This window comes from Streptomyces sp. NBC_01298, assembly GCF_035978755.1.
GTDB lineage: Bacteria > Actinomycetota > Actinomycetes > Streptomycetales > Streptomycetaceae > Streptomyces.
Window position 1 is genome coordinate 3,255,599 of sequence record NZ_CP108414.1, and the last position, 115,343, is coordinate 3,370,941.

General features: G+C 72.3%; 98 protein-coding genes, 2 tRNA genes, 1 pseudogene and 1 riboswitch (2 of these 102 running past the window's edge). Of the genes and pseudogenes, 44 read left to right on the top strand and 57 right to left on the bottom strand.

Annotation, left to right across the window (positions count from 1 at the left end; translation table 11 throughout):
- From OG730_RS14430 to OG730_RS14440, 3 genes are all read right to left on the bottom strand, one after another.
- A protein-coding gene (locus tag OG730_RS14430) for a carbohydrate ABC transporter permease (protein WP_327309264.1) crosses the window boundary here: on the bottom strand, positions 1–795 show its 5' portion. The gene continues 42 nt to the left of window position 1, outside the view; only the first 795 of its 837 coding nucleotides appear in the window; its start codon is at positions 793–795; the stop codon falls past the left edge of the window.
- Positions 796–851: 56 nt separating this feature from the next.
- Positions 852–1,883, bottom strand: a complete 1,032-nt coding sequence (locus OG730_RS14435; RefSeq protein ID WP_327304621.1) for a carbohydrate ABC transporter permease — start codon at positions 1,881–1,883, stop codon at positions 852–854.
- A 181-nt stretch (positions 1,884–2,064) separates the two neighbouring features.
- Positions 2,065–3,345, bottom strand: coding sequence for an extracellular solute-binding protein (locus tag OG730_RS14440; protein WP_327304622.1), 1,281 nt, complete (start codon positions 3,343–3,345; stop codon positions 2,065–2,067).
- A gap of 296 nt (positions 3,346–3,641) precedes the next feature.
- On the opposite strand from OG730_RS14440, the gene OG730_RS14445 reads away from it, so the two are divergent.
- The 6 genes from OG730_RS14445 to OG730_RS14470 all read left to right on the top strand — a co-directional run bounded on the left by OG730_RS14445 (position 3,642) and on the right by OG730_RS14470 (position 11,333).
- Positions 3,642–4,406, top strand: coding sequence for a GntR family transcriptional regulator (locus OG730_RS14445; protein ID WP_250750353.1), 765 nt, complete (start codon positions 3,642–3,644; stop codon positions 4,404–4,406).
- A gap of 198 nt (positions 4,407–4,604) precedes the next feature.
- Complete coding sequence (locus OG730_RS14450; protein ID WP_327304623.1) at positions 4,605–6,758, top strand: carbon starvation CstA family protein; 2,154 nt, start codon at positions 4,605–4,607, stop codon at positions 6,756–6,758.
- Entirely contained in the window at positions 6,755–6,952 is a 198-nt protein-coding gene (locus OG730_RS14455; protein ID WP_327304624.1) for a CstA-like transporter-associated (seleno)protein, read from the top strand. The genes OG730_RS14450 and OG730_RS14455 overlap by 4 nt, the downstream gene beginning before the upstream one ends.
- A 124-nt stretch (positions 6,953–7,076) precedes the next feature.
- A complete protein-coding gene (locus OG730_RS14460) occupies positions 7,077–7,574 on the top strand; it encodes a GNAT family N-acetyltransferase (protein WP_327304625.1) in 498 nt (165 codons plus the stop codon).
- Between the two features lie 66 nt (positions 7,575–7,640).
- Positions 7,641–7,769, top strand: a riboswitch (cobalamin riboswitch).
- A 160-nt stretch (positions 7,770–7,929) separates the two neighbouring features.
- Complete coding sequence (locus tag OG730_RS14465; protein ID WP_327304626.1) at positions 7,930–10,320, top strand: ribonucleoside-diphosphate reductase subunit alpha; 2,391 nt, start codon at positions 7,930–7,932, stop codon at positions 10,318–10,320.
- On the top strand, positions 10,320–11,333 hold the full coding sequence (locus tag OG730_RS14470) for a ribonucleotide-diphosphate reductase subunit beta (RefSeq protein ID WP_327304627.1): 1,014 nt from the start codon (positions 10,320–10,322) through the stop codon (positions 11,331–11,333). Before OG730_RS14465 ends, OG730_RS14470 begins: the two co-directional genes overlap by 1 nt.
- 15 nt (positions 11,334–11,348) lie before the next feature.
- On the opposite strand, the gene OG730_RS14475 is transcribed toward OG730_RS14470, so the two are convergent.
- Both OG730_RS14475 and OG730_RS14480 read right to left on the bottom strand, forming a co-directional pair.
- Positions 11,349–12,599: a hypothetical protein gene (locus OG730_RS14475; protein WP_327304628.1), complete on the bottom strand. Its 1,251-nt coding sequence runs from the start codon at positions 12,597–12,599 to the stop codon at positions 11,349–11,351.
- A gap of 893 nt (positions 12,600–13,492) precedes the next feature.
- On the bottom strand, positions 13,493–13,783 hold the full coding sequence (locus OG730_RS14480) for a hypothetical protein (RefSeq protein ID WP_327304629.1): 291 nt from the start codon (positions 13,781–13,783) through the stop codon (positions 13,493–13,495).
- A gap of 93 nt (positions 13,784–13,876) precedes the next feature.
- Here OG730_RS14480 and OG730_RS14485 point away from each other — a divergent pair, with 93 nt between their 5' ends.
- Positions 13,877–14,857 carry a helix-turn-helix domain-containing protein gene (locus OG730_RS14485; RefSeq protein WP_327304630.1) on the top strand — a complete coding sequence of 327 codons (981 nt, stop codon included), beginning with the start codon at positions 13,877–13,879 and terminating at the stop codon, positions 14,855–14,857.
- 179 nt (positions 14,858–15,036) lie between these two features.
- On the opposite strand, the gene def is transcribed toward OG730_RS14485, so the two are convergent.
- The 8 genes from def to OG730_RS14525 all read right to left on the bottom strand — a co-directional run bounded on the left by def (position 15,037) and on the right by OG730_RS14525 (position 22,852).
- Positions 15,037–15,672 carry a peptide deformylase gene (def, locus tag OG730_RS14490; protein WP_327304631.1) on the bottom strand — a complete coding sequence of 212 codons (636 nt, stop codon included), beginning with the start codon at positions 15,670–15,672 and terminating at the stop codon, positions 15,037–15,039.
- A 65-nt stretch (positions 15,673–15,737) separates the two neighbouring features.
- On the bottom strand, positions 15,738–16,748 hold the full coding sequence (locus OG730_RS14495) for a tetratricopeptide repeat protein (RefSeq protein ID WP_327304632.1): 1,011 nt from the start codon (positions 16,746–16,748) through the stop codon (positions 15,738–15,740).
- Between the two features lie 102 nt (positions 16,749–16,850).
- Positions 16,851–18,119 carry an HD-GYP domain-containing protein gene (locus OG730_RS14500; protein WP_327304633.1) on the bottom strand — a complete coding sequence of 423 codons (1,269 nt, stop codon included), beginning with the start codon at positions 18,117–18,119 and terminating at the stop codon, positions 16,851–16,853.
- A complete protein-coding gene (locus OG730_RS14505) occupies positions 18,116–19,786 on the bottom strand; it encodes an HD-GYP domain-containing protein (RefSeq protein ID WP_327304634.1) in 1,671 nt (556 codons plus the stop codon). The genes OG730_RS14500 and OG730_RS14505 overlap by 4 nt, the downstream gene beginning before the upstream one ends.
- Positions 19,787–20,013: 227 nt before the next feature.
- The gene (gene rsrA / locus OG730_RS14510) at positions 20,014–20,355 is read right to left on the bottom strand and encodes a mycothiol system anti-sigma-R factor (protein WP_266881056.1); all 342 of its coding nucleotides are present in this window, start codon (positions 20,353–20,355) and stop codon (positions 20,014–20,016) included.
- Positions 20,352–20,996 carry a sigma-70 family RNA polymerase sigma factor gene (locus OG730_RS14515; protein ID WP_008741505.1) on the bottom strand — a complete coding sequence of 215 codons (645 nt, stop codon included), beginning with the start codon at positions 20,994–20,996 and terminating at the stop codon, positions 20,352–20,354. Before OG730_RS14515 ends, rsrA begins: the two co-directional genes overlap by 4 nt.
- A 292-nt stretch (positions 20,997–21,288) precedes the next feature.
- Positions 21,289–21,951 (bottom strand): alpha/beta hydrolase family protein, encoded by a 663-nt coding sequence (locus OG730_RS14520; protein WP_327304635.1) that lies wholly within the window; start codon positions 21,949–21,951, stop codon positions 21,289–21,291.
- Positions 21,952–22,036: 85 nt separating this feature from the next.
- Complete coding sequence (locus tag OG730_RS14525) at positions 22,037–22,852, bottom strand: SOS response-associated peptidase (RefSeq protein WP_327304636.1); 816 nt, start codon at positions 22,850–22,852, stop codon at positions 22,037–22,039.
- 53 nt (positions 22,853–22,905) lie between these two features.
- On the opposite strand from OG730_RS14525, the gene OG730_RS14530 reads away from it, so the two are divergent.
- From OG730_RS14530 to OG730_RS14545, 4 genes are all read left to right on the top strand, one after another.
- Positions 22,906–23,619 carry a M50 family metallopeptidase gene (locus OG730_RS14530; RefSeq protein ID WP_327304637.1) on the top strand — a complete coding sequence of 238 codons (714 nt, stop codon included), beginning with the start codon at positions 22,906–22,908 and terminating at the stop codon, positions 23,617–23,619.
- 140 nt (positions 23,620–23,759) lie between these two features.
- On the top strand, positions 23,760–25,130 hold the full coding sequence (gene aroA / locus OG730_RS14535) for a 3-phosphoshikimate 1-carboxyvinyltransferase (protein ID WP_327304638.1): 1,371 nt from the start codon (positions 23,760–23,762) through the stop codon (positions 25,128–25,130).
- A gap of 8 nt (positions 25,131–25,138) precedes the next feature.
- The gene (gene rsgA, locus OG730_RS14540; protein ID WP_327304639.1) at positions 25,139–26,149 is read left to right on the top strand and encodes a ribosome small subunit-dependent GTPase A; all 1,011 of its coding nucleotides are present in this window, start codon (positions 25,139–25,141) and stop codon (positions 26,147–26,149) included.
- 152 nt (positions 26,150–26,301) lie between these two features.
- On the top strand, positions 26,302–26,625 hold the full coding sequence (locus tag OG730_RS14545; RefSeq protein ID WP_112447780.1) for a DMT family transporter: 324 nt from the start codon (positions 26,302–26,304) through the stop codon (positions 26,623–26,625).
- On the opposite strand, the gene OG730_RS14550 is transcribed toward OG730_RS14545, so the two are convergent.
- On the bottom strand, positions 26,591–27,196 hold the full coding sequence (locus OG730_RS14550; RefSeq protein WP_327304640.1) for a TetR/AcrR family transcriptional regulator: 606 nt from the start codon (positions 27,194–27,196) through the stop codon (positions 26,591–26,593). The genes OG730_RS14545 and OG730_RS14550 overlap by 35 nt on opposite strands.
- Positions 27,197–27,329: 133 nt before the next feature.
- Here OG730_RS14550 and hisN point away from each other — a divergent pair, with 133 nt between their 5' ends.
- Entirely contained in the window at positions 27,330–28,133 is an 804-nt protein-coding gene (gene hisN, locus OG730_RS14555; RefSeq protein WP_327304641.1) for a histidinol-phosphatase, read from the top strand.
- Between the two features lie 206 nt (positions 28,134–28,339).
- Entirely contained in the window at positions 28,340–28,741 is a 402-nt protein-coding gene (locus OG730_RS14560; RefSeq protein ID WP_327304642.1) for a CBS domain-containing protein, read from the top strand.
- 130 nt (positions 28,742–28,871) lie between these two features.
- On the opposite strand, the gene OG730_RS14565 is transcribed toward OG730_RS14560, so the two are convergent.
- Positions 28,872–30,326: a catalase gene (locus tag OG730_RS14565; protein ID WP_327304643.1), complete on the bottom strand. Its 1,455-nt coding sequence runs from the start codon at positions 30,324–30,326 to the stop codon at positions 28,872–28,874.
- 148 nt (positions 30,327–30,474) lie between these two features.
- Between OG730_RS14565 and OG730_RS14570 the strand changes: the two genes are divergently transcribed.
- Positions 30,475–30,891: a Fur family transcriptional regulator gene (locus OG730_RS14570; protein ID WP_327304644.1), complete on the top strand. Its 417-nt coding sequence runs from the start codon at positions 30,475–30,477 to the stop codon at positions 30,889–30,891.
- 130 nt (positions 30,892–31,021) lie between these two features.
- Here the strand turns inward: OG730_RS14570 and OG730_RS14575 are convergent.
- The 4 genes from OG730_RS14575 to OG730_RS14590 form a co-directional block, all read right to left on the bottom strand.
- Positions 31,022–31,095 (bottom strand) — tRNA-Met (locus tag OG730_RS14575).
- 59 nt (positions 31,096–31,154) lie between these two features.
- The gene (locus OG730_RS14580) at positions 31,155–33,083 is read right to left on the bottom strand and encodes a tetratricopeptide repeat protein (protein WP_327304645.1); all 1,929 of its coding nucleotides are present in this window, start codon (positions 33,081–33,083) and stop codon (positions 31,155–31,157) included.
- Between the two features lie 202 nt (positions 33,084–33,285).
- Positions 33,286–33,359: transfer RNA gene (locus OG730_RS14585), tRNA-Met, on the bottom strand.
- Between the two features lie 44 nt (positions 33,360–33,403).
- Complete coding sequence (locus tag OG730_RS14590) at positions 33,404–36,325, bottom strand: UPF0182 family membrane protein (RefSeq protein ID WP_327304646.1); 2,922 nt, start codon at positions 36,323–36,325, stop codon at positions 33,404–33,406.
- A 126-nt stretch (positions 36,326–36,451) separates the two neighbouring features.
- Here OG730_RS14590 and OG730_RS14595 point away from each other — a divergent pair, with 126 nt between their 5' ends.
- Positions 36,452–37,024 carry a PPA1309 family protein gene (locus tag OG730_RS14595; RefSeq protein WP_327304647.1) on the top strand — a complete coding sequence of 191 codons (573 nt, stop codon included), beginning with the start codon at positions 36,452–36,454 and terminating at the stop codon, positions 37,022–37,024.
- An 18-nt stretch (positions 37,025–37,042) separates the two neighbouring features.
- Here the strand turns inward: OG730_RS14595 and OG730_RS14600 are convergent, their stop codons facing one another.
- The 4 genes from OG730_RS14600 to OG730_RS14615 all read right to left on the bottom strand — a co-directional run bounded on the left by OG730_RS14600 (position 37,043) and on the right by OG730_RS14615 (position 40,334).
- Complete coding sequence (locus tag OG730_RS14600) at positions 37,043–38,134, bottom strand: YlbL family protein (RefSeq protein WP_327304648.1); 1,092 nt, start codon at positions 38,132–38,134, stop codon at positions 37,043–37,045.
- A gap of 70 nt (positions 38,135–38,204) precedes the next feature.
- Positions 38,205–38,417 carry a hypothetical protein gene (locus tag OG730_RS14605; protein WP_327304649.1) on the bottom strand — a complete coding sequence of 71 codons (213 nt, stop codon included), beginning with the start codon at positions 38,415–38,417 and terminating at the stop codon, positions 38,205–38,207.
- Between the two features lie 154 nt (positions 38,418–38,571).
- Positions 38,572–39,033: a molybdenum cofactor biosynthesis protein MoaE gene (locus OG730_RS14610; RefSeq protein ID WP_327304650.1), complete on the bottom strand. Its 462-nt coding sequence runs from the start codon at positions 39,031–39,033 to the stop codon at positions 38,572–38,574.
- A gap of 137 nt (positions 39,034–39,170) precedes the next feature.
- Entirely contained in the window at positions 39,171–40,334 is a 1,164-nt protein-coding gene (locus tag OG730_RS14615; protein WP_389435613.1) for an SDR family oxidoreductase, read from the bottom strand.
- 206 nt (positions 40,335–40,540) lie between these two features.
- On the opposite strand from OG730_RS14615, the gene OG730_RS14620 reads away from it, so the two are divergent.
- Together OG730_RS14620 and OG730_RS14625 are read left to right on the top strand one after the other, a co-directional pair.
- Positions 40,541–41,944, top strand: a complete 1,404-nt coding sequence (locus OG730_RS14620) for a zinc-dependent metalloprotease (protein WP_327304651.1) — start codon at positions 40,541–40,543, stop codon at positions 41,942–41,944.
- The gene (locus OG730_RS14625) at positions 41,941–42,465 is read left to right on the top strand and encodes an NUDIX hydrolase (RefSeq protein WP_327304652.1); all 525 of its coding nucleotides are present in this window, start codon (positions 41,941–41,943) and stop codon (positions 42,463–42,465) included. The genes OG730_RS14620 and OG730_RS14625 overlap by 4 nt, the downstream gene beginning before the upstream one ends.
- A gap of 88 nt (positions 42,466–42,553) precedes the next feature.
- Here the strand turns inward: OG730_RS14625 and OG730_RS14630 are convergent, their stop codons facing one another.
- The 4 genes from OG730_RS14630 to OG730_RS14645 all read right to left on the bottom strand — a co-directional run bounded on the left by OG730_RS14630 (position 42,554) and on the right by OG730_RS14645 (position 46,437).
- Positions 42,554–43,309, bottom strand: coding sequence for an AIM24 family protein (locus OG730_RS14630; RefSeq protein WP_327304653.1), 756 nt, complete (start codon positions 43,307–43,309; stop codon positions 42,554–42,556).
- A gap of 17 nt (positions 43,310–43,326) precedes the next feature.
- A complete protein-coding gene (locus OG730_RS14635) occupies positions 43,327–44,007 on the bottom strand; it encodes an AIM24 family protein (RefSeq protein ID WP_327309266.1) in 681 nt (226 codons plus the stop codon).
- 29 nt (positions 44,008–44,036) lie between these two features.
- On the bottom strand, positions 44,037–45,674 hold the full coding sequence (locus OG730_RS14640; protein WP_327304654.1) for a TerD family protein: 1,638 nt from the start codon (positions 45,672–45,674) through the stop codon (positions 44,037–44,039).
- 139 nt (positions 45,675–45,813) lie between these two features.
- The gene (locus OG730_RS14645; protein WP_442814919.1) at positions 45,814–46,437 is read right to left on the bottom strand and encodes a M48 metallopeptidase family protein; all 624 of its coding nucleotides are present in this window, start codon (positions 46,435–46,437) and stop codon (positions 45,814–45,816) included.
- Positions 46,438–46,576: 139 nt separating this feature from the next.
- Between OG730_RS14645 and OG730_RS14650 the strand changes: the two genes are divergently transcribed.
- Positions 46,577–47,683, top strand: a complete 1,107-nt coding sequence (locus OG730_RS14650) for a ThiF family adenylyltransferase (RefSeq protein WP_327304656.1) — start codon at positions 46,577–46,579, stop codon at positions 47,681–47,683.
- Positions 47,684–47,688: 5 nt separating this feature from the next.
- Here the strand turns inward: OG730_RS14650 and OG730_RS14655 are convergent, their stop codons facing one another.
- Entirely contained in the window at positions 47,689–47,841 is a 153-nt protein-coding gene (locus OG730_RS14655; RefSeq protein ID WP_327304657.1) for a hypothetical protein, read from the bottom strand.
- A gap of 119 nt (positions 47,842–47,960) precedes the next feature.
- On the opposite strand from OG730_RS14655, the gene OG730_RS14660 reads away from it, so the two are divergent.
- A complete protein-coding gene (locus OG730_RS14660; protein ID WP_327304658.1) occupies positions 47,961–49,292 on the top strand; it encodes an ABC1 kinase family protein in 1,332 nt (443 codons plus the stop codon).
- 39 nt (positions 49,293–49,331) lie between these two features.
- On the opposite strand, the gene OG730_RS14665 is transcribed toward OG730_RS14660, so the two are convergent.
- The 5 genes from OG730_RS14665 to OG730_RS14685 all read right to left on the bottom strand — a co-directional run bounded on the left by OG730_RS14665 (position 49,332) and on the right by OG730_RS14685 (position 53,206).
- A complete protein-coding gene (locus OG730_RS14665) occupies positions 49,332–49,538 on the bottom strand; it encodes an ADP-ribosylation factor GTPase-activating family protein (RefSeq protein WP_266881032.1) in 207 nt (68 codons plus the stop codon).
- Positions 49,539–49,651: 113 nt separating this feature from the next.
- Positions 49,652–49,984 (bottom strand): putative WhiB-interacting protein, encoded by a 333-nt coding sequence (locus OG730_RS14670; protein WP_327304659.1) that lies wholly within the window; start codon positions 49,982–49,984, stop codon positions 49,652–49,654.
- Positions 49,981–50,355: a WhiB family transcriptional regulator gene (locus OG730_RS14675; protein WP_266881030.1), complete on the bottom strand. Its 375-nt coding sequence runs from the start codon at positions 50,353–50,355 to the stop codon at positions 49,981–49,983. Before OG730_RS14675 ends, OG730_RS14670 begins: the two co-directional genes overlap by 4 nt.
- Positions 50,356–50,523: 168 nt before the next feature.
- Positions 50,524–50,871 (bottom strand): hypothetical protein, encoded by a 348-nt coding sequence (locus OG730_RS14680; protein ID WP_327304660.1) that lies wholly within the window; start codon positions 50,869–50,871, stop codon positions 50,524–50,526.
- Between the two features lie 169 nt (positions 50,872–51,040).
- Positions 51,041–53,206, bottom strand: a complete 2,166-nt coding sequence (locus OG730_RS14685; protein ID WP_327304661.1) for an ATP-dependent DNA helicase UvrD2 — start codon at positions 53,204–53,206, stop codon at positions 51,041–51,043.
- Between the two features lie 244 nt (positions 53,207–53,450).
- On the opposite strand from OG730_RS14685, the gene OG730_RS14690 reads away from it, so the two are divergent.
- Both OG730_RS14690 and OG730_RS14695 read left to right on the top strand, forming a co-directional pair.
- Entirely contained in the window at positions 53,451–53,711 is a 261-nt protein-coding gene (locus OG730_RS14690; RefSeq protein ID WP_327304662.1) for a mycoredoxin, read from the top strand.
- A gap of 81 nt (positions 53,712–53,792) precedes the next feature.
- Positions 53,793–54,092: pseudogene (locus tag OG730_RS14695) on the top strand (aldo/keto reductase); the annotation flags it as partial.
- 123 nt (positions 54,093–54,215) lie between these two features.
- On the opposite strand, the gene nudC reads toward OG730_RS14695, so the two are convergent.
- The 5 genes from nudC to OG730_RS14720 all read right to left on the bottom strand — a co-directional run bounded on the left by nudC (position 54,216) and on the right by OG730_RS14720 (position 65,196).
- The gene (nudC, locus tag OG730_RS14700; protein WP_389435626.1) at positions 54,216–55,172 is read right to left on the bottom strand and encodes an NAD(+) diphosphatase; all 957 of its coding nucleotides are present in this window, start codon (positions 55,170–55,172) and stop codon (positions 54,216–54,218) included.
- A 69-nt stretch (positions 55,173–55,241) separates the two neighbouring features.
- Complete coding sequence (locus OG730_RS14705; RefSeq protein ID WP_327304664.1) at positions 55,242–56,651, bottom strand: dipeptidase; 1,410 nt, start codon at positions 56,649–56,651, stop codon at positions 55,242–55,244.
- Positions 56,652–56,661: 10 nt separating this feature from the next.
- The gene (locus tag OG730_RS14710; RefSeq protein ID WP_327309267.1) at positions 56,662–60,414 is read right to left on the bottom strand and encodes an ATP-dependent helicase; all 3,753 of its coding nucleotides are present in this window, start codon (positions 60,412–60,414) and stop codon (positions 56,662–56,664) included.
- A gap of 234 nt (positions 60,415–60,648) precedes the next feature.
- The gene (locus OG730_RS14715) at positions 60,649–64,563 is read right to left on the bottom strand and encodes a UvrD-helicase domain-containing protein (RefSeq protein WP_327304665.1); all 3,915 of its coding nucleotides are present in this window, start codon (positions 64,561–64,563) and stop codon (positions 60,649–60,651) included.
- Positions 64,564–64,857: 294 nt separating this feature from the next.
- A complete protein-coding gene (locus OG730_RS14720) occupies positions 64,858–65,196 on the bottom strand; it encodes an MGMT family protein (protein WP_389435628.1) in 339 nt (112 codons plus the stop codon).
- A gap of 178 nt (positions 65,197–65,374) precedes the next feature.
- Between OG730_RS14720 and OG730_RS14725 the strand changes: the two genes are divergently transcribed.
- A complete protein-coding gene (locus OG730_RS14725) occupies positions 65,375–68,275 on the top strand; it encodes a lysylphosphatidylglycerol synthase transmembrane domain-containing protein (protein WP_327304667.1) in 2,901 nt (966 codons plus the stop codon).
- 76 nt (positions 68,276–68,351) lie between these two features.
- Positions 68,352–69,233, top strand: coding sequence for a GNAT family N-acetyltransferase (locus tag OG730_RS14730; RefSeq protein WP_327304668.1), 882 nt, complete (start codon positions 68,352–68,354; stop codon positions 69,231–69,233).
- A gap of 50 nt (positions 69,234–69,283) precedes the next feature.
- Here the strand turns inward: OG730_RS14730 and OG730_RS14735 are convergent, their stop codons facing one another.
- Positions 69,284–70,024, bottom strand: a complete 741-nt coding sequence (locus OG730_RS14735) for a YwiC-like family protein (protein ID WP_327304669.1) — start codon at positions 70,022–70,024, stop codon at positions 69,284–69,286.
- Between the two features lie 234 nt (positions 70,025–70,258).
- On the opposite strand from OG730_RS14735, the gene OG730_RS14740 reads away from it, so the two are divergent.
- The 11 genes from OG730_RS14740 (at position 70,259) to OG730_RS14790 (ending at position 87,098) form a co-directional block, all read left to right on the top strand.
- A complete protein-coding gene (locus tag OG730_RS14740) occupies positions 70,259–73,978 on the top strand; it encodes a nitrate reductase subunit alpha (RefSeq protein ID WP_327304670.1) in 3,720 nt (1,239 codons plus the stop codon).
- A gap of 4 nt (positions 73,979–73,982) precedes the next feature.
- On the top strand, positions 73,983–75,536 hold the full coding sequence (gene narH, locus OG730_RS14745; RefSeq protein ID WP_442814921.1) for a nitrate reductase subunit beta: 1,554 nt from the start codon (positions 73,983–73,985) through the stop codon (positions 75,534–75,536).
- A gap of 11 nt (positions 75,537–75,547) precedes the next feature.
- Positions 75,548–76,267, top strand: a complete 720-nt coding sequence (gene narJ, locus OG730_RS14750; protein ID WP_327304672.1) for a nitrate reductase molybdenum cofactor assembly chaperone — start codon at positions 75,548–75,550, stop codon at positions 76,265–76,267.
- Positions 76,267–76,992 (top strand): respiratory nitrate reductase subunit gamma, encoded by a 726-nt coding sequence (gene narI, locus OG730_RS14755; protein WP_327304673.1) that lies wholly within the window; start codon positions 76,267–76,269, stop codon positions 76,990–76,992. Before narJ ends, narI begins: the two co-directional genes overlap by 1 nt.
- Complete coding sequence (locus tag OG730_RS14760) at positions 76,989–78,227, top strand: TIGR04053 family radical SAM/SPASM domain-containing protein (protein ID WP_327304674.1); 1,239 nt, start codon at positions 76,989–76,991, stop codon at positions 78,225–78,227. Before narI ends, OG730_RS14760 begins: the two co-directional genes overlap by 4 nt.
- Before the next feature lie 69 nt (positions 78,228–78,296).
- Entirely contained in the window at positions 78,297–79,676 is a 1,380-nt protein-coding gene (gene hemG / locus OG730_RS14765) for a protoporphyrinogen oxidase (RefSeq protein ID WP_327304675.1), read from the top strand.
- A 209-nt stretch (positions 79,677–79,885) separates the two neighbouring features.
- Complete coding sequence (gene cseB / locus OG730_RS14770; protein WP_327304676.1) at positions 79,886–80,626, top strand: two-component system response regulator CseB; 741 nt, start codon at positions 79,886–79,888, stop codon at positions 80,624–80,626.
- Positions 80,627–80,631: 5 nt separating this feature from the next.
- Positions 80,632–81,879: an ATP-binding protein gene (locus OG730_RS14775; protein ID WP_327304677.1), complete on the top strand. Its 1,248-nt coding sequence runs from the start codon at positions 80,632–80,634 to the stop codon at positions 81,877–81,879.
- Between the two features lie 156 nt (positions 81,880–82,035).
- Positions 82,036–82,824 (top strand): ABC transporter ATP-binding protein, encoded by a 789-nt coding sequence (locus tag OG730_RS14780; RefSeq protein WP_327304678.1) that lies wholly within the window; start codon positions 82,036–82,038, stop codon positions 82,822–82,824.
- Between the two features lie 89 nt (positions 82,825–82,913).
- On the top strand, positions 82,914–85,442 hold the full coding sequence (locus OG730_RS14785; protein ID WP_327304679.1) for an ABC transporter permease: 2,529 nt from the start codon (positions 82,914–82,916) through the stop codon (positions 85,440–85,442).
- Positions 85,443–85,520: 78 nt separating this feature from the next.
- Positions 85,521–87,098 carry an alpha/beta hydrolase gene (locus OG730_RS14790; protein WP_327304680.1) on the top strand — a complete coding sequence of 526 codons (1,578 nt, stop codon included), beginning with the start codon at positions 85,521–85,523 and terminating at the stop codon, positions 87,096–87,098.
- Between the two features lie 90 nt (positions 87,099–87,188).
- On the opposite strand, the gene moeZ is transcribed toward OG730_RS14790, so the two are convergent.
- The 12 genes from moeZ to OG730_RS14850 all read right to left on the bottom strand — a co-directional run bounded on the left by moeZ (position 87,189) and on the right by OG730_RS14850 (position 101,866).
- Positions 87,189–88,367 (bottom strand): adenylyltransferase/sulfurtransferase MoeZ, encoded by a 1,179-nt coding sequence (gene moeZ / locus OG730_RS14795; protein ID WP_327304681.1) that lies wholly within the window; start codon positions 88,365–88,367, stop codon positions 87,189–87,191.
- Between the two features lie 63 nt (positions 88,368–88,430).
- Complete coding sequence (locus OG730_RS14800; RefSeq protein WP_327304682.1) at positions 88,431–89,183, bottom strand: spherulation-specific family 4 protein; 753 nt, start codon at positions 89,181–89,183, stop codon at positions 88,431–88,433.
- Complete coding sequence (locus OG730_RS14805; RefSeq protein WP_327304683.1) at positions 89,171–90,187, bottom strand: NAD-dependent epimerase/dehydratase; 1,017 nt, start codon at positions 90,185–90,187, stop codon at positions 89,171–89,173. The genes OG730_RS14800 and OG730_RS14805 overlap by 13 nt, the downstream gene beginning before the upstream one ends.
- A gap of 118 nt (positions 90,188–90,305) precedes the next feature.
- A complete protein-coding gene (locus OG730_RS14810) occupies positions 90,306–91,217 on the bottom strand; it encodes a hypothetical protein (RefSeq protein WP_327304684.1) in 912 nt (303 codons plus the stop codon).
- A complete protein-coding gene (locus OG730_RS14815) occupies positions 91,214–93,220 on the bottom strand; it encodes a DUF3492 domain-containing protein (protein ID WP_327309268.1) in 2,007 nt (668 codons plus the stop codon). The genes OG730_RS14810 and OG730_RS14815 overlap by 4 nt, the downstream gene beginning before the upstream one ends.
- A 196-nt stretch (positions 93,221–93,416) precedes the next feature.
- A complete protein-coding gene (locus tag OG730_RS14820; RefSeq protein ID WP_442814922.1) occupies positions 93,417–95,123 on the bottom strand; it encodes a dipeptide ABC transporter ATP-binding protein in 1,707 nt (568 codons plus the stop codon).
- Positions 95,120–96,136 (bottom strand): ABC transporter permease, encoded by a 1,017-nt coding sequence (locus tag OG730_RS14825; protein ID WP_327304685.1) that lies wholly within the window; start codon positions 96,134–96,136, stop codon positions 95,120–95,122. The genes OG730_RS14820 and OG730_RS14825 overlap by 4 nt, the downstream gene beginning before the upstream one ends.
- Positions 96,133–97,116: an ABC transporter permease gene (locus OG730_RS14830; protein ID WP_327304686.1), complete on the bottom strand. Its 984-nt coding sequence runs from the start codon at positions 97,114–97,116 to the stop codon at positions 96,133–96,135. Before OG730_RS14830 ends, OG730_RS14825 begins: the two co-directional genes overlap by 4 nt.
- Entirely contained in the window at positions 97,113–98,861 is a 1,749-nt protein-coding gene (locus OG730_RS14835; RefSeq protein ID WP_327304687.1) for an ABC transporter substrate-binding protein, read from the bottom strand. The genes OG730_RS14830 and OG730_RS14835 overlap by 4 nt, the downstream gene beginning before the upstream one ends.
- Before the next feature lie 201 nt (positions 98,862–99,062).
- Positions 99,063–99,158 carry an Ms4533A family Cys-rich leader peptide gene (locus OG730_RS14840; RefSeq protein WP_327304688.1) on the bottom strand — a complete coding sequence of 32 codons (96 nt, stop codon included), beginning with the start codon at positions 99,156–99,158 and terminating at the stop codon, positions 99,063–99,065.
- Positions 99,159–99,204: 46 nt separating this feature from the next.
- Positions 99,205–100,824, bottom strand: coding sequence for a DUF3152 domain-containing protein (locus OG730_RS14845; RefSeq protein WP_327304689.1), 1,620 nt, complete (start codon positions 100,822–100,824; stop codon positions 99,205–99,207).
- A 4-nt stretch (positions 100,825–100,828) separates the two neighbouring features.
- Positions 100,829–101,866: an alpha/beta fold hydrolase gene (locus OG730_RS14850; protein ID WP_327304690.1), complete on the bottom strand. Its 1,038-nt coding sequence runs from the start codon at positions 101,864–101,866 to the stop codon at positions 100,829–100,831.
- A gap of 126 nt (positions 101,867–101,992) precedes the next feature.
- Here OG730_RS14850 and OG730_RS14855 point away from each other — a divergent pair, with 126 nt between their 5' ends.
- The 4 genes from OG730_RS14855 to OG730_RS14870 all read left to right on the top strand — a co-directional run bounded on the left by OG730_RS14855 (position 101,993) and on the right by OG730_RS14870 (position 103,912).
- The gene (locus OG730_RS14855) at positions 101,993–102,208 is read left to right on the top strand and encodes an Rv3202a family protein (protein WP_327304691.1); all 216 of its coding nucleotides are present in this window, start codon (positions 101,993–101,995) and stop codon (positions 102,206–102,208) included.
- Positions 102,209–102,365: 157 nt separating this feature from the next.
- A complete protein-coding gene (locus tag OG730_RS14860; RefSeq protein ID WP_266880971.1) occupies positions 102,366–103,004 on the top strand; it encodes a TetR/AcrR family transcriptional regulator in 639 nt (212 codons plus the stop codon).
- A 206-nt stretch (positions 103,005–103,210) separates the two neighbouring features.
- Positions 103,211–103,438: a DUF3107 domain-containing protein gene (locus OG730_RS14865; protein WP_250741766.1), complete on the top strand. Its 228-nt coding sequence runs from the start codon at positions 103,211–103,213 to the stop codon at positions 103,436–103,438.
- A 171-nt stretch (positions 103,439–103,609) separates the two neighbouring features.
- Complete coding sequence (locus tag OG730_RS14870; RefSeq protein ID WP_327304692.1) at positions 103,610–103,912, top strand: hypothetical protein; 303 nt, start codon at positions 103,610–103,612, stop codon at positions 103,910–103,912.
- A 95-nt stretch (positions 103,913–104,007) separates the two neighbouring features.
- Here the strand turns inward: OG730_RS14870 and OG730_RS14875 are convergent, their stop codons facing one another.
- Positions 104,008–104,766 carry a ferritin-like fold-containing protein gene (locus tag OG730_RS14875; protein WP_327304693.1) on the bottom strand — a complete coding sequence of 253 codons (759 nt, stop codon included), beginning with the start codon at positions 104,764–104,766 and terminating at the stop codon, positions 104,008–104,010.
- A gap of 465 nt (positions 104,767–105,231) precedes the next feature.
- Here OG730_RS14875 and OG730_RS14880 point away from each other — a divergent pair, with 465 nt between their 5' ends.
- From OG730_RS14880 to OG730_RS14890, 3 genes are all read left to right on the top strand, one after another.
- Positions 105,232–107,361 (top strand): DEAD/DEAH box helicase, encoded by a 2,130-nt coding sequence (locus tag OG730_RS14880; protein ID WP_327304694.1) that lies wholly within the window; start codon positions 105,232–105,234, stop codon positions 107,359–107,361.
- A 105-nt stretch (positions 107,362–107,466) separates the two neighbouring features.
- Complete coding sequence (locus OG730_RS14885; RefSeq protein WP_327304695.1) at positions 107,467–108,360, top strand: alpha/beta fold hydrolase; 894 nt, start codon at positions 107,467–107,469, stop codon at positions 108,358–108,360.
- A 101-nt stretch (positions 108,361–108,461) separates the two neighbouring features.
- Entirely contained in the window at positions 108,462–108,614 is a 153-nt protein-coding gene (locus OG730_RS14890; protein WP_243335969.1) for a DUF8834 family protein, read from the top strand.
- Between the two features lie 73 nt (positions 108,615–108,687).
- On the opposite strand, the gene OG730_RS14895 is transcribed toward OG730_RS14890, so the two are convergent.
- The 4 genes from OG730_RS14895 to OG730_RS14910 form a co-directional block, all read right to left on the bottom strand.
- Positions 108,688–109,293 (bottom strand): MarC family protein, encoded by a 606-nt coding sequence (locus OG730_RS14895; protein WP_327304696.1) that lies wholly within the window; start codon positions 109,291–109,293, stop codon positions 108,688–108,690.
- 74 nt (positions 109,294–109,367) lie between these two features.
- Positions 109,368–110,234, bottom strand: coding sequence for a PHP domain-containing protein (locus tag OG730_RS14900; RefSeq protein ID WP_327304697.1), 867 nt, complete (start codon positions 110,232–110,234; stop codon positions 109,368–109,370).
- A 192-nt stretch (positions 110,235–110,426) separates the two neighbouring features.
- Complete coding sequence (locus tag OG730_RS14905; RefSeq protein ID WP_327304698.1) at positions 110,427–111,068, bottom strand: DUF6758 family protein; 642 nt, start codon at positions 111,066–111,068, stop codon at positions 110,427–110,429.
- 79 nt (positions 111,069–111,147) lie between these two features.
- Entirely contained in the window at positions 111,148–111,732 is a 585-nt protein-coding gene (locus OG730_RS14910; protein ID WP_327304699.1) for a suppressor of fused domain protein, read from the bottom strand.
- Between the two features lie 418 nt (positions 111,733–112,150).
- Between OG730_RS14910 and OG730_RS14915 the strand changes: the two genes are divergently transcribed.
- A complete protein-coding gene (locus tag OG730_RS14915; protein ID WP_327304700.1) occupies positions 112,151–113,275 on the top strand; it encodes a magnesium and cobalt transport protein CorA in 1,125 nt (374 codons plus the stop codon).
- Between the two features lie 91 nt (positions 113,276–113,366).
- A complete protein-coding gene (locus OG730_RS14920; RefSeq protein ID WP_327304701.1) occupies positions 113,367–113,882 on the top strand; it encodes a hypothetical protein in 516 nt (171 codons plus the stop codon).
- Positions 113,883–113,955: 73 nt separating this feature from the next.
- Here OG730_RS14920 and OG730_RS14925 read toward each other — a convergent pair whose 3' ends face one another.
- On the bottom strand, positions 113,956–114,738 hold the full coding sequence (locus OG730_RS14925; RefSeq protein ID WP_327304702.1) for a hypothetical protein: 783 nt from the start codon (positions 114,736–114,738) through the stop codon (positions 113,956–113,958).
- 289 nt (positions 114,739–115,027) lie between these two features.
- Between OG730_RS14925 and OG730_RS14930 the strand changes: the two genes are divergently transcribed.
- Positions 115,028–115,343, top strand: the beginning of a protein-coding gene (locus OG730_RS14930) for a magnesium transporter MgtE N-terminal domain-containing protein (RefSeq protein ID WP_266880959.1). 992 nt of this gene lie beyond the right edge of the window; 316 of the gene's 1,308 nt are visible here — the first part of the coding sequence; the start codon lies at positions 115,028–115,030; the stop codon falls past the right edge of the window.

Below are 115,343 nucleotides of genomic sequence, written 5' to 3' on the forward strand. Positions count from 1 at the left end.
GCGCTGGAGGAAGACGAAGATGAGCAGCACCGGGACCGCGAAGAGCGAGGAAGCGGCCATGGTGGCGCCCCAGTCGTTGCCGAAGGCCGTCTGGAACTGGGTGAGCCACAGCGGCAGGGTCTGCGCGGTCTTGTCCTTGTGCAGGATCAGGACCATCGCGAACTCGTTCCAGGCCGTGATGAAGCCGAAGAGCGAGGTGGACATCAGGCCGGGGGCCAGCAGCGGGAAGATCACCTTGCGGAAGGCCTGGCCGCGGGTGCAGCCGTCGATCTGGGCGGCTTCCTCCAGGGTCACCGGGACCGCGGCGATGAAGCCGCGCAGGGTCCAGATGGTGAAGGGGAGGACCATCACGAAGTAGATCGCGGTCAGCACGCCGAGGTTGTTCAGCATCTCGGCGTCGCGGACGATCATGTACATCGCGATGACCATGACCTCCCAGGGCGCCATCTGGGCCAGCATCACGGCGAGCACGAGGCCCTTGCGGCCCTTGAACTTCATCCGGGCGATGGCGAAGCTCGCGGCGAGGGCGACGAGCAGGGCCAGCGCGACGGCGCCGACGGTGACGATCAGGCTGTTCGTGACGTAGGTCCAGAACAGGTCGACGCCGGTGGCCTTGGTGAAGTTGTCCAGCGTCGGGGTGAAGACGAAGACGGGGTCCTTGGAGAGGATCTCGCTGGACGGCTTGAGCGCCGAGGAGAACATCCAGTAGACGGGGAAGATGAAGACGACGGCCAGGAGCAGGGCGCCGAGGTTCTTGGCGACGGCGCCGGGGCGGACCGGCCGGCGGTTGCGCACCTGGGCGGGCTTCGCGGACGGCGCGGTGGTCGCGGGCTTCGGGGCGGTGGTCGTGGTCACTGCTCCTCCTCCTGCTTCAGGATCAGACGGAAGTAGAAGGACATGACGATCACGAGCATCAGGATGGTCAGGACGGAGATCGCCGCGGCCAGGCCGTAGTGGAACTGGCTCTGGCCCTCCACGTAGGCGAAGACGGGCAGGATCTCGGAGCCGCGGTCGGGACCGCCGGCCTTCATCGCGTACACCTGGGTGAAGGCCTTGAAGACCCAGATCACCTCGAGGAACGTGGTGACGAGGAAGAACGACTTCAGGTTCGGGAAGACGACCTTCCAGAAGGTCTGCCAGCCGTTGGCGCCGTCCATGCGGGCGGCCTCGTACAGTTCGCCGCTGACCGTGGTCAGACCGGCGTACATGTTGAGGGCGACGAAGGGGATCGAGCCCCAGACCACCAGGACCGTCACGATCACGAGGGTGGAGAAGCCGGTGCCGAACCAGTTGTGCTGGTCGTACCCGGAGAAGCCGAGCGTGCGCATCAGCCAGTTCATGACGCCGAACTGCTCGTCGAACAGCCACTGGAAGACGGTCACGGAGGCGACGATCGGCATGGCCCAGGCCATCACCAGCGCCATCGACAGGACCAGGCGCATCCATTTGCCGAGCTTGTTCAGCAGGATGCCTATGAGGCTGCCGATGATCATGATCAGCGCGACGTTGGCCGCGGTGAAGGCGAAGCTTCGGACGACGACGGTCCAGAACTGCGAGTCGCCCAGCAGCTGGGTGTAGTTGTCCAGTCCGGCGAACGGCGCCTTCCGCTGGATGAACTCGATCTTGTCGACCGTCTGGAACGACAGGATGATGTTCTTGATCAGCGGATACAGCAGCAGGCCCGCCATGCTGAGCACGGCCGGCCCGACCAGGAGGTAGGGCCACCACCCCGCGGGGAGCGACTTTCTGCTCTTTCCGCTCCCGCGAGGAGACGTGGACGTTTCCTTGGCACCGGCGGGCGGCGGCGTCTCGGCCACCCCTGCGGACTTCTGTGGTGCGTCCTGTGGAGCGGAGGTCGCCGCTCCCTGGGAGTGCACGGTCATGTCTGGCTTCCTCGCGGTTGACTGTGGCGACCCGCACCCGCTTCCCCGCTCGGAGCAGGCGGCGCTTACTTCTGTCAATGCGCGACCGGGGGCGCGGCGGACGCTCGGGACGCCCGCCGCACCCCCCGGTGCGATCACTGCTGTTACTGCGTACTTCAGGTGATGCGGTACTTCGGCCGTGCTACTTGTTGATGCGGTTCGCGATCTCGGTGTCGGCGTCCGCGCCGGCCTTGGCCGGGTCGGTGCCGTTCAGGACCTTGGTCATGAAGTCCTTGATCGGGTTGGGCTCGGTCTCGACGTTCGCCCAGCCCGGGGTCACCGGGGTGATCTTGCCGTTGGCGCCGGCCTTGGCCATGGCCTCGGCGAAGGAGCCCGCCGGCGGAGCGAAGTTCGCGCCCACCTGGTTCGGGAGCAGCGCGCCCTTGGTCTCGGCGGCGTACTTGGTCATCTGGTCCTTGCCTGCGGCGAGGGCCAGCCACTCCTTGGCGAGGTCCTTGTTCTTGGAACGCTCGGCGATCGCCAGGTTCGAGCCACCGAGGAACACGGTGCCCGGCTTGTCGGCGGTCTTGCCCGGGATCGGGAAGTAACCGAAGTCGGCTTCCTTGCCCGCGTCCTTCAGCGCCTTCTCCGCGCCGCCGGCCTCCCAGCCGAGACCGATCCAGGACGAGACGCCGCCCTTGGGAACGATGTCGGTGGACTGCTGCGGGGTCGCCTCGTCCTTGTCCTTCGGGGCGGTGGAGAAGGACTGGAGCTTCTTGTAGAAGTCCATCGCGGAAGCGGCCTGGGGGGTGGCGAGGCCACCCTTCCACTTGGCGCCGTCCTTGGTGGCGAGGTCGCCGCCCTCGTCCCAGATGAAGCCCGCGAGGACGTACCAGCTCTGGCCGGGCAGGTAGATCGGCTGCGACTTCGGGTCGGCCGCCTTCAGCTTCTCCAGACCGGCGACCCACTCGTCGCGGGTGGTCGGCGGGGTGACGCCGGCCTTCGCGTAGGCCTTCTTGTCGTAGACCACGACGCGGTTGGCCGCGTACCACGGAGCGGAGTACAGCTTGCCGTCGATCTCCGCCGAGGCCAGCATGCCCTTCGCCCAGGCGTCCGCGCCGAGCTTCGCCTTGTCCTTCGTCAGCTCTGCGAGGCCACCGGTGACCGCGTAACCGGCGGTCTGGGTGTTGCCGAGCTCCAGGACGTCCGGCGGGGTGTCCTCGGAGAGGGCCGTCGTGACCTTCTCCTGGATGCCCTTCCACTGCTGCGTCTCGACCTTGACGGTGACGCCGGGGTGCTTGGCCGAGAACTCGGCGTTGACCGCGTCGATCCAGGCCTTCGGCGCAGAGCCGTCCATGACCCAGACGGTGATCTCCTTGGGGCCCGAGTCGGCCTTGGCCTTGTCGTCGCCGCCGTTACCGCACGCCGCGACTCCGGCCATCATGCCAACGACACTGACCGCCACGATGAGCTTGCGCTTCACGCCACCCTCCTCAGGGATGCTGCCTGCAACTTCCCTTGCCCGCCGCGGTGACTCAAAAAGCACCAAGTACTGCCCGTGGGGCCGGGATCCGATCCATATTGGTGTAGACCAGTAGCTGGAGCTTGGCCTAGACCTTTAGGGGTGTCAAGGGTCTAATGAGCGGGTGATCGGTCCGTTATCGGACCGACACCTGGGGGAGGGAGGAGGCCCGCCCTCCCTCCCGTGTCACGATGTGACCGCACATATCGGAGGAGCCGGTGACGGCAACGAAACTGGAGTCGGGAAGGCGGGCGGCGATGGCCACCGAAGGGGCGATCACGGAGCCGGACAGCGGGGCGGCCACCCGCACGGCACGCGTGCCCAAGTACTACCGGCTCAAGCGCCACTTGCTCGATATGACCGAAACCCTTCCACCTGGCACACCGGTGCCGCCCGAGCGCACGCTCGCGGCCGAGTTCGACACCTCGCGGACCACGGTCCGACAGGCTCTCCAGGAGCTCGTGGTCGAGGGCCGGCTGGAACGGATCCAGGGCAAAGGAACCTTCGTCGCCAAGCCGAAGGTCTCCCAGCCGCTCCAACTCTCCTCGTACACGGAGGACATGAGGGCCCAGGGCCTGGAGCCGACCTCCCAGCTCCTGGACATCGGCTACGTGACGGCCGACGACACCCTCGCCGGTCTCCTCAAGATCGCCACCGGCGGGCGGGTCCTGCGCATCGAGCGGCTCCGCCTGGCCAGCGGGGAGCCGATGGCCATCGAGACCACGCACCTGTCGGCCAAGCGCTTCCCCGCGCTGCGCCGTTCGCTGGTCAAGTACACCTCCCTCTACACCGCCCTCGCCGAGGTGTACGACGTGCGCCTCGCCGAAGCGGAGGAGACCATCGAGACCTCGCTGGCCACTCCGCGGGAGGCCGGACTGCTCGGCACCGACGTCGGCCTGCCGATGCTGATGCTTTCCCGCCATTCCCTGGACGCCGACGGGGAGCCCGTCGAATGGGTGCGTTCCGTATACCGCGGCGATCGTTACAAGTTCGTCGCCCGACTCCAGCGTCCCGCCGTCTGATTCGTAGTTGACTCTCGTTCCGCTATACGGACGGGGGCTTACGTCCAGCGGGCGGTCCCCCGTAGATTCCCTGCGCTCACGCAGATGATCAACGAGGGGACGAGGATCATGACGGAACCGGAACGGGAAGCTGCCGGGGCGGTACGGAACGCGGCGAGTCCGGGCACCACGCCGGACTCGCCTTCTCCATCAGGGGGCATGTCCCCCAAGGCCGTGGCCGTGTGGGTGCTGGTCGGGCTCGTGGGAGCCATCGGCTGGGGCGTGCTGGCGCTCTCCCGCGGCGAGGAGATCTCGGCCGCCTGGCTGCTCGCCGCCGCGCTGGGCTCGTACGCGATCGGCTACCGCTTCTACGCGCGCTTCATCGCGAACCGCGTACTGAAGGTGGACAAGACCCGCGCCACCCCCGCCGAACGCCTTGACAACGGTGTCGACTTCCACCCGACCGACCGACGGGTGCTCTTCGGCCACCACTTCGCCGCCATCGCCGGCGCCGGACCGCTCGTGGGCCCCGTGCTCGCCTCACAGATGGGCTACCTGCCCGGCACCATCTGGATCGTCGTGGGCGTGATCTTCGCGGGCGCCGTCCAGGACATGGTCACGCTCTTCTTCTCCACCCGGCGCAACGGCCGTTCGCTCGGCCAGATGGCCCGGGACGAGATCGGCCCGGTCGGCGGCGCCGCCGCGCTGATCGGCGTCTTCGCCATCATGATCATCCTGCTGGCCGTACTGGCCCTGGTCATCGTCAACGCCCTGGCGCACTCGCCGTGGGGCGTCTTCTCCATCGGCATGACCATCCCGATCGCCCTCTTCATGGGCGTCTACCTGCGCGTCCTGCGCCCGGGCAAGGTCACCGAGGTCTCCGTCGTCGGTGTCGCGCTGCTGCTGCTCGCCATCGTCGCGGGCGGCTGGGTCGCCGAGTCCTCGCTGGCGGACACCTTCACCCTGGAGAAGGAGACGCTGGTCATCTGGATGATCGCCTACGGCTTCGTGGCGTCCGTCCTGCCGGTGTGGATGCTGCTCGCCCCGCGCGACTACCTCTCCACCTTCATGAAGGTGGGCACCATCGGGCTGCTGGCCGTGGGCGTGGTCATCGCCATGCCGACGCTGAAGATGCCGGCGGTCACCGAGTTCGCCTCGCGCGGCGACGGGCCGGTCTTCGCGGGCTCGATGTTCCCGTTCGTCTTCATCACCATCGCCTGCGGAGCGCTGTCCGGCTTCCACTCCCTGGTCTCCTCGGGCACCACCCCGAAGATGATCCAGAAGGAGACCCAGGTCCGGGTCATCGGCTACGGCGCGATGCTGACCGAGTCCTTCGTCGCCATCATGGCGATCATCGCGGCCTGCATCATCGATCCCGGCCTGTACTTCGCCATCAACTCCCCCGGCGGGGTCGTCGGCGCCACCGTCGAGACGGCCTCGCAGGCCGTCACGAACTTCGGCTTCGCCATCTCCCCCGAGGCCCTCGCGCAGGCCGCGAAGGACGTGGAGGAGACCAGCCTGCTGTCCCGTACGGGCGGCGCCCCGACCTTCGCACTCGGAATGTCGGAGATCTTCTCGGCCGTGGTCGGCGGCTCCTCCATGAAGGCGTTCTGGTACCACTTCGCGATCATGTTCGAGGCCCTGTTCATCCTGACGACGGTCGACGCGGGCACCCGCGTGGGCCGCTTCATGCTCCAGGACACCCTCGGCAACGTGCACAAGTCCTTCAAGGACGTCAGCTGGAAGCCGGGCGTCTGGTTCGCCAGCGCGGTCGTCGTCGGCGGCTGGGGCTACTTCCTGTGGGTCGGCGTCAAGGACCCGCTGGGCGGCATCAACCAGCTCTTCCCGCTGTTCGGCATCGCGAACCAGCTGCTCGCGGCGGTCGCCCTGGCCGTCTGCACCACCCTGCTGATCAAGTCCGGCCGGCTCAAGTGGGCCTGGGTGACGGGCGTTCCGCTGGCCTGGGACCTGGCCGTCACGCTCACCGCCAGCTACCAGAAGATCTTCTCCGACAACCCGAAGATCGGCTTCTTCGCGCAGCGGGACCTCTACCAGGACGGGATCGACGCGGGCAAGGTCCTCAAGCCCGCCAAGAACATGGACGAGATGCACACCGTGGTCACCAACGCCACGGTGGACGGCGTCCTGTCGGTGTTCTTCGCCCTGCTGATCATCATCGTGCTCGTCGACGCGGCCCGGACCTGCCTCAAGGCCATCCGCAAGCCCGAGTCGGTCACCCTGGTCGAGGTCCCGTGGACCGAGTCCAAGCTCGTCGCCCCGGCCGGCCTCATCCCCACCGCCGAGGAGCGGGCCGAGCTCGCCGCGGCCGGCCTCGACTCGGGCGGAGGCCGCGTGAAGGAGCCGGTCGCGTGACGCGCCTGCGCCACGCGCTGGGCCGGGCCCGGTTCTTCGTACGGGAGTTCTCGGGCGAGGCGGCCTACGACCACTACGTCGCCCACGCCCGTACGCACGACCCGGACGCGCCGGTCCAGTCGCGCCGGGCCTTCGAACGGGCCCGTACGGACGCCCGCGAGGGCGACCCGCGCGAAGGGTTCCGCTGCTGCTGAACCGGTGGGCCCCGGAGGCCGACCGATGCCGCTGAACGGCCGGGCCCACGGGGCCGCCGCGTTCCGCCGTCCACCCGACGGAACGCGGCGGCCCCTTCTCTTCCCCTGGCGCACACTCGATGCCATGGACATCATCATCAGGACGGCGGCGACCGCCGAATACGAAGAACTCGGCGAGATCACCGCACGGGCGTACCTCGACGACGGACTGCTGCACTCCTCCGAGGACGACCCCTACCTGAACCGGCTGCGCGATGTCGCCGGCCGGGCCCCCGACGGCGAGGTCCTCGTCGCGGAGTACGAGGGCACGCTGCTCGGCGGTGTGACCTTCGCCCCTCCCGGCAGCCCGCTGTGCGATATCGCGGGCCCGGGCGAGGCGGAGTTCCGGATGCTGGCCGTCTCCCCGGCGGCGCGCGGCCGCGGCGCGGGCGAAGCCCTCGTACGGGCCTGCGTGAGCCGCGCCCGGGAGCTGGAGGGCGTGGACCACCTGGTGCTGTCCACCACGCGGAAGATGCTCGGGGCGCACCGGATCTACGACCGGCTGGGCTTCGTACGGACCCCCGAGCGGGACTGGTACCCGGTTCCGGGCCTCCCCCTGCTCACCTACCGCCTGGAGCTCTAGCGGCGCGCCGCCCCCGAGGAGCGACACAACATGTGGGGGCCAACGCAAGCACCGGCCCCCACATGTATGCTCATGCTCGCTGTCGTCGCAGGGGAATCCGGTGAGAATCCGGAACTGTCCCGCAACGGTATGAAATGCACCGACTCGATCGGCGCATCCGCAAGTCCGAGGACCTGTCGACAGTGCTCCCGGTTCGACCGAACCGGGTGCAGACACGTCCGGGCCTCGCGGTTGGGCCGGTGGACGCCACGTGGCGCACGCGCACTGCCCTGCCAGGCACGCGCTCCCCCACGTGCGCCCCCTCGCGCCCCGCACCAAAGGTGTTCCCGGAGCCGAGCGAGGGAGAGCTCCCCCCGTGACCATCGCGCCTTCCGCACCGCGCGCCGCGTCCGACCCGTCCGCCCATGAGGGTCCGGGGGCCGCGCTCCTGCGCACGCTCACCGAGCTGACCGCCGACCTGCCCGACACCGACCCCGGCCGGGTCGCCGCCGCCGCGCTGCGCGGCCGCAGCGCCGCCGCCGACGAGGCGGAGCTCCGTACGCTCGCCACCGAGGCGGCCGCCGGGCTGATCTCCGAGGACCCGGCGTACTCCCGCCTCGCCGCCCGCCTGCTGACGCTGGCCGTCCGCGATGAGGCCGCCGGCCAGGGCTCCACCTCCTTCTCCGGCTCCGTCGAGGTCGGCCACCGCGAGGGCCTGATCGCCGACCGCACCGCCGACTTCGTACGCCTGCACGCGGGCCGGCTCGACGCGCTGGTCGGGCACGCCCTCGCCGAGGGCGCCGACGACCGCTTCGGCTTCTTCGGCCTGCGCACCCTGCACAGCCGCTACCTGCTGCGCCACCCGATCACCCGCCAGGTCATCGAGACCCCGCAGTACTTCATGCTGCGCGTGGCCTGTGGCCTCGCCGAGAACGATTCGGTCCAGGCCGTCGAGGAAGTGGCCTCGCTCTACCGGCTGATGAGCCGCCTCGACTACCTGCCCTCCTCCCCCACCCTCTTCAACTCCGGCACCCGGCACCCGCAGATGTCCTCCTGCTACCTGCTGGACTCCCCGCTGGACGAGCTCGACTCGATCTACGACCGCTACCACCAGGTCGCGCGCCTGTCCAAGCACGCCGGCGGCATCGGCCTCTCGTACTCCCGCATCCGCGCCCGCGGTTCGCTGATCCGCGGCACGAACGGTCACTCCAACGGCATCGTGCCGTTCCTGAAGACCCTCGACGCCTCCGTCGCCGCCGTGAACCAGGGCGGCCGCCGCAAGGGCGCCGCCGCGGTCTACCTGGAGACCTGGCACGCGGACATCGAGGAGTTCCTGGAGCTCCGCGACAACACCGGCGAGGACCAGCGCCGCACGCACAACCTGAACCTGGCGCACTGGGTGCCGGACGAGTTCATGCGCCGCGTGAACGCCGACGCCGACTGGTCGCTGTTCTCCCCGGCCGACGTCCCCGAGCTGGTGGACCTGTGGGGCGACGCGTTCGACGCCGCCTACCGCAAGGCCGAGGAGTCGGGCCTGGCCCGCAAGACCATGCCCGCCCGCGACCTGTACGGCCGGATGATGCGCACCCTCGCGCAGACCGGCCAGGGCTGGATGACCTTCAAGGACGCCTCGAACCGCACGGCGAACCAGACCGCCGAGCCGGGCACCGTCGTCCACTCCTCGAACCTGTGCACCGAGATCATCGAGGTCACCAACGACGGCGAGACGGCCGTCTGCAACCTCGGCTCGGTCAACCTCGGCGCCTTCGTGCTCGCCGAGTCGGGCGACATCGACTGGGAGCGCCTGGACGAGACCGTCCGCACCGCGGTCACCTTCCTCGACCGCGTCGTGGACATCAACTTCTACCCGACCGAGCAGGCCGGCCGTTCCAACGCCCGCTGGCGCCCGGTGGGCCTGGGCGCGATGGGCCTCCAGGACGTCTTCTTCCAGCTGCGGATCCCCTTTGACTCCGCCGAGGCGAAGGCCCTGTCCACGAAGCTCTCCGAGCGCATCATGCTCGCGGCGTACGAGGCCTCCTGCGACCTGGCCGAGCGCAGCGGCCCGCTCCCCGCGTGGGAGCAGACCCGCACGGCCCGCGGCGTCCTGCACCCCGATCACTACGACGTCGAACTGAACTGGCCGGAGCGCTGGGACGCGCTGCGCGCCCGGGTCGCCGCGACCGGCATGCGCAACTCCCTCCTCCTCGCCATCGCCCCGACGGCGACCATCGCCTCCATCGCGGGCGTGTACGAGTGCATCGAGCCGCAGGTCTCCAACCTCTTCAAGCGCGAGACCCTGAGCGGCGAGTTCCTCCAGGTCAACGGCTACCTGGTGCAGGAGCTCAAGCGGCTCGGCGTCTGGGACGCCCAGACCCGCGAGGCGCTGCGCGAGTCCTCCGGCTCGGTCCAGGGCTTCGGCTGGATCCCGGCGGAGGTGCGCGACCTGTACCGCACCGCGTGGGAGATCCCGCAGCGCGGCCTGATCGACATGGCGGCCGCGCGCACCCCCTTCCTGGACCAGTCGCAGTCGCTGAACCTGTTCCTGGAGACGCCCACCATCGGCAAGCTCAGCTCGATGTACGCGTACGCCTGGAAGCAGGGGCTGAAGACCACGTACTACCTGCGCTCGCGCCCGGCGACGAAGATCGCCCGCGCCGCGTCCGGCTCCGCGGTCCCGGCCGCCGCCACCCCGCTCCCGCAGGCCGTCGACGCCGACGCGCTGGCCTGCTCCCTTGAGAACCCCGAGTCCTGCGAGGCCTGCCAGTAATGAGCTCCACCCACAAGAACCTGCTCGACCCGGGCTTCGAACTGACCCTCCGCCCCATGCGCTACCCGGACTTCTACGAGCGCTACCGGGACGCGATCAAGAACACCTGGACCGTCGAGGAGGTCGATCTCCACTCGGACGTCGCGGACCTCGCGAAGCTGACCCCGTCCGAGCAGCACATGATCGGCCGGCTGGTCGCGTTCTTCGCGACGGGCGACTCGATCGTCTCGAACAACCTGGTCCTCACCCTCTACAAGCACATCAACTCCCCGGAGGCGCGCCTGTACCTGTCGCGCCAGCTCTTCGAGGAGGCCGTGCACGTCCAGTTCTATCTGACGCTGCTCGACACCTACCTGCCCGACCCGGACGACCGCGCGGCCGCCTTCGACGCGGTCGAGGAGATCCCGTCGATCCGCGAGAAGGCGCAGTTCTGCTTCCGCTGGATGGACTCGGTCGAGAAGATCGACCGCCTGGAGACGGCCTCCGACCGGCGCCGCTTCCTGCTGAACCTGATCTGCTTCGCGGCGTGCATCGAGGGCCTGTTCTTCTACGGCGCCTTCGCGTACGTGTACTGGTTCCGCTCGCGCGGCCTGCTGCACGGCCTGGCGACGGGCACCAACTGGGTGTTCCGCGACGAGACCATGCACATGAACTTCGCGTTCGAGGTCGTGGACACCGTCCGCAAGGAGGAGCCGGAGCTCTTCGACGACGCGCTCCAGCAGCAGGTCGTCGACATGCTGAAGGAGGCCGTGGAGGCGGAGCTGCAGTTCGGCCGCGACCTGTGCGGTGACGGCCTGCCGGGCATGAACACCGAGTCGATGCGCGAGTACCTGGAGTGCGTCGCGGACCAGCGCCTGGTCCGCCTGGGCTTCGCGCCGGTCTACGGCTCGCAGAACCCGTTCTCCTTCATGGAGCTCCAGGGCGTCCAGGAGCTGACGAACTTCTTCGAGCGCCGCCCGTCGGCCTACCAGGTCGCGGTGGAGGGCACTGTTGACCTGGACGAGGACTTCTAAGACTTGATCCGTAAGTCACCAGAGGGTGAGCTGCGAGTTGCAGCCGGGGCGGTGTCCGGGCTTTCCGGCGTGGTCACGCACGGGGCGTGGCTCATCCGGGGTTGCTCGGGACCGCCGTCCGGCGGTTCGGGGAGCAGAGGTTCCACGTTGACGTGGAACTGCCACGCGACCAGCACCCCGAGGGGTGTTCTGGCACGGTGTGGTTGACTCCCGCAGGGCTTCTTCCAGCCCTTCGGAGAAGATGATCTGCGCGTGTCGGGACGCGGTGATGTCCAGGTACGCGGTCTTGGGGTCGTCCACGTCGGCGAAGCGGACGAAAGAGGCCAGGGCAGCGGACACCATGTCGCGCTTGCCGACCAAGCCGCACGCGATGCACTTGTGTTCCCGGTCCCGCAGCGACTTGTTGACCCGCTCCCCGCACAGGCAGTGCTGAGACAGCGCGGTGGACCATGTGGCGGCCCGTACGAGACGGCCGCCCGCCGCCTGGCATTCGCGCTCAAGGGCTGCTACGAGCAGGCCGGGTGTGGTCTGAGACAGGCGCTTGCCCCACAGCCGGTACCAGGTGCGGATGTCGCAGTCCTCCACCACGAGTGTGGGGCCGTGGACGGCGATGATCTCGCGAGCAACGGCGCGGGCGCGGTGGCTGCGGTGTTCGGAGGCGGAGGCGGCGGCTTCGGCCTGGTGGGCGCGCAGCTTCCGGTAACCGCCTGAGATCCGGTCTTGGCGGAACGCCTGCTTGGGCACACCATCCGAGCGTGCGGCGCGGCCACCGCCGGGCACGGTGACAGCCTTGGGCTCCAGGCCCTTGGCCTCGCGCTGCTCCGCACGTCGGGCCTGCTTCTTCGACAGCCCGTACTGCTCGGTGTTCGCCGCCCGGCGGGAACGCTCAAGCGCCCGCGCACGACCGCGCCGCTTCTCCGCTTCCCGCTCCAGAAGCGCCCGCTCCTCCGGACTGAGAGTGATCTCGGTGGAGGCCGGGGCTTCCTTGCCGGGATCGAGGCTTGCGGGCAGGGAGACGACGGAGAGGTTGGAGACGTTGCCGTCCACCCCGCCGGTCCGATCCAGCGCGGCGGCCTGCTCGCGCATGGCTCGTACTGCAGGTGCTGTGTAGCCGGAGCCGAGGAGCATCAGGTGCGCCTCGTACACCCAGCCGCCCGGTGCGGACGCCTTCCGGCGGCGCACAAGATCGACCTTGTGCCAGCGGCCGGGGCTGGCGAGGAAGTGCTCGGCCCGTGCCCACTGGCCGGGCTGCTGCGGGATTCGCACGGGCAGTACGAGGCCGCCCCTGCCGGAGTCGGGGCCGCCCGCGAACACCACGGCGAGCGGGCCGTGTGATCCCACCAGGTCGCCTTCCGCGTACCCGGCTTCCCCGAGGTCGTGGTCTTGCCGGTGGGCATGACGCCGGGCGTCGTGGCCGGTACTGGCATCCGTCGCGGCTGCTGAAGCGTGTGCCGGCCCCCGCCCCCGTGGGCCATGGTGTGGCCGTGGAGCGAGCCGACCAGGCGGAAGGTCTCCCACTTGCGTTCGGAGGTGTGGGAGCGGGCCCGGCCGGGGATACGGGTGAAGTCGTACCACCGGCCCGTCTTCGGACGGCCGTGCCGCTTGCCGGTGGCGTCCGGGAAGAGGTGCCGCTGCACGCCGTTCCACACCTCATCAGCCATGTGCATGGCCAGGGCCTTCGAGGCATGGTGCTTGAGGTGGCCGGACGCTTCGAGGTGCTTGTATGCGCAGCGCTCAAATGCCTCACGGGACAGGCCGAGGCGCTGCCGGACCGCCTTCGCCCCGTGCTCGTCGCGCTCGTACTTGGCGGCCCAGTAGGCATCGACCTTGGCGCGGGCATCCCGCTGGACGGCCCGCTTGACCGACCACATCGCCCCGAACAGCTTCTCCAGCCGATCCAGGTCGGCTGGGTCGGTGACCGCCAGCGGCAGCACCATCACCGACACGATCCCGCCGTCAGGCTTCCTCCACTTCGGAGCCTTGTTCTTTCCCCGGAACCTGCACGTCTGAGCGGCTCGCACCAATGTCACCCCCGTCGCAGACTATCCAGGAACCAGCACGGTAAGTGAGCGAAAGGTGACTCCTAGCAGGCCCCGGCCCTCGGGGCGGCGGCGCTGCCGTGCACCGCCGCCTGAGTGTGGGCGGGATCCCGGCCGTCATCACCGCGCTGCTGACCTGGGTCCTATGCGCGCCCGCATCAGCCGTGCCAGCCCCATTGACGCGGACGCTGATCCGCACGAAGACGAGGCCGACGGCCCGGCACCCCGGCTGGAGCGTGACCCTGACGCGGGGTCCGGAGCTCGGATGACCGCGGCCCGGCCAGCCGTGCGCTCGGCGGCCGCCCGGACCTGCCGGTCGAGGCGGCGCTCGTGCGCGGCCCAGTACAGGGAGGGGGCCAGTAGGACGACGGCGACGGTCAGGACGACGAGGTAGTCGAAGAAGGTGTTCATGACTCCACTCTCGCCAGGGCGGCCGAAACCGGACAGTGGCAGGACTGTCATGAAGGGGCGAATTACTGCCACCCTTGCTGGCACACTGGGGTCATGGTGAAGCCTTCCTCCCTCAGCAACGTGGCCGTGGCCGTGGTGAACGGGGTCACCCCCTTCGAGTTGGGCATCTTCTGCGAGGTCTTCGGGATCGACCGCAGCGGCATGGGCCTGCCGACCTACGATTTCGCCCTCTGCGCGATGGAGGGGAACCCGATCACCGCCGGCGACGGCCACTACAGCCTCACGCTCCCCCACGGGCCCGAACGGCTGGAGGAGGCGGATCTGATCTGCCTGCCCGCCGACCGCGGGGCCCCCACCCGCGTGTACCCGGAGTCGCTCCTGGAGGCCCTGCGGCGGGGCGTGGACCGGGGCGCGCGGGTGCTGAGCGTGTGCAGCGGGGCCTTCATGCTCGGCGCGGCCGGGCTGCTGGACGACCGGCGCTGCACCACGCACTGGATGCACGCCCCGACCCTGGCCCGCCGCTTCCCGCGGGCCAAGGTCGACCCGGACGTGCTCTACGTGGACGAGGGCCAGGTGATCACCTCGGCCGGCACCGCCTCCGGGATCGACGCGTGCCTGCACCTCGTCCGGCAGGAGCAGGGCGCGGAGGTGGCCAACACCATCGCCCGGCGGATGGTCGTACCGCCGCACCGGGACGGCGGGCAGGCGCAGTACATCCAGCGCCCGCTGCCCCGCACCTCCTGCGACACGGTGGGCGAGGTGATCGGCTGGATGGCCCGCCACCTGGAGGAGGAGATCACGGTCGAGCAGCTCGCGGAGCGGGCCCACATGTCCGCGCGGACCTTCGCGCGGCGCTTCCTGCAGGAGACGGGGACCACCCCGTACCAGTGGGTGCTGCGCCAGCGGGTCCTGCTGGCGCAGGAGCTGCTGGAGGCCACCGACGAGACGGTGGACGCGATCGCGGGGCGCTGCGGGTTCGGCACGGCGGCCGCTCTGCGCCACCACTTCCTGCGGACGCTGGGCACCACCCCGAACGCCTTCCGCCGCACGTTCCGGGGGCCGGCCGCGGCCTGAAGCCCCCTGGCGAGGACTCCCCGACCTTGATCATCTAGGGTTTGGAGGTTCTGACTACACAGGGGGCCTTCATGACGCGCCGCGGCGACGACTTCGGCTGGGACTCGTGCCCGCCAACCATGTGAGAGGCGCCCCGCTCCTGACCGGAGCGGGGCGCCTTTCGCCTGCGGGAGCGGGGGCTACGCGTTCGGAACCGTCTCGTAGCGCGCGGTGCCCTCTTCCATCTGCCGCAGCGCGTCCTTGCGGTCGCGCTTGGAGAGCCGGTCGATGTACAGGTAGCCGTACAGGTGGTCCGTCTCGTGCTGGAGGCAGCGCGCGAAGTAACCGGTGCCGCGCACCTTGATCGGGTTGCCCTGCGCGTCCTGGCCGGTCACCTCGGCGTAGTCCGGGCGGGCCAGCGCGGCGTAGGCGGTGGGGACCGACAGGCAGCCCTCGTTCGAGTCGTCCAGGATCCGGGCGGCGGCGGGCAGCTCGACGAGCTTGGGGTTGATCACCACGCCCGTGTGGCGGTTGCCGTCGTCGTCCGGGCAGTCGTAGACGAAGACCTTGGCGTCGACGCCGATCTGGTTCGCGGCGAGGCCCACGCCCTCGGCGGCCTTCTGGCTGGCGAACATGTCGTCGATCAGCTGCGCCAGCTCGTCGCCGAACTCGGTGACGTCCTTGCACTCCCGGTGCAGGACCGGGTTGCCGACCACCGTGATGGGGCGGGCGGTGCCGCGCTCGCGGTGGGCGAGCTCGCGCGCCTCACAGTCCTCGGTGTCCACGACGTACCCGTCGTTCACGCTCTCGACAACGTCGTTCTCCTGCTGCGCCATGTCCGCCGTACGCCTTCCGTAAGTCCACCAGTCACCGATGTGCCGGTACAGACTACGGCCCCGGCTCAGCAGACCTCTTCGAGATCCCGCCACTCCCGGGTGTCCGGACTGTCCGCGACCCAGCCGTCGAGCAGCCCGCGCACCAGGCCGGCCGGCGCCGCGATCCCGCACTCCCGCTCGGGCACCCACAGCGATCCGGACCCGTTCGTACGGTGGCCCAGCGGGCCGGGGTGACCCGGTTCGCTGTGGTCGTGCGGGTCCAGGTGCTCGCCGTCGCCCTCACCGCTCGGCATCGCGCTCTCCGAGCAGGTCCGGCACAGCAGCCGCACCGAGGAGGACCAGTCCTCTGCGGCGAAACCCGCGTCGGAGGCCAGCTGCTCCAGGGCGTTGCGGTCGGCCTCGGTGGCCGCCTCCAGGAGCACCACCCAGGTCGGCACCGGGGAGGGCGCCCACAGCTCGATCTCGTCGAAGACGGGGTACGAGGGCCCGGCCGCGGTGACACGCTCGCCGTGCGGGACCCCGTCGTGCAGCACGACCTCGCCCCAGCGCCGCCCCGAGGAGGGCAGCGGGATCGACAGGACCTCCATGCGGGCCGGGTCCAGCCGGCGGCCCCAGACCACCTCGGCCTCGCCCTCGGGCGACAGCCGCACGGCCGCGCTCCCGAGCTCCATGCCGACCGGTTCGCCGTTGGCGTGAGCGCCGCCGGAGCCCGCGGCGTGCGGGTCTCCGGGCACCTTCAGCCCGTACGCCTGCCAGGCTCGCCGGGCCAGCGGCCAGTCCTGCAGCGCGGTCGCGGCGATGCCGACGTTCCACCAGTCCGGAGCGCCGGTCTCCCGGTCGAGCAGGGCCACGGCGCGCAGCCCGGCGGCCCGCGCCTGCTCCCAGTCGTGGCGGAACTTGTGGAGCAGCGCCAGATTGAACCAGGACTCGGACAGCCAGGGCTCCAGGTCCGCCGCCCTGGTCAGGAGCGCGCCCGCGTCCTCGTACCGACCGTCGCCGATCAGGGTGAACGCGCGGTCGGTGGCCTGCCGCCACGAGGCGGAGGGCCGGTGCCGTACCTTCCCGAAGATCCTCACGATTCCCGCCTGCCGGACACTCCTGCTGCGAACACTTCTCCTGGGAACACTCTCACTGGCATCCAACCATGCCCACTCGGACGGCCGCTCATTACCCATGGGTTACCCAGGTGGGACGGGTACGACTCTGGCACGTCCGCCCCGGGCGAGCACCCTGGCGAGACATTCCACGATTTCCGGCTGATAGTCGTGCCCCGTCCCCAGGCGCAGCCGCTCCAGGGCCTCCAGTGAGCTGCCCGGGTGACGGGCGCCGCCGACGTGCCTGCTGAGGTCCTCGTACGCGTTGACCGCGCGCACGATCCGGGCGGCGACGGGCTGGTCACGGTACGGATCCGCCTGCAGCTCCACCACCACCGCGACCTCGGCCGGGACCCCCGTCTGGCGGGCCACCTCCCCGCCGAGCCCGGCGATCCGGCGGGCCTCGGCCTCGGGCAGCTCGGCGGTGGCCCCGGCCGGGACCGGGTCGACGAGGGAGAGCTGCCCGATGTCGTGCATCAGGGCGGCGTACTCCAGCACCGTGATCTCCCGCTCCGAGAGGCCCAGCTCCCGCCCCACGGCCACGCTGAGCGCGGCGACCCGGCGGGAGTGGCCCGGCCGGGTGTAGCCGGCGATCTCGGTGGCGCGGGCCAGGGAGGTGATGGTCTGGCGGTAGGTGGTGCGGATGGCGGTGATCCGGTGGAAGGACATCTGGGTCAGGAGCAGCGGCACGCTGAAGACGGGCACCGCCCACAGGCCGGCGACGGCGACCCCGAGGGCCATGACCACGCCCGTGGCGCAGATCGCGGAGCCGATGCCCAGCTGGGCGCGGAGCTCGTCGCGCAGCAGCGGGGCGAACGGCCAGCCGGTCCGGGCCCCGGCGAGGACGGCGCCGAGGACGGCGTCGCACAGGGCCGTGAGCCCGAGGACGAAGACCAGGAAGAGCACGAGGTACGGGCCCTGGCCGACCCGGTGCTCCAGCTGCCCCGAGTTGTAGAGCGGCTGGAAGCAGACGGCTGCGAAGGTGACGGTGAGGACGCGGCGGGCCAGGTGGTCGAGGGCCGGGCCGCGGCCCCGGGCGATGTGCGGGACGATCCCGAGCAGCGCGGCGGTGACCACCACGGCGACGATCTGCAGGACCCCGTGGTGGGTGGGGGATCCGGCGTTCTGCCCGAGCAGGGCGTACCCGAGCGCCCCCGCGGATCCGAGCGGCGCGGGCTGCTGGCGGGCGGCGTCGCCGCTGTCCCGGCGGGCGAGCTCGCCGATGGTGATCAGTGCGCCGAAGGCCAGGGCGATGCCCGGCTCGGTCAGCCCGTTCCACACGGTGTGCCCGACGGCGGCCACGGTCAGCACCCCGGCGGCCCCGCGCACGACGGCGACGGCCCAGCCCCTCACGCGTCCGCTCCCGCCGCGGGCGCGGCCGGGGAGCCGGGGGTTCCCGACGCCGCCTGGGCGGCGGCTCCGGGCTCGGCGGCGGGCCCGGGCACGCAGTGGCAGGGGTCCCCGAATCCGGCGGCGGGGGGCGGGTTCCCGGCCGGGCGGGCCTGGGGCGCGGCCCCGGCCGCGGCCGGGGCGGCCTGGGCGGGCAGTCCGGTCAGCGCCGCACCGGCGGGCACGGGCTCCCGTACGGCCCCCTGCGCTCCGGCCGCGGTGGCCTCGCCGGTGCCGGCCGGGATCACCTGGAGGTCGTCGTCCGAGGTCACCTTCGGATGCCAGCCCTGGCGGCCGATCGACTCGACCAGCGCCCGCACCATGTCCGGGTCGAACTGGGCCCCCGCACACCGCTCCAGCTCGGCGAGGGCGACCGGTACCGGCCGGGCCCTGCTGTACGAGCGGGTCGAGGTCATGGCGTCGAAGGCGTCGGCGACCGCCACGACCCGGGCGAGCACGGGAATCTGTTCCCCGGTCAGCCCGTACGGGTAGCCGGAGCCGTCCACCCGCTCGTGGTGGTGCAGGATCGCCGCGCGGGCCTCCCCCAGGAAGCCGATGCCGCGCACCATCTCGTGTCCGTACTCGGGGTGAAGTTCGATGATCCTGCGCTCTTCGGGAGTCAGCGGTCCGTCCTTGCGCAGCAGCCGGGTCGGGACGCCGAGCTTGCCCACGTCGTGCAGGATCCCGGCGATGCGGACGACCTCGAGGCGTTCCTCGCCCATGCCCAGTTCGCGGGCGATCATCGCCGAGGCCTGCCCGACCCGCTCGCTGTGGCCGCGCGTGTAGCGGTCCTTGATGTCGACGGCCTGGACCAGCGCCCGGATGGTGGCCTGGTGGGCGGCGCGCTCGCGGTGGTACTGGGCGAAGACCCAGCAGGAGATGTACATCGGCAGCAGGACGAGCAGTGCGGCCGGGAGCCCGTACGGGCTGCGCCACATGACGGCCATCATCAGCCCGGCGAGGCCGTGCACGCAGTGCGGGGCGAGGGACCGGGTCAGCAGGCCCCGCCAGGCGGTGGTGGCGGGGCGGCGTTCGGCGGCGGCCAGGATGCAGCCGTCGAGGGTGGTCAGCACCAGGCAGAAGACGACGGCCGCGGCGGCGGCGGGGAGCATCACGTACGGGAAGTCGGCGACCCAGGCGGCCGGTCCGGCCGCTCCGGCCGCTCCCGCCGCTCCGACCGCTCCCGCGGTCCCGTCCGGCCCCGGCGGACCGGTTGCGCCGAAGGAGCCCGCGCCCAGCGCCCCGGGTCCGCCCAGCAGGCCGTAGACCTGCCCGGCGGTCCAGGCGGCTATGGACTGCTGCGCTCCGTGCCAGACGCGCCGCACCCCCGCGGGCCGGGCCGTCACGGTCCCGGCGAGTCCGCCGGGCAGCGCGACGAGGGCCGCGGCGGCCGGCGGCAGGAGGAAGACGGCGGCGAGCACCACCGGGAAGAAGGAGCCGAGGCCCTCGGGCACCCGGCGGCCCATGAGCGGGCACACCTTGACGAGTTCGCAGCCGAGGTAGAGCACGGAGAGCAGGCCGATGGAGGGCCACGGGGTGGCGGAGCCGGTGACGGCCGGGGCGACGCACGCGCAGGCCGCCAGGACGGCGCACACGACGTAGGCGCGCGCCAACGGCGGAAGTACCCGCATGGCGCTCTCCTCCCCCTGAGCCGTGCAAGTCAGGTACGAATCAAACCAGTACCGAATGGGGAGAATAAGTGGGGCCGGGAGCGAGGTGGGCCACATTTTTGCATTGCGCCATGCGGACGCCCCCGGATTACCACCTTCGAGTGAAGGAAGTACCCATCCGGGGGCGGCCGTTCAAGATTGTTCAATCGGGTACTACTTCATCGGCGGACTTGGCCGATTTTCATCATTCAGCCCGTCGCTGATCCCGGCACCGGCTCGGCGGCGACGGCCGGCTCGGGCGGAGCAGCCGTGATGTCATGATCCGGCACGGCCTGACCCGAACGGATGAGCTCGATCCGTCCCATCACCTTCGAGCGCAGATCGGTCGGTACGTCATCCGATCCGCAGCAGCGCTTGACCAGCTTCTTCACGGCCTGTTCCAGGCCGTACTTCTCCAGACAGGGATTGCACTCGCCGAAGTGCGCCTCGAACTTCGTGCAGTCGCTGTCGGGCATCTCCTGGTCCAGGAACTCATAAAGGTGGTCCAGGACCTCGGAGCACTCCGTCTCGTGTGCGTCTCCGCAGCTCATGAGCCCGAGCCTTTCAGGTCGTTCGACTCTCCCGCGCCGGCCGGGACGAGCCCGCGCTCACGGGCGTAGTCCTCAAGCATTCCACGGAGTTGACGGCGGCCACGGTGCAGTCGCGACATGACCGTACCGATGGGTGTACCCATGATGTCCGCGATCTCCTTGTACGCAAAGCCCTCTACGTCGGCAAGATAGACCGCGATGCGGAACTCCTCCGGAATGGCCTGGAGCGCTTCCTTCACGTCGGAATCGGGCAGGTGATCGAGAGCCTGCGACTCGGCGGAACGCAAGCCCGTCGACATGTGCGACTCGGCGCGCGCAAGCTGCCAGTCCTCGATCTCCTCGGCCGCACTGCGCTGGGGTTCGCGCTGCTTCTTGCGGTACGAGTTGATGAAGGTGTTGGTCAGAATGCGGTACAGCCACGCCTTCAGGTTGGTGCCCTCGCGGAACTGGTGGAACGACGCGTATGCCTTCGCGTACGTCTCCTGGACCAGGTCCTCGGCGTCGGCCGGATTGCGCGTCATGCGCAGGGCGGCCGAGTACATCTGGTCGAGGTAGCCGAGGGCGTCCCTCTCGAAACGCGCATTGCGCTCCGGGGTCGTCTCCTCCGCGTGGCCTTCGTCGGTCCCAGCGACAGGACCCACCTCCTCCGACTGCGTGGCGACTCCGAAAGCGGACCCGCTCGAATCGGAGAATAGTCGACCTTCCCGGTCGCCCGCCGCCCGAACCGAACCGCGCTTGGGCGCGGGCAGCACTGTCCAGTCCAGGTCAGCGGCCTGCGGACGGTTCTGGCTGATGACCTGGGTCATGCGTTGCCTCTCCTCCGACGTCTTCCTGTGTGCGTACCGACATCCGGGACAACAGAAGGCCGCTGCGGCACATTCCCCGGCGGGGCGCGGTTTGCGGACCAAAGTCACCCCGGCGGCCGGACATAGGTCACACCGGCAGCCGGCCGAGCCACCCGGCCACCGCCCCGGTGATCACCGCCAGGGCCTCCTCCTGCGTGGGACCGGTCCGCTTCGGCACGGCGAACCCGTGGTCCCCGCCCTCCGCTTCCACCAGCTCGTACGAGGCTCCGCGCGCTCCCCGCGCCGGGAACTCCTCCGGCCGCCCGAAGGCGTCGCGGCCGCCCTGGACCACCAGCGCCGGCCGCCCGGCCCCCAGCAGCTCCTCGGCCCGGGACTTCTCGGGCCGGCCCGGCGGGTGCAGCGGGAAGGCCAGCGCGAGCACCCCGGCCGCGCCCAGCTCCGCGGCGGTCCGGCAGGCCACCCGGGCCCCCGCGCTGCGGCCACCCGCGACGACGGGCAGCCCGGGCTCCGCGAAGGCGGGCCACAGGGCGGTCCAGCCCGCGTCCAGCACCTTGGGCGCGGCGGCGACCTTCTTCCCGGCGACCCGCCAGGGCTGCTCGGCCAGCGCCACGGTGACCCCCAGGGCGGGCAGGGCGGCGGCCAGGGCCTGAAGGTCCCGGGCCTCGATCCCGCCGCCGGCTCCGTGGCCCAGGGCGAGCACCAGGCGGGCCTTGCCCGCCGCGGCCGGATGCCAGGTGATGCGGGCCGCGCCCGCCGGGGTGTCGATCGTCTCGGTGCGCGTGCTGCTCATGCCCCGATCATGCCGGTCCGCGGCGGCCGTCGGGGTGACGCCGGGTCCGGCCGGGGCGCCGGGTCCGGCCGGGGCGCCCGGGCCGTCAGAAGAGCGTGCCCTCCTCCGGCCCGTCCAGCTCCTCCAGCAGTTCGGGCCCGTTGTTGCGGACGTTGCTCGCGGCGGTGGACACCGGATAGGCGCGCATCAGCCCGCCGGGCGGCGGCGCCAGCAGGGCCTGGAGCTCGTCGGGGTCCGTGCGCGCCGGGTCCAGCCAGGCGTCCCACCGGTCCGGGGTGAGCATCAGGGGCATCCGGGGGTGGATGTCGGCGAGCGAGCGCGGGCCCTCGGCGGGGGCCACGCCGAGCGGGCCGGTCTCGGCCTCGGCGGTGATCACGGAGCAGGTGGCCCACCAGGCGAGCGGGTGCTCGCCGGGCAGGGTCGGGTCGCGCCAGAACTCGTATATCCCGGCCATGGCGAAGACGGAGCCGTCGGCGGGGAGGACGAAGTAGGGCTGCTTGCGCGCCCGCTTCTTCTTGCCCTCGACCTCGAGCTCCCGTTCGTCGTGGGCGGTGACCCACTCGTAGTAGCCGTCCGCCGGGACGATGCAGCGGCGCTGCGCGAAGGGGCGGCGGAAGGAGGGCTTCTCCGCGATGGTCTCGGACCGGGCGTTGATCATCCGGGCGGCGCCGTCGGGGTTCTGCGCCCAGGAAGGGACCAGCCCCCATTTCAGGACCCTCAGCTGGCGAACCGGACGCCTGCTCGGAGCGTCTTTCAGGGGACGGTCGAGGACGACGTGGACCTCTTTCGTCGGAGCCACGTTCCAGTCCGGAGCCAGCACCTCCTCCGGCTCCCACCGCTCCACCCCGAAGACCTCGGCCAGCTCCTCCGGCCCACGACTGGCCGCATACCTTCCGCACATGGCTGCCACACTGCCATGTCACCCGATCGCCACCGCAAGGAGTCCGCCACCTCATGAACACGAGCACCACGGCCGGCCTGTGGGACCGGCTCACCGGCATACAGGCGGCGCCCGACCAGTGGCTGGTGATCGCGACGGGGCTGGCGGCGCTCGTCGCGGTGGGCCCCCGGCCGGTGTGGCGGCTGTCGCGCAACGCCATCACCATCGCCCACGAGGGCGGTCACGGACTGCTGGCCCTGCTGACGGGCCGCAGCCTGGACGGGATCCGGCTGCACTCGGACACCAGCGGGGTGACCGTCAGCCGCGGCAAGCCCACCGGCCTCGGCATGGTCCTCACCGCCGCCGCCGGGTACACGGCGCCCTCCCTGCTCGGCCTCGGCGGGGCGGCCCTGCTCTCGGCGCACCGGATCACCCTGCTGCTGTGGGCGGCGACGGCCCTGCTGCTGGCGGTGCTGGTGATGATCCGCAACGCGTACGGGCTGCTGACGGTGCTGCTCACGGGCGCCACCTTCGTCCTGGTCTCCTGGCTGGCCCCGGCGGACGTGCAGGCGGTCTTCGCCTATGCCGTGGTGTGGTTCCTGCTCCTCGGCGGCGTCCGGCCGGTCTTCGAGCTGGGGGCCAAGCGCCGCGGCGGCGCGGCTCCGGACTCCGACGCGGACCAGCTCGGACGGCTCACCCACGTCCACCCGGTGGTGTGGCTGCTGCTCTTCCACGTGGTGGCGCTGTGCTCGCTCGTCGGCGGCGGCCGCTGGCTGCTCGCCCTCTGACCGGCCGCGGCCCGGCCCCGACCCGCCGCCGACCCACCGCCGACCCGCCCCGGACCGGCCCGGGCCGCCGGACGTCCGCCCGCCGAGACTCCCCCGGTGATCAAGATCTGCGGCCGTGGGAAGCCACTAAAGTGGTGGCCATGACCGAGACCCCCGCGCTCCCCGCCCTCTGGCCCGCCCCGCTCGCCGACACCGCCGTCCAGGCCACCGTCACCGTGCCCGGGTCCAAATCGGTCACCAACCGCGCCCTCGTGCTCGCCGCGCTCGCCTCCGAGCCGGGCTGGGTCCGCCGCCCGCTGCGTTCGCGCGACTCCCAGCTGATGTCCGACGCGCTGCGCGCGCTGGGCGTGGGCATCGAGGAGACGGTCTCCTCCAGCTCCTTCGGCTCCGCCGGCGAGGGCCAGGCCGGTGAGGCCTGGCGGATCATCCCGACCGCGCTGCACGGACCGGCCACGGTCGACGTCGGCAACGCGGGCACGGTCATGCGCTTCCTGCCGCCCGTCGCCACCCTCGCCTCCGGCGACATCCGCTTCGACGGCGACCCGCGCTCCTACGAGCGCCCCCTCGGCCAGGTCATCACGGCGCTGCGCACCCTCGGCGCCCGCATCGACGACGACGGCCGCGGGGCGCTGCCCCTGACCGTCCAGGGCGGCGGGGCCCTGGAAGGCGGAACCGTCGAGATCGACGCGAGCAACTCCTCGCAGTTCGTCTCCGCGCTGCTGCTCTCCGCCCCGCGCTTCAACCAGGGCGTCGAGGTCCGGCACGTGGGCACCAACCTGCCGTCCATGCCGCACATCCGGATGACGGTGGAGATGCTGCGCGCGGCGGGCGCGCAGGTCGACACCCCCGAGTCCGGCGGCGAGAAGAACGTCTGGCGGGTCGCCCCCGGCGCCCTGCTCGGCCGCGACCTGGTCGTGGAGCCGGACCTGTCCAACGCGCAGCCCTTCATGGCGGCGGCCCTGATCACCGGCGGCACGGTCACCATCCCCGACTGGCCGCGCCGCACCACCCAGCCCGGTGACGCGCTGCGCCGGATCTTCACGGAGATGGGCGGCTCCTGTGAGCTGACGGACGCGGGCCTGGTCTTCACCGGCACCGGCAAGATCCACGGCATCGACGTGGACCTGAGCGAGGTCGGGGAGCTCACCCCGGGCATCGCGGCGGTCGCGGCGCTGGCCGACTCGGAGTCCGTGCTGCGCGGGGTCGCGCACCTGCGGCTGCACGAGACGGACCGGCTGGCGGCGCTCACCAAGGAGATCAACGGCCTCGGCGGCGATGTCACCGAGACCGCGGACGGTCTGCGGATCCGGCCGCGCACGCTGCGCGGCGGCACGTTCCACACGTACGACGACCACCGGATGGCCACGGCCGGCGCGGTGATCGGCCTGGCGGTGGAGGGCGTGCTCATCGAGAACGTGGGGACGACCGCGAAGACCCTGCCGGACTTCCCGCGGATGTGGGCGGACATGCTCGCCCGGGCCGACGCGGCTCCGGCAGGCGTGGGAGCGTAGGGCCCGCCATGCGCAGGTACAACAAGAACACCGACGAGGACGACATCCGCCAGCGGCCCAACCCCAAGGGCAACCGGCCGCGTACGACGATCCGCCCCAAGCACGAGGACGCGGCCGAGGGCATGGTCCTGACCGTGGACCGCGGCCGGCTCACCTGCCTGGTCGGGGACCGTCCGGTGCACGCGATGAAGGCCCGCGAGCTGGGCCGCAAGGCGGCGGTGGTCGGGGACCGGGTCTGGATCGTCGGTGACCTGTCCGGCAAGAAGGACACCCTCGCCCGCATCGTGCGGATCGAGGCGCGCAAGTCCGTCCTGCGGCGCACGGCCGACGACGACGATCCGTACGAGCGCGTCGTCGTGGCCAACGCCGACCAGCTGGCCATCGTGACGGCGCTGGCCGATCCGGAACCGCGCCCCCGGATGATCGACCGCTGCCTGGTGGCCGCGTACGACGCCGGGCTGGAACCGCTGCTGGTGCTCACGAAGTCCGACCTGACCTCCGCGGACAAGATCCTGGAGATCTACTCGACCTTCGGCCTGAACTACGTGGTCACCAACCGCGAGGAGCTGGCGACGGGCGATGCGGCCGAACGGGTGCGCGAGCGCCTGAACGGCCGGATCACCGCCTTCGTCGGCCACTCGGGCGTCGGCAAGACCACGCTGGTGAACTCGCTGGTCGCCGAGGGCCGCCAGCGCGCGACCGGCGTCGTCAACTCGGTGACCGGCCGCGGCCGGCACACCACCACCTCCGCGCTCGCGCTGCCGCTGCCGGGCGGGGACGGCTGGGTCATCGACACCCCGGGCGTACGGTCCTTCGGCCTGCACCACGTGGACCCGTCCCGGGTCATCCTGGCCTTCCCGGAGCTGGTGCCGGGGACGGAGGGGTGCCCGCGCGCGTGCAGCCACGACGAACCGGACTGCGCGCTCGACAAGTGGGTGGAGGACGGCCACGCGGATCCGGCGCGGCTGTACTCGCTGCGGCGGCTGCTGGAGACGCGCGAGCGGCGCGAGGGCGACTGACCGGGCGGGCGCCGACCGGGCGGGCGCCTAATCGAAGGGGTGAAGGACCGGCGGGGTTTGCCGCCCCCGATGTCTGGTAAATGCATAATCGCACCAAGTGACGCCCGGGCCCGGCCCGTGAGCGCGTCACATGACGCGGGGAGGCATACGCCATGGCGTGGCTGCTGGTCGTGGTCGCCGGGATCCTGGAAACGGGGTTCGCGGTCTGCCTCAAGCTGTCGCACGGCTTCACCCGGCTGTGGCCGACCATCGCCTTCGCGTGCTTCGCGCTCGGCAGCTTCGGTCTGCTGACGCTGGCCCTGAAGAAGCTGGACGTGGGACCGGCCTACGCGGTGTGGACCGGCATCGGGGCGGCCGGTACGGCGATCTACGGGATGGTCTTCCTCGGGGACCTGGTCTCCACCCTCAAGCTCGTCTCGATCTCGCTGGTGATCCTCGGCGTCATCGGGCTTCAGCTCTCGGGCTCGTCCCACTGAGCAGCCGCAGCAGCCCCGCCCGGTCCGCCCCCGGCGGCTCGGCCGGGGCGATCAGGTAGGACAGCGCGAGCCGCACGGCGAGCTCGCACCGCCGGGCTCCTTCTTCGGCCCTCCGATCCGCGTCCCCCTCCCGCACGCCGAACACGGCGCGGGCCCGCTCGCGGACCCCGCGGATCAGCTCGTCGGGCCCCAGCGCGGGCAGCCCCGGCCGGACCCCGCGGCCGGCCGGGACGGGTAAGTTGCCGTTCCAGCACCCCGTCAGCAGGGCCCGTACGAGGGGGCGCTCGCGGCCCGCGCGCACGGTCCACTCCGCGACCGCCGCCACCCTCTCGCCCGGAACGCCCATAACGCCCGGGGCGGACAGGGCCCGGTCCACGCCGTCGAGGTACCAGGCCGCGTCGCGCCGGACCAGGGCGTGGCCCAGGCCCGTCTTGCCCGCGAACTCGTTGTAGAGGGTCTGCCGCGAGACCCCGGCGGCGGCGGCCACGTCGATCATCCGCACGGCCGGCCACGGGCGCGCCGCGAGCGCCGCTCCCGCCGCTTCGAGCAAGGACTCCCGGGCCGTGGGCACCGTCGCCTCCCCTGTGACACCTCCGGTCGACGTCTCCGCCAGAGTTGACGGACCGACAGATCCTGTCAAGGGTGCAGGTGTCGCACCGTGGACGCCCGCCCCGCCGTCCCGGCCGCCTCGGTAGGGTTCTGGCATGCCCGAGTATGACGATGACCTGCGCCTTGCCCTCGAACTCGCCGACGCGGCGGACGCCGCCACGATGGAGCGGTTCCGCGCCCTCGACCTGAAGGTCGAGACCAAGCCCGACATGACCCCGGTGAGCGAGGCCGACACCGCCACCGAGGAGATCATCCGGGCCGGGATCGCCGCCGCGCGGCCCTCCGACGCCATCCTGGGCGAGGAGTACGGCCTCAAGGGCGACGGCCCGCGCCGCTGGGTCGTGGACCCGATCGACGGTACGAAGAACTACGTGCGCGGCGTTCCGGTGTGGGCGACGCTGATCTCCCTCATGGAGGAGCAGGCCGACGGCGCCTTCCGTCCCGTCGTCGGCGTGGTGTCCGCGCCGGCGCTGGGCCGCCGCTGGTGGGCGGCGCGCGGCCGGGGCGCCTACGCGGGGGGCGCGCTCGGCGCGACCACCGCGCTCGGCGTCTCCAAGGTCGCCACCCTCGGCGACGCCTCCTTCGCCTACTCCTCGCTGAGCGGCTGGGAGGAGCAGGGGCGACTGCCCGGCTTCCTGGACCTGACCCGCGCGTGCTGGCGTACGCGGGGCTACGGCGATTTCTGGCCGTACATGATGGTCGCCGAGGGCTCGCTCGACCTGTGCGCCGAGCCGGAGCTGAACCTGTGGGACATGGCGGCCCTGGCGGTCGTGGTGGAGGAGGCCGGCGGCCGCTTCACCTCGCTCGACGGGGTGGACGGCGTGCACGGCGGCAACGCGGCAGCCTCGAACGGGCTGCTGCACACGGAGATGCTCGACCTGCTGCGCCCCCGCGGCTGACGTCCGCGCGACGGGCGCGCGCCGCCGCGGCGGTGGCCTGCGCCCGTACGTGCCGAATGTGCCCCTTACGCGCCTCCTTGCTGACACTCCGTGTGCGTGGGAATCTGAGACTCCTCCGCTTGTGCGCTTGTGAAGGGCTTCTCTAAGTGCGGCCCTTCGCGCGCACCCACCCAAGCGGGGGGACTCACCAGGAGGTGGCTCTCTTCATGCTCGTCCGCGACGCCATGAGCACCGTGATCCTCACCCTCGGCCCCACTCACACCCTGCGGCAGGCGGCCTGCCTGATGTCCGGCCGGCGCGTCGGCGCCGCCGTGGTCCTCGATCCCGAACACAGCGGCATCGGCATCCTGACCGAGCGCGACATCCTCAACTCGATCGGCGCGGGCCACGATCCCGACCGGGAGTCCGTGGGCGCGCACACCACCAACAACGTGGTCTTCTGCACCCCGGACGCCACCGTGCAGGAAGCCGCCGAGGCGATGGCCCACGGCGGCTTCCGTCATCTGATCGTCCTGGAGCACGGCGGCCCGGTGGGCATCGTGTCCGTACGCGATGTCATCCGCTGCTGGGCCCCGAGCCGACGCCGCACGGCCGCGCTGGCGAGCTGAAAGCCGGGAGGGCCGGACCCCCTGACGGGAATCCGGCCCTCCTGTTTCGGCGAGCGACCATCAATGGAGATGCCCCTACGGCGAGCAACCACTTCCGCGAGAGCGGCGGCGGTTCAGCCGCAAAGGGGTGTCAGGCGCGGAGGGCCTGGACCGCGGCCTCGAGACGCTTGCCGAAGTCACCGTCCGCCTGGCGGAAGTTGTTGATCGCACGCTCGACGATGTCGTCGCGGGAGACCTTGGCGATGAAGCCGGAGAGGTTCTCGACCAGACGGGTCTTCTCGTCCTCCGAGTACAGGCGGTAGAGGTTGCCCGCCTGGACGAAGTCGTTGTCCTCGGAGTGCGAGGGCGCGGCGTGGTTGCCCGTGCCGCCGGTGACGGCGGAGGAGACCCACAGCGGACGGTCCGTCTGGTGCGGGCCGCCGAAGCTGTTCGGCTCGTAGTTCTTGGCGCCCGCGTGGCGGCCGTCGTACAGGTAGCCGTCGCGGGAGTTGGTGCGCGCCTCGGTGGCGTGCGGGCGGTTCACCGGCAGGTGGTCGGCGTTGATGCCGACGCGGTAGCGGTGGGCGTCGCCGTAGCCGAAGAGACGGCCCTGGAGCATCTTGTCCGGGGACGGACCGATGCCGGGAACGAAGTGCGCCGGGGAGAAGATCGACTGCTCGACCTCGGCGAAGACGTTCTCCGGGTTGCGGTTGAGCTCCAGCTTGCCGATCTCGATCAGCGGGTAGTCCGCGTGCGGCCACACCTTGGTGAGGTCGAACGGGTTGAAGCGGTACCCGGCCGCCTCGGCCGCCGGCATGATCTGGACCTGCACGGTCCAGGACGGGAAGTCCCCGCGCTCGATCGACTCGCGCAGGTCGCGCTGGTGCGAGTCGGGGTCCTCACCGGCGAGCTGGTTGGCCTCGGCCTGGGTGAGGTTCTTGATGCCCTGGTCGGTCTTGAAGTGGTACTTGACCCAGAAGACCTCGCCGGCCTCGTTGTTCCACTGGAACGTGTGCGAGCCGAAGCCGTTCATGTGGCGGTAGGACGCCGGGATGCCGCGGTCACCGAACAGCCAGGTCACCTGGTGGGTGGACTCGGGCGACAGACCCCAGAAGTCCCAGACGTTGTCCGCCTCCTGCGAGCCCGTGTACGGGTCGCGCTTCTGGGTGTGGATGAAGTCGGGGAACTTGATGGCGTCCTTGATGAAGAACACCGGGGTGTTGTTGCCGACGAGGTCGTAGTTGCCCTCTTCGGTGTAGAACTTCAGCGCCCAGCCGCGGGGGTCGCGCACGGCGTCGGCGGAGCCGAGGTTGCCGGCGACGGTGGAGAAGCGCAGGAAGGTTTCCGTCTCCTTGCCGACCTCGGACAGGAACTTCGCCCGCGTCCACTGCGAGACGTCGCGGGTCAGCGTGAACGTGCCGTAGGCACCGGCGCCACGGGCGTGCACCACGCGCTCCGGGATGCGCTCGCGGTTGAAGTGCGCGAGCTTCTCCAGCAGCAGCTGGTCCTGAACCAGAACGGGGCCGCCGATGCCGGCGGTCTCGCTGTTCTGGTTGTCAGCTACCGGAGCTCCGGCCTCCGTGGTGAGCGGTCCCTGCGTCGTCACTATGCGCCTCCTGCGTAAATTTGCTGCAAACCTGTCCTGCGCCCTAACGTAACCGATCCTACGATGGACTTTGTCTAAGTCAAGTAAGCATCCAAGTCCACACACGTTCGGGAGTTACATCGAATCCCCTCGCTGTTAGGCTGCGTACATGAGTGACCTGCTGGAACGACTTCGCGGACGCGGATGGCGCATGACCGCACAGCGGCGCGTCGTGGCCGAGGTGCTCGACGGTGACCACGTTCACCTGACGGCCGACGAGGTGCACGCGCGCGCCGTGGACCGGCTGCCGGAGATCTCCCGCGCGACCGTCTACAACACGCTGGGCGAGCTCGTCACCCTGGGCGAGGTCCTGGAGGTGTCCACGGACCGGCGCGCCAAGCGGTACGACCCGAACGCCCACCGCCCCCACCAGCACCTGGTGTGCGCGCGGTGCGGGGCGATCCGGGACGTGCACCCGGCGGGCAACCCGCTGGCCGACCTGCCGGACACGGAGCGCTTCGGCTTCACGGTGTCGACGGTCGAGGTCACGTACCGCGGCGTGTGCCCCAACTGCGCCGGGGCCTGACGGACGAAGACACGAGAAGGGGCCGGGAGCTCATCGAGCTCCCGGCCCTTTCGTTCTCCCTTCGCTCCTGTTTGCCTTCAGGAACGACCGAAGGCCCGGATCCAGGGGATCCGGGCCTTCGGTTCTTCAGTAGCGGGGACAGGATTTGAACCTGCGACCTCTGGGTTATGAGCCCAGCGAGCTACCGAGCTGCTCCACCCCGCGTCGGTAAACCTGACTCTACGGGAGTACGGCGAGCAGATGCAAATCGGTTAACCGGGGGTCTACGCGGATAGCTCCTCGGCAAGCGCCTCGCGCAGTCGGGCCGCCCGCTCGGAGACCTCCGCGGGGCCCAGTTCCATGGCGCGCACGCACCACTTCTGGCCCTCCGTCAGGTCTCCCTGCCGGGCCGCGAGCAGGCCCAGCCGCAGCGCCGCCCGCCCGTGACCGGCCACCGCCGCCCGGGTCCACCACAGCGCCGCCTCGGGCTCGTTGCCCTCGCGGGCCAGCAGCAGCCCCAGGTTGAAGGCGCCGTTGCGCGAGCCGGCCTCCGCCGCCTCCCGGTACCACCGCGCCGCGGCCCCCAGCTCGCCCCGCGCGGCGGCCAGCATGCCGACCCGGACCTGCGCACGCCGGTGCCCCAGCTCGGCGGCCCGCTCGTACCACTCCTCGCTCTCGGTGCGCGCGGCTCCGCCCACCGGCTCGCCCAGCGCCACCGGCTCCGGCGGCGGTGCCAGCGACTCCAGCAGCGCGGCCAGCCGGAAGGCGGCCTCCGCGCTGCCGCCGCCGGCCGCGCAGCGCAGGTGCCGCTCCGCCGCCCGCTCCTCGCCGTCGCGGACCAGCGCGATGCCGACCTGGAGCGCCGCGTCGGTGTGTCCCGCCGAGGCCGCCCGCTCGTACCACTTCAGGGCCGTGCGGTCCTCGTCCCGGCTGGCGAACAGGATGCCGAGGTTGAAGGCGGCGTCCACGCTCCCCGCCTCCGCGGCCTTCGAGAACCACGGCTCGGCGCCCTCCGCGTCACCGCCCTGCAGCAGCAGGATGGCCAGCGCGTTGGCCGCCTCCCGGTGTCCCGCGTACGCCGCGCGCCGGTACCACTGCTCGGCCGGTCCGGTCCGCTCCTGGGCGGCGCAGAGCAGCGCGAGGTTGTACGCCCCGTTCTGGTCACCCGCGTCCATCGCGGCCCGGTACCACTTCTCCGCCGTCTGGGTCTCGCCGCGCGCGGCGTGCAGGGCGCCGAGCGCGTTCGCCGCGTTGCCGTCGCCGTCCTGCGCGGCGCGCAGCCACCAGGTGGCCGCGTTCTCCTCGTCACCGGCGTCGCGCAGCAGGAAGCCGAGGGCGCAGGCCGCCCGCGCCTCGCCCTGCTTGGCGGAGGTCAGGTACCAGCGCCCGGCCTCCTTCAGCTCCCCGCGCGCCTCCAGCAGCGCGCCCAGGTGCAGCCCGGCGCGCCGGTGGCCGCGCGCGGCGGCCTGCCGGTACCACTGCTCGGCCTCGGCCGGGTCGCCCTTGCGCAGGTGCCGGGCCAGCCGGTACGCGGCCTCGCGGTGCCCCTGCTCCGCGGCGGCCCGGAACCAGCGCTCGACGCCCTTGTCCCCGCGGTGCTCCAGCAGGTCGGCGAGGCCGTAGGCCCCCAGCGCATGGCCGGATTCCGCCGCCTGGCGCATCCAGTACTCGGCGGCGGGCTCGTCGCCCCGCTCGCGGTAGTGGCGGCCCAGGGCGTGCGCGGCGGGAGCGGATCCGGCCACGGCGGCCACCCGCCACCAGCCGGCGGCCTCTTCGGGGTAGCCGCGCTGGTGCAGCAGCACGCCCAGGTTGTTGGCGGCCGCGCGGTCGCCCGCGCCGGTCGCCCCGCGCAGGTACGGCTCGGCTCCCGCGAGGTCGCCCCGGCGCAGCAGGAGGGCGCCCAGTACGCTCATCGCGCCCGGGTCCCCCTTGTCGGCGGCGACCCGGTGCCGGGCCTCCAGCGCGGCGTCGCCGGCCGCGTCGGTCAGCCCGAAGACCGCGTCGTCGAACAGCGCATCGACTGATACGTCTGACACGACTGACACGTCCGGCGTGGTCGGCGCCGCGGCCGTGGTCCGTACTGCCCGCGTGGTCATCGCGGTCCGCACGTCAACGGCCTGAGCCGCCCCATCGGCCTCCGCATCCGATTCGGAGTCCGCCCTCACAAACCGCCCTGTCTCCAGCAGAGTTGACCTGTCCCCCATAAATCCCATCGTCGCATCACCTGCTACCCGCGTACACCTGGTATGTCGCAGTCAGTGAGGTCACTACAGCGTTTTGTCGACTTGCCCACAGAGAGACAAGTCAAACACGCTCACACCCCAACTCACCCACCCCAGTGACCCCGAGTCGGCGAAAAACTCGATCGGGCATGACGAAGGCCCGGATCCATCGGATCCGGGCCTTCGTCTTCAGTAGCGGGGACAGGATTTGAACCTGCGACCTCTGGGTTATGAGCCCAGCGAGCTACCGAGCTGCTCCACCCCGCGTCGGTAAACCAACAGTAGCACGACGCGGGGTGGAACCATTACCGCTACCCGGAGGGTGTGGGCGTCGCCGCGGGCGGCGTCACCTTCGCCTCGGCCTCGATCGCCCGCTTCAGGGCGGCCTGCAGATCGCTCTGGGCCTTTCCGTACGCCGCCCAGTCGCCGGCCTTCAGCGCCTTGTCGGCGGCGTCGACCGCCTTCTGCGCATCGGCGAGGGCCGCCTTGACCGTCGGGTCCTGGCTGGTCGGCGGCGGGGTGGTGGTCCCGTCGCCCGGCGGAGTGGTCGTGCCGTCACCCGGGGGCGGGGTCGCCGACTCGGCCCCGAACACCACGTTCAGCGCCTTCTCCAGCGTGTCCTCGAAGGCCGTCTGGTCCCCGTAGGTCACCAGGACCTTCTTCAGCAGCGGGTACTTGAGGCCGCCGCCGCGCACGTACACCGGCTCGACGTAGAGCATTCCCTTGTCGAGCGGGACCGTGAGCAGGTTGCCGTACTCCACCTGGGAATCGCCCCGGCTCAGGATGTTGATCTCCTGGGCGATCTCCGGCTTGGAGTTGAATCTCGCCTGGACGAGCTTCGGCCCGTCCACCGGGTTCTGCGTGGGCAGCTTCAGCAACTGGATCTTGCCGTAGTCCGCGGTGGTGGGATCGGCGTTGACCGCCATGAAGGCGCTCAGGTTGTCCCTGCCGTTCGGCGTGAGCGTCGTGGTGAGCGAGAAGGCCTGGTTGGGATCCTTCTGGCCCGGCATCTTCATGGAGAGGTAGTACGGCGGAACGGCCGTCCCCTCCTTGATGGTCGGGTCGTCCGGGACCGCCCAGACCTCACTGCCGCTGAGGAAGGTCTGCGGGTCCGTGACGTGGTACCGGGTCAGCAGCTCGCGCTGGACCTTGAAGAGGTCCTGCGGGTAGCGCAGGTGCTCCATCAGGGCCGGCGCGATGTCCTTCTTGTCCTTCACCGTGCCGGGGAACGCCTTCATCCAGGTCTTGAGGACCGGGTCCTTGGTGTCCCACTGGTACAGCTTCACCGTGCCGTCGTAGGCGTCGACGGTGGCCTTCACGGAGTTGCGGATGTAGTTGACCTGGTTCTCCTGCGCCACCACGGCGCGCTGGGAGTTGGTCAGCGAGTCCGCCGTGCTGTCCCCGAGCTGCGTGCGGGACGCGTACGGGTAGCCGTTGGTCGTGGTGTAGGCGTCCACGATCCACTGGACGCGGCCGTCGATCACCGCCGGGTAGACGGCTCCGTCGATGGTCAGCCACGGGGCGACCGCCTCGACCCGCTCCTTGGGCGTGCGGTTGTAGAGGATCTTCGAACCGTCGCCGATGGCGCCGGAGTAGAGGATCTGGGGCTCGCTGAAGGCCAGGGCGTACGCGGCACGGTTGACCGGGTTGCTCAGGCTCACCCCGCTGTCGCCCTTGTAGGTGGTCTCCTTCTCGCCCGAGTCGTTGGCGTAGTCGAGCTCCTTCTGCGGTCCGCCGACGATCGAGTACTGCTTCGTCTGCTCGCCGTAGTAGATCCGCTGCTCGTACTCGCCGAGGTCGCCCGCCGCGGGCAGGCCCGACTCGGTGAACAGCGGCTCGCCGTTCGCGGTCACCTCGGTGCCCTTGGCCGCGACCACACCGAATCCGTGGGTGTAACGGAAGTGGTCGTTGATCCAGTTGTTCTTCGGGATGCCCGCGAGGTTGATCTCACGGAGCCCGATGACCGTGTCCTGGCCCTTGTACCGGTCGACCGCCAGCGTGGCCGGGAAACCGTAGTAGCCCTTGTTCTGCTGGAGCTGCTGGAAGGCCGGGGACACGATGTTCGGGTCGAGCAGGCGGATGCTCGCCGTGGTGTTGGCCTCCTGGCGGAGCACCTTCTTGTCCGCCTTGGGGTCCGGCAGGCCCGGGTAGTCCTTGACGGAGGCGTCGGCGACCCCGTAGGCGTCGCGCGTCGCCTTGATGTTCTTCTGGACGTACGGGGATTCCTTGGCCTGCTCGTTCGGCTGGACCTGGAACTTCTGCACGATCGCCGGGTACAGCCCGCCGATCAGGATCGCCGAGAGCACCATCAGGCCGAAGCCGATGACCGGGAGCTGCCAGGTGCGGCGCCACAGCGTCGCGAAGAACAGCACCGCGCAGATCGCGGCGATGGCGACCAGGATCGTCTTGGCCGGCAGGTACGCGTTGGCGTCGACGTAGCGCAGGCCGGTCCAGTTGTCCGCGGCCTTGAAGTCGCTGGACTTCACCGCGAGGCCGTACCGGTCGAGCCAGTACGCGACCGCCTTGAGCGTGACGAAGAGGCCGAGCAGCACCGACAGGTGGCCGGTGGCCGCGGCGGTGGCCCGCGCACCCGGGCTGGTGACGCGCAGTCCCCCGTAGAGGTAGTGCACGACGGCGGCGGCGATCACCGAGAGCACGACCGCGGCGAAGCCGAAGCCGAGCAGGAAGCGGTACCAGGGCAGGTCGAAGGTGTAGAACGACACGTCCAGGTTGAACTGGGGGTCCTTCGTGCCGAAGGGCACCCCGTTCACGTACATCAGCCAGGTCTTCCACTGGCCCGCCGCCGAGGCGCCCGCGATCAGGCCGACCAGCGCGGAGATGCCGAGCAGCAGCCACTTGCGGAACGGCGCGACGGTCATCCGGTAGCGGTCGAGGCTCTGCTGCTCCATCGACATCGCGCTGAGCGGCGGCCGCAGCCGGTGGGCCAGCCAGATGTTCAGCCCGACGGCACCGGCCATGAGGAGGCCGAAGACGGCGAAGAGGCCGACCTTGGTCCACAGGGTGGTGGTGAAGACGGTGGAGTAGTTGACGGAGCGGAACCAGAGCCAGTCCGTCCAGAAGCCGGCGAACATGATGAACGCCATGGCCAGGACGGCAAGCACGCCCAAGGTCATCAGAAGAGTCCGGGCGCGCCGGGACGGGCGGCCGACTCTCATCCGTGGCCCGGAGGGGCCTCCGCCGCGGTCCGGCATCTGGAAAGCCAAGGTGCGCACCTCGAAAGTCGCTGTGTGTAAGTGATGCGATGAGTTTTCAAAGCATGGGCCCCCGATCGTAGAACCCACTCATGCAACTTACTGAGGCTTTAGTCAGTTCCCGGTATCCGGTGGAAAGGAGGCAGGATGTTGCCCATGTCCAACCTTTCGCCGTCCCCCGGCACCCCTATGGCGGCAAGCCCGCTGACCCGTGCCGTCCTCGAAATCGACGAGTACGCCTCCACCCTCGGCTGGGACAAGCCCGCCCGGCTCTTCGCCCTGGTCGACACCGCCAGGCTGCGCAAGGAGGCGCCGGGCGTCGCCCGCCAGCTCGGCCTCGACCAGGACGACACGGGCAAGAACCAGCTCACCCCGATCGAGCAGGACGAGGTACCGGCCGGGACCCCGCTGGACAAGTTCCTGGGAACCATCGCCTGGCCCCCGTCGATCCTGGGCTGCGCCCTGACCGTGGAGCGGCTGATGCTGCCGCCGTCGGCGGAGTCCTCCGTACCGGAGGGTCTCACCGACAAGCAGCTCACCCAGTGGGTCGCCACCCACCCGGAGCGCCAGGAGGTCCGGCTGACCGTGGGCGTCCTGCGCGACGGGTCGCGGGAGTCGGCCGTACGGCTGCGGGACAAGGACTCGGCGAACGAGGTGCTGACCGGCGCGACGCTGGTGCCGGGTCTCGCCGAGGCGCTGGCCGCGACCTTCCTCGACTGAGGCCGTGACGGGGGACGGTCAGGGCTTGGCGCCGCACTGCGTCAGCCCGGCCGTGTCCCCCTTGCCGATCTTCTCCAGCGCCTTCACGGCGTCGTCGATGGTGGAGACCTTCACGAGCGTCAGTCCGTCGGGCACGTCGCCCGCGGCGGCGGCGCAGTTCTCGGCGGGGGTCAGGAAGTACTGGGCGCCGGCCTGGCGGGCGCCGATGGTCTTCATCTGGATGCCGCCGATCGGGCCGACCTTGCCCGCGTCGTCGATGGTGCCGGTGCCCGCGACGAACTTGCCGCCGGTCAGGTTCTCCGGGGTGAGCTTGTCGACGATGCCGAGCGCGAACATCAGGCCGGCACTGGGGCCGCCGACGTCGGCGAGCTTGATGTCGATGGTGAACGGGAAGGTGTGGTCGGTCCCGGCCCGGATGCCGACGACGGCGTGACCGTCGCCCTCCGCCTTGCCGGCGATGATCGTGACCTTCGTGGTGCCGGTGGGCTCGCGGTGCGCCTTCTCTGCCTCGGCTGCCTCGGCGGCGGGCACGATGGTGAACACGACCGGCTCGCCGGGCTTGTGCTTGGTGACCAGCTTGGCCACGTCCTCCGGGGCCTTGACGGGGGTGCCGTCCACGGCCTTGATGACGTCCCCGGCGTGCAGCTTGCCCTCGGAGGGGCTGTCCTTGACCACGGACGCGACGATCACGCGGGCGGCGACCGGGATGCCGAGCTGCTTGAGGGCGGCCACCTTGGCGCTCTCCTGCGACTGGCTGAACTCCTCGGCGTTCTCCTGCGTGGACTCCTGCTCGGTCTTGCCGTCCGGGTACAGGTTCTCGTGCGGTACGACGATGTTGTCGCCCGACGCCCAGCCGTACACGGCCTCCAGCAGGTTCATGTCGTAGTCCGCACTGGTGACGCGGACCGTCGTCATGTTCAGGTGCCCGGTGGTCGGGTACGTCTTGTGCCCCGAGATGTTCAGGACGGGCTCGCCGTGCGAGTCCCCGAGCGTGTTCACGGTCGGGCCCGGACTCATCTCGGAGTACGGGGCCTTCATGAACACTCCCGCGCAGAGCAGCGCGAAGAGCATGAGGGTGGAGGCGAGCATCGTCGCAGTGCGGCGTGGCATGGATCGACAGTACGTGACGGCCCTGACGAGCGGCCCCCGGGGCCGGTCCGTACGGGGGCCCGCCGCCGCGTCAGACGGAGTCGACGGTGTCCTTCTTGCGCTGCGCGTCCGCGCCCGCCTTCGCCGCGCCCGGTTCGTTCTGGCCCATGGCCTCGCGGAACCGCGCGTAGCCCGCGAGCTCGGATATGTCGCCGGCCGTGCGGTCGCGCGCCGCCCAGCTGCCCCATATCGCCGCACCGATCGCGGCGAACAGCGGAATCAGCAACCACGCCAAAGACGCCATGGGCGTGTCTCCCTACCCCGAGTTACATGTTGTTGGTGGCTTCAACGCTGCTGCCCGGGAGGGGGTTACGCAAATCGAGGGCGTGTTGCGCGTCCGAACGGGGCAAGCCCCATCCTTCACGGCCGCCCCACGGGCCGGCCCGCCGGCCCCCGCCTCAGCAGGCGCCGACCCACTCCTCCGTGCCGTCCGAGAAGGTCTGGTGCTTCCAGATCGGGACCTCGTGCTTGAGGTCGTCGATCAGCATGCGGGCGGCCTCGAAGGCCTCGCCGCGGTGCGGGCAGGAGACGGCGACGATCACCGCGATGTCGCCGACGGCCAGGTCGCCGATGCGGTGGACGGCGGCGAGGGCGCGGACCGGGTACTTCTCCACGACCCGCTCGGCGACGCGGCGCATCTCCGCCTCGGCCGAGGGGTGGCAGGAGTAGCCGAGCTGGTCGACGTCCGCCCCGCTGTCGTGGTCGCGCACCGTGCCGACGAAGAGCGTCGTGCCGCCCGTCGCGTCGTCGCCGACGGCCTGGAAGACCTCGTCGATCGAGAGCGGGGTCTCACGGATTTCGAGCAGCCGGATCGGGTCCGGAGCGGCGTGCTCGCCGGGGTGGTCGAAGTGCGGTGCCATACCTTCCATCGTGCCCTAGCCGCCGACCCGGCGGAATAGCAGTTTCACCAGGGCCCCACCGGCCCCCTTGGGAGCCTCCTACAGGAACCCGCCGGCCACGGGAGGGCGGCCCGGGCCGGAGGGCCGCCCGGGCCCCGTCAGATGCCCCGGCGCCGGCGGGCGGCGCGGATCGCCGCGGCGGCGCCCAGCAGCGCGACCGTCGCACCCGCGGCGCCGGCCGCCGTGGCGTCCTTGCGGCCCAGTCGGCGCCCCGCGACGGTGTGCCGGCCCGCGACCTCCTGGAGCAGCTCCGCCAGCACCTCCTCGTTGGTCCAGCGCGGCCGCCACCCCGCCGCGTGCAGCCCGCTGACGCTGACCACCCACGGGTGCATCGTGTACGCCAGGTCCCCCGCGGGGGACGGGGTGAGGCCGATGCGGTGCAGCCTGGCCGCCGCGCCCAGGGCCACGGCGGAGGGGAGCTCCATGCGGCGGATGCCGCTCAGCTCCTCGACCTCCTCCTGTTCGAGCCAGCCCTCGCAGCCGACGGCCAGCTCTCCTTCGACCTTCTCCAGGGCCGCGTACTCCAGCGCGCTGACCAGGTCCTCGACGTGGCAGAACTGCCAGGTCGGGCGGGAGCCCGCCACCACCAGCAGGCGCGGGGACTCGAAGTAGCGGGTCAGCGCGGTGTCCGTGCCGCCGACCAGGACCGCGGGGCGGATCACGGTGACGTTCAGGCCGGGGTGCGCGCGCGGCGCCCGGCGGCCCAGCCGCTCGATCTCCAGCAGGTCGCCGACGCCGGTCGCCTCGGCGGTGGCGCGCAGCTCGGCGTCCTCGGACAGGGGGATGTCGTTGTCCGGCAGGGCCCCGTAGACCATGGCCGAGGTGCAGAGCACGACCCGGTGCACTCCGGCCGCGGCGGCGGCGGTGAGCACGGTCTGGGTCCCCCGCACGTTGTACGCCGTACGGGCCGCCGGGTCCGTCTCCAGGTCGAGGTCGAGGGCCAGGTGCACCACGACGTCCGCGCCGCGCAGCTTCTCCGCGATCGCGGGGTCCCGTACGTCCAGGAGGTGCCACTGCGCGTCGGCGCACTCCCCGCGCCGCTCGTCGATCGCGACGACCTGCTTGACCTCCTCGGACGCGGCCAGCCTCGTCACCAGGGCCGCCCCGACTCCCGAGGCGGCGCCGGTCACGGCGATCACGGGGCCTCGGCGCGCGGAACCGCCCGGGTTTCGCGTGCGGCGAACGCCCTGGGCGTCCTCGCCGTGCTCAGGGCGGTTTTCCGGGCCCTGCTCGTCCAAAGCGTGCGGATCTGGGGAACTCACCAGGCGTCTCCAGCGGTTGTCTTCAGTAGGGACGCGCCGTAACGCGCACCCACCAGTCGATGTCCATCCTGCCGCAGCCCAGGAGTCAGCGGAGCACCGAGCCCGGAAGCGGGTCTGGTGTCTACGCTGGGTGGTGTTGTCGAAGCACTGTTGTCGAACCATTGCCCGCCGGCTCCCGCCGGCGGCCCTACGAGCCGAGGAAACCCGTGAGCGACACCCCATTCGGATTCGGCCTTCCGCCCGAGGAGCCGGACAACGGCGACGAGGGCAAGAAGAAGGGCAACCAGGGCGGTCAGGGCGGCCCGACTCCGTTCGGGTTCGGCACGGGCCTGCCCGGCGGCTCCGGCGGTCCGGGCGACGCCGACAACCCCTTCGCCGCGATGTTCGGCTCCATGAACCCGAACGACCTCGGCGCCGCCTTCCAGCAGCTCGGCCAGATGCTGAGCTACGAGGGCGGTCCGGTCAACTGGGACATGGCCAAGGACATCGCCCGCCAGACCGTGGCGCAGGGCACCTCGGACGGGGTCAAGGACGCCAGCGTGGGCCTCGCCGAGAAGTCGGCGGTCGAGGAGGCCGTGCGCCTCGCCGACCACTGGCTCGACGACGTCACCTCGCTGCCGTCGGGCGCCGCCACGGCCGTGGCGTGGAGCCGCGCCGAATGGGTCGAGGCGACCCTGCCGGTGTGGAAGGAGCTCGTGGACCCGGTCGCCGAGCGCGTCGGCGCGGCCATGGGCGGCGTCCTGCCCGAGGAGATGCAGGCCATGGCGGGCCCGCTGCTCGGCATGATGCGCTCCATGGGCGGGGCCATGTTCGGCCAGCAGATCGGCCAGGCCGTGGGCACCCTCGCGGGTGAGGTCGTGGGCTCGACCGACGTCGGGCTGCCGCTGGGCCCGGCCGGGAAGGCGGCCCTGCTGCCGCTGAACATCGAGAGCTTCGGCAAGGACCTGGGCGTCTCCTCCGACGAGGTGCGGCTGTACCTGGCCCTGCGCGAGGCCGCCCACGCGCGGCTCTTCGCGCACGTGCCGTGGCTGCGCTCGCACCTCTTCGGCGCGGTCGAGGGGTACGCGCGGGGCATCAAGGTCGACACCTCGAAGCTGGAGGACGTGGTCGGCCAGCTCGACCCGTCGAATCCGGAGCAGCTGCAGGAGGCCCTCCAGGGCGGCATGTTCCAGCCGCAGGACACCCCCGAGCAGAAGGCCGCGCTGGCCCGTCTGGAGACGGCGCTCGCACTGGTCGAGGGCTGGGTGGACGCGGTCGTGCACGAGGCCGCCAAGCCCCGGCTGACCTCGGCCGACGCCATGCGCGAGACCATGCGCCGGCGGCGCGCCTCGGGCGGCCCGGCGGAGCAGACCTTCGCGACGCTGATCGGGCTGGAGCTGCGGCCTCGCCGGCTGCGCGACGCCTCCCGGCTGTGGGCCTCGCTCACGGACGCCCGTGGTGTGGACGGTCGTGACGGGCTGTGGGAGCACCCGGACATGCTGCCGACCGCTTCCGACCTGGACGACCCGGACGGGTTCGTGCACCGCGAGCAGCTGGACTTCTCCGAGATCGACAAGATGCTGGGCGAGGCCGCCCAGAAGCGCGAGCAGGACGGCGACGACAAGAAGTGACCCTGTACGACGACACGGTGCTGGTCCTGAAGTCCTACGAGGACCAGCCCGAGCTGCGCGACCTGTACCTGGAGCACCTGGCCGCCCACCCGGACGGGGTCTACAAGCCCTGCCGGGCGGGGCACATCACCGGCAGCGCGCTGGTGATCGACCCGGAGCGCGAGCGCGTCCTGCTGACCCTGCACAAGAAGCTCGGCATGTGGCTCCAGATGGGCGGCCACTGCGAGCCCGGTGACACGAGCATCGCCGGGGCCGCGCTGCGCGAGGCCGTGGAGGAGTCGGGCATCGCGGAGGGACTGACCCTGGTGCCCGGCGGCCCGGTGCGGCTGGACCGGCACCCGATCCCGGCTCCGTGCAACTGGCACCTGGACGTGCAGTACGCCGTGCTGGCGCCCGCCGGTGCCCTCGAGGCGATCAGCGACGAGTCGCTGGACCTGCGCTGGTTCCCGTACGCCCAGGTGGCGGAGGTGGCCGACACCTCGGTGGTGCGGCTGCTGGAGGCGACCCTGGCGCGGCTCTAGCCGGCCGGACACGGGAAGGGGCGGCCCCGCCGATGCGGGGCCGCCCCTTCCGTCCGTGCGTACGCGGACGTCGCCGTCCGGACCCGGATCAGTTCCAGGCGTTGTTCTGGTTCTGCGCGTGGGCGCCGTGCTGGCCCATGCCGAACTGCGCGGCCGCGCCCTGCCCGATCTGGGCGTTCTGCGGCGGGAGCGCCTCGCTGGGCTGGACCAGGGCGAAACCGGTGCCGAGGAAGCTCAGCTCCCAGCCCTCACCCGTGTTGCCGCGCCGCCGCCACACGCCGGTGGAGTGCGTCTGGGCCTGCATCTGCACGCGCAGCGAGGTGGACCAGGCGACGATGGCGTCCGCGTCGGCGTTGACGTACTTGTCGGGCGTGACCTGCATCATCAGCGGCTGCCCGGAGGTCATCAGCGCGACCTTGCCGCGGCCGGTGATGTTGAGCTGGTACTTGCCGGAGCCGGAGATCCCGTACTGGCTGTCCACCGCGATGGCCTCGGTGTGCAGGGTGGAGTCCAGGGCCAGCACGTAGCTGCTGTCGACCGTGAGGCCTTCCTGGTCCACGTCCACGACGTGGACGTACTGCGCCAGGTTGGCCAGGTAGACCGTGCCCTGTCCGGAGCAGCGCATCAGGTCGAGGCCCTCACCGGTGCGGGCGCGGGCATTGCGCTGGGTGGTGCTCTGGTACTCGCCGTCGAAGTCGATGATCCCCTGGTAGGCGACCATCGCGCCCTTGCGGGCGAGCACGTCGTCGGAGCCGGTCAGCGAGACCCGCAGCAGCTGCGGGTTCTGGACGGCGTACCGCTCCTGGGTCTGCGCCTCGGCGTGGGCGAAAAGTGAGCTCTGCATGGTGTGTCTTCTCCCCCTCAGCCCCGGGCCCGGAGCCGGTCGGTGCTGTCCTCGCTGGGCTGTACGACGACGATGCCCTGGCCGGAGAAGGCCATCTGGTAGGCCTCCCCGCTGCCCCGGCCGATCATCGACGAGGCCTTGAAGCTGCGCTTGCCCTTGACCTTGAGGTTCGGGGACCAGGCGACGAGCGCGTCGGGGTCGACGTACGTCTCGTCCTCGCCGCGGCCGCAGTCGACCACCATCGGGGTGCCGCGCGAGGTGATCGCGACCCAGCCGGTGCCGGCGACCGACACGTTGAACAGGCCCTGTCCGGCGAACTTGGCCATGCCCTTGACCCGCTCGACGCCCCACTGGAGGTGGGCGTCGAAGGCGAGCAGGTTGGTGCCGTTGACGGAGAGCGAGTCGTTGTTGAGGTTGATCACGACCACGTCCGCGCCGTAGTCGGCGAGGTAGAGCAGGCCGTCGCCCGTGCACTTCATGAGCGGGGCGCCCTCGCCGGTGAGCCACTGCGAGGCCATCTGGCGGACGGCCGGCGGGTTCGGCTCGTACTGCACGAAGCCCTCGTAGGCGACCATCGATCCGGTGCGCGCGAAGAGGTCCTGGCCGCTCTGCATGGCGACCTTGAGCATCGCGCGGCCGTGGTTCTCCATGCGGGCCGTGACGGGGGTCGGGGCGTAGCCCGCGAGCTGCTGGTTCATTGCGTTCATGGCATTCATGTGGGGCTCCCTCAGACCTCGTACGGCTGGACGACGATGAAGTTGCCGGGAGCGCCGCGGAACTGGAGGTTCACGGTCTCCCCGCTGTGGCCGGGGTAGGCGTTGCGGCGCAGCCGGACCTGGCTGGAGATGATCACCTGGGCGGCCGAGGACCACGCGACTATGGCGTTGCTGTCCGCGAAGGTGGTCGGGGTGACGGGCAGGACGACGGGCACGCCGTGCGTCTTGACGATCACCGTGCCGGTGCCCTGGAACTGCATGGTGAACAGCGCGCCGCCCGGGATGCCGTGGCCCTCGATGCGGCGGATCTCGTGCTGGAGCGACTCGTCGAAGGCGAGGACGTTCTCGGCGGAGACGCAGATGCCGTCGCCCTGGAGCTCGATGGCGTGCAGGTGGGCGCCGTTCTCCGCGAGGAAGACCTGGCCGCGGCCGGTGCAGCGCATCAGCTGCATCTCCTGGCCGGTGGCGTTGCCGACGACGCGGCCGGCGAAGCCCGCACCCTTGTAGCTGAAGTCGACCTTGCCCTGGTAGAGCACCATGCTGCCCTGGCGGGCGAGGACGGCCTGGCCGCCCATGGCCAGGTCGACGCGCATGAGCTGCTGGTTCTGCGGGGTCCAGCGGGCGCCGGTGGGCGCTTCCTTGTACGGCTGGAGGGCGGCGGCGAGTCCGGCGCCGGCGGCGGGAACCGCCTGGGCGGGCTGGCCGTAGCCCTGGGGCTGCTGCCCGAAGCCGGGCTGCTGGCCCTGGGGCTGCTGGCCGTACGGGGGCTGCTGCTGGCCGGGGACCTGGCCGTACGAGGGCTGCGGCTGCTGCCCGTACGGGGCCGGGGCCGGGGCGGGCGGCGGAACCTGCCCGTAGGGCGCGGGGGCGGGCGGTGCCAGGGGCGCGCCCATCGGTGCGGCCATGGTGGGGGCCGCGTGGACGGGCTGCTGGTACGGCGCGGGGGCCGGGGCCTGGGCGGGCGCCGGGGCCTGGGGCGGCCCGCCGAAGGAGGGCGCCTGGGCCGGGGGCTGCGCCTGGGCGGGAGCGCCGAAGGAGGGCGCCGGGGCGGCTCCCTGCGGCGGCGGGGCGAAGCCGGGCGCGCCGGCCGGGGCCTGCGCCTGCGGTGCGGGCTGCTCCTCCTCGGCGACCTCGCCGCCGAAGTTCTGGAGCAGCGCGGCGAGCCCGCCGTCGAAGCCCTGGCCGACGGCGGCGAAGCGCCAGACGTCCTTGAGGTAGAAGTCGCCGATCATCAGCGCGCGCTCGGTGCTGAACTCCGAGCCGGAGAAGGAGTACCGGACGACCTCTTCGCCACCCGCCACGATGCGGATGTAGCCGGGGCCGACCTGCGACATCTGCCCCGCGCCGTCGATCGAGGCGGCGAAGGAGAGCTTGTGGATGTTGGCCGGAATGCGGTCCAGGGTCACCCGGAAGGACTCCGTGTCACCGGACTGCGCGCCGAGCTGCTGGATGGACTCCTCCGGCGACTTCGGCTGGTTGAAGAAGACGAAGTAGCGGTCGTCCGAAAGCTGTTCGTTGGCGTCGAGGCCGAAGCAACTGATGTCGATGGCGAGCCCGGGCCCGGCAAGCTGGACACCCACGTAGAGGTCCGTGCCCGCCGTCAGATCACTGATTTTGGCCTTGTGACCGCGTTGGAATTCCCTGGCCATACGTAAGACCGTCCCCCATCCCGACTGTGAATGCGTGCCGCTCAGGCTAACGCCAACCTCGGACATCCGGCCAAGTCGGTACCGACCCGGTACATATCACGAGGTGTGACATCCCGGACAAATGGCGATTAAATGCGGATCACTCCTCGCGGGCGGCCGGAACTTTCGGAAGGCGTTCGGCGGCGACGACCCCTTCGAGGTACCCGCGCGCCCGCTCCGTGCGCGGGTACGCCTCCAGCAGTTCCCAGAAACGGGGACCGTGGCCGGGCACGAGGAGGTGCGCCAGCTCGTGCAGCAGCACGTAGTCGACGACGTACTCCGGCATCCCCTGGATGCGGTGCGAGAGCCGGATGCTGCCTTCGGCCGGGGTGCAGGAGCCCCAGCGGGTGTTCTGGTTGGTGACCCAGCGGACCGTGCGGGGGCGGGCGCGGCCGTTGAAGTACTGCCCGGACAAACGCTCGGCGCGCTCGGCGAGTTCCGCGTCCCCGAAGGTGCGCTTGCTCTCCTGCGCCGCCAGCTTGTCGAGCATGACGCCCACCCAGCGCTGCTCCTCGGCCTCGGACATCCGGGCAGGGATGAGGACGACCGTACGATCACCCTCGCGGTAGGCGGACACGGTCCTTCGGCGGCGTGCGCTCCGGCGGACTTCGACGGCGCGCTGCGGTGGATCGGCTGACACGCCATGACGGTACCCGCTCGCCACGGCGGAAGTCCCGCCCCTCCCCGGGTCGAACACGAACCGTTGCGCAGTCGGCGGCACCATTCATTTCATATACCTAATACCCCTCACCTGTGGACAAACTTGCGCAGGCTTTTCGCCGGGCGGGCAATCTTGCGGAAAGCGACGCGCTCCCGGCGGAATGCGGCGCGTGAATCGAACCGCGAATCGAGGGAGGGCCGCGATGTATCCGAAGGTGAAGCCGGCGCTGGCACGGGCGTGGCGGGATCTGCAGACGGTGCAATTCGGGGTGACGCCCGCCCACGCGGTGGTGCTCGGCCCCGTGGACACGGCGACGGGCTCGCTCCTCGACCTGATCGACGGGACGCGGGGCATGGAGCTGCTCCGGTCCGAGGGCAAGGTGATGGGACTTCCGGACGGCCGGGTCGACGAGGTGGTGCGCAGGCTGGCGGCGGCCGGGCTGCTCGACGACGCGACGGCGGGCGGCCCGCACGCCCAGGCGGTGCGGGACCGACCGGAGGCCCTGGAGCGGCTGGGCCCGGACCTGGGGTCGCTGTCCTTGGTCCGCCCCCGGCCGGGCGGGGACTTACAGGGTGTCGCCGCCCGCCGGGTGATACGGGTTCAGGTGCGCGGGAGCGGCAGGGTGGGCGCGGTGATCGCCTCGGTCCTGGCCGGAGCGGGCATCGGCCGGGTCGAGGTGCTCGACGGCGGCCGCACCCAGCCGGCGGACGTGGCGCCGGGCGGTCTGGGCCCCGGCAGCGTGGGACGACTGCGCGCCGAGGCCGCGCGGACGGCGGTCCGCGACGCGGCCCCCGGACGCGGGCCCCGGGCCGGCGAGAGCGAGGGGCCGGAGCCGGGGCTGGCCCTGGTGGTGGTCGCGCCCCGGGACGGCCTGCAGTCCTGGGCCCCCGACCCCCAGACGGCGGCCGACTGGATCACCACCGGCACCCCTCACCTCTACGCGGGGGTGCTGGAGGGCACCGGGCTGGTGGGACCGCTGGTCCTCCCCGGAGCCACGGCGTGCGCCGGCTGCATGGAGCGCGACCGGATCGACCGGGACCCGGCCTGGCCGCGCATGCTGGTCCAGTGGCGCTCGGCCCACCGCCGCCGCACCGCCGCCGCCTGCGACCTGGGCCTGTCCACCGCCGTCGCCGGCCTGGCCGCGGCCCACGCCCTGTCCTTCCTCGACGGCGAACTCCCCGCCTCCACCGCCACCCGCTGGGAGGCCGCCCTCCCGACCCTCCACTGGCGGTCCACCCCGGTGCGTCCGCACCCGGATTGCCCGTGCGAGGCGTCGAAGGTACCGGCGGGCCAGGAAGTGGGGGCATGAGGGGGCTACGGGGTCGGTTCGGCCGCGAGCCGCTCCTCAAGTACCCGGCAGAACCCCTCGATCCGGGGCTCGGCGGAGGGGATGACGGGGATGAGGCTGCGGAGGTTGACGATCAGTGCGCGCCGTTGCCCGGGGGTCGGACCGGCTTCCAGATGCACGGCACGCGAAGGGGGTGGGCTCGGAGGGTCATGACAGGATGCCTTTGGCCGGAAAGGCCTTCGGGGGGCTCCCCCGGACCGTCGCTTGCGGCTCAGCTGTCTGGGAATTGGAGGGGCGCATGTCTGATCTTCCCCGGAAGGCGGTCACCCGTACCGTCAAGCTGGCCGCGCTGCCGCTCGGCATAGCGGGCCGGGCCACTTGGGGGCTCGGCAAGCGGCTCGGCGGCAAGTCGGCGGAGATAGTGGCGCGCGAGCTCCAGCAGCGCACCGCCGAGCAGCTGTTCCGCGTACTGGGAGAGCTGAAGGGCGGCGCCATGAAGTTCGGCCAGGCGCTCTCGGTCTTCGAGTCCGCGCTGCCCGAAGAGGTCGCCGGGCCCTACCGGGCCGCGCTGACCAAGCTCCAGGAGGCGGCCCCGCCGCTGCCCGCGGCCACCGTGCACCAGGTGCTGTCGGAGCGGCTCGGCGCGGACTGGCGGGAGCTGTTCGAGGAGTTCGAGGACAAGCCCGCGGCGGCGGCCTCGATCGGACAGGTGCACCGGGCGGTGTGGCACGACGGCCGCCAGGTGGCGGTCAAGGTCCAGTACCCGGGGGCCGGTGAGGCCCTGCTGTCGGACCTGAAGCAGCTGAGCCGGTTCGCGGGGCTGCTGGGGCCGCTGATTCCGGGCATGGACATCAAGCCCTTGATCAAGGAGCTGCGCGACCGGGTCGCGGAGGAGCTGGACTACGAGCTGGAGGCCGAGGCCCAGCGGACGCACGCGGACGCCTTCGTCGGCGACGAGGACGTGGTCGTCCCGGACGTGGTGCACCAGGGCGACCAGGTGCTGGTGACCGACTGGATCGAGGGGACTCCGCTGTCGGAGGTGATCGCCGACGGCACCCCGCAGGAGCGCGACCGCGCCGGACAGCTGCTGGCCCGGTTCCTCTTCTCCGGCCCCGCGCGCACCGGGCTGCTGCACGCCGATCCACACCCGGGCAACTTCCGGCTGATCTCCGGGGCGGACGGGCGGACGCGGCTGGGCGTACTGGACTTCGGGACGGTCGACCGGTTGCCGGGCGGCTGGCCCAAGCCCATCGGCCGGTCGCTGCGGATGGCACTGGACGGCGACGCCGAGGGGGTCTACGGGCACCTGCGCGGGGAAGGGTTCGTGCGCGAGTCCATCGAGCTGGAAGCCGACGCGGTGCTCGACTACCTGAGGCCGATGCTCGAGCCGGCCGAAGCCGAGGAGTTCACCTTCACCCGGACCTGGCTGCGCGGCCAGGCAGCGCGGATCGCCGACCCCCGCTCCCCCGCGCACCAGTTGGGGCGGCAGATAAATCTGCCGCCCTCCTACCTGCTGATCCACCGGGTGACGCTGAGCACCATCGGGGTGCTGTGCCAGCTCGGCGCCACGGTCAGGCTCCGCGAGGAACTGGACTCCTGGCTGCCGGGGTTCCTGCCCGACGAGGGCTGAGCCGGGCCGCGGCGGGCGCGGGCAGGCGGGCGCGGGCGCTCACCACCAGGCGGAGTCGAGGCGGCCTTCGATGGCGCGGAGGTTCGCACGCGCGCAGTCGACGCAGAAGTACTGTCTGGTCCCGTTCTCCACGGAGCACGTCCAGGTGGGCGGGGGGCCGGCCGGGGACTGGGCGCCGCAGCGCGCGCAGACGACGGGCGGGGCCTCGGTTCCCGGCGGCGCCGGGTGGGGAGTCGGCTGGTCCACCTCCAGACGATATCCCCGCGGGGGCCGGGGCGGGGTCCGCAACGCACCGGGGGGACCGGCCCCTTCGGGCCGGTCCCCCCGGTCTTTCGCTCCGAGCCGTCTCAGGCTCTCGATCAGTGCATGACGGCCATGGCCAGCGCGCGCCGGGCGCGCAGCGAGACGCGCTCGGCCCGACGCTGCATGCGCCGCGCGGCGACCAGGCGCACGGCGCGACGCTCGGCGTCGACCTCACGCATGCGGTCGTCCATATGGGCACGAGCCAGGGCTTCTGGGATGAGTTGCATTTCGCGGGTCCTGTTCTGACGCGAGGTGTTCGCGCCGGCGGTGATGAAGTCTGCGGTGGCGGCGCCGTGCGGCTGCTCGCTCGTGGTGGCGTGGGGGGACATGAGGGCCTGCTTCAGGGGGTCGTGCGTGAGGGGGCGGTCGATGGTTCCGTTGGCGGTCATGCCGCGACAACCGGGTTCTTGCGCGGACGGCCACGGGGACGCTTCCGGGCGACGACGACACCCTGGACGAAGAGCTCGCCTCCCCAGACACCCCAGGGCTCGCGGCGCTCCAGCGCACCGGCGAGGCAGGCCTCGACCAGCGGGCAGGTGCCGCAGAGGGACTTCGCGTACTCGACGTCGGCCGGGGACTCGGCGAAGAAGACCTCGGGGTCGTAGGTGCGACAGGCGACGGGCACGCCGAGGTTCTCGATGGCGTCGTCGAGCGCGGTCAGCGCGGTGAGGGGAGTCAAGGTGGAGTCCTCCGGGACTACTGCGGGCGGGGAGAGGGTCTGGGTCTTCGGTACGGACGGGGCGTGCGCTTCGAGTTGCACGGTGGTTTTTTCCTCGTCTTGTTCGTCTAGTCGTTCCGGCCGGTCGGCCGGGGGCGGCTGGGGTACCTCGCCCCTTCGGTCCGTCGTCCCCTGTTCGGGGACAAACAGAAGGGCCGCGGATCCCGGGTGGGGTTCCGCGGCCCTGAAGGCGCCGGCCTGATCGTCAGATCAGACTGGATCACTCCAGGGTTCGAGCCCGCGGTAGGCCCACATCAGGTGGTGCTGCTTCTTCGTCTGCGTCTTCGGGTATCCGGCACCGGCTGCGGCCGCAAAGGCATAGGCGCCATGCGCCTGGGCTTCTGCTGCCAGTACTGCCACCGGTGCCTTGGTCCGTCGCTCATTGCGCTCACTGACCGGCAGCGCGCCGAGCAGGACGGGGCTGTCAGCGCAAATGGCGGACAGACCGGTACCCGGGAGGCCGGTACCCGTGAGGGCAAGGAGCGTGGAGGAGCCGAGGGTGCAGGAAGCGGCGACCGAGCGATCGGTCATTTTGGTGGTGGTGATGAAGCTGGTCACTGGTCTCGCCTCCTCTCGGCGTCTCGGGGACTTCGGCCCGGAGGCCTGGTCCCATGCGTATTCGGATAAGTACAGCACGGATCAGGGGCTTCGGAGAAGCCACCGTTTCCGTTGCTAAGAACCTATGGGGCTTCGCTGGGCATGTGCAAACTATTTTTCCGACGAGTTTCTACGCGTCGTCAGAATCTTCCGTCCCAGGGTCCTCACCTGCGCAGATGGCCAGCACGTCGGCTCCGTACCGCTCGAGCTTCCGGGCACCCACGCCGGAGATCATCGAGAGCTCTCCCTCCTGCGCGGGCGCGGCCTCCGCGATGGCCATCAGCGTCTTGTCCGTGAAGACGCAGTAGCCGGGCATGCCCTGCTCCTTCGCCTGGACGGCGCGCCAGTCGCGCAGCCGCTCGTAGAGCCCTTCGTCCATGTCCGAAGGGCAGTCGTCGCAGCGCATCAGTTTCAGCTCGCCCGCGTCGGTCAGGGTCTTGCGGCAGACCCGGCACACGGCCGGCCCGCGGCGGCCCCGCTTGCGGACCCCGGGCTCGGCCGGACCGCCCGGCCTGCTTCCCGGCGCCAGGGAGCCCGGCCTCAGGCCGTTCAGGAAGCGGCTGGGACGCCGCGACCCGCGGCCGCCGGGAGTCCGGGAGAGGGCCCAGGAGAGCGTCAGGTGGTGCCGGGCGCGGGTGACGCCGACGTAGAGCAGCCGGCGCTCCTCCTCGACCTGCTCATCGGTCTTCGCGTACGTGATCGGGATCATGCCGTCGGTCAGGCCCACGAGGAACACCGCGTCCCACTCCAGGCCCTTCGCCGCGTGCAGCGAGGCGAGGGTGACGCCCTGGACGGTCGGGGCGTGCTGGGCGGCCTTGCGCTCGTCCAGCTCGACCGTGAGGTCGGCCAGGGTCGCGGCCGGGCGGCCGCGGGCGAAGTCCTCGGCGAGCCTGACCAGCGCGGCCAGCGATTCCCACTGGTCGCGGACGGCTCCGGAACCGGCGGGCGGTGCGCTGGTCCAGCCCGTGGAGCTGAGCACGGCCCGGACCTGGGACCCGAGCTCCACGACGTCGTCGAGCAGCCGGTCGTTGCCGCCGGAACGGGCGGCTCCGCGCAGGGCGAGGATCGCCTTCTGGACCTCGGCGCGCTCGAAGAAGCGCTCGGCTCCGCGCAGCTGGTAGGGGACTCCGGCGTCGGCGAGGGCCTGTTCGTAGACCTCGGACTGGGCGTTGATGCGGTAGAGCACGGCGATCTCGCCCGCCGGGACGCCGGCCGCGACGAGGTCCCGGACCCGGTGGGCGATGCCCTCGGCCTCGGCGGGCTCGTCGGAGTACTCGGCGTAGACCGGGTCGGGGCCGGTCTCGCGCTGGGAGACCAGCTCCAGGCGGTGCTCGGCGGCGCGGCCCTTGGCCTGGGCGAGGAGCCCGTTGGCGAGGTGGACCACCTGGGGGGTGGAGCGGTAGTCGCGGACCAGCTTGACCACGGTGGCCTGCGGGTACTTGGTGCGGAAGTTCAGCAGGTGGTCGGGGGTGGCGCCGGTGAAGGAGTAGATCGTCTGGCTGGCGTCCCCGACCACGCAAAGGGTGTCGCGCTCGCCGAGCCACAGGTCCAGCAGCCTCTGCTGGAGCGGGCTGACGTCCTGGTACTCGTCGACGACGAAGTGCTGGTACTGGGTGCGGATCTGTTCGGCGATGTCGTGGCGGTCCTGCAGGATGCCGACGGTGAGGAGCAGCACGTCCTCGAAGTCGATCATGCCTCGGTCGCGCTTGAGCTGCTCGTAGATCCCGTAGATCTGGGCGATCTCGGCCACGTCCCGGGGTGCCTCGCGGCCGGCCTTGCGGGCGGCCGCCGGGTAGTCGGCGGGCACGGTCTGCGTGACCTTCGCCCACTCGATCTCGCCGGTGACATCGCGCAGCTCGCCCCGGTCGAGGCGGATGCGGCAGCGCGCGCCCGCCTCCGCGACGAACTGGATCTTGCGCTCCAGCAGCCGGGGCACGTCGCCGCCGACCGCTTTGGGCCAGAAGTACTGGAGCTGGCGCAGGGCGGCGGAGTGGAAGGTCCTCGCCTGCACCCCGCCCGCGCCCAGCTCGCGCAGCCGGCCGCGCATCTCGCCGGCGGCGCGGTTGGTGAACGTGACGGCCAGCACACTGGCCGGCATCAGCTGGCCGGACCGGACCCCGTAGGCGATGCGGTGGGTGATCGCCCGGGTCTTGCCGGTACCGGCGCCCGCGAGCACGCACACCGGCCCGCGCAGGGTCGTCGCGACCTCGCGCTGCTCCGGGTCCAGGCCCAGGAGCACCGCGTCGGCCGAGTCGGCGCCGGCCGTGAAGGATGAGGAGTGCGTTGCTGATGTCACCCAGCCAGCTTGCCAGGTCTCCCGGGGAGGCCGGGAAATCCGTCCACAGGCCGCCCGCGCTCGTCCGACGGGAATCTCGTCTTATAGGAGCACGGTCCTACCGGAGCGGGCCGTACCCGAGCCCGGTCGTACCGGGGCGGGGTGCCGCACCTGACAGGGCTCCGGGGCCGGGGCCGGGAATGGCCGCGCGGTCCCGTACGTTCGAGTACTCGGACCAACGAGCCTTCACAGAGGAGAGCGCAGCATGCAGGACACGGGCACCGTCACGATGTACAGCACGACCTGGTGCGGCTACTGCAACCGGCTGAAGAAGCAGCTGGACCGGGAGGGCATCGCCTACACCGAGATCAACATCGAGCACGACCCCGCGTCCGCGGCGTTCGTGGAGAAGGCGAACGGCGGCAACCAGACGGTTCCGACCGTTCTCGTCACCTCCGTCGCCGGCAGCGAGTCGGTCATGACGAACCCGAGCCTGGCCCAGGTCAAGCAGGCCCTCGCGGTGTGATGTCCCGCCCTTCGACGTACTGAGTGCCGAGCACCACGCACGGAAAGCCCCCGCCCCGGCGGGGGCTTCTGTGTCTGAGGGGCAGGCGAGTGGACGCGGGACGCGCGGCCGGACGCGCTGCGCGAGCAGGTCGAGCAGGCGCTGCGCCGGCTGCGCGTCGAGCACATCGGGCTCCGCCGGCTGCACCGCATCGATCCGCGGACGCCCCTCGCCGACCGGATCGGCACGCTGCGGGACCTGCGGGCCGAGGGCAAGATCGGGCGGATCAGGCTGTCGGAGGTCACCGTCGGCGAACTCGCCGCGGCCCGGGAGATCACCGACACCGCGAGCGTGCAGAACCGCTACAACCTGCTCGATCCTCGCGATCGCGGTCATCCGCCGGGTGAGCGCCGCGCAGCCGGCCGGCCCGCTGCCCTACCTGAACACGACCTGACGAAGTCCGCGGACGTACGAAGGCCCCCGCCGCGGCGGGGGCCTTCGTCGGTGTCCGGGGTGCGGCGCGGGTCAGGCGGTCGCGGCGACCGGCTTCGGGAGGGGCTTGCCGTACCAGAGCTCGACCAGGCGGGCCGCGATGGAGATGCCCGCCGGCGGGAGGACCTCGCCGGCCTCGATCGCGGTGCGCAGGTCGTCGCGGGAGAACCAGCGGGCCTCCTGGATCTCGTCCCCGTCGACCTCGATGTCGAAGGTGACGGCGCGCGCCGTGAAGCCCAGCATCAGGCTGTACGGGAACGGCCAGGGCTGGCTGGCGACGTAGTCGACCTCGCCGACCTTGACGCCCGCCTCCTCCCAGACCTCGCGGATGACCGACTGCTCGATCGACTCGCCCGGCTCCACGAACCCCGCGAGGGTGGAGAAGCGTCCCTCGGGCCAGTGCACCTGGCGGCCCAGCAGCGCCCGGTCCTGGTCGTCCGTGACCAGCATGATCACCGCCGGGTCGGTCCGCGGGTAGTGCTCGGCCCCGCAGCCCGGGCAGCGGCGGATGTGCCCGGCGGCGGCGACCACCGTGCGCTCGCCGCAGCGGGAGCAGAAGCGGTGCATGCGCTGCCAGTTCTCCAGCGCCACCGCGTGCACCATCAGCCCGGCGTCCCGCGGGGAGAGCAGCATTCCGGCCTCGCGCAGCCCGGCGGGGCGGGCCGACTGGTCCATGCGGCCGGGCAGCGAGTCCTTCTGCAGCGCGAAGTACCGTACGCCGTCCTCGTCGGTCCCCAGGAAGTACCGGTGGGTCTCGGTGACCGGGGCCTCGAAGGCCGGGGTCATCACGATCGCCGTACCGCCGTCGGGGGTGTCGTCGATCAGGACCTGGCCGCCCGAGACCACGAAGACGCGGGTGCTGGGGTGGCTCCAGGCCGCGGCGAGCCACGCCTCGTCGAGGCGGTGGTGCGCGGCGCGGTCGATGCCGCTGGGCGCGGCCAGCGAGATCGGGCGCTCGGACTCGGTATGGGTGCTCACAGGTACTTCCAACTCCCCCGGTGGTGGGACACAGGCAGGCTCAGCAGGACGGACGGGTGTGCGGTGGCGTGTGGGGCGTGCTCAAGCCGACGCCGGCTTCCAGTGGGCGGCCAGGTCACCCCACAGGTAGGCGGCCGTCTCGACGCCCTTGGTGAGCAGGTCGAGCTCGACCTTCTCGTTCGGCGAGTGCCAGCCGTCGGAGGGTACGGAGATCCCGAGGAAGAGGACGGGGGCGTTCAGCACGTCCTGGAGGTCGGCCGCCGGTCCCGAACCGCCTTCGCGGGTGAAGCGGACCTTCTGGCCGAAGGCCCTGCTCATGGCGCGTACGACGGACTGCAGAGCGGGGTGGTCCAGCGGGGTCAGGCACGGCCGGGTGGGGGCGCCGAAGGTGATGGAATGCCGGATTCCGGCCGGGACGCGCTCCGCGACCCAGGCCGTGACGGCCGTCTCGACCTCGTACGGGTCCTGCCCCGAGACCAGGCGGAACGACAGCTTCAGGTGCGCCGAGGCGGGCACGATCGTCTTGCCGCCGGGCCCCTGGTAGCCGCCGCCGATGCCGTTGACCTCGGCGGTCGGGCGGGCCCAGACGCGCTCCAGGGTGGAGTAGCCGGCCTCGCCCGAGGCCGCGTACGACTTGGCCGTACGGAGCCACTCGCTCTCGTCGAAGGGGAGCTCGGCGATCAGCTCGCGCTCCGCGTCCGTGAGCTCGGCGATGTTGTCGTAGAAGCCGGGGATCGTGACCCGCTCGTCCGCGTCGTGCAGGGCCGCGACGAGGCGGGCGGCGACGGTGGCCGGGTTCGGCACGGCGCCGCCGAAGGCACCCGAGTGGATGTCCTGGTCGGGGCCGAACAGGTCGATCTCACAGTCGGCGACGCCGCGCATGCCGGTGCAGACGGTGGGGGTGGTCTCGGACCACATGCCGGTGTCGGAGACGACCACGACGTCGGCGGCGAGGCGGGCCGCCTCGCGCTCCACGAGGGCGCGGAAGTGCGGGGAACCGGACTCCTCCTCGCCCTCGACGATCAGCTTGAGGTGCACGGCGGGGGCGGACGCGCCGGTCGCGGCGAGGTGGGCCCGGACGCCGAGGGTGTGGAAGAAGACCTGGCCCTTGTCGTCGGCGGCGCCGCGCCCGTACATCCGGCCGTCCTTGATCACCGGCTCGAACGGGTCGGTGTGCCAGCCGTCGGCGAGGGCGGCGGGCTGCACGTCGTGGTGCCCGTAGACGAGGACGGTGGGGGCGGCGGGGTCCTCGCTCGGCCATTCGGCGAAGACGGCGGGGGCGCCGGCCGTCTGCCAGACCTCGGTGACCGGGAAACCGGTCTCCTTGAGCTTCGCGGCCAGCCAGTCGGCGCTGCGCCGTACGTCGTCCGCGTGCTCGGGCTGGGCCGAGACGGAGGGGATGCGGAGCCAGTCGGCGAGGTCGTCGAGGAAGGCGGCGCGGTGTGTGTCGATGTACGTGCGGACGACGCTGTCCGCCGGGGTGTCGCTCATGGCCACGAGCCTAACCTTCCGTTCGATGGTCACTTTCCGTGTCCGTTTTGCCTTGGAGGATCTGCTCAAGACGGGCGCGGTCGGGGAGGTTGCGGGGACGGATGACGCGGCCGCTGCGGACGTGCAGGAACACGGCCGTGACCTGCGCGAGGGGGGTGTTCGTGGCTTCCGCCCAGGCCAGGCGGTAGACGGCCAGCTGGAGGGGGTCGGCCTCGGTGGTGCGGCCGGTCTTCCAGTCGACGATCTCGTAGCCGGTGGCGGTGCCGTCCGCCTCCGCGGTGCGGTAGACGGCGTCGATCCGGCCGCGGATCACCCGGCCGGCGAGGGTGAGCTGGACCGGGACCTCCATGCGGTACGGGGTCCGGTCGGCGTACGGGCTCCGCTCGAAGGCCGCCTTGAGGGAGTCGAGGTCGGCCTCGTCGGCGATGTCCTGGTCGGAGGCGTCCGCGGAGCCGTCCCCCGACGGGGCCGCGGCTCCGGGGAGGTCGGTGAGGGGGTCGAGGACGTCGAGGTGGGGCAGCGGGAGCTCGTCGAAGCGGGACTCCACCCACGCGTGGAACCGGGTGCCCTGGCGTGCGGCGGGCTGCGGCGGCTTGGGCATGGGGCGGGCGAGGTCGCGTACGAAGCCCTGCTCGTCGGAGGCGAGGCGCAGCAGCTGGCTGGCGGAGAGCGCGGCCGGGAGCTCCACGTCGCGGACGACCGCGCGGGCACGGCGGAGCTCGCCCTCCAGGGCGTCGAGGTCCCGGTCCCAGGAGGCGATGGCCCTGGCCTCCTCGGGGGTGAGGGGGCCGGTACCGGGTACGGCCACGGGGCCGGGCCGCGGGACGGCTTCGCCGGGTGCCGCGGGGCGCGGGCGGGGCCCGGGCTCGGGCTCGGCCCAGTCGGCTTCCTCCGGCCACAGGTCGTCGCCGGGCGCGGCCGCGTCCTCGGGCCACAGGTCGTCCTCCGCGGCGCCGGGTGCGGCGGGGCGCGGGCGGGACGTGGACCACGACGGGTCCGTGTCCTCGGGCCACAGGGGGTCGGGGGTCGGGGGGGCTTCCTCTTCCCCCACCCCGCCCCTTCCCGGAACCGGGGCTTCGCCCCGGACCCCCTGCGGGGTGCCGCCTGCGGCGGCGGGCGCGGCGCGGCCCGGCCCGGCCTGCGGCGGGGTGGCGGCGGTTGCGGTCGGCCCGTCCGCCGGGTCCGGCCACGGGGCCGGGGGCTCCTCGTCGTAGTCGGGGTCTTCGCAGTGCGGGGGCCAGAGGTAGGTGTCCTCCGGGGCTGCCCTGGGGGTCTCGCGGGGTGGGTGGAGGTAGGACTCGACCAGGGCGGCGGCGGCTCGGCGGAGGGTGAGGGAGGTGGGGTCCAGGGGGAGGGGCCAGGAGTGGTCCGGGGTGGAGTCCGTGGCCAGGGACGGGTTCTCCGCGTCCGGGGGCGGGGTGTCGGCCCAGGCTTCGATCTCGCCGTTGCCCGCGGCGCAGTGTTCGTACAGGGCGGTCAGGAACGCGGACGGGCCGCGCGGCTTCTTCTGGGTCGGGCCCCACCAGTGGCCCGAGGCCAGGAGGAGCGAGCGCGGGCGGGTGAAGGTGACGTAGCCGAGGCGGAGCTCCTCGACGGCCTTGTGCGACTTGAGGGCCGCCTTGAAGGCGCGCAGGCCCGGCGAGGTCCATTCCGGGGTGGGCGGGAGGGTCGGCGCGTCCCCGCGCAGGGCGTAGGGGAGGACCTTCGCGTACGAGGTCCAGGCCTCCGGGGCCTTCTCCTTCGGGAAGGAGCCGGCGGAGAGGTCGGGGACCACCACCACGTCCCACTCCAGGCCCTTGGACTTGTGGGCCGTCAGGACCTTGACCGTGTTCTCGCCGCCGGGGAGGGCGTGGTCCAGGCCCTTCTCGTACTGGGCCGCCGTGCGGAGGAAGGACAGGAAGGCGAGGAGCGAGGCTTCGCCGTCGAGGGAGGCGAAGCCGGCCGCCACGTCCATGAAGCTCGACAGGGTCTCCCGGCGGCGGGCCGCCAGCGCGTGCGGGGAGGAGGCCAGCTCCACGTCGAGGCCGGTCGCCGACAGGACCCGGTGCAGGACGTCCATCAGCGGGTCCGAGAGGGAACGGCGCAGGTCGCGCAGTTCCTGGGCGAGGTGCGCGAAGCGGACCCGGGCCGCGGCGGAGAAGGGCAGCTGGTCGGGGGCGGACTGGCCCGCGCCGTCCAGGAAGGTTTCCAGGGCGTCGGCCAGCGACACGATCTCCGCCGGGTCCACGCCCTCCACGGCCGCCGCGAGGCGGTCGTCGTCCGAGGGGGAGTCGGAGGAGTCGGAGGAGCGGGAGGAGCGGGAGGAGCGGGAGATCAGGGTGCGGGCCCGGCGGCCCAGCAGGGCCAGGTCGCGGGCGCCGATGCGCCAGCGCGGTCCGATGAGCAGCCGGACGAGCGCGGCGTTGGCGCCCGGGTCCTGGAGGACCTCGCAGACGGCGACGAGGTCCGCGACCTCCGGGAGGTGGAGCAGGCCGGACAGGCCGACGACTTCGACGGGGACGTCGCGCTCGACGAGGGCCGCCTGGATCCGCGCGAAGTCGCCGCCGGAGCGGCACAGTACGGCGATGTCGCGCGGCTGCGTACCCGTACGGACCAGGTGGGAGATGGAGTCGCCGATCCAGTCGAGCTCCTGTGCGTGGGTCTCCAGCAGGGCGCACCGGACGGAGCCGTCGCGCTCCGCGCCCGGAGCGGGGCGCAGGGCCTCGACGCCCTCGTGCAGGGAGCGCAGCGGGGCGGCGAGCTCGTTGGCCAGGTCCAGGAGGCGGCCGCCGCTGCGCCGGTTCTCGCTGAGGGAGAACCGGGTGGCGGGGCTGCCGTCGGCGTACGGGAAGTGCTCGGGGAAGTCGTCGAGGTTGGCCACGGAGGCGCCGCGCCAGCCGTAGATGGCCTGGCAGGGGTCCCCGACGGCGGTCACCGCGTGCCCGGTGCCCGCGCCGAACAGCCCGGACAGCAGGAGCCGCTGCGCGACCGAGGTGTCCTGGTACTCGTCGAGCAGGACGACGCGGAACTCCTCGCGCAGCAGGGCGCCGACCTCGGGCCGGGTCGTGGCGAGCCGTGCGGAGAGGGCTATCTGGTCGCCGAAGTCGAGCAGGTCGCGGGAGTGTTTGGCGGCGCGGTAGCGGGAGACCAGCTCCAGGAGCTCCAGGCGGCCGCGGACCGCCTCGGGGACCTTGCGCAGGTCCTCGTTGCTGAGCTTGACGTCGGCGAGGGCGGAGAGGAGCTCCGTGTCGTACGCGCGCAGCCGCTCCGGCGGTACGAGGTGCTCGGAAAGCTCCCCGTCGAGCGCGAGCAGGTCGCTGACCAGGTCGGGAACGGATTTGGTGAGGGAGGGGTACGGGCCCGGGGCCTCGCGGAGCACGCGGGCGGCGAGCTGGAAGCGGGTGGCGTCGGCGAGCAGCCGGGCGCTGGGCTCCAGGCCGATGCGCAGGCCGTGGTCCTTGAGGAGCTGCCCGGCGAAGGCGTGGTACGTGGAGATCCGCGGTTCGCCGCCCGCGGAGCCGGTCTCGGCCGGGGAGGGGTCCGGATCGGTGATCCCGGCGCGCGCGAGGGCGGTCCGTACCCGCTCGGCGAGCTCGCCGGCGGCCTTGTTGGTGAAGGTCAGGCCGAGGACCTGCTCGGGTGCGACCGCGCCGGTGCCGACCAGCCAGACCACGCGGGCGGCCATGACGGTGGTCTTGCCGGATCCGGCGCCGGCCACGATGACCTGCGGGGCGGGCGGGGCGGTGACGCAGGCCATCTGTTCGGGCGTGAAGGGGATCCCCAGGAGCTCCTTGAGCTGCTCGGGATCGGTGAGGGCCGGTGCCGGTGCCTGCGGCGCTTGTGCGGGCGGAGCGGGCGGGGAGGGCGGCGGGACGGACGGACGCGCGGACACCTGAAAAGGCTAGCCGCCCGCACCGACAGTCCCCGCCGCGCGGGCCCCGGTCGGGGGCGCTGGTGGGGGCACGGACCGTGCGGGGCGGGCCGTCCCCGCGGGGCGGATCGGCATGCGCCCGGCGGGCTACTCCACCGTCTGGCGGCCCTCCGGGCGGGCGCTGCACGAGGCGCGGAAGGAGCAGTGGTCGCAGTGCTTGCCGAGGGCGGGTGCGAAGCGTTCGTCGAGGACCCGGCCGGCCGCGGTGGCGAGCAGGTCGCCGACCCATTCGCCGGGGGCGCCGCCCTCCAGGGCCCGCTGCGCCTGGATCTTGGGCACCGTGTCGCCGCCGTCGCGCTGGGCGGCGCCCTGGCGCAGCTGCACGAGTTCGGCGCCGCCGGGTGCGGGGCGCAGGCCGTCGAAGACCTCGTCGACGGCGCCCTCGCGCACGGCGAGCTGGTACACGGCGAGCTGCGGGTGGCGTTCGACCTCCTTGGCGGTCGGCGCGGCCTTGCCGGTCTTGAAGTCGACGACGTACGCGCGGCCCTGTGCGTCGGCCTCGACGCGGTCCATGGAGCCGCGGACCCGGACGGCGTACTCCCCCGCTTCGAGGGTGACGTCGAAGTCGTGCTCGGTGGCCACGGCCGCCCGGCCCCCGCGGTCGGTGGTGTGCCAGCGCAGGAAGCGCTCCAGGGCGGCGCGGGCGTTGTCCTTCTCCTGGCGGGACTTCCAGGGGGCGTCGAAGGCGAGCGAGTCCCACACCGAGTCGAGGCGTTCCATGAGGACGGCGAGGTCGGCGGGGGTACGGCCGGAGGCGACCTCGTCGGCGAGGACGTGGACGACGTTGCCGAAGCCCTGGGCTGCCGTGGAGGGGGCGTCGGCCTTGACCTCGCGGCCCAGGAACCACTGGAGGGAGCAGGTGTTGGCGAGCTGCTCCAGGGCGGAGCCGGACAGGGCGACGGGGTGGTCGCGGTCGCGGAGCGGGACGCTGCTGCGGGTGGGCTCGTACAGCCCCCACCAGCGCTGTGGGTGCGCTGCGGGGACGAGCGGGCGGTCCTCGTCGTCGGTGAGCACGGCGAGCCGGGCGAGGCGGCGGGCGGCGGCGTCGCGCAGGGCGGGCGAGGCGTCGGGGTCGACGGTGGTGGCGCGGAGTTCCGCGACGAGCGCGGGCACCGCGAGGGGGCGGCGGGGGCGGCCGGTGACGTCCTTGACGGGGACGCCGAGCTCGGTGAGGAGGCGGGAGGGCTGGTCGCCGTCCTCGGCGGGGGCCTTGACTGCGGTGACGACGAGGCGGTCGCGGGCGCGGGTGGCGGCGACGTAGAAGAGGCGGCGCTCCTCGGCGAGGAGCGCGCCGGGGGTGAGGGGCTCGGCGAGGCCGTCGCGGCCGATGCGGTCGGCTTCGAGGAGGGAGCCGCGGCGGCGCAGGTCGGGCCAGAGCCCTTCCTGGACGCCCGCGACGACGACGAGTCCCCACTCCAGGCCCTTGGAGCGGTGCGCGGTCATGAGGCGGACGGCTTCGCGGCGGACGGCGCGGGGGGTGAGGGTGTCTCCGGCGATGTCCTCGGCTTCGAGCTGTTCGAGGAAGTTGAGCGCGCCTCGGCCGCCGGTACGGTCCTCCGCGCGGGCGGCGGTGTCGAAGAGCGCGCAGACGGCGTCGAGGTCGCGGTCGGCGTTGCGGCCGGCGGGGCCGCCGCGGCGGGCGCCGCGTTCGAGGCGCTGCGGCCAGGGGGTGCCGTCCCAGAGGGTCCACAGGACCTCCTCGGCGGTGCCGCCGCCGGCGAGGAGCTCGCGGGCCTTGCGCAGCAGCAGGCCGAGGCGTTGCGCTCCGCGGGCGTAGGCGGGGTCGTGGGCGACGAGCCGCTCGGGCTCCGCGAGGGCTCTGGCGAGGAGCACGTCGGAGGGCGCGGGCGTCTTGACCCCGGCGGCCCGCTCCTCGTCGCGCAGGGCGCGGCCGAGGCGGCGCAGGTCCGCGGCGTCCATCCCGCCGAGCGGCGAGGACAGCAGCACGAGGGCGGCCTCGACCCCGATCCACCCTTCGCCTGCGGCGGGCGCGTCGGGACCGGGCACGGGCTCCGCGCCGGACCGGTCGGTGCCGGTTTCGGCGGCGGATGAGGCGTCCTCGCGGGCAGGCTCGCCCGCCCCGGCGCCCGCGGTGCCGGACCCGTCCCCGACTCCGTCGGACAGCCCGGCCGGTGCCGCGACCGGGGCACCGGCGGAGCCGGACAGACCGGTGCCGGCTTCGGCGGCGGGAGAGGTTTCCCGCCCACCCGCCCCGTCCTGGCGGCCGAACCCGCGCCCGTCGCCGGGAGCGGCCCCGACCCCGTCGGGGAGCGGGCCCTGCACCCCGGCGATGCGGACCGGGCCGGGCAGCTCGCCGCCGGCCACGGCCGGGTCGCCGGCGGAGCCGGGTACGGGCTCGGGGGCGGGGCCGGACTCGGGGGCGGGCACGGACTCGGGGCCGGGCAGCTCGCCGCCGGCCACGGCCGGGTCGCCGGCGGAGCCGGGTACGGACTCGGGGGCGGGGCCGGACTCGGGGGCGGGCACGGACTCGGGGCCGGGCAGCTCGCCGCCGGCCACGGCCGGGTCGCCGGCGGAGCCGGGTACGGACTCGGGGGCGGGCTCGGGCTCGGGCTCGGGCTCGGGGCCAGGCTCGGTGGCGGCCTCGGGCTCGGGGGTGGACCGCTCGGGGCCGGACTCGGCGGGGGGTGTCGTGGTGGATTCCGCGAGGGTGCGGAGGGCCGTCAGGAGGGGGGATATGGCCGGCTCGTGGCGGAGGGGGGAGTCCGTGCCGTCGGTTTCGGCCGGGACTCCCGCCGCGATCAGGGCGCGGCGCATCTGCGGCAGGGTGCGGCCGCCCGCGCGGACCAGGACGGCCATGTCCTGCCACGGCACGCCCTCCTCCAGGTGGGCCCGGCGCAGGACGTCGGCGATGTTGTCCAGTTCCGCGCCGGCCGTGGGGTAGGTGAACACCTCGACCCGGCCGCCCTCGCGGGTCGACGCGAGCGCGCGGTGGGCCCGTACGGCCGCCGAGGGCAGGCGCGGCAACGGCATGCGGGTCGTCAGGTGGCGGGTGGCGGCGAGGAGGACCGAGGACGAGCGGCGGGAGGTGGTGAGGGCGCGGACCTCGGCTCCCGGGAAGGAGGTCTCGAAGTCCAGGATGTTGTTGATGTCCGCGCCGCGGAAGGCGTAGATCGACTGGTCGGGGTCGCCGAAGGCGGTCAGCCGGCCGCCGGGACCCGCCAGTGCGCGCAGCAGGCGCAGCTGCGAGGCGTCGGTGTCCTGGTACTCGTCCACGTAGATCACGTCGTACAGGGAGGAGAGCGAGGGGGTGCGTTCCGCCAGGAGGACGGCGCGGTGGAGCAGTTCCGCGTAGTCCAGGGTGCCCTGGAGGTCCAGTACGTCCAGGTACTCGGCGAGGAAGGCCGCCGCCGCCTTCCAGTCCGGCCGGCCGAGGCGGGTCGCGAAGTCGGAGAGGGCCCGCGGGCCCAGGCCCAGCTCGCGGGCGCGGGCGAGCACCGCGCGGACCTCGTCCGCGAAGCCGCGCGTGGTCAGTGCGGCCCGCAGGTCGTCCGGCCAGCGGATCGAGCGGAGCCGGCGCTGGCCTTCGAGGAGGGTGCGGACCATGACGTCCTGCTCCGGGCCGGAGAGCAGTCGCAGCGGGTCCGCGAAGAGTTCCGCGTCCTGGTGCGCCCGGACCAGTCCGTAGCAGAAGGAGTGGAAGGTGGTGGCCTGCGGGGCGCGCGCGCCGCCGAGCCGCAGGGCGGTCCGGTCGCGCAGTTCCACCGCGGCCTTGCGGCTGAAGGTGAGGATCAGGATGCGCGCGGGGTCGGCCCCGGACTCCACGCGGGCCGCGACCGCCTCGACCAGCGTGGTCGTCTTCCCGGTGCCCGGTCCGGCCAGGACCAGCAGCGGTCCGCCGGTGTGCTCAACCACCGCCCGCTGCGCTGCGTCCAGCACAGGGGGATCCACCCGCTCCGCACCGGTACGCACCAGGCGGTACGCGTCCGGGTTCCGCGTACGCCGCCGCTCGGAGCGGTGGCCGTCGGAGGAAGAGGTGTTCACGTGGGGTGCCGGTCCTGGTGGGTCTGCCGTTGCGGCGGTCGCTGCCGCAGCGGTTGCTGCTGCCGCTCCTGGGGTGACGTCCCGGGCGGTGGCCGAGGCGCGAGTCGGAGTCGAAGGGGCAACGCTACGGCACGGCGCGCGGCGGGCGCAGTTTCCCCGGGACTCCCGTCCCGGCCCCCGTCCGTACTCCCGTCCGCCCTCCCGCCCTCACTGCCATCCGGTCCCGCGCGTCCCCCTTACGGGGCTTCGCACGTCTCTTCGACCACCCCTCCGGGCCTCGCATGGCCGAAGCTGTCACATGTGACCTTCATCCCGCCCGGCGCCGCCGTCCCAGCGCGCCCGCCGCATGTCGAGCCGCGGTTCGCCGTCGCCGGTGAGCCGCAGCGGGGTGGCCTCGGCCCGGTAGTTCTCCAGCGCCCTGCGCTCGCTGCCGGGCAGCGGACGGCCGTCCGCCCGCACCACGCGCCACCAGGGCACCGCTCCCCCGTACAACGCCATGACGCGGCCCACTTGGCGCGGTCCGCCCTCGCCGAGCCACTCCGCGATGTCGCCGTAGGTCATCACCCGGCCGGGCGGAATCCGCTCGGCCGCCTCCAGCACCCGCTCCGCGTACGCCGGCAGCTCTTCGCTCATTCGGCCCATGGTGCCGCACCGGAGCGACGAGGGAGCGGCAAGCGCGTGGAAGCCCGGGTTCCGGACCGGCTCGCACCCTGCTGCCCCCCACGGCCGTCGGTCCGTGCCACCATCTTCCGGGCGGTGACGCGTGATACGTGATCAAGAAGAGACGGAAGTGACGGGAAGGGAGCAGGGTGTGAGTCCTCCGGACGGCGCGGCGACGGACGACGGCGCGCGCCCAGACGAAGGCCCGACACCGGGTCGCGAGGACACGCACGCGGACGCGGACGCGGACTTGCTCGCGGACCCGCACGCGGGCTTGCACGCGGACCCGCACGCGGGCTTGCACGCGGACCCGCACGCGGACCTGCCGCCGGCTCCGCCCCCGCTTCGGAAGCCGACCCCGGAGGCCCCGGCCCCGGAGGCCCCGACCCCAGAGGCCCCAACCTCCCACGACATCGAGACCCCGCACGGCCACACCCCCACGGCCGCCGACCAGGTCGAGGTCGACGAGCCGCTGCTCGCCGCCCGCGTGCACCGCCCCTCGGACCTGGTCCGCCTCCTCGTCGGGGTCCTCGGCATCGCCGTCGTCCTCGCCATCGCCGCCTTCGCCCACGGCACCACCGCGGGTCTGGAAGCCGACATCAGCAACGGCACCGGGCAGGCGCCCGACCTACTGATCAAGGTCGCCGGGCTGGTGTCGAGCATCGCCGTGCTCCTCGTCCCCGTGGCCTTCGCCATCGAGCGGCTGATCAAACGCGACGGACTGCGCATCGCCGACGGCGTGCTCGCCGCCGTCCTCGCGCACGGCGTGACCCTCGCCACCGACCTGTGGGTCTCCCAGGGCGCCCCCGAGACCATCCAGGAAGCCCTGACCCGTCCCACCGGGGCCGGCGGGGCCCTCACCGATCCGGTGCACGGCTACCTCGCGCCCGTGATCGCGTACATGACCGCCGTCGGGATGACCCGGCGCCCGCGCTGGCGCGTCGCGCTGTGGGTGGTCCTGCTGCTGGACGCCTTCGCGATGCTGGTCGGCGGCTACACCACGCCCTTCTCGATCATCCTGACCGTGCTGATCGGCTGGAGCGTCGCGTACGGAACCCTGTACGCGGTCGGCTCGCCGAACGTCCGCCCCACCGGGCAGAACCTCCTCGCCGGCCTGCGCCGGGTCGGCTTCCAGCCGGTCAGCGCGATGCGCGCCGAGTCCCCGGAGGGCGGCGACAGCACCGAGGTCAGCGACCGCGGGCGGCGTTACCACGTCACCCTGGAGGACGGTCCGCCGCTCGACGTCACCGTCGTGGACCGGGAGCAGCAGGCCCAGGGCTTCTACTACCGGGTCTGGCGCCGCCTCACGCTGCGCGGGATCACCACCCGGCGCAGTCTGCAGTCCCTGCGCCAGGCGCTGGAGCAGGAGGCGCTGCTCGCCTACGCGGCCATCGCCGCCGGAGCCAACGCGCCCAAGCTCATCGCCACCTCCGAGCTGGGTCCGGACGCCGTGATGCTCGTCTACGAGCACCTGGGCGGCCGGAGCCTGGACTCGCTGGCCGACGAGGAGATCACCGACGAGCTGAGCCGCAACGCCTGGCAGCAGGTACGGGCCCTGCAGTCCCGGCGGATCGCACACCGGCGGCTGACCGGGGACGCCCTCGTGGTGGATCGTTCCGGCAGCGGCGCGGCCGGTGAACCCGCCGCGGACACCATCACCCTGACCGACCTGCGCGGCGGCGAGATCGCGGCCGGCGACCTCGTGCTGCGCATGGACATCGCGCAGCTGCTCACCACCCTCGGCCTGCGGGTCGGCGCCGAGCGCTCGGTCGCCTCGGCGGTCTCGGTGCTCGGCCCGGACGCGGTGGCGGACTGCCTGCCGCTGCTCCAGCCGATCGCGCTGAGCCGCTCCACGCGGGCGACGCTGCGCAGGCTGGCGCGGGAGCGGGCGGACCGGGAGCGGGAAGCCGTACTGGAGTCCTCGCGGGCGGCGAAGGCGGCGCGCGGGGCGGACTCCGACTCGGCCTCGGCGCGCTCCGCCGTCGACAAGGTCGAGAAGAAGGCCGAGAAGAAGGCTCTGGACGACGCGCTCGACGGGGCCCGCGAGGAGGATCTGCTGAGCCAGATCCGCCAGCAGGTGCTGCTGATCCGCCCGCAGGCGCCGGTGGAACCGGCCCGGCTGGAGCGGATCCGGCCGCGCACCCTGGTGTCGTTCATCGCGGGAGCCTTCGGCGCGTACTTCCTGGTCACCCAGATCGCGCACGTGGACTTCGCCACCACCATCGGCGACGCGCAGTGGGGCTGGGTCGGGGTGGCGCTCGCCTTCTCGGCGCTCACCTACTTCGCGGCGGCGATGAGCCTGCTGGGCTTCGTACCCGAGCGGGTGCCGTTCCTGCGGACCGTACTGGCCCAGGTCGCCGGATCCTTCGTGAAGCTGGTGGCGCCGGCCGCGGTCGGCGGTGTCGCGCTGAACACCCGCTTCCTCCAAAGGGCGGGCATCCGGCCCGGACTCGCGGTGGCCAGCGTGGGCGCCTCGCAGCTCTTCGGACTGGCGAGCCACATCCTGCTGCTGCTGTCCTTCGGCTACCTGACGGGGACCGAGAAGACCCCCGAGATGACTCCGTCGAGGACGGTGATCGCCGGTCTGCTGACGGTGGCCGTGCTGGTGCTGGTGGTCACGGCCGTGCCCTTCCTCCGGAAGTTCGTGGCGACCCGGGTACGGGCCCTGTTCGCCGGCGTCGTACCGCGCATGCTGGACGTGCTCCAGCGCCCGCAGAAGCTGCTGACCGGCATCGGCGGGATGCTGCTGCTGACGGGCTGCTTCGTGATGTGCCTGGACGCCTCGATCCGCGCCTTCGGGGGCGGCGAGGACATCAGCTACGCGAGCATCGCGGTGGTCTTCCTCGCCGGCAATGCCCTGGGTTCGGCCGCTCCGACGCCGGGCGGCATCGGAGCGGTGGAGGGCGCGCTGACCCTGGGTCTGGTGGCGGCGGGGCTGGACGGCCAGGTGGCGTTCTCGGCGGTGCTGCTGTTCCGCGTGGTGACGTTCTGGCTGCCGGTGCTGCCGGGATGGATCTCCTTCAACTTCCTGACGCGCAAGGAAGCGATCTGAACCCCCTGGCGATCTGAGCCCCTTGGCGATCCACATCCCCTGGAGCCCTGTCGGAGGCCCGGCCTAGGCTGGCCGGATGAACGACATACGGATCGTGACTGACCGGGCCGAGTGGCGGGACGGCTTCGAGGAGCGGGTGCTCGCCGGGTACCGGGCCGCGGGGTGCTCGGAGCCCCTCGCGCGGGCCCTGCTGGAGCGGGCGCTGAAGGGCGTCGACGGCTGGACGGTGGCCACGGACGGCGCCGGATGGATCGCGGTCGGGGTGTCGGAGGACAACGGGGCCGCCGTGGGCCGGATCCACGACCTGACGGCGGGGCCGGGGCCGGCCGCGGCGGCGGCCCGGGAGTGGGCCGAGCGCTGGTGCGCCGAGCGGGGCGCCGGCCGGGTGGAGGTCCGCCTCACGGGCGCCGCCGACGACGCGCACGCGGTCTTCGCCGACTACCCCGTACGGGGCCAGAACCGGATGCGCGCCGCCGCCGAGCGGCCGGAGCTGCCGCCGGGCCTCGGCGTCCGCCCGCTCACCGAGGAGGAGTACCCCGGCTGGTACGCGGGCGAGGAGGCCGCGTACGTCGCGGACATCGTCCGGGCCGGAGCCCTGACCCCGGAGCAGGCCAAGACCAAGTCCGACGAGGACTTCGCCCGCCACCTCCCCCAGGGCTACCGCACCCCCGGGCACGCCTTCTACGCGATGGAGGCAGACGGGCAGGTGATCGGCACGGGCTGGGTGAACCACGGCTTCCTGCCGGGCGTCACCTTCGGCTTCTCGCTGGAGGTGTACGAGGAGCACCGCGGCAAGGGCTACGGCCGGGCCGCGATGGCCGTCGGCGAGTGGGCGGCCCGGCAGGGCGGCGACGAGGCCATGATGTTCAACGTCTTCGGCGGCAACGAGGTGGCCATGAGCCTGTACGAAGCCACCGGCTTCACCGTCCTGGACGAATTCCGCTCACTGCCCCTCTGACCCGCTCCCCTCTGACCCCGTCTCCTCTCTGAAGGGCGGTCCGCGGTCCCTCAGAACACCAGCAGCAGCGAAGCCAGCAGCGCCGCCGAGCCGGCGATCTCGACCGCGCCGACCGCCGCCACCTTGAGGCCGCGTCCCGGGAGGACGATCGCCCGGGTCAGGTAGGCCGCGAAGGGGAGGGCCAGCCATGGGGAGAGGCAGGCCGCCAGGAGGGTGGCCGCCGCGTGGTAGGTCACCGAACCTCGGTAGTACGTACGGGAGTTCCGCTCCCTGATCATGGTCTTCACGTACGGGACCGTGCCCGCGAAGTACAGCAGGCAGGCGGCGGCCGGTGCCCAGGGGAGACCGCCGCCGCCCAGCCGCGCCGCCACCAGGAGCATCCCGCACGCCGGGACCACCGCGACCAGTCCGTTGGCCAGGGCCCGCTCGCGGTTGTTCCGCGCGAACCAGGAGTTCACCACCACGAAGGGCGCCGCCGCGGCGCCCGCGAGCAGCAGCCAGGGGTGGAGCGCCGCGAGCGGGATCCCCGCGAGGGCCGTCGCCGCGCCGAGGACGAGCGCCGGGCGGACGCGGCGCCGGGCCACGGCCGGGCGGCGGGCGGCGACCCGGCGCAGGCGCAGCCACTGCTGGGCGTGGAAGACGGCGGCGTAGCCGAGGAGCCAGGCCGCGAGGAGCAGGGCGTGCTGCCGGCAGGGCCGGGGCGCCAGGAACGTACCCGCGAGGAAGGGCACCGTGAGCATCGCCCACGCCCCGTGCTGGTCCGGGATCCAGGAGGCCTTCTTCGGCGGCACGCTCCCCAGCCTTCCTTTCGGTAATTGGTATGCGAGCTCGTAATTTTCCGGCCGCGCAAAGGAGTTGGACCTTTCCAGCGTGGCATCCACTCGACCTGTGAAAGACCGGAATTAGGTCACGCCCGTACGGGACCTTTGTCATCGGATTCGCCTCCGCGCCGGGCGTAGCGTCGTGTCTGGGTCCTCTTGTCCGGGCCCGCGCACCGCCTTTTATTTCCGGCCTGGAGGGTCGCCTTGAACGAGCGCCACGAACGCGATGGACGCGACCGGCACCAGGACGCCGCCGAATCGCTGATCAAGGCGGGCAGCTTCTTCAGGACTGCGGAGGTCTCGGACGACCTGCGGACCGTGCACCACACCGGCGGCCGCGCCGCGGAGGCCTTCTACCGCGACCGGTGGAGCCACGACAAGGTCGTGTACTCCACCCACGGCGTGAACTGCACCGGCTCCTGCCGGTGGAAGGTCTACGTCAAGGACGGGATCATCACCTGGGAGACCCAGTCCACCGACTACCCCTCCGTGGGTCCCGACAGCCCCGAGTACGAGCCCCGCGGCTGCCCGCGCGGCGCCTCGTTCTCCTGGTACTCCTACTCCCCCACCCGGGTGCGCTACCCGTACGTGCGCGGCGCCCTGCTGGAGATGTACCGCGAGGCCAAGGCGCGCCTCGGCGACCCGGTCGAGGCCTGGGCCGACGTCCAGTCCGACCCGGTTCGCCGGCGTACGTACCAGCAGGCGCGCGGCAAGGGCGGGCTGGTGCGGGCGACGTGGGAGGAGGCGACGGAGATCGTCGCCGCCGCGCACGTGCACACCATCAAGGAGCACGGCCCGGACCGGGTCGCCGGTTTCTCGCCGATCCCGGCGATGTCGATGGCCTCGCACGCGGCCGGTGCCCGTTTCCACTCGCTCATCGGCGCGCCGATGCTGTCCTTCTACGACTGGTACGCCGATCTCCCGGTCGCCTCCCCGCAGGTGTTCGGGGACCAGACGGACGTCCCGGAGTCGGGTGACTGGTGGGACGCCGCGTACCTGATGATGTGGGGCTCGAACGTCCCCGTCACGCGCACCCCGGACGCCCACTGGATGGCCGAGGCCCGCTATCGCGGCCAGAAGGTCGTCACCGTTTCCCCGGACTACGCGGACAACACCAAATTCGCCGACGAATGGATGCACCCGCACCCCGGTACGGACGGTGCGCTGGCCCTCGCGATGGGCCACGTCATCCTCAAGGAATTCTTCGTCGACAAGCAGACCCCCTTCTTCACGGATTACGTCCGCCAGTACACGGACCTGCCCTTCCTGGTTTCCCTCACCGAGACCGAACAGGGGTTGGTTCCGGGGAAGTTCGTCACCGCCGCCGATCTCGGCCGGACGGATCTCCCGGACGCGGGCGAGAACGCCCAGTGGAAGACCGTCCTGATCGACGACACGACCGGCGAGGTCGTCGTCCCGAACGGCACCCTCGGTCACCGCTGGGGCAAGAACGAGAAGCCCGAGTGGAACCTCGAACTCGGCGACACCGTCCCGCGCCTGACCCTCCACGGCACCGCCGACGAGAACGTGGAGATCGTCCTCCCCCGCTTCGAGGACGACGAGCAGGGCGTGGACCAGGACGGCAAGCCGCGCGGCACGATCCGCCGCGGCGTGCCCGTGCGGCGGCTCGGCGGCAAGCTCGTCACCACCGTCTTCGACCTGATGCTCGCCCAGTACGGGGTCGGCCGCGAGGGCCTGCCCGGCGTGTGGCCCACCGGCTACGAGGACGCGAGCGCCCCGGGCACCCCCGGCTGGCAGGAGTCGCTGACCTCGGTCCCGGCGGCCCAGGCGGCGCGCGTGGCGCGGGAGTTCGCGCAGACGGCCGAGCAGTCCAAGGGCCGCTGCATGATCCTGATGGGCGCGGGCACCAACCACTGGTTCCACTCCGAGACCATCTACCGCTCCTTCCTCGCGCTGCTCACCCTCACCGGCTGCCAGGGCCGCAACGGCGGCGGCTGGGGCCACTACGTCGGCCAGGAGAAGTGCCGCCCCGTCACGGGCTGGGCGACGCTGGCCGCCGCCTCCGACTGGTCGCGCCCGCCGCGCCAGATGATCGGCGCGGCCTGGTTCTACCTGCACACCGACCAGTGGCGCTACGACACCCTGCCGGCCGAGGCGCTGGCCTCCCCGCTGGCCAAGGGCGCCTTCGAGGGCATGACGGGCTCGGACTGCCTGGCGGCGAGCACCCGGATGGGCTGGATGCCCTCGTACCCGACCTTCGACCGCAACCCGCTGGAGCTCGGCGAGGCCGAGGACCCGGTCGCGGAGACCGTCCGGCAGCTCAAGAGCGGCGAGCTCGGCTTCGCCGGCGAGGACCCGGACGCCCCGGGCAACTGGCCGCGCGTGCTGAACGTATGGCGGGCCAACCTGCTGGGCTCCAGCTCCAAGGGCAACGAGTACTTCCTCAAGCACCTGCTGGGCACCCACTCCAACCTGCCCGAGGACGGGCCGCGCTGCACGCCGAAGGACGTGACGTACCGGGAGGAGGACGTGGAGGGCAAGCTCGACCTGCTCATGTCCATGGACTTCCGGATGACGTCCACGACGCTGCTGTCCGACGTGGTGTTCCCGGCGGCCACCTGGTACGAGAAGCACGACCTGTCCTCCACGGACATGCACCCCTTCCTGCACGCCTTCACCCCGGCCGTGGACCCGCCGTGGCAGGCGCGCTCGGACTACGACGCGTATCTGGGACTGGCCGAGCGCTTCGGCGAGCTGGCCAAGACCCACCTGGGCGTGCGCAAGGACCTGGTCGCCACCGCCCTCCAGCACGACACCCCGGGCGGTGAGATGGCGCAGCCCGGCGGGGTCGCGCTGGACTGGTCGAAGGGCGAGTGCGAGCCCGTACCGGGCCGGACCATGTACAACCTGGCGGTCGTGGAGCGGGACTACGGGGCGGTCGGGAGCAAGTTCGCCGCGCTCGGCCCGCTCGTCGACAAGCTGGGCGTGACCACCAAGGCGGTCACCTGCGACGTGGCCGAGGAGGTCGCCTACCTGGGCGCGAAGAACGGCACGGTCCGCGGCGGCGTCGCCGACGGCCGCCCGCGCCTGGAGACCGCGCAGCAGGCCTGCGAGGCGATCCTCTCCCTGTCCGGCACCAGCAACGGCCGCCTGGCCACGCAGGGGTTCGAGACGCTGGAGAAGAAGGTCGGCACCCCGATGGCGCACCTGGCCGCCGAGGCCGAGGGCAAGCGGATCACCTTCGCCGACACCCAGGCCCGCCCGGTCCCGGTGATCACCTCGCCCGAGTGGTCGGGCTCCGAGTCCGGCGGGCGCCGGTACACGGCCTTCACGATCAACACCGAGCACCTCAAGCCCTGGCACACCCTCACCGGCCGTCAGCACTTCTTCATCGACCACGACTGGCTGCACGAGGTCGGGGAGTCCCTCCCCGTCTACAAGCCGCCGCTGAACATGCACACCCTGTACGGGGAGCCCGAGCTCGGCACGGTCGACGAGAAGGCGAAGTCGGTGGCCGTCCGGTACCTGACCCCGCACAACAAGTGGGCGATCCACAGCCAGTACCAGGACAACCTCTACATGATGACGCTGGGCCGCGGCGGCCAGACGGTGTGGATGTCCCCGCAGGACGCCGACGCGATCGGGGTCGCGGACAACGACTGGATCGAGGCGGTCAACCGCAACGGCGTGATCACCGCCCGCGCGATCGTCTCCCACAAGATGCCGCCCGGCACGGTCTACATGAACCACGCGCAGGAGCGCACGGTCGGCGTCCCCAAGACGGAGAAGACCGGCCGCCGCGGCGGCATCCACAACTCCCTGACCCGGGTGATGCTCAAGCCCACCCACCTCATCGGCGGTTACGCCCAGCTCACCTGGGCCTTCAACTACCTCGGCCCGACCGGCAACCAGCGCGACGAGGTGACGGTCATCCGCCGCCGCGACCAGAAGGTGGAGTTCTAAGAGCATGCCCCCTCGCGAAGCGAAAATCGGACGCGTCATGGCACAGGTCGCGATGGTCATGAACCTGGACAAGTGCATCGGCTGCCACACCTGCTCGGTCACCTGCAAGCAGGCGTGGACCAACCGGCAGGGCACCGAGTACGTCTGGTTCAACAACGTGGAAACCCTCCCCGGCCAGGGTTACCCGCGCCGCTGGGAGGACCAGGAGAAGTGGAAGGGCGGCTGGGAGCGCACCCGCTCCGGCAAGCTCCGCCTCAAGGCGGGCGGCCGCCTCGCCAAGCTGGGCAAGATCTTCGCGAACCCGGACCTGCCGGAGATCGACGACTACTACCAGCCCTGGACCTACGAGTACAAGAACCTCACCGAGGCCCCGGCGGGCGACGACATGCCCACCGCCCGGCCCGTCTCGCAGCTCACCGGCGAGCCCATCGACAAGATCGAGTGGGGTCCCAACTGGGACGACAACCTCGGCGGCGCGCCCACGCACGCCCCGCAGGACCCGATCATCGAGAAGATCCGCGACGAGGTCGGCGAGAAGATCCGCTTCGAGTTCGAGCAGAGCTTCATGTTCTACCTCCCGCGGATCTGCGAGCACTGCCTCAACCCCGCGTGCGTCTCCTCCTGCCCCTCCGGCGCGATGTACAAGCGCGAGGAGGACGGCATCGTCCTGGTCGACCAGGACCAGTGCCGCGGCTGGCGGATGTGCGTGACCGGATGCCCGTACAAGAAGGTGTACTTCAACCACCAGACCGGCAAGGCCGAGAAGTGCACCTTCTGCTTCCCGCGCATCGAGGTCGGCATGCCGACGGTGTGCTCGGAGACCTGCGTGGGCCGGATGCGCTACCTCGGCGTGATGCTCTACGACGCCGACAAGGTGGCCGAGGCCGCCGCCGTCGAGGACGAGCACGATCTGTACCCCTCCCAGGTGGAGTGCTTCCTGGACCCCGCGGACCCCGCCGTGATCGCCGCCGCCCGCGCGGCGGGCATCACCGACGAGTGGCTCGACGCGGCCCGCGACTCCCCGGTCTACGACCTGATCGCCACCTACCAGGTCGCCCTCCCGCTCCACCCGGAGTACCGGACGATGCCGATGGTCTGGTACGTCCCGCCGCTCTCCCCCGTCGTCGAGGCGGTCGCCGCCACCGGCAGCGACGGCGAGGACGCCGGGAACCTGTTCGGCGCCATCGAGTCCCTGCGCATCCCCGTCGAGTACCTCGCCGCGGTGCTCACCGCCGGCGACACCGTGCCGGTGGAGGCGGTGCTGCGCCGGATGGCCGCGATGCGCGCCTACATGCGCCGCGTCAACCTGGGCGAGGAGCGGGACGAGTCGATCGCGCGGGCCGTCGGGCTGTCCGGGCAGGAGATGGAGGACATGTTCCGGCTCCTCGCCATCGCCAAGATCGAGGACCGCTTCGTGATCCCCAGCGCCGCGCGGGCCGAGGCCGACGCGCTGGCCGATTCCCACCCGCTGAACGAAGCAGACCAGGGATGCCCCGTGAGCGCCCTGCCCGAACCCCGGGTGATGCTCAACCTCGGTGATACGAGGAGGCGTTCGTGATCCGGCAACCGATGAGTGGCGATGCACTGGTACGCCTGGTCGCGGGCTGCGTACTGCAGTATCCCGGCGACTATTTCCACGACGAACTCCCGCGGCTCCGTGCGGCCCTCGCCGGGGCGCCCGCCGAACCGGCCGCACTGCTCGGGGCGTTCCTCGACGAGGTCGAGCTCCAGACCCCGATCGAGCTGTGCTCCCGGTACACCTCGACCTTCGACACCCGCAACCGGCGCTGCCTCTACCTCACCTGGTGGATCGACGGGGACACCCGCCGGCGCGGGCTGTCCCTGGTCCGGCTGAAGCGGATCTACCGGGACTTCGGGCTGGAGTTCGCGGGCGAGGAGCTGCCCGACTTCCTGCCGGTGGCCCTGGAGTTCGCCGCCCGCGAGGAGGAGGCCGGCACCCGGCTGCTCCAGGAGCACCGGGCCGGGCTGGAGCTGCTGCGCCTGGCGCTCACCGAGTCCGGGTCCCCGTACGCCCGGGTGCTGGAAGCCGTCTGCGCGACGCTGCCCGGCCCCTCCCCCGAGACCAAGGCGGAGGCGAAGGCCCTCGCGAGGAACGGGCCGCCGCAAGAGCTGGTGGGCGCGGGCTCGGCGCTGGAGCCCTTCGGGCCCGGCCTCGACATGCCCGCCGACTTTCCGTCCTCGGCCCCGACCGACCTCCCCTGGCCCACGACGGCTTCCGCCGCCTCCGCCTCCGCCTCCGCCTCCGCCTCCGAAAGGATGCCCGCCTGATGGACCTCCTCCTGTGGGGCGTACTGCCGTACGTCTCGATCGCCCTGCTGATCGCGGGCACGGTCTGGCGGGCCCGCTTCGACAAGTTCGGCTGGACCACGCACTCCTCGCAGCTGCACGAGTCGCGGCTGCTGCGGATCGGCTCGCCGCTCTTCCACTTCGGCATGCTCTTCGTGATCGTGGGCCACGTGGTCGGCCTGCTCATCCCCAAGAGCTGGACCGACGCGGTGGGCCTGAGCGACCACGCCTACCACCTGATGGCGCTGGCCACCGGCACCGTCGCGGGCGTCGCGGCCGCCGTGGGCATCGGGATCCTGGTCTACCGGCGCTTCAAGGTGCCGGCCGTGCGCAAGGCGACGCTGCGCAGCGACCACCTGATGTACTCGTTCCTGCTGGGCGCGATGATCCTCGGGCTGACGGCCACGCTGATGAACTCGGCCGGGATGACGGACGGTTACAACTACCGCGACGGCATCTCCGTATGGTTCCGCAGCCTGTTCACCTTCACCCCGGACTACCACCTGATGGCGGGCGCCCCGCTCGCCTTCAAGATCCACATCCTGTTCGGCTTCACGCTGTTCGCGCTGATCCCGTACTCGCGCCTGGTGCACATGTTCTCGGTGCCGCTGAAGTACCTGTTCCGGCCGTACGTGGTCTACCGCAAGCGGGACCCGAAGCAGCTCGCCAACCGTGAGACCAAGCGCGGCTGGGAGCGGGTCTCTTGAATCCCCGCCCCGAGCCCACGCGTCCCCGCCCCGAACACACCGCCCGGTCCTCCCACACCGTCGTGCGGCAGCCCCGCCACGCGGTCTCCGACCGGCCCTTCATCGTCATCTGGGAGGCCACCCGGGCCTGCCCGCTGGCCTGTCTGCACTGCCGGGCCGAGGCCCAGACCCTGCGCCACCCCGAGGAGCTCGACGGGGCGGACGCCCGCCGGGTGATGGACCAGATCGCCGCCTTCGGCAAGCCCGGCCCGCTCTTCGTCATCACCGGCGGGGACCCCTTCCAGCGCGCCGACCTCACCGACCTCGTCGCGTACGGGACCTCGCTGGGCCTGCGGGTCGCGGTGTCCCCGTCGGGTACGCCGACGCTGACCCGGGAGAACCTCGTAGCGGTGCGGGAAGCGGGGGCCATCGCGCTCTCGCTCTCCCTGGACGGTTCGACGGCGGAGCGGCACGACGCCTTCCGCGGGGTGCCCGGGGTCTACGACTGGACGCTGGAGGGCTGGCGGGCCGCCCGCGAGCTCGGGCTCAAGGTGCAGATCAACACCACGGTCACCCGCGACAGCCTGGAGGACCTCGCCGACATCGCGGCACTGGTCAAGCGCGAGGGCGCGATGCTCTGGTCGGGCTTCGTCCTGGTCCCGACCGGGCGCGGGGAACAGTTGGACTCGCTGACCGCCGCCGAGATCGAGGACGTCCTGCACTTCCTGTACGACTGCGGGGCGGTGATGGCCACCAAGACGACGGAGGGCCACCACTTCCGGCGGGTCGTGATGCAGCGCACCGTCCTGGACGCGCGCGGCGAGAAGCCGGTCCTGGGAGCACTGTACGAGCGCCTCTCGGCCCGCGCCCGCGAACTGGGCGTCTTCGACGGGGAGCGGCGGGCCGTGCGCCGGCCGCCCATGGACGTCTCCTCGGGCCGCGGCTTCGTCTTCATCTCGCACACCGGTGAGGTGCACCCCAGCGGCTTCCTGCCCCTGTCGGCGGGCAACGTGAAGAACCACCCGCTGACCGAGATCTACCGGGGATCGGCGCTCTTCACCAAGCTCCGCGACCCCTCGCTGCTGCGCGGGAAGTGCGGGGCGTGCGAGTTCAAGACGGTGTGCGGGGGCTCGCGCTCCCGGGCGTACGGCTTCACGCGCGACGTGCTGGAGGCGGACCCGTACTGCGCGTACGAGCCCGGCAGCTTCCCGTATCCGCAGGACATCAAGGCTCTGGCCGAAAGCATGAGGCGCTGAAGCACCCCGCTGACATAAGTTTCATGCGGGAACATATCGACCACGGCCTCGGGGCCACGGGAGAAAAACATGCGTTCAGTGATCGTCATCGGTGGCGGGATCAGCGGTCTGGCCGCCGCGTGGCAGTTGCGCGGCCAGGCCGACGTGACCGTCCTGGAGAGCCACGCCAAGGTCGGCGGGAAGCTCCGGACCGGCACCATCGCCGGCATCACCGTCGACGAGGGCGCCGAATCCCTCATGGCCCTGCGCCCGGAGGCCGTGGAACTGGCCGCCGCCGTCGGACTCGGCGAGGCCCTCTGCGATCCCGCGAAGGCCGCCACCACCATCTGGACCAACGGCGCCCTGCGCCCGCTGCCCGCCGGACACGTGATGGGCGTCCCCACCGACCCCTCCGCGCTGATCGGCACCGGCCTGCTCTCCCCCGAGGGCGTCGCACGCGTCGCCGCCGAGGAGACCCTCCCGGCCACCCCGCTCACCGAGGACTGCTCGGTCACCGCATACCTGGCGGGCCGCTTCGGCCAGGAGGCCGTGGACCGGCTCATCGAACCCATGCTCGGCGGCGTCTACGCCGGCCTCGCCGACCGGCTCTCGCTGCGCGCGGCCATGCCCCGCATCGCCGCCCTCGCGGAACAGGGCACCCCGCTCCTCCCGGCCCTGCGCCGGATGCGCGCGGCGGGCGCCCCCCGCTCGGGGGCCGTGGCCGTCCAGGGCGTCGTCGGCGGCACCGGGCGCTTCCCGGCGGCCGTCGCGGAAGCCTGCGGAGCCCGCATCCTCACCGGGACGACGGCCCGCTCCCTCCAGCGGATCGCCGGCGACCGCTGGCGCGTCCAGGCGATGACCGGCGACGGCGCGCTGACGATGGAGGCCGACGCGGTGATCCTCGCCCTGCCCGCCTTCGCGGCGGCGGAGCTGCTGCGCCCGCACTCCCCGCTCGCCGAGGCCGAACTCTCCTCGATCCCGCACGCGTCGACCGCCGTCATCACCATGGCCTTCTCGCGCGCCCAGGCCCACTTCCTCCCCGAGGGCAACGGCTTCCTGGTCCCGCCGGTCGACGGCCACACCCTGAAGGCGGCCTCCTTCCTCTCCAACAAGTGGTCCTGGCTGCACGACTCGGCCCCCGAGACCTTCGTGCTCCGCGCCTCCATCGGGCGCATCGGCGAGGACGAGCTGCTCGGCCGCCCCGACCGCCACCTGGTCCGCTCGGCCATCGCCGAGCTCCACCACGCGGTGGGCCCCATGGGCGAACCCCTGGCCACCCGCGTCACCCGCTGGGACCGGGGCCTGCCCCAGTACGGCGTCGGACACCGCGAGCGCGTCGCCCGCATCCGCGAGGCCGCCGGGAAGCTCCCCGGCATCGACCTGTGCGGAGCGGCGTACGAGGGCGTGGGCGTGGCCGCCTGCGTCGCGACGGGGCGCGCGGCGGCGAAGCAGGTCCTGGCGCGGCCGTAAGTCCCGGCCGTAGGGCAGCGCGGTCTTCGTATCGGGCGGGTATCAGCGGACGCTCGGCCCTTCATCTGATCGGTCCACGGGGCCGCGGCAAGGGGAATCTCCTCGTCCGCGGCCCTATCGTTTCTTATCGGTACCCGCTCGCCCGCCTGCCCGCTCGCCTGCCCGCCTGCCCGCCTGCCCGCCTGCCCGCCGAACAGGAGTCGTCCCCCGTGTCCTCCCCCACCCCGGATCCCGCCGCCGCGCGCCCCGTCCGCGTGCTGCTGGTGGAGGACGACGAGCTGATGCGCCGCTCGTTCACCGTCGCCCTGGAGCGCTACGGGTACCGGATGCGGGCCGCCGCCGACGGGCTCGCGGGCCTCGAAGCCTTCCGTGACGAGGACTTCGACCTGCTGATCCTCGACGTGATGCTGCCCGGTCTCGACGGGATCGGCCTGTGCCGCAAGGTCCGGGAGACCAGCCTGGTCCCGGTCCTGATGATGTCGGCGCGCGGTGACGGGCTGGACATCGTCTCGGGCCTGGAGGCCGGGGCGGACGACTACGTGGTCAAGCCCGTGGACACCAACGTGCTCGTGGCCCGCATCCGCTCGCTGCTGCGGCGGGCCACCTACGCGCCCGCCCCGGCGGCAGGGCAGGCCACGACCGATGATCAGGGGCCCTCCGAGGGGGAGTTGCTGACCTTCGGGGACCTGACCCTCCACACGGGCGGCCTGGACGTGGCCGTCGGCGGCACCCCGGTGGCGCTCACCCCGACCGAGCTGAAGCTGCTGCTGGAGTTCGCCGCGCATCCGGGCATCGTGCTGGAGCGCCACACCCTGCTGCGCAACGTCTGGGACTACGGCTGGGACGGCGACAGCCGGGTCGTGGACCTGTGCGTGCAGCGGCTGCGCGGCAAGCTCGGCCGGGACCGGATCGAAACGGTCCGCGGCTTCGGCTACAAGCTCAGGCGCTGAGAGCCGTGCGTTCGCTCCGCCGTCCCGGGCCGCGCCGCGTGCCCCTGCGCTGGAAGATCGCCGCGCTGGCCGCGGCCACCGGTTGCCTGGTCGCCGCTTCGATCGGCGTACTGGTGCACCTGTGGACCGCGAAGGAGATCCGGGAACAGGCCGAAATGCAGGCCTCCAACAGCGTGTACTCGGCCGTGGAGACCTACCGGCGCACCGGAACGCTCGTGGACGGTGCCGAGCTCGATCCCGCCGAGCTGCCCGCCTCACTGAGGAACCTGGCCGACGGCGACCGGCACACCGCCTCCTACGGGGGCCTCGACGGGAGCATCCCGCCGGGCATCTGGGGCGCCCAGCGGGTCGGCGGTCCGGGCAGCCCCGTACTCGCCCTCCGGGTCAGCATGAACGCGGGGCTCTACGGGCTGCGGCAGCTCGACGTGACCATGGCGGTCGCCTCGCTGGTCGTCCTCGCGGGGGCCACGCCCCTGGCGGCCTACGGAGCCGGGCTGGTCGCCCGCAGACTGCGGCAGGTCTCCGAGACCGCGGGCCGGATCTCGGCCGGGGACCTGGACGCCCGAACCGGACCCACCAAGGGCCGCGACGAGGTTGACGACATCGCGGCCACCGTCGATCTGATGGCCGACTCCCTCGGCCGGAAGCTGCGCGACGAGCGCCGCTTCACCGCCGACGTGGCCCATGAACTGCGCACGCCCGTGGGCGGGTTGCTGGCCGCGGCGGACCTGCTGGCGCCCGGGGAGACGGAGGACCTGCTCCGGGCCCGGGTGCGCGATCTGCGCGGGCTGGTCGAGGACCTCCTGGAGGTCTCCCGGCTCGACGCCGGCGCCGAACTGCCGGTCCACGCCCGGGTCCCGCTCGGCGCGGTGGTCTCCGAGGCCGTGACGCGCACCGGCCTGCCCACCGAGGTCGAGGTCGCCGAAGGGGCCGGGAGCGTGGAGACCGACCCGCGCCGCCTCGAACGGATCGTCGGCAACCTCGTCGTCAACGCCCACCGGCACGGTGAGGCCCCGGTCCGGGTCACCGTCGACGACCGCACCGTCGTCGTACGCGACCACGGCCCCGGCTTCCCCGCGGACCTGCTGCTCGCGGGCCCCCGCCGCTTCCACACGGGCCGGGCGGAGCGCGGTACGGGCCACGGCCTGGGCCTGACCATCGCCCTGGGCCAGGCCGGGGTCCTCGGCGCGGAACTCCACTTCACCAACGCCCCGGACGGCGGCGCCATCGCCACCCTGCACCTGCCGACCTGACCGCCGCGCACCGGCAAATCCAGCCCCGCGGCGGCAGCCGGCCCGCTACCTGACCGATACACAGCGGAGCGCCCGCCGGTACCCGGCGGGCGGGGCCCCGATACCTCCCCCGGACACCCTTCGAAGTGCAGGTTCCCGCACCGAAGAGGAGTCCCCGTGACCGCCGCCGTCCCCCATGCCCCGCATGCCCCGCACCCCGCACCGACCGGCATCGCGGCCGCCACCACCGGCCTCTCGAAGGTCTACGGCAGCGGGGAGACCCGGGTCGTCGCCCTGGACGGGATCGACATCGCCTTCCGCGAGGGGGAGTTCACCGCGATCATGGGGCCCTCCGGCTGCGGCAAGTCCACCCTGATGCACTGCGCCGCCGGGCTCGACTCCTTCAGCTCCGGCTCCGTCCGCATCGGCACCACCGAGCTGGGCTCCCTGAACGACGAGCAGCTCACCCGGTTGCGCCGCGACCGGATCGGCTTCGTCTTCCAGGCGTTCAACCTGCTGCCCACGCTCAGCGCGCTGGAGAACATCACCCTGCCGCTGACCATCGCCGGCCGGCAGCCCGACCGGCAGTGGCTGGACCACGTGGTGGCGATGACCGGCCTCGCGGACCGCCTCGGCCACCGGCCCGGGCAGCTCTCCGGCGGGCAGCAGCAGCGCGTGGCGGTGGCCCGGGCCCTGGTCTCCCGGCCCGCGATCGTCTTCGGCGACGAGCCCACGGGCAACCTCGACTCCCGCGCCGGGGCCGAGGTGCTCGGCTTCCTGCGCGACTCGGTCCGCGAGCTGCGCCAGACCGTGGTCATGGTCACGCACGACCCCGTCGCCGCCGCGTACGCCGACCGCGTGGTCTTCCTCTCCGACGGCCGGCTGGTCGACGAGATGGTCCGGCCCACCGCCGACCGGGTCCTGGACCGGATGAAGGCCTTCGAAGCCCGCTCCCGTACGAGCTGACCCGCACGAGCTGACCCGGCCGGGTCCCCCCGCACCTCACCAGCCGCCCGCCCGCTCCCCCGGGCCCGCCTCCCAGGATCCGCATCCCCATGTTCCGTACCGCCCTGCGCAACGTGCTCGCGCACAAGGCCCGCCTGCTGATGACCGTGTTCGCGGTCATGCTCGGGGTCACCTTCGTCACCGGCAGCCTCGTCTACGGGGACAGCCTGAAGCGGGCCGCCGTCGACCGGGCGAGCGCCGGCTACGACCGCGTCTCCCTCAACGTCGCGCCCAACACCCTCCCCGGAGCCCCGCCGGCCACCCTCGACGCCCACACCGCGGCCACCCTGGCCGAGGTCCCCGGGGTCGCCGCCGCCGCGGGCCGGGTGAGCGGCTTCGCCGCCGTCGCCGACCACGAGGGCCGGCTGCTGGGCAGCGCCGATTTCCGCAAGGGCGGCAACTTCGCCCCGGCCAAGGACGGTACGGACCCGGCGTACCGGTTCACCGCGGGCGCGGGCCCGACCGGCGAGCACGCGATCGCCCTCGACGAGGCGAGCGCCGCCAAGGGCGGCTACCGCGTCGGCGACACCGTGCGCGTCGGTACGGGCACGGGCGCGGCCTCGTACGCGCTCCAGGGCGTCTTCCGCACCGACGCCTCCAAGCTCTCCCCCGGCGGCAGCCTGCTGCTGTTCTCCGATGCCGCCGCCCAGAAGCTGTTCCTGCGGCCCGGCCGGTACACGGACATCGAGATCACGGCCGCACCCGGCACCGATGTGGCGCAGCTCCTCCAGCGCGTGGAACCTGTGCTGCCCAAGGACACCACCGCCGTCACCGGCGTCCAACTCGCCCGCCTCCAGGCCAACATGGCCTCCAGCGACAGCGACACCATGAGCCAGATCATGCTGGGCTTCGCGGCGGTCGCCCTGTTCGTGGCCACCTTCCTCATCTCCAACACCTTCACCATGCTGGTGTCCCGGCGCACCCGGGAGCTGGCCCTGATGCGGGCCGTCGGCGCCACCCGCAAGCAGGTGCGCCGCATCCTTCTCACCGAGTCCGTCCTCGTCGGCCTGATCGCCTCCGTGGCCGGCGTCCTGGCCGGTACCGGGGTCGCGGCCCTGCTCCAGGCACTCTTCTCCGCCGCCGACGGCCCGGCCGCCCCGCTGGCCCTCCTCCCCTCCACCGTGGTCATCGCGCTGGTGGTCGGCACCGCCCTGCCGGTGATCGCCGCCTGGGTGCCGGTCCGCCGGGCCATGGCCATCCCGCCCGTCGCCGCCCTCGGCGCCGCCGAGCCCGCCGCACCCGCACGCGCCGGCTCCCTGCGCACCGGCATCGGAGCCGCGCTGCTGTTCACCGGCGCGGCGACCACCCTGTACGGCGCCCTCACCACCAGCGAGGACGCCCGGACCGTGATCGGGCTCGGCGCGGCCCTCACCCTGACCGGCGCGATCGCCCTCATCCCGCTCCTGTCCCGGCCGTTCACCGCCCTGCTCCGGCCGCTGCTGGTCCGGGTGAGCCCGGTGCAGGGCGAACTCGCCGCCCGCAACACCGTGCGCGATCCGCGTCGTACGGGCGCCACGGCCGCGGCGCTCGCCATCGCCATCGCACTCGCCTCGGGGCTGTCCGTCCTCGGCGCCTCCGCCACCCAGTACCTCGACGGCGCGACCACCCGCGACATCACCGGCGACTATCTGGTGCGGGCCCCCTCGGGCGGGCAGCGGATGACCCCTGCCACCGCCGAGCCCCTCAAGAAGCTGGCCGGCGCCACCTACAGCCCGCTCAACCAGTCCACCGAGTACGAGATCGGCGGCGTCCCCTCCGTCCTGACCGGCGTCGACCCCGCCGCCATCGGCCGCCTCCTGCGCTACGAGGTGACCGCGGGCTCCCTCGACAGCCTCGCCGAGGGCAAGATCGCCGTCGCCGACTACAAGGCCCGGGCCAACGGCTGGGAGGTCGGCCGGAGCCTCCCCGTGAAGCGGCTGGACAAGCGGGGCGAGGTCACCATCGGCGCGATCTACCACGCGGACCAGCAGAGCAAGGTGCTGCCCAGCATCACCGCGCCCGACTCCCTGGTCGCCCGCTTCGACTCCACCCCGTACACCGACTCGATCGTCGTGGCCACCGCGGGCGGACCCGGCCGGGCCCAGCTCGCGAGCGTGGTCAAGGCGCTCGGTGACAACCCCGCCCTGTCCGTCCTCGATAAGGAGGGCGTCCGGGCGGAGGACACCAGCGGCATCGGCGACCAGCTCAGCCTGTTCTACGCCCTGCTCAGCATGGCCCTGGTGATCGCCGCCCTGGGCATCGCCAACACCCTCGCGATGTCCGTGCTCGAACGCCGCAAGGAGATCGGCACCCTGCGCGCCCTCGGCCTGGACCGGGCCGGAGTGACCCGGATGATCCGCATGGAGGCCCTGCTCGTCGGCGCCCTCGGCGCGGCCGTCGGCACGGCCATGGGCATCTTCACGGGCTGGGCCCTCGGCCACACCCTCCAGGAGAGCGTCGCCGGATACGCCCTGGTCATCCCCTGGGGACAGCTGGCCCTCGGGGTGCTGCTCGCCCTGGCCGGCGCCCTGCTCGCCTCCCTCTGGCCGGCCCGCCGGGCCGCCGCCGTCGACATCCCCGCCGCCACGGCCGCCCAGTGACCGATCGCGCCCCCGCCCCCGTGACCCGGATGGGTCAGCGCGGGGGCGGGGCGCGCGACACGCGCACAGGATGAAGACATGCCCACACACGCCCTGCGGGTCGCCGCTGCCGCCGCCGCTGCCGCCGCGCTGCTCGCCACCAGTGCCTGTTCCGACGGCGGAGGCAAGGAGAAGAGGGGCAAGGACGGCGCCGCTCAGGGCATCGAGAAGCCCAAGTGGGGCGAGTGCGAGGCCCCCACCCCCGCCGAGGGCGTCGGACAGGTCCCCGGCAAGGACTGGCAGTGCGCCGTCCTCGACGTGCCCCTCGACTACGCCGAGCCGGAAGGGGAGACGATCCCCCTGGCCCTGATCCGGGCCAAGGCCCGCGACAAGGACAAGCGGATCGGCTCCCTCGTCTTCAACTTCGGCGGCCCCGGCGGCTCCGGCATCAGCACCCTGCCCGGCGCGGCGAAGGACTACGGCGCCCTGCGCGAGCGGTACGACCTGGTCAGCTTCGACCCGCGCGGGGTCGGCCGGAGCGCGCCCGTGCTGTGCGAGGACGACAAGCAGCTGGACGCGTACTACGCCGCCGACTCCAGCCCCACGACGCCGGAGGAGGAGAAGCAGTTCCTCGCCACCTCCAAGAAGTACAAGGAGGCCTGCGAGAAGAGGTCCGGCAAGGTGCTGCCCCACGTGGGCACCGAGAACGCGGCCCGCGACCTGGACCGGCTCCGCCAGGCCCTCGGCGACGAGAAGCTGTACTACTTCGGCATCTCCTACGGCACCGAGCTCGGCGGGGTCTACGCCCACCTCTTCCCCAAGAACGTGGGCAGGGCCGTCTTCGACGCCGTGGTCGACCCGACCAACAACTCCGAGCAGGGCGCCCTCGGCCAGGCCAAGGGCTTCCAGCTCGCGCTCGGCAACTTCGCCCAGGACTGCGTGAACCGCGGCGACTCCTGCCAGCTGCAGGGCAGCACCGCCAAGGAGATCGAGGCGAACATCATCAAGCTCCAGAAGGAGCTGGCGGTCAAGCCCATCCCCGGCTCCGGCGACCGGCTGCTCACGGATGACGCCGCGACCAACGGCATCGCCTTCGCCCTGTACTCCAAAGAGGCCTGGCCCCTGCTGGAACAGGGCCTGGACGAGGCCGAAGGCGGCCAGGGGCAGCTGCTGCTCGCCATGTCCGACGCGCTGAACGGCCGGGATCCGAAGGGCACCTACAGCAACATCGGATCGGCCAACACCGCCATCAGCTGTGCCGATTCCAAGGACCGGTACACCCTCGCCCAGACCAAGGCGAAGCTGCCGGAGTTCCGCGCCGCCTCGCCCGTCTTCGGGGACTTCCTCGGCTGGGCCATGATGAGCTGCACCGACTGGCCCGTCGCCGGCGCCTGGAACACCCCGGACGTCTCCGCCCCCGGCTCGGCGCCGATCCTGGTGATCGGCAACACCGGTGACCCGGCGACCCCGTACGAGGGCGCCCGCAAGATGGTCGAGCGGCTCGGCCCCGGCGTCGGCGTGGAGCTGACCTTCAAGGGCGAGGGGCACGGCGCCTACAACAGCGGCGACCCCTGCGTGCAGCAGGCCGTGAACTCCTACCTGCTCGACGGGAAGGTGCCCGGCGCGGGCACGGTCTGCACGGCGACGAAGTCCCCGACGCCGACCGCACCCGTCTAGGCCCGGAACACACGGAACACACGGACGCACCGGAACACGGCGAAGGGGCCGTACCTCGCGCGAGCGAGGTACGGCCCCTTCTTATGACTTCTAGTAGATCGGCTTCTCGGGCTCGATCTGGTGGACCCAGCCGATGACGCCGCCGCCGACGTGGACCGCGTCCGCGAAGCCCGCGGACTTCAGGACCGCGAGGACTTCCGCACTGCGGACACCCGTCTTGCAGTGCAAGACGATGCGCTTGTCCTGCGGCAGGTCCGCCAGGGCGGTGCCCATCAGGAACTCGCCCTTGGGGATCAGCTTCGCGCCGGGGATCGAGACGATCTCGTACTCGTTGATCTCGCGGACGTCGATGATCTCGATCGGCTCGTCGTTGTCGATCCACTCCTTGAGCTGCTTGGGAGTGATCGTCGAGCCGAGCGCGGCCTCCTGGGCCTCCTCCGACACGACGCCGCAGAAGGCCTCGTAGTCGATGAGCTCCGTGACGGTCGCGTTCGGACCGCAGACCGCGCAGTCGGGGTCCTTGCGGACCTTGACCTGGCGGTACTGCATCTCCAGGGCGTCGTAGATCATCAGGCGGCCGACCAGCGACTCGCCGACGCCCGTGAGGACCTTGATGGCCTCGGTGACCTGGATGGACCCGATGGACGCGCAGAGCACGCCCAGCACGCCGCCCTCGGCGCAGCTCGGGACCATGCCCGGCGGGGGCGGCTCCGGGTAGAGGCAGCGGTAGCACGGGCCGTGCTCGGACCAGAAGACCGAGGCCTGGCCGTCGAAGCGGTAGATCGAACCCCAGACGTACGGCTTGTTCAGCAGCACGCAGGCGTCGTTCACGAGGTAGCGCGTGGCGAAGTTGTCCGTGCCGTCGACGATGAGGTCGTACTGGCTGAAGATCTCCATCACGTTGTCGGCTTCGAGCCGCTCTTCGTGAAGGACCACATTCACGTACGGGTTGATGCCCAGCACGCTGTCGCGGGCCGACTCGGCCTTGGAACGGCCGATGTCCGCCTGGCTGTGGATGATCTGGCGCTGGAGGTTCGACTCGTCGACCTCGTCGAACTCCACGATGCCCAGCGTGCCGACACCGGCCGCGGCCAGGTACATGAGGGCGGGCGAGCCGAGGCCGCCCGCGCCCACGGCCAGCACCTTGGCGTTCTTCAGGCGCTTCTGGCCGTCCATCCCCACGTCGGGGATGATCAGGTGGCGGGAGTACCGACGGACCTCGTCAACGGTGAGCTCAGCAGCTGGCTCTACCAGGGGTGGCAGCGACACGGGGACTCCGTAGATGATTAAGTCTTAACGGTGGTTCTTCCCGTAACACTGCCACGCCCTCCTTCATTCCGAGACACCCGGTCCGATCCGCGAGACGATTTCGTCCCAGTACCCGGGCATCGACGCCCAGGGATCCCGGTCCGCGGCCCCGCGCCGGTCGGTGAACCAGATGGTGCCCGCGCCCTGCCAGCGAGCGATCCGCAGCGCCTCCTCCAGGTGCGTGCGCGGTACCCCGTGCACTAGGTGGCAGAACGTCTCCGGCGGGTGGTCCGCCGTCCACTCCGCCACCTGCGACCAGCGGTAGTCGGCCCAGTTCCCGGAGAAGGTGACCAGCTGGTCGGCGGTCTCCGTGTATCCCTCGTAGGGATGGGTGCCGTGTCCGAGGACGATCCGCAGGTCCTCGCCGAGGCCCCGCAGGGTGTCCGCGACCCGGCGCACGGAGGCCAGTTCCGCCTTCCCCGCCGGGGCGTCGGCGAGGTAGAAGCCGTCGGCTCCGTACCAGTCCCGGAAGCGGTGGGCGTCGGAGATCAGCTCCCCGAAGGACCGCTCGCCGTCTCGCATGGCGAGATGGCCGAGGACCGCGCCGCCCGCGTGACGGAGCTTCGCGGCGGCCTCCGTGCAGTGCGGGTCGGGCCGGCCGCCCGGCCCGTCCGTGACGTTGAGGACGGCCCAGTGCAGCGGGGTGCCGGGCCGGGTCAGCTCGGCCCACTCCACCGGGGCCAGCAGCGGATGCGCGTACCCCGGTACCCCTAAGCCGAGCCGGCCCGCCTCGGTGGCCGCCTGGCCGGTGGCCGGCGGGGTGGTCAGATGCGGCACGCCGCCTCCATCCAGATGTCCGCGAGGGACTCCTCCAGGTTGATCCGCGGCCGCCAGCCGAGCCGGTCGCGGGCGGTACGGACGTCCGCCTGCTGCCAGGCTCCGCACCCGTCCGGGTAGGGGTACGGGGGCTGGGCCGTCGCGGCGGCGAGCTGCTCGGCCGTGGCCTCGGAGCGCGGGGAGCCGATGGCGGCGAGCCCGGCGGGCCGCCCGGGGTGCCCGTGCGCCTGCGGGTGCTGGGCGTGCTGCGGTACGTCGATCTCGTGCAGCGAGCCTCCGTACCCGGCGACCCGTGCCAGCACGGCGGCCGCGTCGCGCAGCCGGACCGCACGGCCGGTGCCGATGTTGACGACGCCCTGGGCCGCCGACAGCGAAGCGGCGTGCACCGCCCGCGCCACGTCCCGTACGTCGACGAAGTCGCGCTGCACGCCGAGCCCGCTGAGCTTGAGCTCGCCGTCCCCGGACTGCATCGCGCGCCGCATGGCCTCGGCGAGCCGGCCGAGGGGGGATCCGGCGGGGGTGCCGGGGCCGACGGGCGAGAAGACCCGCAACACGACGGCGTCCAGCCCGGAGCCGAGCACGAGCTCGGTGGCGGCCAGCTTGCTGACTCCGTACGGCCCTCCCGGTCTGGGGACGGCGTCCTCGGCCGTGGAGGAACCGGGCTGGCTGGGCCCGTACTCGGCCGCGCAGCCGAGCTGGACGAGCCGGGCACCGCAGCCGCTGCGGCGCAGCGATTCGCAGATCGTGGCCACCGCGACGGTGTTGTGCCGGGTGAGCTCGCGGGCACCGCCCCGGGTGGCTCCGGCGCAGTTGATGACGACGCCCGGGTGGACGGCGTCGAGGAACCGGGTGAGCGCGCCGGGGCTGCCGGTGGCGAGGTCGAAGCGGACGTCCGCGTCGTCGCCGCGGCCGAGCGCGGTGAGCTGGACCGCGGGGTCGGCGAGCAGCCGGTCCGCGACGTAGCGTCCGAGGTATCCGTTGGCTCCGATCAGCAGCACCCTCATCGCGCGGCCCCTTGGTTGGTTGGCTGGCCGGTCATGTCCTGTGTCTCCTTGCTGGATGGGTGGATCGGGGGTGGGGGGTAGGGCGCTTCGGTGTCTGCTTCCGAAGGATTCAGGGGGTTCAGGGCCGCTGCGCGTGCGCGGAGGCCCGCGACAGCGCGAGGACGGCGGGTACGAGGACTCCCACCGCGGCGGCGAACGGCGCCGCCGGGACCGGGAGCAGGGCGAGTACGAGGGCCAGGGCCGCCGCGAGGGCTCCGCGGGGGGCTCCGTGGCCGAGCAGCAACCGGGTCAGGAGGAGCAGCACCGCGAGCGGTACGGCCACCGCCAGGGGGGTCCCGGCCAGGGCGGCCGCTCCCGCGGCGGCCGCGGCGTACAGCGCGAGCGTCCCGAGGAGCAGGGGTCTCACCCCGTCGGCGAAGTCCTCCAGGGCCCGGCTCCCGGCGAGCCGGCTCCGGGCGCGGGCCGCGAAGACGGCGCCGGCCAGGTGTCCGGGGGCGGCGGCCACGGCCAGCGCGACGCCGAGCGGAGTGCCGTGCCGGTGCACGGCCCAGCCGAGGGCGGCGGCGGCCAGCAGGTACACGGCGGCGGGGAACCGGCCTCCGGCGGACCGGCCGGGCCGGCCGAGCGCGGCGACGGTGACGAGCACCGCCAGGGCTCCGGCCCAGGGCACCCCGGCGGCGGCCGCGCCGAGGGCGAGGGCCCCGGGCAGCAGCGCGTAGCCGAAGCCCCGTACGGCCCTGGCGCGGTCCGGGCTCCCGGCCGGCGGGGCGGGCGGGGCGCCGTCGCGGGGGGTCCGGGCGTAGAGCTCCTCCGCGAGGGAGAAGACGTCGCGGTGGCGGAACCGGGCGGCGGTGCGGTCGGTGATGCCGTGCGCCTCCAGCCCGGCGGCGATCTCCAGCGGGTCCACGGCGTGTTCGCAGAGCTCCCGGTGGCGGTGGAGCAGCGCCTTGACGGGATCCCCGCCGGAGCGGGGCCGGCGGGGCGGGGGCGGGTCCGAGGGGGGGACGGCTTCGTCCAGGGGCACGGTCACGCGGAGGCCTCCGAACCGGCGGCGCGCGCGGCCCGCGCGGCGGGCACCATGACACGCTCCGCGTACGGGGCCCGGTCGGGGTGCGGGGCCCGGTCGGGGTGCGGGGCCTGGTCGGGGTGCGGGGCCCGGTCGGCGTCCGGCGCCCGGTCTGCGGCCCGGCCGACGCCGTGCCCGGCGGGGCCGGCGTCGGGGGCACTGCCCGGACCCGGGACGGCAGCCCGGTCCGGGGCGGGAGCCCCGGTCACGTCGGCCTGCGGGCCGACGGCGCCGCCCCCGACCGGTGCGTCGGCCTGCCCGGAGGTCGGCCCCGAGGCCGGATCGGAGGCCGGATCGGACGCCGGATCGGACGCCTGGCCCTCGGAAGGGGCGGACGGGGCCACGGATCCGGGGTGGGGCGCGGCCCAGGTGGGGGTGGCCCAGTGGCCCGGGACCCGGGCCTCGGGCGGCTGCTCGAAGGGCACCCCCGTGCCGTCGGGGCGGGCCGGGCCGTGGGCCAGCAGTCGCAGGTAGGAGTCCTGGAAGGCGGCGACGTTCTGCTCGACGGTGAACAGTTCGAGGGCCCGTGCCCGGGCGGCCGACCCGAGCCGCTGCGCCCGCTCGGGGTCCCGCAGCAGCGTGACGCAGGCCTCGGCGAGCGCGCGCGGATTGCGCGGCGGCACCACGAGCCCGGTCCCGCCGATCACCTCGACGACGGCGCCGACGTCGGTGGACACCGTGGCCCGGCCGCAGAACATCGCCTCGGCCAGGGTGATGGGGAAGCCCTCGATGACGGAGGAGAGCACCACCACCCGCCCGGAGCCGTACGCGTGGGCCGGTGACGGCACCTCGGGTCCGCCGATCTCCTCGAAGGTGACCGGGTTCTCACCGACCGCGTGCGCGTCGGCGGCCTCGTCGGGGAAGAGCTGCGCGGCGAGCGAGCGGCAGTCGGCCAGGTAGCCGTGCCCGACCTCGTGGTGCCCGCCGCCGGGGCCCGCACCGCCCGGGCCCGTCCCGACCGAGGTCGCGAAGATCCGCAGCCGGGCGCGCGGTTCGGCCCTGCGCACTTCGGCGAAGGCGTGCAGCAGCGCGATCAGGTCCTTGGCGGGGTCCACCCGGCCGACCCAGACGAGCGTGTGCGGGTCCCCGCAGGCCGGATCCTCGCCCACCGCGGCGAATCGGTCCGCCTCCATCCCGGGGTACACCGTCCGCAGCCGCTCGCGGGAGGCCCCGCAGCGTTCCTGCCAGCGCCGGGCGTGCGCGTTGCCGGGGGTGAGCAGGTCGGCCTGGGCGTAGATCTCGCCGGCCAGCCGGGTGTGGAACGCCGCGAGCAGGGCCCGTACGGCCGGCCGCTCGTCCCGCGCGGACTGCGCGAGGTAGTGGGCCCGGAGCTGGACCCCGTACTCGGTGACCAGGAGCGGTACTCCGAAGAAGCGTTTGGCCAGGAGCCCGGGCAGCGCCGCCACACCGCCCGCGGCGGCGTGACAGACATCGACCTCGCTGAGCTCCTCGTACCAGTCCAGGGACAACGGCCGCAGCATCCGCTCCAGTTCGTCCACGAACTCCAGCAGGTCCGCGACCTGTGCCCGCTGCACTTCCCTGCTCGCCTCCGGGGCGCGGCAGGCGGACTCCACCGCCCGTACGGCCGTCTCGGAGCGCAGTGCCGCGTACAGCCCGCCCTGTTCCGAGGCGAGGGCGGCCAGCCCGTAGAGCCCGTCGGCGAACCGCGCGGGGTCGGCTCCGCAGATCCCGCGGACCAACTCCGTGAAGGCGGCGGCGAAGCGGCGGCGCTCGCGGCGCCGGTAGCTGCGCCCGTCGTCGGCCGGAGCCCACAGCGGGGCGGTCCGCACCCGGGTGACATGGGAGGGCAGCGGCAGCCGGCCGCGCTCCTCCTGCTCGGCGCTGCGGCTCAGGGCGTAGAGCTCGAACTCGTGCTGGGGAAGCCCGCGCACGAGCCGGTCGCACCACAGCCTCGCTTCCCCCGTGACATACGGATAACCACCTTCCGTGAGCAGTCCGATCCGCACGAGTGGCACCCCCGATCTCCCGTTTCAGGCGGTCTCCGTCGGTCCGGCGACCCGCCGGATACGAACTCAAGCGGATATGCCGAAGGCGCGACGGACGGTTGTCCGTCGCGCCACCGGAAGGGGTGAAGAGTCGTAACTTTCCCGTACGGTTCGCGTTCGAGCGCGCTAAGAAGACACAAGCGCCGCGCGGAGCGGTCTACGAGGCTCCCGCGAGCACTTCCCCGGAGCGGTGCCGGCCGAGCCGGCGGGCGGCGGCCAGGGCCGGGTCGAGGGACGGGACGGCGGCCAGCAGCTCCCGGGTGTAGGCGTGCGCCGGCCGGTCGTAGACCTCGTCGACGGGGCCCTCCTCCACGATCACCCCGCCCCGCATGACCGCGACCCGGTCGCTCACCTGGCGCACCACCGCGAGGTCGTGCGCGATGAAGACCAGCGCGATGCCGAGCTCCCGCTGGATCTCGGCCAGCAGGGCGGTGACCTGCGCCTGCGTGGTCACGTCGAGGGCCGAGACGGGCTCGTCGCAGACGATCAGCCGGGGCCGGGGCGCGAGGGCCCGGGCGATGCCGACGCGCTGGCGCTGGCCGCCGCTGAACTCGTGCGGGTACCGGTCGTAGTGCGCCTCCTCCAGCCCCACCCGGACCAGCAGTTCGCCGACCCGGGCCCGGATCGCGCGCTGGTCCCGCTCCCCCGCCGCGCGCAGCGGATCCGCGATGGACTCGCCGATGGAGCGGCGCGGGTTGAGGGAGGACACCGGGTCCTGGAACACCATCTGCACGCCGGGCACCACCCCGGCGCTCTCTACCCCGTCCCGCCGGACCTGCCCGGAACCGGGCTCCAGCAGCCCGACGAGCATCCGCCCGAGGGTGCTCTTGCCGCTGCCGCTCTCCCCGACGATCCCCAGCGTCTCCCCGCCCCGCACGGACAGCGACACCCCGCCCACGGCCTCCACCCGCCGCTTCCCCCGCCCGAACTCCTTCCGCAGGGAGAACGCCTCGACGACGGGCACGGACTCCAGCGGCGCCGTCTCCAGCCCCGCCGGCGTTTGAGGCGCGGGCACGGGCAGCGCCCGTACGGCCCCCGGCCGGGGCACCCGCACCGCGTCGAGCCGCGGCACGGCCGCCAGCAGCGCCGCGGTGTACGGATCGGCCGGAGCGGAGAGCACCGATTCCACCGGGCCCCGCTCCACGACACCCCCGTCCCGCATCACCAGCACCGCGTCCACGTTCTCCGCCGCCACCCCCACGTCGTGCGTGACCAGCAGCAGCCCGAGCCCCCGCTCCTCCCGCAGTCCGTGCAGCAGGTCGAGGATCTGCGCCTGGACGGTGACGTCCAGCGCCGTGGTCGGCTCGTCCGCGATCAGCAGCTTCGGTTCGCACGCCAGCGCCATCGCGATCAGGGCCCGCTGCCGCATGCCCCCGCTGAACTCGTGCGGCCGCGCGCGGGAGCGGCGTACCGCGTCGGGTATGCCCACCCGGTCCAGCACCTCCACCGCCCGGGCCCGGGCCGCCCGCCGGGAGACGGGGGCGTGCACCCGGTACACCTCGGCGATCTGGTCGCCGATGGCGTAGTACGGGTCCAGGGAGCTCAGCGGGTCCTGGAAGACCATCGCGGCGACGGCCCCGCGCAGCTGCCTGAGCTCCGCCGGGGAGGCCCCGCCCACGTCCGTCCCGCCGACCCGGACGGTGCCGCCGAGCCGGGCGCCGGTGCCGTGGTGCAGTCCCAACAGGGCCGCCGCGACGGTGGACTTGCCGCTCCCGGACTCCCCCACGATGCCGAGGGCGCGGCCGGGCTCCAGGGTGAAGGACACCCCGTCGACGGCCCGTAGGTACTCCCCCGGCCGGCCGACCGGGAAGTCGACGGTGAGGCCGGTGACGTCCACCAGCGAACCGTTCGTCATGAGGCTCATGCCAGAACCACCCTTCGGTCCGCGACGGCGTACAGCACGTCGGCGACGACGCCCGCGAGCACGACGGCCGCGCCGATGGTGAGCACCACGCCCACCACCACGGGCAGGTCCACCACGCGTACGCCGTCGATGAGGGTCTTGCCGAGTCCGGGGATCCCGAACAGCGACTCGGTGAGCACGGCGCCGCCGATCATCGTGCCGAAGTCCACCGCGCTGAGCGCGATCACCGGGGCCACCGCGCCCCGCACGGCGTGCCGGGTCACGACGACCCGCTCCCCCACCCCGTAGGCGCGGAAGGTGCGGATGTGGTCCTCGGCGAGCGTCTCCAGGATGGAACTGCGGCTCAGCCGGGCGTACTTGGCGCTCCCGAAGAAGCCGAGGGTCACCCAGGGCAGCAGCATGTTCCACGCCCACTGCTCGGGATCGTCGCCGAGCGGTACGTACGTGGGGAAGGGCAGCCACTGCAGGTAGGCGCAGACGGTCATGAGCAGCAGCAGCCCGAGGATGAAGACGGGGGTGCCGGTGGCGGCGAGGGTGACCACGGTCAGCGCCCGCTCGGTGAGACCGCCGCGGCGCAGCGCGGACAGCAGTCCGGTGCCGACGCCGATCACGAGCCAGATGACCAGCGCGCCCAGCGCGAGCGACAGGGTGGCGGGGAGCCGCTCCAGCAGGAGCTCGGTGACCTGCTGGTCGTTCTGGTACGAGAATCCGAGGCAGGGCGCGTCGCAGTGCAGGACGAGCCCGGCGCCGCCGGAGGAGTCGCGGCCCACCAGCAGTCCCTGGAGGAAGTGCAGGTATTGCGCGACCACCGACTCGTTCAGCCCGAGCTGTTCGCGCACCTGGGCGATCTGCGCCGGGTTGCAGCGCTCCCCGCAGGCGAGGCGGGCGGCGTCGCCGGGGACCAGGTAGAAGAGGGCGTAGATCACGACGGACAGCGTGAGCAGCACGAGCAGTGCGCCGCCGGTCCGTTTGAGCACCGGGGGTCCCCCCGGCGGTAGCTGGGGGCGGGTCACGCCTTGCGCTCCTTTCTGGTGCCGACCCGCAGCCGCGAGTCCTCGCGCGGATCGAGGGCCGTACGGACGGCGTCGCCGAGCACCGTGAAGGCGAGCACGGTGACGAAGAGCAGCCCGGCGGGGAGCAGGACGTAGGCGGGGTCTGCGCGGAACCAGGTCTGGGCGCTGGACAGCATCTGCCCCCACGAGGGGGTGGGCGGTTTCACGCCGACCCCGAGGAAGGACAGGGAGGCCTCGACCACCATGGCGGTCGGGACCTTGATCGCGGCGAGGGTGATGACGGGCGCGGCCAGCGAGGGCAGCAGCTCCCGGCGGGCGATCCGCAGCGTGCCGTTGCCCGAGAGCCGGGCGGCGTCCACGAAGTCCAGCTCCTTGAGGGAGAGGGTCTGGGCGCGCACCATCCGGGCGACGCCGCCCCAGTCGAGCAGCCCGATGACGAAGATCAGCAGCAGCGGCCGCGGGAACCCGGGCGGGACGACGGCGGTGAGCGCGATGGCGATCACCAGCAGGGGCAGGGCGATCATCACGTCGGTGAACCGGCTGACGACCTGGCCCGCGAACCGCCCGCCGAGCGCGGCGGCGAGCCCGACGCCCACGCCGACGAGGACTTGGACGGCGGTGGCGCCGAGCGCGACGAGCAGGGAGACCCGGGCTCCGTAGAGCAGCCGGGTGAACAGGTCGCGGCCGGTGCCCGGTTCGACGCCGAGCCAGTGCTCGCCCGAGATCCCGCCGAAGGAGCCGAGCGGGACGCCCCCTCGCGCGGAGTCGACGAGCTCGTCGTGGTAGGCGTTCGGGTCCTGGCCGGTGAGGTGGGCGAACAGCGGGGCGGTGATGGCGAGCAGGACGAGGAGCGCGAGGACGGCGGCCGCCGCCACGGCCGAGGGCCGGGCGCGCAGCCGCCGCCAGACCTGCCGTCCGGCGCCCGGACCCGGGGCGGTGACCCCGGGTCCGGCCGCCGACTGCTGGGCGAGGAGCGTCACTTGACCGAGACCTGCGAGATGTCGAGGACGCCGGTCCAGTCGCTGATGACGACGTTCTTGACGTCCTTGCCGACGAGCCGCTTGTAGACCGGGTGGAAGAGCGGTACGTCGAGCGCCTGCTCGCCGATCTTCTTGTCGAGGGCGCCCCAGCGCTTGCCGGCCGCCGCGAGGTCGGTCAGCTTGGCGATCTCGTCGATCTCGGTGTTGACCGCCGGGTCGTTGAGCTGGGCGTGGTTGTAGTTGGAGCCGTTGGTGACGATCTGGCGGCCGTCGTAGATCGGCGCGAGGAAGGGTGCGCCGGACGGCCAGTCGGCGCCCCAGCGGGAGAGGAAGAAGCCGGGGGTGTTCTTGACGTCCCAGCGCTTCTCGTTGAAGGCGTTGTTCTCCAGCCCCTCCAGCTTGACGGTGATCCCGGCGGCGGCGAGGCCCTGCTGCACGGCGGTGGCGACCTCGGGGCTGGTCTGCCGGTTCTGGGCGTTGGAGTGGGTGAGCGTGATGGTCAGCCCGTCCTTGAAGCCCGCCTCGGCCAGCAGCGCCTTGGCCTTGGCCGGGTCTCCGGTCTTGCCGGCCGGGAAGTGGTCGTACGGGGTGAAGCCGAAGGCCTCCTGCTCGGGCAGGAAGGTGGTGGCGGGCTCGGCGAGGGCGGAGCCGCCGGCGGCGTTGACCACGCTGGTGCGGTTGATCGCGTAGGAGATCGCCTGGCGGACCTTCGGGTTGTCGAAGGGGGCGACCTTCGGGTTGAAGGCGAGGTAGTTGACGTAGCCGAAGTGCCCGGTGCCGACCCGCCCGTTCAGCTCGTTCTTGTCGGCGGAGCCGCCGATCTGGGCAAGCTCGGCCGGCCCGAGGTTGGTGTCCGTGGTGACGGCTGCCGCGTCGGCGCCGGAGCTGGTGGACAGGCGCTGGTTGATGACCGCCGCGTCGAGACCGGAGCGGACGTCGATCTTGTCCGGGTAGGCCTTGCGCTCCTCGTCGGTCTTCTCGTCCCAGTTCTCGTTGCGCTCCAGGGTGAGGTGTTCGCCGTCGTTCTCGTTCTTGACGACCTTGTACGGGCCGGAGGAGACCGGGTGCTCCTCGTACTTGACCCCGGTGTCCTTGGCCTTGGGCACGGGCGCGAACTGCGTCTGCGTGGCGAGGAAGGGGAACTCCCCCTCGGGCTTGCGGAGTGTGAAGACGATCGTCTTCGCGTCGGGCACGGTGATCGAGTCGAGCCCCTTGCCGCCGTCCTTGTACGGGCCCTCGTACGTGTCCCCGCCGACCAGCCAGTCGCGCAGGTACGGGGCTCCGCCCGACAGCTCGGCGGCGAAGGACCGCTCGATGCCGTACTTGATGTCGGCGCTGGTGATGGGCGAGCCGTCCTCGTACTTCAGCCCGTCCTTGAGCGTGTACGTCCACTCCGTGGCGTCGGCGTTGGGCTTGCCGAGGTCGGTGGCCAGGTCGGGCACCACCTTGGCGCCGGCCGGGCCCGCCTCGCGGTTGCGGGTGGTGAGCGTGCGGAAGACGAGCGAGGGGACGTTGCCGCCGCCGGAGGTGTACAGGCGGGCCGGGTCGAAGTCGCTCTGCGGCTCGTTGTTGAGGACGGTCAGGGTGCCGCCCTTCTGCGGGGCGACCCCGGCGGCGCCCGGCTTGTCACCGGCGGACGCCTTGTCCGTGCCGTCCTTGGGCCCGCAGGCGGCGGCGCCCCCGGCCAGAACGACGCTGACGGCGACCGCGGCCACGCGGCGCGATATGAGGGACTGACGGGCCATGGGAAGAGGGACCTCTCGGCGTGAAGGGAGATGCGGAAAGGGCCACGCGAGGGGCAGCGGTCCACGTCGGGGCGGTCGGCGGCGTGCCGACGGCGGGGACGGAAGAACGGAAGAAGCCGCACCTGCGGGCTGGAAGCCCCGGGCGCGGCGGAACGATCGTGAAAACGATCGGGAAAGAGACGTCGCGCGCTCAGGGAGGCGTCAGCGACAGAGGATGTCGGCCACGCTGTGCGCGGTCACACCAAGGAGCGCCAGCTCAATGGCGGCGCTCGCGGTGGTGGTGTGAATGTGCGACATGCGGAGAACAATGACCGACCATCGAACAATTTGTCAAAGCGATTGATCAATTCCCGGGATACACCCAGGGGTTGGGTTTGCAGTGGATGTTGTTGATGTCCAGGGACTTCGTCTGCTGCTGCATGATCGGGGCGAGAGCGCCCGGTGTCTGGCAGCTCACGTGGCCGTGGCCGAGCCGGTGGCCGACCTCGTGGTTGATCAGCATCTGGCGGTAGGCGAACATCTGGTCCGCGCCGAAGGTCACCGAACCCTGCGCCCAGCGGAACGCGTTGATCATCACGCGGTCGGTCGACGCGGAGTCGCAGGAGACGTTGTCGATCGTGGTGTCGAGTCCGGACTTCTTGCACCAGACGCCCGTGGTCCCGGGGCTGGCCAGGGTGATCACGAAGTCGGCCTCGCCGCCCGGCACCCGCTCGAAGGTCTTCGTACCGCCGTGGCCCCAGCTCCGGTCGTCGTTCAGCGTGCGGTGCACGGCCTCGGCGAACAGCTGCGCGTCGAGGCCGAGTCCCTGCTCCACGTCGACGCGGTAGCGGACCACCTTCCCCTTGCCGGGCGCCTTCGCCACGCCGGGCACGGTGTCGAAGGCACCGGGGCCCTTCAGCTTCCCGTCGATCGGGAACTGCTGCGCCATCTTCTGGTCGTACGTGAGCTCCGGCGCGGCCTTGAGCGCCGCGGAGGCGTCCGGGGTGGGCCGGTCGTCGGAGCGGGAGGCGGCGGAGTTGCCCTGCGCGGTGTGGCTGTTGCCCTCGTCGGAGGCGCGGACGGTGTTCTTGCCGCTGTCGCTCTCGGAGGCCGCCTGGCCCGCGACGATGACGGCGAGGGCGACGGTGACGGCCGCGGCGGCCATCCCGGCGTACGTACGGCCCTTGCCGGACCGCCCGGCCGCGGGCGGCGCCTCCGGCGCCTCCTCTACGGGGGCGACGACCGGCGCGCGCGGCGCGGGGATCCGGCGGTGCGACCCACTGGCGGTGAAGGCGTCCTCGGGAAAGACGTCCCCGGCTGCCGGGAACACACCACGGTGCGAACCCGTCGCGGTGAAGGCGTCCTCGGCGACCGGGACCGCGCGGAAGGAGCCCGTCGTGGCGAAGACGTCCTCGTGGACCGGGATCCGGCGGTGCGAACCGGTCGCGGTGAAGAGGTCCTCGGCGACGGGGACCGCGCGGTGCGAACCCGTCGCGGTCATCGGCGCGTCCATGCCGACCTGCGGGAAGCCGACCGCGGGGGTACCGAAGGCCGGGGTCTCGTAGACCGGGGCCTCGTAGACCGGAGTTCCGTAGGCCGGGCTGTCGTAGGCCTGACTGTCATAGGCCGGGCCGTCGTGGACCGGGCCGCCGTGCACCTGGCCGTCGTGGACCGGGCCGTCGTGGACCGGGCCGTCGTGGACCGGGGTGCGCGGGACGCCGCGCCAGTCCCCGTAGGTCACACCGGTACCGGCGCTCGCGCCCCAGGCTCCGCCGGGCTCGTGCTGTTCGGGATGGCCGCCGCGCACGCCGGACACCGGCTCGCGGCGCGGCGGGGCCGCCTGCCCGCGGGGGGCGGCGGCCGGTTCGGCCCACCCGGCCGGGGCCGGGGCGGCGGCCCGGGCGCCGGCCTGTTCGGCCGGCTGCGGATGGCCTGAGCCGGGGCCGGGAGCCCGGCCGGGCTCCTTGCGACTATGTCGTCCCACGTCCTCAGCCCTTGCCGTCCTCGTCGGTATTCACGGTGGTCACGGTCTTCACGGTGTTCGCGCCGTTCACGCTGCCCGCGCCGGCGGCCAGCAGCTCCCGGAAGGCGGCCGCGACCACGTCCGGGTACTCCATCATCGCCACGTGTCCCGCCTCCGGCAGGGACAGCAGCCGCGAACCCGGGAAGGCCGCGGCGGCCCTGCGCGCCATACGGTACGAGACGAGCTGGTCCCGGCCACCGTAGACCAGCAGCGTCGGAGCGAGCACCCGCTGCGCCTGGCGCCACAGTCCGTGCTGCCCGCCGAGGGTGTACGCGTCGACGATGCCGCGCGAGGAACGGGTCATCGCGTCCCAGAAGTACGGGAGCGCGAGCCGCCGTTCCATTTCCTCGACGGCCGCCTCGAACACCTCGGGCTTCACCCGCGCGGGGTCTCCGTACAAGAGGTCCGTCAGCCCCCGGGTGCGCCGCTCCGCGCTCAGGCCGCGGGTGAGCCGGTCCAGGACCCCGGCCATGCCGGGCACGGCGAGCAGCGCGGTCGGAACGGCCGACCTCTGCACGCGCAGTTCGGGAAGGGCCGGGGAGACCAGCGTCAACGTGCGCACCAGGTCGGGCCGGACGGCCGCGATCCGGGTGGAGACGGCCCCGCCGAGGGAGTTGCCGAACAGGTGCACCGGTCCGCGTCCGGCGGCGTCGAGGTGGCGGATGACGGCGCGCGCGAGCCCGGTGACGGAGTAGTCCCGGTCGGCGGGCGGCGGGGACCAGCCGAAGCCGGGCAGGTCCAGGGCCTCGCCGTCGACGGAGTCCTCCAGCCGCGCCATGAGCGCGGACCAGTTCTGCGAGGATCCGCCGAGCCCGTGGACGAACAGCGCGGCCGGCAGACCGGCACGGGTCGCGGGGCGTACCCGTACGTTCATTTCCAGCCCCGGCAGCCGGTCGGTGCGCAGCTGCTCACCTTCGGCCAGACGCACGGCTCCCACCTGGGAGGACTGGCCGGAGGACGAGGGGTCGGCGGACCGTACACCCGGCAGCTCGGTCGAAGACATGGGGCAATGTTACGAGACGATCACGCGGGTCCTCTTGTGTTCGCGGTCACAGATGCTTGCGGAACCGCCTAGCGGGGTATGCGCGAGCCTCCTAGGCTCGTAAGTGGAAGTGGAAAGGGGTGCTCCATGACTGTCGACCCTGCGGAACCGGACACCTTCCAGTCAGAGCTGCGGGAAAGCCTCGATGTGGAAGCCCCCGAGGCGGACGCGGCGGAGCAGAACACGGAGTTGAATCCGGTCGATGACGATCCGCTCACCCCCGTGGGCCAGCGCGAAGCCTCCGCCGGGGACGCGGCCGAGCAGACCCGGGTGGTGAACCTGGACGAGGACGATTACCGCTGAGCCACCGCTGAGCCAGCGCTGACCAGCATGTCCGGCGTGTAACCGACGGTCCGTACCGCGAGAAAACTCGGCTTGAACCCACCAGATTCGGTTACCGAAAAGTACGATGGCCGCGCGGCGCAAGGCGCACTGTGTTCTAGAGAAAGTGGGAGGCGGCGTGACAGCCATCGAGCAGACCGAGGCAGCGCGTCCGCGGGGCACGCGACTTCCGCGCCGGGCCCGGCGCAACCAGCTCCTGGGCGCAGCCCAGGAGGTCTTCGTCGCGCAGGGTTACCACGCCGCGGCCATGGACGACATCGCGGAGCGTGCCGGAGTCAGCAAGCCGGTGCTCTACCAGCACTTCCCCGGCAAGCTCGACCTCTACCTGGCGCTCCTGGACCAGCACTGCGAGGCCCTGCTGCTCGCCGTGCGCACGGCGCTCGCGTCCACGAACGACAACAAGATGCGCGTCGCCGCGACGATGGACGCCTACTTCGCGTACGTCGAGGACGAGGGCGGCGCCTTCCGGCTCGTCTTCGAATCGGACCTGACCAACGAGCCGGCGGTGCGCGAGCGCGTCGACCGCGTCTCGCTGCAGTGCGCCGAGGCCATCTCGGAGGTCATCGCGGAGGACACCGGCCTGTCGAAGGACGAGTCGATGCTGCTGGCCGTGGGCCTGGGCGGGGTCTCGCAAGTCGTGGCCCGGTACTGGCTGTCGAGCGAGAGCCCGGTCGCCCGTGACACCGCGGTGGGGCTGCTGACCTCGCTGGCCTGGCGCGGAATCGCCGGCTTCCCGCTGCACCCGACGGACGTCTGACGGACGTCTGACGGACGTCTGACGGACGTCCGACCTGCGCCGGCCCGGCTCGCCGGGCCGGTCGCGGCGGTCCCCGACGGTCTGACCGGCGGCTGTTCGCTGCGAGCGTTTTCGACGCGCGGCGGACACGTCCCCTCTCCGGGCTAATGTGGACCGGGTAACGGCGCGGCTGATCGCGCGAACCGGACCGTCGGAGGGACAAGGCCGTGGAGGTCAAGATCGGCGTGCAGCACGCACCCCGGGAGATCGTGCTCGAGAGCGACCTGAGTGCCGAGGAGCTGGAGAGCATCGTCACCGCCGCCCTGTCCGGCTCGGCGCCGCTGCTGAGCCTCACGGACATCAAGGGCCGCAAGGTCCTGGTGCCGTCCGAGCGCCTGTCGTACGTCGACCTGGGCGAGCCCAGCGTGCGCAAGGTCGGCTTCGGCGCGCTCTGAGCCGAGGGCTCCGAGCCGAGGCTCCGAGCATCACGAAGTACCCAGAAGTACCGAGAACGGCCCGGTGGACCACTCCGCCGGGCCGTTTCCGTTTCCTCCGCTTCGGGTAGGACCGGTGTAAGACACGCTTCCCGTACGACCCGGTACATCCGCCGTCCGAGAGGAACCCCCATGCTGCTGATCGAGGCGCTCGGCTCCGCTCTCCTGGGCCTCGCCCTGGCCGGGGCGGCCGTCCGTGTGCTCGGCCCGCGGCTGCCCTCCTCGCGGGTGGTGCTGGTGAGCGGAGTGGCGGGCGCCCTCTTCGGGGCCTATCTGACGCACACCGCGCTGGGCCCCGGGCACAACAACCTCTTCGCGACCTTCATCGGCGGCGCCCTGGTCTCCGCCGTGGTCCTGTCCCTGCTGCTGCGGCCCCCGGGCCGGACTGCGAGGCCGTCCGTGCGGACTCCGTTTTCGGTTCCGACGAGGGGCTAGACGGCCCCACTGACCCATGACCCATGACCCCGGCCCCCGCGCGGAGTTCCGCGCGGGGGCCGGGGTATGTCTGGGCCTGTCTCGGTCGGGCCGGGCTAGGCCGCCAGGCCCAGGGCGGCCATGCGCTTGGTGTGCGCCTTGGTGATCCGGGTGAACATCTCGCCGACGGCCGCCAGGTCGAAGCCCGCCGCCATCCCGTCCACGCCGCCGACCAGCATGGTGGAGAGCGCGTCGCGCTCGGCGACCACGCGCTGGGCCTGCGACAGGGCCTCGCCCATCAGCCGGCGGGCCCAGAGCGCGAGCCGGCCGCCGCAGCGCGGGTCGGCCTCGATGGCGGCGCGGACCTTCTCGACGGCGAAACCGCCGTGGCCGGTGTCGTCGAGCACGCTCACGACGAGCCCGCGGGTGTCGGTGTCGAGGTGGGTGGCCACCTCGCGGTAGAAGTCGCTGGCGATGGAGTCGCCGACGTAGGCCTTGACCAGGCCCTCCAGCCAGTCCGACGGCGCGGTCTGGCGGTGGAAGTCGTCGACGCCCTTCGCGAAGGGCTCCATCGCGGCGGTGGCGTCCTCGTCGATCGCGGCGAGCCGGTCGCGCAGGCGCTCGAAGTGGTGGAACTCGGCGGAGGCCATTTTCGCGAGCTCCGCCTTGTCCCCGAGGGTGGGCGCGAGCTTCGCGTCCTCCGCGAGGCGTTCGAAGGCCGCGAGTTCGCCGTACGCGAGCGCACCGAGCAGATCCACCACGGCGGCCCGGTACTGCGGCGAGGCGGAGGCCGTGGCCCAGTCCTGGGCGGCGATGCCGACTGCCTCGGCGGGGGCGCTTTCGTCGGCGGGCGATGCGTTTTCAACGGTCGACATGCACCGCACAATAGCTCGCCGAAAGGCACCGTGAACCACCTGCTCAGTCCACGTAAACGCGCCTACCTGGTGAATTCACCCGACACAGCTGCGAGATTCCGGGGTACAGTGGTAATGCGCCTGCCGAGCACTCGGCGGGCCATCCGAATGAGGATGCCCGGTCGGTGGCCCGATCGGCTCCACCCGACCGCCCTCGGCGTGATGCGTACGTTCATACGTACCGCCTCCCACGAGGGGCCCCCTCAGCGGCATAAAGCGCCTGAGCGATGGCTCGTGGTCCCGCGCAGCTTCGTACGTACGTAGTAGTACTGCAAGCCCGGCACGGTACGACCCCCTTCGCCGCCTCGCGCCGCGTCTCACAGAAGAGGCAGCACCCTGACTACGTTCCGAGACCTCGGGATCTTTCCCGAGACGGCCGAAGCCCTTGAGGCCGTCGGCATTGTGTCCCCCTTCCCGATCCAGGAGATGACCCTCCCCGTCGCCATGTCCGGCACGGACGTCATCGGCCAGGCCAAGACCGGTACCGGCAAGACGCTCGGTTTCGGCCTTCCCCTGCTGGAACGCGTCGTCGTCCCCGCGGACGTCGAGGCCGGCCGTTCCACTCCGGAGCAGCTGACCGACGCCCCGCAGGCCCTCGTGGTGGTTCCGACCCGCGAGCTCTGCACCCAGGTCACCAACGACCTCCTCACCGCGGGCAAGGTCCGCAACGTCCGCGTCATCGCCATATACGGCGGCCGCGCGTACGAGCCGCAGGTCGAGGCGCTCAAGAAGGGCGTCGACGTCATCGTCGGCACCCCGGGCCGCCTGCTCGACCTGGCCGGGCAGAAGAAGCTCGACCTCTCCAAGGTCAAGGCCCTCGTCCTCGACGAGGCCGACGAAATGCTCGACCTGGGCTTCCTGCCCGACGTCGAGAGGATCATGTCCTACCTGCCCGCGAAGCGTCAGACGATGCTGTTCTCGGCGACCATGCCGGGCGCCGTCATCGGACTGGCCCGCCGGTACATGACCCAGCCGACGCACATCCGCGCCGTCTCGGAGGACGGTGAGGGCGCGACCGTCGCCAACACCACGCAGCACGTCTTCCGTGCGCACAACATGGACAAGCCGGAGCTCGTCTCCCGCATCCTGCAGGCCGAAGGCCGCGGGCTCGCCATGATCTTCTGCCGCACCAAGCGCACGGCGGCCGACATCGCCGAGCAGCTCGAGAAGCGCGGCTTCGCCTCCGGCGCCGTCCACGGCGACCTGGGCCAGGGCGCCCGCGAGCAGGCGCTGCGCGCCTTCCGCAACGGCAAGGTCGACGTGCTGGTCTGCACCGACGTAGCCGCGCGCGGCATCGATGTCGAGGGTGTCACCCACGTCATCAACTACCAGACGCCCGAGGACGAGAAGACCTTCCTGCACCGTGTGGGCCGCACCGGCCGCGCGGGCAAGAAGGGCATCGCCGTCACCCTGGTCGACTGGGACGACATCCCGCGCTGGCAGCTGATCAACAAGGCGCTGGAGCTGGACTTCCACGACCCGGTGGAGACGTACTCCACGTCCCCGCACCTGTACGAGCAGATGAACATCCCGGCCGGCACCAAGGGTGTCCTGCCGCGCGCCGACCGCACGCGGGCCGGCCTGAAGGCCGAGAACCTGGAAGACCTGGGCGAGACCGGCGGCCGCGGTGGCCGTGGCGGTCGCGACGGTGGGCGTGACAGCGGTCGCGACGGCGGTCGTGACTCCGGTCGTGACGGTGGCCGCGGCGGCCGCGATGGTGGGCGTGACGGTGGGCGTGACGGTGGCCGTGGTGCCGCCGCCCCGGTCGCCGCCGAGGAGCGTCCCGCCCGTGCCCCGCGCCAGCGCCGCCGTACCCGCAGTGGCTCGGACCAGGGCGCCGAGCTCCTGACCCCGGTGACCACCGAGGCCGCCCCGGTCAGCGCGGTCAGCCCGGTCGCCGCCGCTCCGGCGGCCTCGGCCCCCGAGGCTCCGGCCGCCGACGAGGCGCGCAAGCCGCGCCGTCGCCGGACCCGGTCGGCCGCTCCGGCCGCCACCTTCGTCGCCCCCGCGACGGCGCTGGAACCCCTGGCCCCGTTCGTCGTGGAGCCCGAGCCCGACTTCCAGATGGCCCCGATGGTCGAGCCGGTCCGGGAGCGCCGCACCAGCGCGCCCCGTTCCAGCGCGCCCCGCTCGAGCGCCCCGCGTGCCCGCGCCCCCCGCAAGGCCGCGGCCGCTCCGGCCGCCGCCCCGGTGGTCGAGGTCGTGGCGCAGGCCGCCGTGGTCGAGGCTCCGGCCGCTCCGGTCGCCGTGGTCGAGGCTCCGGTCGTGGCCGCGGTCGCGGTCGCCGAGGAGGCTCCGGTCAAGCCGAAGCGCACGCGGACCCGCAAGGTCGCCGCCGCCGCCCCGGCCGCCGAGGTCGTCGCCGAAGCCGCCGCTCCGGTGGCGGAGGAGGCTCCGGTCAAGCCGAAGCGCACCCGCACCCGCAAGGTCGCGGCCGCCGCCCCGGAGGCTCCGGCAGCCGAGGCCGCCGCTCCGGTCGCCGAGGAGGCTCCGGTCAAGCCGAAGCGCACCCGGACCCGCAAGGCCGTCGCCGCGGTGGAGACCCCGGAGGCGTAACGCCCTTCCGATGGCCCCGGCCCCCTTTCGAGGGGCCGGGGCCATCGGCGTACCCGGGGCCGTGCGGAGCTCCCGTACGGGCGTACGGGCCGGTAACCTCGGGCCATGAGCAAGCCGCCGACCCTCACGCTCCCGCCCTGCGCCCGCGCGTACCGCCTGGCCACGGCCCGCGGCGAGTTCGCCGCGCTCGAGGCCGTGCCCGCCGGGCCGGCCCGCGGCACGGCCCTGCTGGTGCCCGGCTACACCGGCAGCAAGGAGGACTTCATCGGCCTCCTCGGCCCGCTGGCCGCCGCCGGGTACCGGGTGGTCGCCGTCGACGGCCGCGGGCAGCACGAGAGCGGCGGCCCGCGCACGCAGGCCCCGTACGCCCTGGCGGAACTGGCGCGGGACGTCCTCGCGCAGACCGCCGCCCTGGGCGCGCCCGGTCCGGTGCACCTGCTCGGGCATTCGCTGGGCGGCCTGATCGTCCGGGCGGCCGTGGTCCGCGACCCGGCCCCGTACGCCACCCTCACGCTGCTGAGCAGCGGCCCGGGCGCGGTCTGCGCGGAGCAGCAGGGCCGTACGAAGCTGCTGATCTCGGCGCTGGAGGCGATGGGCGACGACATGCCGGGCATCTGGGCGGCGATGCGCGCCATGGATCCGCGCGACGCGCCGCCCGAGGACCCGGCCCTGGCGGCCTTCCTGCGCGCCCGCTGGCTGGGGACCGTACCCGAGCAGCTGATGGTCACCGGCCGGGCGCTGATCGAGGAGCCGGACCGGATCGACGAGCTCGCCGCCGCGGCGCCCGGGACGGCGAAGCTGGTGCTGTCCGGGGAGTCGGACCCGGTGTGGCCGGTGTCGGAGATGGACGCGATGGCGCGGCGGCTGGGTGCGGCGCGGGTGGTGGTTCCGGGGACGGAACACTCTCCGAACGCCGAGGATCCGACGGCCACCGCGGCCGCCGTGGCGGCGTTCTGGCGGGGCTCCGAGGGGTCCTCTGACGTCTCCGATACCCGTTAGTAGTTAGACAAGGAAAAAATTTCCTTAGCGTAGGGAATGTTTGCGGCTTACACTTCGTTAACCCTGTACAAGGAAGAAACACTGACGAAGGGAGAAGCCCCATGCGCTTCGAGATTCTGCGCCTGGACGACGTCGACGGATCTGCCGTGGACAGCACCGTCGTGGACGCGGCCTCCGTCAACCGGATCGTGCAGCAGGCCGCGGCCGTAGGCCAGCGCATCCTGATCCGACCGGCTGAGACCGTGTCCAACTGACCGCGTCCACCTATTCGCCGAACGCCCCCACACCGATCCGGTGCGGGGGCGTTCGCATGCGCGGCGGTCGGCGCTACGCGCTCTCGATCACCTGGAGCACGCCGTTGATGATCTGCTGGACGGCGATCGCGGACAGCATCATGCCCGCCAGGCGCGTCACGAGGACCACGCCGCCGTCCTTGATCACGCGGATGATGACGAGCGAGTAGCGCATCACCACCCACAGCACGACGTGCATCGCGACGATCGCGGCCCAGACGGAGAACTGACCGGTGAACCCGTCGGCCTTCTGCACCGCCAGGATCACCGAGACGATCGCGCCGGGCCCGGCGAGCAGCGGCATCCCGAGCGGGACGAGCGCGACGTTCACGTCCTTGGTCTGCTTCGGCTCGTCGGTCTTGCCGGTGAGCAGGTCGAGCGCGATGAGCAGGAGCAGCAGCCCGCCCGCGATCATCAGGGCCGGCACGGAGACGTGCAGGTAGTCGAGGATCTGCTGGCCGCAGATCCCGAAGACGGCGATGACGCCGAAGGCGACGCAGACGGCCTGCCAGGCCATGCGGCGCTGCACCTTGGCGGGGCGGCCGGAGGTCAGCGCGAGGAAGATGGGCGTGATCCCCGGGGGGTCCATAATCACAAAAAGCGTGAGAAAGAGGGATCCGAAGACGGCGAAATCGAGCACAGTGATGCCTTGCAGGAGAGGGGTGTCACGAAAAAGGGCAGAAGGGGGAGGGGGCGGCGGCAGCGATCAGCCGGTCAGCCGCGTACGCGTCCACCCGCGCCGGGGACCGGGAACGCCCCGGTGGCACGGCGGGTGATCTCGCCGTAGATCTCGGGGTCGGTCGTGTACTCCCCGAGGCGGCAGGTCTTGCGGCTGCCGTGGTAATCGCTGGACCCGGTGGTCAGCAGACCGAGATCGGCGGCCAGGCCGCGCAGGCGCGCGCGGGTGGCGGCGTCGTGGTCCATGTGGTCGACCTCGATGCCGTCGAGGCCGGCCGACGCGAGGGCGGCTATCGCGCTCTCGGGCACGCAGGTGCCTCGCTTGACGGCGGCGGGGTGGGCGAAGACGGTGACCCCGCCGGCCGCCTTGACCAGGCGGATCGCGTCGAAGGGGTCCAGCTCGTGCTTCTCGGCGTACGCGCGGCCGCCGTCGGCGAGCCAGTCCGCGGTGAACGCGTCCGACACGGTGCGCACGACGCCCAGCTCGACGAGGGCCGCGGCGATGTGCGGGCGGCCCACGGAGCCGTCACCGGCGATCCGGTCCACCTGCTCCCAGGTGATCTCCACGCCGAGGTCCCGCAGCTTGCCCACCATGGCCCGCGCGCGCGGGACGCGGTCGTCGCGCACGAGCTCCCGCTCACGGAAGAGTTCGGGCTCCTCCGGGTCGAAGAGGTACGCCAGCATGTGCATGCCGATGCCGTCGAGACGGCAGCTCAGCTCCGCGCCGGTCACCAGGGTCAGCCCCTCGGGCAGCGCGGAGATGGCCTCGCGGTATCCGGCGACGGTGTCGTGGTCGGTCAGCGCCACCACGTCGAGCCCCGCACCGGCGGCATTGCGCACCAGCTCGGCAGGGGTGTCCGTACCGTCGGAGGCCGTGGAGTGGGCGTGCAGGTCGATGCGCACAGCCGAACTCCAGGGTTCACACGCGGACGGGGGGACACTCCAGGATACCGTCCGCTTTTCCCGGTACGGCCCCCACCGGAGCGGGTGCGCGGGAGGCCGCGGGACAGCCCCCGCCCAGGCCGCCGGACGGAGTCCGGCGCACGCCGCGAAGCCGGGGAGGCGCCCCCGGCGCCGAGCCGCGCGAGCGGCGCGTCAGGAGGACAAGATGCGCGGGCTCAGGGCTCCGCAGGGCAGCAGCTCGACCTCGGATCCCGCGTCGCGCAGATCGGTCAGCACCAGCTCGTCGTACATCAGCAGGCCCGACTGCTCCGGCCAGACGATCGCCCACAGCCACAGCCCGCGCGCCTCGCCCGCGAACACGGCCCGGTCCTCGGGGACGCCGGTGACGTGCCAGAGGGGTGTCGGGCGACCGGCGGCGACCACCTTGGCGTGCGGCGCGGCGGAGACGTTCATGAAAGGGCCCGGGTCGGGGGCGTCGAGGCCGGCGAACCGCGCGCCCAGGCCGACGCCCAGCTCCTCGGCGATCAGCAGTAGCTCGCCGATGCCGCCGAGCGGACCGGGACCCGAGCAGGCCACGGCGGTGGCCCGACCGCCACTGCGGTCGTCACCGGCGGAGGCGATCCCGGTGAACAGCCAGCCGACGGGCAGCGGCCACGGCATCCAGACCGGCACCTGTGCCCGGTTCACCACCACGCCCAGGCCTTCGACGCTCGGCGGGATCACGGGCTGCAGGGGGTGGACGGTGCCGTGCGCCGCGCACTGCCAGGAGTCGGCGAAAAGACCGGGCGCCCTGACCCGGCCACCACACTTCGGGCAACTCGGTTCGCCCCTCATAAGAAGCCACGCTCCTCCCCGCCGCGCGCCCCGTCAAGACGTGGTCACCCGTCCGGGCGGCCGGGCGGCGGCCGCGGGCTCAGTCCAGTGCGACCGCCGTGCGCAGGGGGTCCCGTAGATCCGTGCCGCGGGCGAGCCAGCGTTCCTGGAGGGCGGCCGCGCCGTGGACGCGTTTCCACGCCGCCTCGTTCGCCGTCATCGGCAGGAGGGGGAAGAAGGAGACGGGGTCCATGGGGGCGTCCAGGGCGACGTCCTCGACCAGGCCGCCGGGCTCCGCCACGAGTACGGAGGTGAACGGCGCGCCGTCCCACAGGGGTTCGCCCACGTCCAGTGAGGCGCCGGGCGACACGACGAGTCCTTCCACCTGGGGCGACGCCGCCAGTACGGCCAGCGGCCGCAGCAGCTTGTCGGTGGGCGCGAGCCCGCCCCGTACGGTCAGCACCAGCTCCGCGCGCGGGCCGCGCAGCGGATCCGCGACCACCACCGTGGGGTCACCCATGGGGTGGGCGGACATGCCGAGGGTCGCGTACCGCACCAGGTCGCCCTCGGTGAAGCGGAGGACTTCGAAACGGTCGGTGCCCAGGAAGGTGACGGCGGCGCGGGCGTCGGGTTCGCCGAGCGCGGCGCGCAGCCGGGCTTCCACAAGGGCCAGAATTTCTGCCATGGAGCGAGCATAGAACTCGTATCAGCCGGGTAAAGAGCGGCTCTTGACCATCCGTCGGCTGATATCGTTGACCGCTGGTCGGGGACGCTCTCAGAAGAGAAGTTTCAGTGCCCCGGCGACAGGACGTCCCTTACGGGGGACCGGCCGGAGGAGGTGGGGCTGCGGTGCATCGAAGTCGATCGCACAGTACGTGCGGTACCTCTCGCTCTTCCACTTCGCCGACGGGCGCGCCGCGCCCGCTTTGATCCGCGCGTCTTTGGATCCACACGCCGGATCGGTCGAAGAGCGACGGAAGAACTGTGTCCTCCCGTCCTGATCCTTCCGCCTGCCCGCCCGGCCCGCCGACCGCGGTGAGCGCGTCATCCGGAAGGACCTCCCACCCGTACGGTCCGCAGCCGTGCGCGCGAAGGAGCCTGCCATGTCGATGCTGCCCTACCTCCGTGCCGCCGTCCGCCCCGCGCTGCGCAGGTCCACGCCCGCCCAGCCCGGCTACGACACCACCCGTGACCCGTCCGCGAACAGCGCGGTGGTCGATTGCGCCGTCTACCGCGACGGGCGGCGCGGCGGACGCGCGCCGGGCGGTTCCCGCCTGACGCCCCGTGAGGCGCTGCGCGAGGTGCGCGAGGACGGCGGGTTCGCGTGGATCGGCCTGCACGAGCCGACGGAGGCCGAGTTCGCCGGGATCGCCGCGGTATTCGGGCTGCACCCGCTCGCGGTGGAGGACGCGGTGCACGCACACCAGCGGCCGAAGCTGGAGCGCTACGACGACACCCTCTTCACCGTCTTCAAGACGATCCACTACGTCGAGCACGCCGAGCTCACCGCCACCAGCGAGGTGGTGGAGACCGGCGAGGTGATGTGCTTCACCGGCCCCGACTTCGTCATCACCGTCCGGCACGGCGGGCACGGCTCCCTCAAGGGCCTGCGCCACCGCCTCCAGGACGACCCGGCGCTCCTCGCCAAGGGCCCGTCCGCCGTCCTGCACTCCCTCGCGGACCACGTGGTCGACGGGTACATCGCCGTCGCCGCGGCCGTCCAGGACGACATCGACGAGGTGGAGAGCGAGGTCTTCGCCGCCCCCGCCAAGGGCAGTGCGCGCGGAGGCGACGCGGGCCGCATCTACCAGCTCAAGCGCGAGGTGCTGGAGTTCAAGCGGGCCGTCTCCCCGCTGCTGCGCCCCATGGAGCTGCTCAGCGAGCGCCCGATGCGGCTGGTGGAGCCCGACATCCAGAAGTACTTCCGCGACGTCGCCGACCACCTGGCCCGGGTGCACGAGCAGGTCGTCGGCTTCGACGAGCTGCTGAACTCCATCCTCCAGGCCAACCTGGCGCAGGCGACCGTCGCGCAGAACGAGGACATGCGCAAGATCACCTCCTGGGCGGCGATCATCGCGGTGCCCACGATGATCTGCGGGGTGTACGGGATGAACTTCGAGCACATGCCGGAGCTCCAGTGGCGCTACGGCTATCCGATGGTGATGCTCACCATCGCCGGGACCTGCTTCACCATCCACCGCGCCCTGCGCCGCCACGGCTGGCTCTGAGCGCACGGGCTGTGGGCGCACCGGCTGTGGGCGCACCGGCTGTGACCGCACTGACTGTGGGTGGCCGGGGGCCGCTGGCTACCCTGTGCGCATGACTCTCAGCGCGCTCGAACTGGCCCTCGTCGAGGAGGCCACCAAGAAGTCCGGCCTCATCTGGGTCCGCGGCTCCGGGGCCGACCGCGGCCTGTGGCACGCCTGGGTAGACGGCGCGGCGCACGTGCTCGGCGACGGGCCCGGGGAGCAGCCGTTCCCGGGGCTCGCGGACGGCGCGGCGGCGGAGGTGACCGTGCGCAGCAAGGACAAGGGCGGCCGGCTCGTCGCGTGGACGGCGACCGTACGCGAGCTCGTGCCCGGCAGCGAGCCCTGGGAGGCCGCGGTGGCCGAGCTCAAGGGCAAGCGGCTCAACGCGCCCGACTCCGCCGAGATGACCGGACGCTGGGCCCGGGAGTGCCGGCTGCTGCGCCTGGAGCCGGAGTCGGTCCGGACCGAGCTCCCCGGGGGTTCGCTGGCGGCGGCTCCGCTGGGCTCCCCCGCGACGACCCGGCGGCCCATTCCGGCCGGGCTGCCGAAGCTGCTGCTGAAGCGGAAGAAGAAGGCGAACCGCTAGGTCTTCCACCGCCGGACGGCCTGGGCCGTCTCTTTCGGATCTTGCCGGGCCGACAAGATCCGAAAGAGACGGCCTAGCCCTGCGGGTTGGCGCCCTGGCCGGAGCCCTGGCCGGAGCCGCCCTCCTGGCCCTTGGTCGTGGGCAGCTGGTTTCCGTAGTCCACCGTCTGGTCCGGCTCCGGCGCGGTGAGTTCGACGGGTGTGCCCCATTCCGCGAGGGTCACCCGGCCCGCGCCGCCCGCGCGTTCCATGAGGAGCGGGTAGGGGGTGCCCTCCAGGGAGACCGAGAGCTTGCCGCCCTTGCCCTTGTCCGCCGAGACCTGGACGGCCCGGGTGAGCCCGACCTTGGTGTAGTCCTCGCCCTTGGTGAGCTTCCCGTCGAGTCCGAGCAGCCCGTCGAGCATGACCTGCATGTCGGTGAACCCGCGGAACTGCTTGTAGGAGGGGTCTCCCTCGGGCACCTTGACGAACTTGTCGCCGAGCTTGCCGGCCGCCTCGGACTGGCCCCAGAAGGCGGCGCCCGCCTTGAGGTAGAGCTGCTCCCCGACCCGCAGCAGCTGGAAGGTGGTGTCGTCCTGGGACTTCACCTCGCCGGAGCCGCCGTCCGCGCCGAGCCGCATGTCCAGGGTGAAGGACTTGCCCCCGCTGACGAGCGTGCCGGAGAGGTGGACCGACCGCGCCCCGGTGACGGCCGTCTTGGCCTTGTCCTGGATCTGCTCGGCGGACAGCTTCCCGACTCCGTTCGTCCCCTCGTCGGGGTCCGCTCCGCACCCCGTGCCGACGACGGCCAGGCCCGCGCACAGGGCACTGACGAAGGCGGCCCGGCGCAGCCGCGGGGCGGGGAAATAGGCGGTCACGGGCAGGTGCCCCTCTCGTTGCGTCGGCGAGCAGCTGGCAGCGTACCCGCCCGTACTCGGACCCCCGCGCGGCGCCCGCACACAGCTCGTGGGGACGCGCGTGCGGAGGTCACGTGCGCGGTGCGGGGCGGGGCGCGGGCGGGGTGCGAGGGGGGTGCGGGCGGGGCGGGGCCGCCGGGGGGACGCCCGGGCGGACGGCCCCACCAGGAGGTTGTGTGCGGTACGGGCTAACCTGAGGGACGGCAGTACCGGTGATCGACGGATGACGCAGCTCGTAGGAGGCGCTCGGATGGCGGCAGGCGCCCCACGGATCTTCGTCTCGCATCTGTCGGGTGTGCCCGTCTTCGACCCCAACGGCGACCAGGTGGGCCGGGTCCGCGACCTCGTCGCGATGCTCCGCGTGGGCGGCCGGCCGCCCCGGCTGCTCGGCCTGGTGGTCGAGGTGGTCAGCCGACGCCGGATCTTCCTGCCGATGACCCGGGTGACGGGCGTCGAGTCCGGCCAGGTCATCACCACCGGCGTGGTCAACATGCGGCGCTTCGAGCAGCGCCCCACCGAGCGGCTGATCCTCGGCGAACTGCTGGACCGGCGGGTGCGCCTGGTCG

Coding starts and splice junctions, on each gene's coding strand:
- hemG (WP_327304675.1), top strand. CDS start 78,297: ATGCGTTCAGTGATCGTCATCGGTGGCGGGATCAGCGGTCTGGCCGCC.
- OG730_RS14630 (WP_327304653.1), bottom strand. CDS start 43,309: ATGCAGAGCTCACTTTTCGCCCACGCCGAGGCGCAGACCCAGGAGCGG.
- OG730_RS14435 (WP_327304621.1), bottom strand. CDS start 1,883: ATGACCGTGCACTCCCAGGGAGCGGCGACCTCCGCTCCACAGGACGCA.
- aroA (WP_327304638.1), top strand. CDS start 23,760: ATGACCGAGACCCCCGCGCTCCCCGCCCTCTGGCCCGCCCCGCTCGCC.
- narH (WP_442814921.1), top strand. CDS start 73,983: ATGCCCCCTCGCGAAGCGAAAATCGGACGCGTCATGGCACAGGTCGCG.
- OG730_RS14530 (WP_327304637.1), top strand. CDS start 22,906: ATGAACACGAGCACCACGGCCGGCCTGTGGGACCGGCTCACCGGCATA.
- OG730_RS14505 (WP_327304634.1), bottom strand. CDS start 19,786: ATGCGGGTACTTCCGCCGTTGGCGCGCGCCTACGTCGTGTGCGCCGTC.
- OG730_RS14545 (WP_112447780.1), top strand. CDS start 26,302: ATGGCGTGGCTGCTGGTCGTGGTCGCCGGGATCCTGGAAACGGGGTTC.
- OG730_RS14605 (WP_327304649.1), bottom strand. CDS start 38,417: ATGGCGTCTTTGGCGTGGTTGCTGATTCCGCTGTTCGCCGCGATCGGT.
- OG730_RS14460 (WP_327304625.1), top strand. CDS start 7,077: ATGGACATCATCATCAGGACGGCGGCGACCGCCGAATACGAAGAACTC.
- OG730_RS14485 (WP_327304630.1), top strand. CDS start 13,877: ATGGTGAAGCCTTCCTCCCTCAGCAACGTGGCCGTGGCCGTGGTGAAC.
- OG730_RS14660 (WP_327304658.1), top strand. CDS start 47,961: ATGTCTGATCTTCCCCGGAAGGCGGTCACCCGTACCGTCAAGCTGGCC.
- OG730_RS14785 (WP_327304679.1), top strand. CDS start 82,914: ATGTTCCGTACCGCCCTGCGCAACGTGCTCGCGCACAAGGCCCGCCTG.
- OG730_RS14450 (WP_327304623.1), top strand. CDS start 4,605: ATGTCCCCCAAGGCCGTGGCCGTGTGGGTGCTGGTCGGGCTCGTGGGA.
- OG730_RS14470 (WP_327304627.1), top strand. CDS start 10,320: ATGAGCTCCACCCACAAGAACCTGCTCGACCCGGGCTTCGAACTGACC.
- OG730_RS14650 (WP_327304656.1), top strand. CDS start 46,577: ATGTATCCGAAGGTGAAGCCGGCGCTGGCACGGGCGTGGCGGGATCTG.
- OG730_RS14840 (WP_327304688.1), bottom strand. CDS start 99,158: ATGTCGCACATTCACACCACCACCGCGAGCGCCGCCATTGAGCTGGCG.
- def (WP_327304631.1), bottom strand. CDS start 15,672: ATGGCGCAGCAGGAGAACGACGTTGTCGAGAGCGTGAACGACGGGTAC.
- rsrA (WP_266881056.1), bottom strand. CDS start 20,355: ATGAGCTGCGGAGACGCACACGAGACGGAGTGCTCCGAGGTCCTGGAC.
- OG730_RS14635 (WP_327309266.1), bottom strand. CDS start 44,007: ATGAACCAGCAGCTCGCGGGCTACGCCCCGACCCCCGTCACGGCCCGC.
- OG730_RS14670 (WP_327304659.1), bottom strand. CDS start 49,984: ATGACCGCCAACGGAACCATCGACCGCCCCCTCACGCACGACCCCCTG.
- OG730_RS14875 (WP_327304693.1), bottom strand. CDS start 104,766: ATGTCGACCGTTGAAAACGCATCGCCCGCCGACGAAAGCGCCCCCGCC.
- OG730_RS14855 (WP_327304691.1), top strand. CDS start 101,993: ATGACTGTCGACCCTGCGGAACCGGACACCTTCCAGTCAGAGCTGCGG.
- OG730_RS14525 (WP_327304636.1), bottom strand. CDS start 22,852: ATGTGCGGAAGGTATGCGGCCAGTCGTGGGCCGGAGGAGCTGGCCGAG.
- OG730_RS14885 (WP_327304695.1), top strand. CDS start 107,467: ATGAGCAAGCCGCCGACCCTCACGCTCCCGCCCTGCGCCCGCGCGTAC.
- rsgA (WP_327304639.1), top strand. CDS start 25,139: ATGCGCAGGTACAACAAGAACACCGACGAGGACGACATCCGCCAGCGG.
- OG730_RS14480 (WP_327304629.1), bottom strand. CDS start 13,783: ATGAACACCTTCTTCGACTACCTCGTCGTCCTGACCGTCGCCGTCGTC.
- OG730_RS14595 (WP_327304647.1), top strand. CDS start 36,452: ATGTTGCCCATGTCCAACCTTTCGCCGTCCCCCGGCACCCCTATGGCG.
- OG730_RS14640 (WP_327304654.1), bottom strand. CDS start 45,674: ATGGCCAGGGAATTCCAACGCGGTCACAAGGCCAAAATCAGTGATCTG.
- OG730_RS14610 (WP_327304650.1), bottom strand. CDS start 39,033: ATGGCACCGCACTTCGACCACCCCGGCGAGCACGCCGCTCCGGACCCG.
- OG730_RS14730 (WP_327304668.1), top strand. CDS start 68,352: ATGAACGACATACGGATCGTGACTGACCGGGCCGAGTGGCGGGACGGC.
- OG730_RS14705 (WP_327304664.1), bottom strand. CDS start 56,651: ATGAGCGACACCCCGGCGGACAGCGTCGTCCGCACGTACATCGACACA.
- OG730_RS14905 (WP_327304698.1), bottom strand. CDS start 111,068: ATGAGGGGCGAACCGAGTTGCCCGAAGTGTGGTGGCCGGGTCAGGGCG.
- OG730_RS14920 (WP_327304701.1), top strand. CDS start 113,367: ATGACTCTCAGCGCGCTCGAACTGGCCCTCGTCGAGGAGGCCACCAAG.
- OG730_RS14835 (WP_327304687.1), bottom strand. CDS start 98,861: ATGGCCCGTCAGTCCCTCATATCGCGCCGCGTGGCCGCGGTCGCCGTC.
- narI (WP_327304673.1), top strand. CDS start 76,267: ATGGACCTCCTCCTGTGGGGCGTACTGCCGTACGTCTCGATCGCCCTG.
- hisN (WP_327304641.1), top strand. CDS start 27,330: ATGCCCGAGTATGACGATGACCTGCGCCTTGCCCTCGAACTCGCCGAC.
- OG730_RS14850 (WP_327304690.1), bottom strand. CDS start 101,866: ATGTCTTCGACCGAGCTGCCGGGTGTACGGTCCGCCGACCCCTCGTCC.
- OG730_RS14890 (WP_243335969.1), top strand. CDS start 108,462: ATGCGCTTCGAGATTCTGCGCCTGGACGACGTCGACGGATCTGCCGTG.
- OG730_RS14600 (WP_327304648.1), bottom strand. CDS start 38,134: ATGCCACGCCGCACTGCGACGATGCTCGCCTCCACCCTCATGCTCTTC.
- OG730_RS14520 (WP_327304635.1), bottom strand. CDS start 21,951: ATGAGCAGCACGCGCACCGAGACGATCGACACCCCGGCGGGCGCGGCC.
- OG730_RS14720 (WP_389435628.1), bottom strand. CDS start 65,196: ATGAGCGAAGAGCTGCCGGCGTACGCGGAGCGGGTGCTGGAGGCGGCC.
- OG730_RS14570 (WP_327304644.1), top strand. CDS start 30,475: ATGAGTGACCTGCTGGAACGACTTCGCGGACGCGGATGGCGCATGACC.
- OG730_RS14910 (WP_327304699.1), bottom strand. CDS start 111,732: ATGGCAGAAATTCTGGCCCTTGTGGAAGCCCGGCTGCGCGCCGCGCTC.
- OG730_RS14790 (WP_327304680.1), top strand. CDS start 85,521: ATGCCCACACACGCCCTGCGGGTCGCCGCTGCCGCCGCCGCTGCCGCC.
- OG730_RS14445 (WP_250750353.1), top strand. CDS start 3,642: ATGGCCACCGAAGGGGCGATCACGGAGCCGGACAGCGGGGCGGCCACC.
- OG730_RS14915 (WP_327304700.1), top strand. CDS start 112,151: ATGTCGATGCTGCCCTACCTCCGTGCCGCCGTCCGCCCCGCGCTGCGC.
- OG730_RS14870 (WP_327304692.1), top strand. CDS start 103,610: ATGCTGCTGATCGAGGCGCTCGGCTCCGCTCTCCTGGGCCTCGCCCTG.
- OG730_RS14580 (WP_327304645.1), bottom strand. CDS start 33,083: ATGGGATTTATGGGGGACAGGTCAACTCTGCTGGAGACAGGGCGGTTT.
- OG730_RS14560 (WP_327304642.1), top strand. CDS start 28,340: ATGCTCGTCCGCGACGCCATGAGCACCGTGATCCTCACCCTCGGCCCC.
- OG730_RS14645 (WP_442814919.1), bottom strand. CDS start 46,437: ATGGTGCCGCCGACTGCGCAACGGTTCGTGTTCGACCCGGGGAGGGGC.
- narJ (WP_327304672.1), top strand. CDS start 75,548: ATGAGTGGCGATGCACTGGTACGCCTGGTCGCGGGCTGCGTACTGCAG.
- OG730_RS14805 (WP_327304683.1), bottom strand. CDS start 90,187: ATGAGGGTGCTGCTGATCGGAGCCAACGGATACCTCGGACGCTACGTC.
- OG730_RS14690 (WP_327304662.1), top strand. CDS start 53,451: ATGCAGGACACGGGCACCGTCACGATGTACAGCACGACCTGGTGCGGC.
- OG730_RS14880 (WP_327304694.1), top strand. CDS start 105,232: ATGACCCTCCCCGTCGCCATGTCCGGCACGGACGTCATCGGCCAGGCC.
- OG730_RS14820 (WP_442814922.1), bottom strand. CDS start 95,123: ATGAGCCTCATGACGAACGGTTCGCTGGTGGACGTCACCGGCCTCACC.